The following is a 115,343-nucleotide window of genomic DNA, read 5'->3' on the forward strand; positions in this document are numbered from 1 at the left end:
TTCACAATTAATTGGCTTTTTATTTGCGTGGCTGCTGATTCTTGTCTATAACCCTGAACACGTCTACTTTTTTGAGCACAGCAGTGTTGGAGTAATCGTGATTAGCTTTATGGCTTACTCACTGGTAATGGCCGCCGGAGCGTTAACTGGAAATGCTTTTTCCCAGCTATTAACTGCACTTTCTGCCGGGGTATTGCCGTATTTAATCCTTGCATTGCCGCTTACCAATTTGGAAATTGTTTTTGATTTTCATATATATGAGATTTTCTCTTCGATGGAATCTTATTATGGATTGGAAAATGCTCTCATGTATTTATTTCCCCTTGTTTATGTTTCGAATGACTGGCTTACCAACAGTAAATATATTTTATTCATTCCGGCTGCCATGAGCATTCTGTTTTACTTGATTGGCTATATAAGCTTTAAAAAGCATCCAAGTGAGCGAAACGGATACTTTTTCCTTTGGAAGAGATTAGACCGTCCGGTACAAATTTTGGTTATCATTTTTGGCATTCTTGGATTTGGTTTGTTTGGATATTCTGCCGGACATTCCATTATTGGCTATATTTTTGGGATGATTATTGGAGCTGTAGTTGGATTCTTTGTGAGCTACTTCTCTATATTTAAGAAAACAAAATTGTAAGAAATGCCTTAGGTTTGGAGGGAAGTGAGTTGCCGGATTCCGGACTGTTTTATAAAGAGTGGAAGCAAAATAAAGTCGCCTTAATCATCAGTATTTTGGTTTTTATATTGGGTAATCCCTTATCAATTATAAATATGTATCTCATCTATCAAGGCTGTGTCACCTCAAAAGAAAATTGGGTCGGCCCCTGCGTATTCAGTGTTGATTATTTAAACGGCACATTTATCTCATTTTTTTGGATTTGGGGAGTCGTTTTAGCGGTCAGCCAGCTTGGGATTGAACGTAGCAAGAGCTTCTTTGATTTTACATTAAGCCTTCCATATACACGAGGGCAGATATTTCATGCGAAGTTCCTTACCGGCGGAATGGTCATTGTGGTGCCGCAGCTCATAGGTTATATTTTGTCTGTTTTGCTGATCATGCTTTTGAAGCCAGATCAGGCCGTTTATTTTCACAATTACAGCCTTGGGATGATCATTGTCAGCATGCTGGCTTATTCGCTTGTTATGGCGGGTGGAGCTCTGACAGGCAATATTTTTGCCCAGCTTTTGGTCTCATTTACCGTGGCCATTTCGCCATTTTTGCTCATCAGCCTGCCTGCGATCAACCTTGAGATCCTTTTTGGCGGATCAATAGATTTTATCCATGGTCCAGTACCCAAATGGGTGCAGTATTTCATTCCGATAATCTATGTAGACGCGAAATGGGCTGAGAATTCACCATATTATTTAGTGATTCCGGCTATCATGACTATCATCTTCTACATCATCGGCTATATTTGTTTTGTCAAACTATCTAATGAAAGAAACGGGTACTTCTTCTTGTGGAAGCCGCTTGACCGTCCGGTGCAGATCATCGTTATTATCATAGGAATCATGGGCTTTGGGTACTTTGGATTTTCCGCCAGCGAGAGCTTTACAGGCTATCTCATTGGCATGGCTGCCGGCGCGGTAATCGGTTTCTTGATTAGTTATTTTGCGATTTATAAAAAAACAAAACTTTTGTAAGGGAGAGAGAACATATGATAGATGTTCAGCATATCGACCATTCTTTCACGATCGGAAAAAAGGGCCGTGAGAATGAAGTTCCAGTATTGAAGGATGTTTCATTACGTGTGGCGAAAGGGGAAATCGCCTGTATTGTCGGGCGAAGCGGATCAGGGAAATCAACGCTTCTGAATTTGATTTCCGGCTACATATCGCTGACAAAAGGGCGGATTGTCATTAATGGCACTGATGTTACGGGGTTTAATGAAAAGGAATGGGCGCAATTTCGACTTGACCATTTCGGGTTTATTTTCCAAAGCTTTCAGCTCATCCCGGGTTTAACGACGTATGAGAATGTTGAAATGCCGTTGGCATTAAAAGGAATCAAGCCCTCTGAGCGGAAGCAAAAGGTGCAGGACATGCTGAAACGCGTCGGTCTGGAAAATCACGCCGCTCATTATCCGAATGAACTGTCAGGCGGCCAGCAGCAGCGTGTCAGTATTGCTCGAGCGTTGATTTTAAATCCTTCGATTATCTTAGCGGATGAGCCGACGGGAAGCCTTGATTCGGAAACGGAACATGAAGTGCTGGAATTGATCCAGCAGCTGAATCGCGAGCGTGGCATTACATTTGTGATCATTACTCACGATGATGAAGTCGCTTCTATCGGACATTCAAAATTTCAGCTCCATGATGGTGTGCTAAAAGGGGGAATTACCGTTGAGGTTTAAGGATCAGGTTCATTTTATCAGAAGAAATATGAAGAAAAACAGGCTTCGCGTCTTTATGACGATACTTGCGACCACAATGGCGTGTGCGTTTTTGGTTGTGCTGTCGTCGGTTGGATTTGGGATTCAAAAGACAATTACAGATATGACAATGAGCCAGCAGATTGTAACGAAAGTCAGTGTAATGGGCAAGGAAGGAAACAAGCCTATTAAAAAAGCTGATTTAGAGAAGTACGATCACGTAAGGTCAGTTGTCGAAAGAACGCAAGTATATGAACCAAACAAAGCTACTTTAGGCAATCGCACAAATGAAAGCTCAAATCTCATTTTTACTAATATGAATGATGAATTAAAGGCCAATATGGAATTGGAAAAGGGAAGAGTCGCAAAGTCGGAAAATGAAATCGTAGTAGGATACGACTTCGCAAAGAGATTATTGACGAAAAAAGAATCGGAAGAATATAACAAAAAAATCGAAGAGGCAAAAGGCAATCCAGAAGATATAAAAGAACCAAAAGGCTATACGAAAGACATTCTGAACAAGACGATTGAACTAAGTGTATCGAAGACAGATCCTAAAACAGGCGATGTTACAAAAACAAAAACATATGACTTTAAAATTGTCGGTATTACAAAAAAACCATCTCAAGACTGGATGGAGGACTCAAACATTTTCATCAGTGATCAATTCAAAAAGGATTTTTCGGAATTCTTAGATTTTAAAGGCGGGAACGTTGAAACTAACATTGGCGTTTTTGCTGATAAATTTGAGAACGTGGAACAGCTGACAAAGGATCTAACAGATGACGGATACTATGTCACATCAGTGACTACCGAACTTGAGGGAGCCAACACCTTCTTCATGGTCTTCAAAATCGGACTGATCTTTGTCGGATGTATCGCAGTTATTATTTCAGCGATCGGCATTTTTAATACGATGACGATGGCGGTGACAGAGAGAACGCAGGAGATTGGCATTATGAAAGCAATTGGGGCGAGTCCGTCTATCATTCGCCGAATGTTCCTGATGGAAAGCGCATATATCGGGATTTTAGGCTGTGTGATTGGAATTATCATTTCCTACGGCGTGAGCTACCTTGTCAACCTGGCCGTTCCGATGATTCTCGCAGCGACAAGCGGAAGCGATGCGGGCGATTTGAATTACACATTCTCCTACATCCCGGCGAGCCTTGTGATCATTGCCGTTGTGATTTGCGGAGGGGTCGCAGTCATTTCCGGAATGAATCCGGCTAGAAAAGCAACCAAAACCAACGTGCTGACAGCGTTGAGAAGAGAATTATAATGCAAACGAGCCGGCTGAGACAGCCGGCTTTCTCTATAGCGCATGATGGCGTTTTGCTATACACTTGATAAAAAAGGAAAAAGTGCGGTGAGTCGATTGTTTAAACTTTTGCTGATTGAAGATGATGAATCGCTGTTTCAGGAAATCAAGGATCGTTTAACGGGATGGTCCTATGATGTATACGGCATTCAGGATTTCAGTCAGGTGCTGCAGGAATTTGCGGCGGTTAATCCTGATTGTGTCATTATTGATGTACAGCTGCCTAAATTTGACGGCTTTCATTGGTGCCGGCTGATCCGCTCCCGGTCAAATGTTCCGATTCTCTTTTTATCCTCCAGGGATCATCCTGCAGATATGGTGATGTCCATGCAGCTCGGGGCCGATGACTTTATTCAAAAGCCGTTTCATTTTGATGTGCTGATCGCGAAAATCCAAGCGATGTTCCGGCGTGTGCACCATTATAATACGGAGCCGGGCGCGATTAAAACGTGGTGCGGCGCTGCTGTAGACGCGGAGCAGAATCTCGTCAGCAATGACAAAGGATCTGTTGAGCTGACCAAAAATGAAATGTTCATTCTTAAACAATTAATAGAGCAAAAAAACAAGATCGTCAGCCGGGAAGAGCTGATCAGAAGCTTGTGGAACGATGAGCGTTTTGTAAGTGATAATACGCTGACCGTCAATGTCAATCGCCTGCGAAAAAAACTGGACGCCCTACAGCTTGGCGTATATATCGAGACAAAGGTGGGCCAGGGCTACATCGCGAAGGAAGAGGATCAGTTCTATGATTAAAGCATTCCTAACTGAAAGACGAAGCTGGATTGCAGCGTTTTTGTTTCAGCAGGCTTTAATGCTGGTCGTAGCTTTTGTTGATCCTTTCATATCATTTGGAAATGTGCTTTATATGGAGTATTTGTGCATCTTGTTTTTTGTTATATTCCTTTGGTTCCGCTATCGGAAAGAAACCGCGTTTTATAAAAGCCTGAAAACATGGGAAAACAATCTCGATGTGACTGCCATAAATGAACCGGAAACGCCATTTGAAGCAATCGTTGACAGAAGCATTACCGGGCAAACGAAACACTTGAAGCAGACTGCAACACAGCATCGCTTAGCATTGGAAAATGAAAAAGATGAACTGATGGCATGGATTCATGAGGTCAAAACCCCATTAACAGCAATGCATTTAATCATTGACAGAATGGAAGAAAAAGCTTTGAAATCCCAGCTGTCATATGAATGGCTGCGTATTCACCTGCTTCTTGATCAACAGCTTCATCAAAAACGCATTTCATTTATTGAAAACGATCTGTCTGTAGAATTTATTCAGCTTCAGCCTTTGATTTTCAAGGAAATCAAAGATTTACAATCGTGGTGTATCCAAAAAGGGGTCGGTTTTGACATACAGCTTGAGGCTGAAGAAGTGCTGAGTGATGCAAAATGGCTGGCGTTTATCATCAGGCAGCTGCTGACAAATGCGGTGAAATATAGCGAAGCCTCTGAAATTGAGATCAAAAGCTTTCAAAAAGGGGAACAGACGCAGCTCCAAGTGAAAGACTGTGGCAGGGGCATTGACCCAAAGGATGTACCGCGTATTTTTGATAAAGGGTTTACATCCACAACAGATCACCATAATCAAGCGTCCACTGGCATGGGGCTGTACTTGGTGAAAAAAGCAGCGGCGCCGTTATTGATTCATGTTGATGTTGAGTCGGAGCTCGGTGCGGGGACAGTTTTTACATTAACCTTTCCGAAACGGAATCAATTTGAACGGGTCATAAGCGTGTGACGAAAATGTCACATGCTTTTCTTTTTTGTTCGCCGTATCGAAGGAAAAGCCCGGCATTCCTTTTTATAATGAGATTATCCAATATAAAGGAGACTGCATAAATGATGATTTTAGAAGCGAATAAAATTCGAAAAAGTTATGGAAACAAGCTGAATAAACAGGAAGTGCTGAAGGGCATCGATCTTCACATTGAAAAGGGCGAATTCGTCAGTATTATGGGTGCTTCCGGGTCGGGAAAAACCACTTTGCTTAATGTACTGTCCTCAATCGATCAGGTCAGTCACGGAACCATTCATATTAATGGAAATGACATGACGGCTATGAAGGAAAAGCAGCTGGCTGAATTCAGAAAACAGCATTTAGGCTTTATCTTTCAGGATTACAATTTGTTAGACACATTGACAGTGAAAGAAAATATCCTTCTGCCATTATCAATCACGAAACTGTCAAAAAAGGAAGCCAATCGTAAGTTTGAGGAAGTTGCAAAGGAACTGGGAATATATGAATTAAGGGATAAGTACCCGAATGAAATTTCCGGCGGCCAGAAGCAGAGAACATCCGCCGGAAGAGCGTTTATTCATGACCCGAGTATTATTTTTGCTGATGAACCGACGGGTGCGCTCGATTCGAAATCGGCCTCCGATTTATTAAACAAGCTGAGTCAGCTCAACCAAAAACGCCACGCCACGATTATTATGGTCACCCATGATCCTGTCGCGGCCAGCTACTGCGGCAGAGTCATTTTTATTAAGGACGGGCAAATGTATACACAGCTGAATAAAGGGGGCCAGGACAGGCAAACGTTTTTCCAGGATATTATGAAAACGCAAGGCGTGTTAGGCGGGGTGCAGCATGAACATTAATCAGCTCATCCTGCGAAATTTGAAAAAGAATCTCCGGAATTACTATTTGTATGTGTTTGCGCTCATCTTTAGTGTGGCGCTTTATTTCGCCTTTGTCACGCTGCAGTATGATCCAGCAATTAACGAAGTGAAGGGTTCAATCAAGGGAGCCGCGGCTATTAAAACCGCTTCGATTTTGCTTGTGGCTGTAGTGGCGATCTTCATTTTATATGCCAATACGATTTTTATTAAGAGACGGAGCAAAGAAATCGGGCTGTTTCAATTAATTGGAATGACAAAGCATAAAATTTTTCGCATCTTAAGCGCAGAAAATGTCATGCTGTATTTCGGTTCATTAGCGATCGGGGTCGCGGCCGGGTTTTCGATATCGAAGCTGGTCTTGATGATTCTGTTCAAAATTGTCGATGTCAAAGCGGATGCGAAGCTGCATTTTTCTGAGCAGGCCTTGGTCCAAACGGTCATTGTGTTCTGCGGCATTTACCTTTTGATTATGATCATGAATTATACGTTTATCAAAAAACAGAGTATTTTATCTTTGTTTAAAGTAACGTCCTCCACTGAAGACAAAGTGAAGAAAATATCATTTTTCCAAATGATAATCGGCGCTTTAGGCATCGTGCTGATTTTGACAGGATACTATGTGTCTTCTGAGCTGTTTGGCGGAAAATTCAAGAGCATTAATGAACTGTTTGGTGCGATGAGCTTTATTCTGGGGAGCGTCATTATCGGGACGTTTTTGTTTTATAAAGGTTCGGTTACATTTATCTCGAACATCATTCGAAAAAGCAAGGGCGGCTACTTAAATATTTCTGAGGTCCTGTCACTGTCATCGATCATGTTCAGAATGAAATCGAACGCTTTGCTGCTGACGATTATTACAACCGTTTCAGCGCTCGCGATCGGGCTGTTATCTCTTGCTTACATCTCGTATTACTCGTCAGAAAAGACCGCTGAACAAAATGTAGCGGCTGATTTTTCATTCATGAACGAGAAAGATGCCAAGTTATTTGAAAACAGTTTGAGTGAAAGCAACATCTCGTTTGTAAAAAAAGTCACCCCTGTCCTGCAAGCAAATGTTGACATTGCAAATATCATGGATGGAACTCCGAAAGAGATGCAGGGTGATCCTAGCAACATGCAGCTTGCTGTTGTTAGCGACAAAGATGTAAAAGGAGTCGATGTGGCGTCTGGAGAAGCCGTTTTCTCAGGATACACCGACTTGCTGAAAAAAATAATGGTTTTCAAGGACTCTGGTGTTATTAAAGTGAAAAGCAAGCATGAGACGGAACCATTAAAATATAAAGGATTAAGAGAAGAGTTTCTTGTGTCCTACACGTTTACAAGCGGGGGCATGCCTGCCGTCATTGTGGATGACAGCCTGTTTCAACAGCTGGATAAGGATAAAGACCCCCGCATTCAGCTGGCGCAATCTAGATTTATTGGCATCAATGTGAAACATAAAGATCAAATGGAAAAAGCGAATGAACTTTTTCAACAGGTAAACAAGAAAAACGAGCATTTATCAAGACTGGATACAAGCATTGCGCAAAAATCACTGTTTGGTATCGTGATGTTCATCGTTGGCTTCTTAGGGTTAACGTTCCTGATCACATCAGGATGTATCCTTTATTTTAAACAAATGGGAGAAAGTGAAGATGAAAAACCGAGCTATACAATTTTAAGAAAACTCGGCTTTACGCAAGGCGACCTGATAAAGGGGATACGCATTAAACAAATGTACAACTTCGGCATTCCGCTGGTTGTCGGCCTCTTCCACAGTTACTTTGCCGTCCAATCCGGCTGGTTCTTATTTGGATCAGAGGTGTGGACGCCTATGATTATGGTGATGGTATTATATACTGCGCTCTATTCCATTTTTGGTTTTCTGTCAGTTCTTTATTATAAGAAGGTCATTAAATCGTCGTTGTGAAACAGAAAAAGCTCCAGACATTCTGGAGCTTTTTGTTTATCGTTTTGGCGCCCGGTAACCGGCGGCTTTAGCCTCTTCAACTGAGCAAAACATTTCCGCCGGATCGGTTGTCCGGTCATAGTATGTACTGCCTGGCGTGTGGTAGATGCCGTTTTTGCTTCCTTTGATATGACAGCCTTCTGCTTTGTCAGCTGTCTTGGTTTCATCACTTTTATTCGTATTGCTTGAAGAACCTCCAGCGTCTTCATGAGAACTGGCAGTTTGGCTATTTGCCTCTTTTAATTGCTTTTCAAGCTTTGTTTTATCTTGTCGGAGTGTTTCATTTTCAGCCTTTACCGTTTTTGTATCTTCTTTGAGCTGCTTTTGATTTTCTTGAAGCTCTTTCAACTCAGTTTTTAATGATTTCTGAGTCTTTTTTAGTTCGCGATTTTCTTTTTCAAGCTTCTCAAGCTTGTCTTGATCATCTGTATTGTCCTTTAATCTCTTTGCTTCAGAGCTGACAGATTTATATTCTTTCTCAAGTTCCTCATGCTCTTTTGTGAGACTTTTATATTCGGCGTTTAGCGCTGAATATTTTTTCTCAGCATTTGCTGCGGCAGCATCAGGTTCTGACAAGCCTGCCCCGGTGAAGAGCAGCACCAGGCCCCCTATCAAAAGCGGCCAAAAAAGTTTTTTAGAGAAACGTTTTTCTTTTTTTAAAACATATCTGGCGAGGTGATACAATCCGTAGCTAAGCGAAATGAGACATGCAAGAAAACCTAAGAATGCTAATACCATTTCCATATTATTACCCCTTTTTCTATTTATTTTACATTTTTCGAACCATATTTGTTAGATTTTTTCACGCTCATCAGTTGAAAAATGTGAGATAGACAGATAGAATGAATGTGCTATGATAACTGGATTCATACGGAGCCGTTTTAGGTTTCGTTTTTTTCATGAGCTTTTTTAGGGAAGAAAGGGGGATGAGTATGCCGCGTGCTCTTAAAATATTAGTTATTGGAATGTTTATCAATGTGACGGGTGCTTCTTTTTTATGGCCGCTGAATACGATTTATATCCATAACCATTTGGGAAAATCGTTAACAGTAGCCGGACTTGTCCTGATGCTGAATTCCGGCGCCAGTGTAGCTGGAAATTTATGCGGCGGTTTTTTGTTTGATAAAATTGGCGGCTTTAAATCGATTATGCTTGGGATTGCGATTACGTTAGCAAGCCTGATGGGCCTTGTCTTTTTTCATGATTGGCCGGCCTATATTGTGCTGCTGACGATTGTGGGCTTTGGCTCCGGTGTTGTTTTTCCGGCTAGCTACGCAATGGCAGGATCGGTATGGCCTGAAGGGGGAAGGAAGGCATTTAATGCGATATACGTCGCGCAAAACGCAGGTGTGGCCGTCGGTTCAGCGCTTGGCGGTGCCGTTGCATCTTTCTCGTTTTCATATGTATTTTTGGCGAATGCCGTATTGTATCTGGTCTTTTTCTTTATCGTATATTTCGGATTTCGAAATATTCAGACGGGAGATGCGTCCCAAACATCTGTGCTTGATTATGATGCTGTGAACAGCAAAGCAAAATTTGCCGCGCTCATCATTTTAAGCGGAGGCTATGTACTCGGATGGCTGGCTTATTCTCAGTGGTCCACCACAATTGCTTCGTACACACAAAGCATTGGAATCTCTCTTTCCTTATACAGTGTGCTCTGGACGGTTAACGGAATTCTCATTGTGCTTGGCCAGCCGCTTGTCGGTTTTGTGGTGAAAAGATTGGCCGAGTCGCTAAAAGCGCAAATGGTCATCGGCTTTATCATTTTTATTGTGTCTTTCAGCATGTTGCTGACAGCAAAGCAATTTCCAATGTTTCTGGCTGCGATGGTGATCCTGACGATCGGAGAAATGCTTGTTTGGCCTGCAGTGCCGACGATTGCCAATCAGCTTGCCCCTAAAGGGAAAGAAGGCTTTTATCAAGGCTTTGTCAACAGTGCGGCGACTGGCGGCAGAATGATTGGCCCTCTGTTCGGAGGAGTGCTTGTCGACCATTACGGCATTAAGGCTCTTGTTTTATCTCTGTTGGTATTGCTGCTGATCAGTATTGCCACAACGCTTTTATATGACAAACGGTTAAAATCAGCTAAAGAAACAAAAAAGCAGGCATCAATCTCTTCATAAATAAAAGATCCCGCCGGATGAGCGGGATCTTTTTACATAATCGGAAGCACTTTAACGGCATCCTTTACATTTGAATATGTCTTCAGCGACGAAAAATTGGCATCCAGTTTATTCATTTTCATGGCCAATTCAGGCTTAATGCCGGTAATGATTAACTCAGTTCCGGTCAATTTCAGCAGATGGCTCAGCTTGAAAATTTGGTCGGCCGTTTGTTCGTTCACTTGGGCCAATCCAGATAAATCAATGATCAAATAATCATCTTTGGATGTTGATAAGATATTCGTCAATGTGCAAACGATGGAATTAAATCGCTCCTCTGTCAGGTTTCCGACTAGCGGAAGAGCCGAAATGCCATTGCGAATCGGGACAATAGGAGTTGAAAGTGCAGTAATTTCTGTGAGGGAATCCTCGAGAAGTTTTTCATACTCTTTTTGCTCGGTGATATCTTTCTGAATTCCGACAAAATACGTTTTGTCCTCTATTTCCATTGGATCAATATTTAATTCATTCCAGAACATCGTTCCGTCTTTTTTATAGTTTTGGATCTGAACGGTGACTGGCTCTTTATTTTGTAAAGCGGTTTTGATGTTGTCTACTTCAGCGGGGTTTGTGTGTTTCCCCTGTAAGAAACGGCAGTTCTTTCCTAAAATTTCCTCGGCCTCATAGCCGGTGATTTGAACAAAGCCTTGATTGACGTAGACAATAGGATTATCTTCAAGTGCGGGATCTGTAATTACCACACCGACTCGCGCGTGATCAAGCGCTTTTTTGATGATTTCCAGCTGTTCTGGTATCCCAAATGATTGAAAACTAGCCATATAAATCCCCCTTAGGCCGTCAGCTTGCTATGCGAAAGCCTGATATTCCCCTTTTTTTAAATGAATTCTACAGTAACCCTAGCACAACACATGTTCTGATTCAAGCAAGCGCAGTTTGTTGTTTGTCATTAGGGCTTGTCCTCGTATACACTAAAAATAAGAACAGAATATGAACATATGAACGGAAAGGTTTTGACATGCTAAATAGGTAACTAGGTCAATGTCACTGGGTGAAAAATGAATCCAATGCATCAAGCTTACCGATCATGTGTTCACATATAATGGAAGAAACAAGCTTTTTTCAGATTTGCCGGTATGTAGATATCGTAAATCATCGGAATCGTTTAAGGGGGCTGGATGGCCTGAAGTCGCTTTACGAAATAAGGGCTTTAGGAAGGTGATGATGAAGATGCTGCATCAGGTACTTATTGCTTGTGTAATTGGAGGAATCATGGGGATTCTCGGTCACGTTAAAAAGAGAGGCAGGCTGGAGAAGCCCAGAATGACGAAGCGGTTTATCTACCTTGGATTTTTGGAAGATTGGTTTATCGGAATGACAGCTTCCATTTTACTTGTACTATCCGCTGACCCCGATTCAGGAATTCAACTTGTCATCTTATCCATTATCTCAGGCTACGGCGGTGAAGCTGTTCTCAGAAGTTTTGACTTTGTGAGAGAAATGAACAGCGGAGGCGAACCGGCCGAGTCCAAACGTCAAACCAAAACTCCACCCGAATAATTGTCCTCAATCTTCGCCCGTTCAGGGTACATTCCCATTGTATACAAACCTGCTTGCACTTATGAACAGAATTCTATAAAATACAGTTAGATTACGGTTGCGATAAGAACAATGAAGAGGAGCAGTAAGAAACAGATATTGTTGCAGAGAGTTGACGGCTGGTGAAAGTCAATCAAGTTTGTTTCCGAACTCACCTCAGAGTTGCAGCGGTGAAAAGCCGCTGACGCATAACTGCGTTAAAAGTATCAAGTGAGTGCGGTGTATGCCGCGCTAACGAGGGTGGTACCGCGGGAAAACGAAAGTCTCTCGTCCCTTTTAGGGATGAGGGAGTTTTTTTTAGTTTGGGAATATTCTGAATATAATCCTCTCCTTCCCGTCAATACTTGAACCATACACGCCGTATTCAATCAGAAGGAGGTTTTTACTTTGAGTTTTCAGCACAAAGAGATAGAAAAGAAATGGCAAACATATTGGCTTGAAAACAAAACATTTGCCACTCTTGATAATAATGAAAAACAAAAATTTTATGCGCTGGACATGTTCCCTTATCCGTCTGGAGCTGGGTTGCACGTCGGCCATCCTGAAGGATACACAGCAACGGATATTCTGTCCCGCATGAAGCGCATGCAGGGATATGATGTCCTTCATCCAATGGGCTGGGACGCATTCGGCCTGCCGGCTGAACAATACGCACTTGACACAGGGAACGACCCCGCTGTGTTTACGAAGCAGAATATTGATAATTTCCGCCGCCAAATTCAAGCGCTTGGCTTCTCATATGATTGGGATCGTGAAATCAATACGACTGACCCTGAATACTACAAATGGACGCAATGGATTTTCTTAAAGCTTTATGAAAAAGGCCTTGCTTACGTTGACGAAGTGCCTGTAAACTGGTGCCCTGCACTCGGTACGGTTCTTGCCAACGAAGAAGTCATTGACGGCAAGAGCGAACGCGGCGGCCATCCGGTAGAGAGACGCCCAATGAAGCAGTGGATGCTGAAAATCACAGCCTATGCGGACAGGCTCCTTGAAGACTTGGAAGAGCTTGATTGGCCGGAAAGCATTAAAGATATGCAGCGCAACTGGATCGGCCGTTCGGAAGGCGCTCACGTTCATTTTGCTATAGATGGACATGATGAATCCTTTACGGTGTTTACAACAAGACCAGATACACTGTTTGGCGCTACATACACTGTCCTTGCTCCGGAACACGCATTGGTGGAAAACATCACAACGGCTGAGCAAAAAGAAGCTGTTGAAGCTTATATCAAAGAAATTCAATCAAAGAGTGACCTTGAGCGTACGGATCTTGCGAAAACAAAGACAGGCGTATTCACAGGAGCGTATGCAATCAATCCTGTAAACGGAGAAAAACTGCCGATTTGGATTGCGGATTATGTGCTTGCATCATACGGAACAGGTGCTGTCATGGCTGTTCCTGGCCACGATGAGCGTGATTTTGAATTCGCCAACACATTCGGCCTTCCGGTGAAGGAAGTCGTAAAAGGCGGGAACATTGAGGAAGCAGCCTACACTGGCGACGGCGAGCATGTGAACTCTGATTTCCTGAACGGCCTTAACAAACAGGAAGCGATTGAGAAAATGATCGCTTGGCTGGAAGAAACGAAAAACGGCGAGAAGAAAGTGACGTACCGCCTTCGTGACTGGCTCTTCAGCCGCCAGCGTTATTGGGGCGAGCCGATTCCGGTCATTCACTGGGAAGACGGAACGTCAACAGCTGTCCCGGAAGAGGAGCTGCCGCTGATTTTGCCGAAAACGGATGAAATCAAACCGAGCGGAACGGGCGAATCACCGCTTGCGATCATTAAAGAGTGGGTGGAAGTCACAGACCCTGAGACAGGGAAAAAAGGAAGAAGAGAAACGAATACAATGCCGCAATGGGCGGGAAGCTGCTGGTATTTCTTGCGCTATATTGATCCGCACAATCCGGATCAGCTGGCATCACCAGAAAAATTGGAAAAATGGCTTCCGGTCGATATGTATATCGGTGGTGCAGAACATGCCGTGCTTCACCTTCTGTATGCCCGCTTCTGGCATAAGTTCCTTTATGATATCGGCGTAGTGCCGACGAAAGAACCGTTCCAAAAGCTGTACAACCAAGGAATGATTCTCGGCGAAAACAACGAAAAAATGAGTAAATCTAAAGGGAACGTTGTCAATCCTGACGAAATCGTGGCCTCTCACGGTGCTGATACACTGAGATTGTACGAAATGTTCATGGGACCTCTTGATGCTTCAATCGCCTGGTCTGAATCAGGATTAGACGGCGCGCGCCGTTTCCTTGACCGTGTATGGCGCCTATTCGTTGAAGACAGCGGTGAGCTTAATGGCAAAATCGTTGAAGGCGCTGGTGAAACATTGGAGCGCGTGTATCATGAAACAGTCATGAAAGTCACAGACCATTATGAAGGCCTTCGTTTCAACACGGGTATTTCCCAGCTGATGGTCTTTATTAATGAAGCTTATAAAGCAACAGAACTGCCGAAAGAATATATGGAAGGCTTCGTGAAGCTTCTTTCTCCTGTCGCGCCACACTTAGCGGAAGAGCTTTGGGAGAAGCTTGGCCATTCCGGCACAATTGCCTACGAAGCTTGGCCTGTATATGATGAAACAAAACTTGTGGATGATGAAGTTGAAATCGTTGTTCAGCTGAACGGAAAAGTAAAAGCGAAATTACAGGTTCCTGCCGATGCAACGAGAGAACAGCTGGAACAGCTTGCTCAAGCTGATGAAAAGGTCAAAGAGCAGCTTGAAGGCAAAACGATTCGGAAAATCATCGCGGTGCCTGGCAAGCTTGTCAATATTGTGGCAAACTAAGCCTAGAAAAAATCCCCTTTGCTAAAAGGGGATTTTTTTCATCAGTCTCAGAATAGCAATCGTTCAGCTGACTTTGATATACTGAACATGATCACTGTGAATAGGAGTGTTTTCTTTGGAAATAAAAGAAATCAGCACAGCCGCTTTGAAAGAAAAAATTGAGGCGGACGAAGAATTATATTTAATTGATGTCAGAGAAGATGAAGAGGTAGCGGAAGGCATGATCCCGCAAGCCGTTCATATTCGCATGGGGGATATTCCTGAAAAAATGGACACCCTTGATAAAGACAAAGAATACGTATTTATCTGCCGCTCAGGAATGCGCAGCATGAACGTCTGCAAGTACCTGGATGAGCAAGGCTTTAAAACAGTCAATGTTGAAGGCGGCATGATGGCCTGGGAAGGCGAAACAAAACCAAAAAACTAGGGGAGAGCGATCCCCTAGTTTTTATTTGTATTCCGGAAGCCAATCGCCATGTGCTGCAAATAAATCGTCACACATGGAAATGATGTCCTTCATGGAAAGCTCCGCACTTGTATGCGGATCAAGCATTGCAGCTTGGTAAACCGCTTCTTTTTTCCGTGTGACAGCCGCTTCGATTGTCATCAGCTGTGTATTAATATTCGTCCGGTTTAAGGCTGCAAGCTGCTCAGGAAGTTCTCCGGCGAAGCACGGTGTAATTTTTTTTCTGTCGGCGACGCATGTCACTTCCACAACCGCTTTTGAAGGAAGGTTGGTGATCAGTCCTGTGTTTAAGACGTTTCCTCCGAAGGTGAATGGCTCGTTTGTTTCCATTGCTTCTATAATTCTAGAACCATATTCCTTTGAGCGTTCGTGCGTAAGGTTTTTATTGTTGACAATGTCATCCCGCATTTTCTCCCAACTTTCAATCTGCTTGACGCACCTTCTCGGATATTCGTCGAGTGGGATTTGCAGCTCGCTGATCAGTTCAGGGTAATTCCGTTTAATAAAGTACGGGTGATACTCTGCGTTGTGTTCGGATGATTCTGTGACATAATAGCCGAACTTATCCATTAATTCAAACCGCACCATATCATGATGCTTTGTTTTTTGTTTTTCTTTCGCTCTCCTTTTGATTTCTGGATACAAATCCGCGCCGTCTTTTTTGACTTCCAAAAGCCAAGCCATATGATTGATGCCCGCAATGCGTTCCTCAATTCCGTCATGCTCCATCCCGAGAGCTTTACATAAATCCTTCGTGCACACTTGGACACTGTGGCAGAGCCCGATTGTTTTGATATTGGTATAGCGGAGCATGGCGCCTGTAAGAGAAGCCATAGGATTTGTATAGTTTAAAAACCACGCATCCGGGCACATTTCCTCCATATCTCTTGCGATGTCAAATAAGACCGGGATTGTTCTGAGAGATCTGAAGATTCCGCCGATGCCGACTGTATCGGCGATCGTCTGGCGCAGCCCATACCGTTTAGGAATCTCGAAATCAATGACTGTGCTCGGTTTGTAACCTCCAACCTGAATCGCATTGATGACATAGCCTGCGTTTTGCAAGGCAAGTTTTCTGTCATCATAGCTGTTGATCGCCACACTCGGGTTATAGCGGTCTCTTAGATTTTCGAGCATGAGCTGGGATTCCTGCAGGCGTTTGGGATCAATGTCGTAAAGCGCGAACTCAAATCCGTTCAGTGCCTCTGTTAACAGGCAGTCTCCCAAAACATTTTTGGCGAAAATCGTGCTTCCTGCGCCGATAAATGTAATCTTTTTCATAATGCTTCCTCCTTTAGTGTTAACCCTTTACCGCTCCGGAAGACAGGCCGGCAATAAAGTATTTTTGCAGCGCCAAAAACAGAACAACCATTGGCAGCATTGCCATAAGCGCCGCTGCGGCAACTAAATGCAGGTTGTTGGCGTTTTCTCCGAAAAAACCTGCCATGGCTACTGTTAATGTCTGAACCTTTTGATCTTGTAAAAAGAAAATGGCAAATTGATAGTCGTTCCATATAAAAACACAAGAAATAATACAGATGGTTGCAGTGATCGGCTTCAGCAGAGGAAACACAATCGTATAAAAGATTTTCAGCATCCCTGCGCCGTCAATTCTTGCGGCTTCTTCAAGCTCTTTTGGAATGGTCGATCGGATAAAGCCCGAATACAAGAATACGGTTAACGGCATGTAAGCCGCTGTATTGATCAAAATGGCGATGGCATGTGTATTGACCATTCCGGCGTCCACGACCATTCGGTACAAAGGGACCATGGAAGTTAACGGAGGGATGATCATAATGGAAATCAGCAAGGCAAAAACGGCTTTATTCAGTTTTGTTTCCCGCCGGGCAAGCGGGTAGGCGGCAAGTGAGCCGAATATAATTAATAACAAGGCAGAAAAACCTGTGATGATCATGGTGTTCATAAAAGAGTTTCCTAGCGAAGCACGCTCCCACGCCTCTGAAAAATTGTGAAAGGAGATGTCGGCTGGAAATATCCATTTCGAACTGTAGTCTCCTTTTGCTTTCAATGAAGTAGTCAGCAGAATATAAAAGGGAATAAAATGCGCACAGGCTACAATGGCGGCAAGAAGCGTAATGATCCGCGTGTTTTTTGAACGGGCGGCTCTCATGACATTTCCGCCTCCTTTCTTTTAAAGTACGCAAGCGCGCAAAAGCTGATGATCAAAATGACAAATGCCATAAATATGCCTTGTGTTGCAGCATAGCCGGCATCCTGTCGCTTGAAATACAAATCATACATAAACGTGGACATGGATTGTGATGCATTTCCGGGGCCGCCCGCGGTGAGCGCAATGATGACGTCGAACAGCTTTAAGCCTCCGATAATGTTGATGACCATATTAATGGTAATGGAGGGCATTAACAGCGGCAGCGTGATGGTGAAAAACTGCTGGCCTTTTTTCGCGCCATCCATTTGTGCTGCTTCATAGTAATCTTTCGGAATGCTTTGCAGCCCGGCTAAGTAGACAACCATAGCGATCCCGACATATTGATAGGTGTTAATCATGACAATAATCCATGGATTGAGCGATGGGCTGGCGAGCGCATTAATAGGGCTGATGCCGAAGACACCGAGCAAATCGTTGAGCGCGCCTCCGTCATAGGAGAAGAAAAAGTACCAAATGTAGCCCATAATGAGCGGACTGATCATCACCGGCAAATAGACAATTGTTCTTGTTAGCGCTTTCGTTTTAATGCTTTGATTCAAGAGGAGAGCGTACAGAAGCCCGACCACATTTTGAAAAAAAGTGCTGCCAAGCCCATAAAGCAGGGTGTTTTTTAAGATGTGCCACGTGTCAGGGTCAGAAAACAGCCTTTCATATTGCGCGAATCCTACCCATTGGTAGACTTGTGAAAAGCCGTTCCAGTTTGTAAAGGTAATCAATGTGCCTTTCACAAACGGGTAAATCATAAAGACCAGAACGGAGAGCAAAGCAGGAATGTACATCCACCAAAGTGAGGACTGCTTTTTTGGCTTAACCTGTTTCACATGAACGTCCCTTGCGATCTCACTCATTGTTTTCAGCCCCCTGTGTTTCCGATTGCTCCCGGAGTCGTTTATATTCTCTTCCCAGCTTCTTCGAAATGTCTTGAGGCTCCAAAATGTCAGCCGTAAGCTCCTGTCCGACCGTGCCCAGGACATCCCACATTCCGTTTGGCAAGTATAAACGGTCGAAGTAAGGCTCAACTTTGACATTTTGATAATGCTCATAATCATTTGCGTAGAAAATATCAGCTTTCACATTGGTCAGCCCTGAAGGAAGTGATGTGGCCTCAGCCATTTGTTTGGCATTGGCCGGGCGGGCCATAAATGTGATAAATTCTTTTGCCTCTTCTAAGTGAGGCGAATCTTTCCATGCTGCAAGCGTGTAGCGTTCACCGCCAATCCATATTGGGTCATCACCGGGATGTATGGCAGGTGTCGGGATAATGCCGACCTTGACGTTCGGATTGATCTGGGCAACGTCTTGGCCGAGTGTGCCGCCTTGCATTGTAAAGGCGATTTTGTTTTGGGCCATTAATTCAATAAGCTGTGATTTTTTTGCCGTGACGGCGTCGATATTCATCAATTTTTCCTTCTGCATTTGTTTGAGGGTTTCTGATAAATAAGTGAATTTACTCCATTGAAAAGTGCCGTTGATGAGCTGTTTTTTTTCATTATGGGCAGGATCTGTGATGAGAAGAGGTGTAGCGAATTGGTCGTAATATTGAGCGAATGAGCTTTTGTCATAGCCGGCAAACCAGAAGGGCACAATCTTTCCCTTGCTCTTTTCTTTAATCGTTCTCAGCGCTTTGATAAAGTCATCCATGGTTTCCGGCGGGGCAATGCCATAACGGTCTAAAACATTGCGGTTATACGCCAGGCCGTCTTTTGCCTGATTGATCGGATAGGCATACACCTTTCCGCTTTTATTTTTGAGGATGCTGTTTAAATTGGGATCGAGATCTTGAGTCCATTCCATCTTCCGGAGATCCGCTGTATATTCTCCGTACCTGATTTTCCCCCAGCCATGTGTATCGAATAGATCAGGCAAATCATTGGCCGCCATTCTGACACGCATCATATTTTCATAGTCATTGCCTGGGAAATGAAGGCTGACATGAATGTCACTGTGTTCCTTTTCGAATGCTGCCGCCAGTTTTCTGAACGTATCTCTTTCACTGTCGGTTGACATTGTGGAATAAATGGTAAACGTCTTTTTTGCGGTATCTGCTGAGCTTTTCTCTGCTGAGCATCCGGGCAGAATAAGCAGAATAAGAGAGAGAAATAAAACAAAAGTGTGTTTCATCTTTTCCTCCTTATCATCGTGATGAATATTTGCTTATGTCACCTCCTTAGCTGTACATCCGCAGCTTTGTCTTACGATTAATGTTGTGGGCAGGGTGACATGGTGGGGAAGGGTTCGTCCCTTAAGACGGTCAAGCAGCAGTTTTACGCCTGTCCGGCCCATTTCCTCTGTGTATACCTTCACCGTCGTTAAAGGCGTGCTGGCAAATTCAGCTTCCTCAATCCCGTTAAAGCTTACGATTGCAGTATCCCGCGGCACTTGCAGCCCGGCTTCCTGAAGCGCTTTTAATGCACCGATCGCCATGGAATCGCTGGCAATAAAGAATGCTTCAGGCAGATGGCCTTGAGCGATTGCTTTTTTCATCAGGCGATAGCCCTCACGCATGCTGTATTCTCCAATCAGCACATGCTCAGGCTGGGGGGCGGCTGACTCCAAAAAAGCGGTGAGGCGTTTGTCTTCAATGGTTCTGCGAATGCTTTGGCCGTCCTTGAGCGTATGCTCTTTTTCCTGTCCGCCAATGTAGCCTAACCGTTTGTAGCCTAAGTCGAAAAGGTGATCAATCGCCTGGCGTGAAGCCGATTCAAAATCGATGCTAATCGAATCGTATGTTTGCGGATCAGGAGAATGATTGATGAATACGGCATGTTCCAGCTTTCCGCTAATATGCTTAACCGCTTCATCATGAACACGGCCGATGACAATGACACCATCCAATTCCCGAAAGATATGTTCCTGAAAGGAGCCGAGATGAATCGAGTTTGTAATAAAAATTTCCTGTTCAAAGCATTCCTTTTCAATGCCTTTGCGAATGGAAGAAAAATAAGGGTCCTGCCTTTCCTGATCAGGGGACAGACAGCTCAGCACGCCGATCAGCGGCTGGGCCCGCGGTTTTTGCCCACGGGCTTTTCGGCGTTTGGCAACGGTTTGATAACCAAGCTCTTCAGCGATATTGATGACTCTTTGTCTCGTTTCGCCCGCAACAGAAAGCGACTCATCTTCATTTAAAATTCTGGAAACAGTTGCACTGGAAACATTAGCTTTCAAAGCGATATCTTTAATACGAACCATGGAAATCCCTCTCATCTATTTAGTAAAATATTAACTCACCTGTTTTTGATAAATTGATACTATCATATAAAAGTAAGCGGTTACAATGATTATTTTCGGAATATTTCGTTATATTTACTAAATATTTAGTAAAAGATGTGATTTGTTTTGGAAAAATAAAGGGGAACCCAGATCTGTCTCGTAAATGTGAAGTAAGCGAATAAGGAAGGGTGATGGGATGAGAGCTGAAAGAAGAGAGCAACTGTTTCGATTGCTTGGTGATTTGCCTGACCGGGGGCCAATAAGTGTTGAGACATTACGTATTGAAGAAAGAGGAGAAAATATCGTTGAAACGCTCCTGCTCGATTTAAATGGACTTGAAAAGGTGCCCGCTTATTTTGTGAAGCCGAGGATAACAGAAGGAGCTTGCCCAGCCGTATTGTTTCAGCATTCACATGGGGGCCGGTATGACAGGGGGAAAAGTGAACTGATTGAGGGAGCGGATTATTTGAAAACGCCTTCTTTTTCTGATGAGCTTACTTCTCTCGGATACGGCGTGCTTGCGATTGATCATTGGGGATTTGGAGATCGGCGGGGAAAAGCGGAAAGCGAGATTTTTAAAGAAATGCTTCTGACCGGAAAAGTGATGTGGGGGATGATGATTTATGACAGTTTAAGAGCGTTAGATTATATGCAGTCACGCTCTGATATTCAGCCTGACAGGATCGGTACCATTGGCATGTCTATGGGAGGGTTGATGGCGTGGTGGACAGCGGCGCTCGATGACCGGATTAAGGTGTGTGTTGATTTGTGCAGCCAGGTAGATCATCACGTGCTGATCAAAACACAGAATCTTGACAGGCACGGCTTTTATTATTACGTCCCATCTCTTGCAAAGCATTTTTCCGCATCGGAGATCCAAAGCCTGATTGCGCCGCGCCCGCACCTTAGTCTTGTTGGAATACACGATCGGTTAACGCCGGCCGAGGGCGTGGACAAAATCGAAAAAGAACTGGCAGATGTCTATGCTGGACAGGGAGCTTCTGATTGCTACCGGGTGGTCCGTTCTGCTTCAGGACATTTCGAAACAGCAGTCATGAGGCATAAAGCAGTCCGTTTTTTGCAAACATGGCTGTGACGGTTACAGGAAACAGGCGGAAAGGCGCAGAATTGAAGCGAGGGAAGTGGAACCAATGGAATGACAAGACATAATGGATTGGGCTTTCCGGCGGCATCTCAATCCATTCAGCTGGTATATTCGACCCCTTTTTTTATTAGTATTGGTTTATGCTGCGTATAAGCGCAGCTGGAAAGGTGTCCTCGTCACTTTTGTATTGATGATGAGCAGTATGGTCTGGTTTCCGGAACCTAAGAAGATTGATCTGCAAATGAAAAAAGTGCTGGAATTCGAGCAAATGCTTTTAAGCAGTCCGGTCTCGGCTGTTGTAACAATTGCTTTCATGCTGGTTTTTCTCGGTTTTATTTTGGCTGCTTTCTGGAAGCGGTCACTTTTATTTGGTTTAATCCTATTGAATGTGACACTTGTTGGGAAGGTGGCCCTGTCCTTATTATTCACAGGTGAGAATGGCTGGGCACCGTTAGGCAATACGATTTTTGGGCTGATGATGGTCAATGGAATCGGCCTGTTCATCAAGTATCGAAATCAAAAAAACGCAGAGGAATAGATATCTAAGGCTAGGACCGTTTTACTGTAAAACGGTCTTTTTTGCTCGTTTCAGGTCCGGCCCCACAATTCCTATATTGACAGAATCGTATGTGAATAATAATATTCTAATTGTTAACTTTAATTTATAAATGGTTAACATTTAGAATAGGATGTGATATACGTTCTTCAGTTATCAGTGAAAGGGCGAGGAAACATGCAAGAAGAAACATTTTATAGTGTCAGAATGAGAGCTTCTGTGAATGGATCTCATGAAGACGGCGGAAAGCATATATCCGGCGGAGAACGGCTTATTCCTTTCCATGAGATGAAGCGTACAGTCAATGCCTTATTGGAAAAAGGATTATCCCATTCAAGAGGAAAACCTGATTTTATGCAAATTCAATTTGAAGAGGTTCATGAACCGATAAAAACCATTCAGCCATTGCCTGTTCATACGAATAAAGTGAGCTCTCCGGAAGAAGGACAAAAGCTCGCCCGATTGTTATTGGAAAAAGCAGGCGTTTCACGAGACGTGATTGACAAAGCATATGAACAAATCCCTGAATGGTCGGATGTCAGGGGAGCGGTGCTGTTTGATATTCACACAGGCAGACGAATGGATCAAACAAAAGAAAAAGGCGTGCGGGTCTCCAGGATGGACTGGCCGGACGCTAATTTTGAAAAATGGGCGCTTTACAGTCACGTGCCGGCACATTCAAGAATAAAAGAGGCCCTTGCGCTTGCTTCAAAGGTAAGCTGGCACCCGGCAGCCATTGCAGAATTATGCTGGTCGGATGATCCGGATTACATAACAGGCTATGTTGCGGGTAAAAAACTAGGCTATCAGCGTATTACAGCAATGAAAGAATATGGGACTGAAGCGGGCTGCCGAGTCTTTTTTATTGATGGCTCCCAAGATGTAACCACGTACATACATGATCTGGAGAAGCAGCCTATTTTAATAGAGTGGGAGGAAGATCATGACTCATGATTTGATAGAAAAAAGTAAAAAGTATCTCTGGCTGCCATTTACCCAAATGAAAGATTATGATGAAAACCCCTTAATCATCGAAAGCGGCAAGGGAATCAAAGTCAAAGACATAAACGGCAAGGAATACTATGACGGTTTTTCTTCAGTTTGGCTAAATGTCCACGGGCATCGTAAAAAGGAATTAGATGACGCCATAAAAAAGCAGCTCGGAAAAATCGCGCACTCCACGTTATTAGGCATGACCAACGTTCCTGCAACCCAGCTTGCTGAAGCATTAATCAACATCAGCCCAAAAAAGCTTACGCGGGTCTTTTATTCAGACAGCGGTGCAGAAGCGATGGAAATAGCCTTAAAAATGGCGTTTCAGTATTGGAAGAACATCGGGAAGCCCCAAAAACAAAAATTTATCGCCATGAAAAACGGGTATCACGGTGATACGATTGGCGCCGTCAGTGTCGGTTCAATTGAATTGTTCCACCACGTATACGGCCCGTTGATGTTTGAGAGTTACAAGGCCCCGATTCCTTATGTGTATCGCTCTGAAAGCGGTGATCCTGATGAGTGCCGTGATCAGTGCCTGCGAGAGCTTGAACAGCTGCTTGAGGAACATCACGAGGAAATTGCCGCGCTTTCCATAGAATCAATGGTACAAGGGGCTTCCGGTATGATCGTGATGCCGGAAGGATATTTGGCAGGGGTGCGCGAGCTGTGTACAACATACGATGTCTTAATGATCGTTGATGAAGTTGCTACAGGCTTTGGCCGTACAGGAAAAATGTTTGCGTGCGAGCACGAGAATGTCCAGCCTGATCTGATGGCTGCAGGTAAAGGCATTACAGGAGGCTATTTGCCAATTGCTGTTACGTTTGCCACGGAAGACATCTATAAGGCATTCTATGATGATTATGAAAACCTAAAAACCTTTTTCCATGGCCATTCCTATACAGGCAATCAGCTTGGATGTGCGGTTGCGCTTGAAAATCTGGCATTATTTGAATCTGAAAACATTGTGGAACAAGTAGCGAAAAAAAGTGAAAAGCTCCATTTCCTTCTTCAAGATCTGCTTGCTCTTCCTCACGTGGGGGATATTCGGCAGCTTGGCTTTATGTGCGGTGCAGAGCTTGTTCAGTCGAAGGATACCAAAGAGCCTTATCCGGCTGATCGGCGGGTTGGATACAAAGTTTCCTTAAAAATGCGAGAGCTGGGAATGCTGACAAGGCCGCTTGGGGACGTGATTGCATTTCTGCCTCCTCTCGCCAGTACAGCTGAAGAGCTCGGGGAAATGGTTGCCATTATGAAACAAGCGATCCAAGAGGTTACGAGCCTTGAAGATTGATTCATGGCTGAACGAGCGGTTAGACAGAATGAAAGAAGCCGGCGTACATCGTAACCTGCGGTCAATGGATGGAGCGCCGGTTCCAGAGAGGAACATTGATGGCAAGAATCAAACGGTCTGGTCCTCAAACAATTATTTAGGACTCGCAAGCGATAGACGTTTGATCGATGCAGCCCAAACAGCATTGCAGCAATTTGGGACAGGAAGCAGCGGCTCACGTTTAACGACGGGCAATTCGATCTGGCATGAAAAGCTAGAAAAGAAGATTGCCTGCTTTAAACGGACAGAAGCGGCGCTATTGTTTTCGAGCGGTTATTTGGCCAATGTCGGTGTCCTTTCATCTTTGCCAGAAAAGGAAGATGTCATTTTAAGTGACCAGCTCAATCATGCAAGTCTGATCGATGGCTGCCGACTTTCTAAGGCTGATACAGTTGTTTATCGGCATATTGATATGAATGATCTTGAAAACAAGCTGAATGAAACGCAGCGTTATCAGCGCCGTTTTATCGTAACAGACGGAGTATTCAGCATGGATGGCACGATTGCTCCTCTTGACCAGATCATATCGCTTGCGAAACGCTATCATGCCTTCGTGGTCGTTGATGATGCCCACGCAACAGGAGTTTTGGGTGATTCAGGGCGAGGAACGAGTGAATATTTTGGTGTTTGTCCCGACATTGTGATCGGCACCTTAAGCAAGGCTGTTGGCGCGGAAGGAGGTTTTGCGGCAGGATCAGCTGTCTCCATCGACTTTTTGCTGAACCATGCCAGAACATTTATCTTTCAAACCGCTATTCCGCCAGCCAGCTGTGCGGCTGCTCACGAGGCTTTCAACGTGATTGAAGCCAGCAGGGAAAAACGGCAGCTTTTATTTTCTTATATCAGCATGATCAGAACCAGTCTGAAGAATATGGGTTATGTCGTGAAAGGAGATCACACGCCGATTATTCCCGTGGTCATCGGGGATGCCCATAAAACAGTCATATTTTCTGAAAAGCTGCAGGGCAAGGGGATTTATGCTCCTGCCATTCGGCCGCCGACCGTTGCGCCAGGTGAAAGCCGGATTCGAATCACAATCACATCGGATCACAGTACGGGTGATATTGCTCATTTGCTGCAAACATTTCATTCAATCGGAAAGGAGCTGCACATCATTTGAGGGGTTTTTTTGTGACAGGAACAGATACAGAAGTGGGGAAAACGGTTATATCCAGCGGAATCGCAGCATTATTGCGAGAACATAACAAAGATGTTGGGGTGTATAAACCATTTTTAAGCGGTATATCACGCCATCATCCAGATAGTGATACAAGTCTGCTGAAAGACATGTCGCAGACCGTCCTCTCTCATGAAGACATTACGCCTTTTGCCTTCAAAGCGCCCCTTGCACCATACGTTGCAGGGAAACTCGAGGGAAAGACTGTCACCATGGAAGAGGTTTTAAGCCATTGGGAGCGGATTAAAGAAAAACATGAATGCTTCATCGTAGAAGGTGCGGGCGGTATTTCTGTGCCCTTGGGAGAGGATTATTTGGTAAGTCATGTCATAAAAGCGTTACAGCTTCCCATGATTATTGTGGCGCGTCCAAACCTTGGAACCATTAATCATACCTTTTTAACTGTCAAATATGCAGAAAGCATGGGACTTCCAATCGCCGGAATTATCATCAATGGAATCAGTAATTCTCCCGATCAAGTTGAAAAAACCAATCCTGAGATGATTGAACGCTTATGCGGTGTGCCGGTTTTAGGGATTACGCCAAAGCTTGCCAACGTGACGAAAGAAACGGTTCTACATATGGTAAAAGACCATATCAATCTATCATTACTGATGAATCAAGTGGGGGTATGAGAATGAATCAATGGATGGAACTCGCAGACCGGGTGCTGACTGGAGCAGAAGTGACAGACGAAGAGGCGCTTTCAATATTAAATTGTCCGGATGAAGATATTTTGCTATTAATGCACGGGGCTTTTCACATCAGAAAACACTTTTACGGAAAAAAAGTAAAGCTCAATATGATTATGAATGCGAAATCAGGGCTCTGCCCGGAAAACTGCGGCTATTGTTCACAGTCTGCCATTTCGAAAGCACCAATTGAGTCTTACCGGATGGTGAATAAGGAAACGCTGCTTGAAGGCGCAAAGCGGGCGCACGATCTGAATATCGGCACATATTGTATCGTGGCAAGCGGCAGAGGGCCGTCCAACAGAGAAGTAGATCAGGTCGTAGATGCGGTACAGGAAATTAAAGAGACGTATGGATTGAAGGTTTGTGCGTGCCTCGGACTGTTAAAGCCAGAGCAGGCGAAGCGGCTCAAAGAGGCAGGAGTAGACCGTTATAATCATAATTTGAATACTTCGCAGAGAAACCATTCAAACATCACGACCTCACATACATACGATGACAGAGTCAATACGGTTGAAATCGCCAAAGAATCTGGACTGTCTCCGTGTTCAGGCGCCATTATCGGAATGAAGGAGACAAAACAGGATGTCATTGACATCGCCAAAAGCTTAAAGGCTCTTGACGCGGATTCCATTCCGGTGAATTTTTTGCATGCGATTGATGGTACGCCATTAGAAGGCGTCAACGAATTAAACCCGCTGTATTGTTTAAAAGTGCTGGCGCTGTTCCGTTTTATCAATCCATCAAAAGAAATTCGCATTTCCGGAGGAAGAGAGGTCAATCTCCGCTCATTGCAGCCATTAGGGCTTTACGCCGCAAACTCCATTTTTGTCGGAGACTACTTAACAACTGCCGGGCAAGAGGAGACCGAGGATCATAAAATGCTGAGTGATTTAGGCTTTGAAGTTGAATCAGTCGAAGAAATGAAGGCCAGTTTAAGCGCGAAAAGCTGAAAGAATCAATAAAAGCAATCGGTGTGATGTCGATTGCTTTTATTTTTGAACAGAAAGGAGAAGATCACATGACAATTGCATCTTTACATGCATCTTCTGAGTTTTTGAAAAATCCATATCCTTTTTACGACACATTGCGAGCTGTTCATCCTATATATAAAGGGAGTTTCTTTAAATATCCGGGCTGGTATGTCACGGGATATGAAGAAACGGCAGCTATTTTGAAAGATGCGAGATTCAAAGTCCGCACACCGCTGCCTGAAAGATCAGCCAAATATCAGGACCTTACACATGTGCAAAATCAAATGATGCTGTTTCAGAATCAGCCTGATCATCGACGATTGCGGACGCTTGCCAGCGGAGCATTTACGCCGCGAACAACAGAGTGTTATCGGCCGTACATCATTGAAGCTGTTCACCAGTTGCTCGATCAGGTGCAAGGTGAAAAAAAGATGGAGGTCATTTCGGACTTTGCTTTTCCGTTAGCAAGCTTCGTCATCGCTAACATTATAGGTGTGCCGGAGGAAGATCGGGAGCAATTAAAGGAATGGGCTGCGAGTCTCATTCAAACGATTGATTTTACCCGGTCAAGAAAGGGATTAACAGAGGGCAATCATATTGCTGTACAGGCTATGGCATATTTCAGAGAGCTGATTCAAAAGAGAAAACACCACCCTCAACAGGATATGATCAGCATGCTCTTGAAGGGAGAAGAAAAGGATAAGCTGACGGAAGAGGAAGCAGCATCTACGTGCATATTGCTGGCGATCGCCGGACATGAGACAACGGTCAATCTCATCAGCAATTCAGTCCTTTGTCTGCTGCAGCACCCAGAACAGCTTTTGAAACTGAGAGAAAATCCAGATCTTATTGGTACAGCAGTCGAGGAATCTCTGCGATATGAAAGCCCCACGCAAATGACAGCCAGAGTTGCGGCAGAGGATATTGACATCAGCGGGGTGACAATCCGTCAAGGAGAACAAGTCTATCTTTTGTTAGGGGCGGCTAATCGAGATCCAAGCATATTCACACGCCCCGATGTCTTCGATATTACGAGAAGCCCTAATCCGCATCTTTCATTCGGACATGGCCATCATGTTTGCTTAGGGTCCTCGTTGGCACGATTAGAAGCGCAAATTGCGATTAACACCCTTCTGCAGCGAATGCCCAGCCTGAAGCTCGCAGATTCTGAATGGCGATATCGGCCGCTTTTTGGATTTCGGGCGCTTGAAGAGCTGCGGGTGATTTTTGAATAAACCAAAGCATGTGAGTGCCAAAAAAAGTGTCAGCCCCGCCGAAAATGGGCAATCTATAAAAAAGGGGAGTGAACACAGTGAAAAAAGTGCTGATTGCCGGCGGAAATGGTGTGATAGGGAGACTGCTTGCTGAAGGGCTTATTTCAGATTATGAAGTGACAGTGCTTGATAAAGACCATTTCGATGGCACAGCCTCTTTCATTCAGGCTGACGCCGCAAACTACGAGGATCTCTTGAAGAAGATTCCGAAAGATACCGATGTGATCTTAAATTTACTGGCTGTCAAAATTAAATACGATGTCATGGACATCGCTGAGTTTGAAAAAATGACGGATGTTTTCTATAGGGCAAGCTATTATCTGTGCCGCGCGGCAGCAGAGCTCGGCATTCAAAAGCTCGTGTTCGCCAGCAGCAATCATGTCACAGATGTATACGAAAAAGACGGGCACTCGCTCTTAGGACGGGAAATCACAACAAGCGATTATCCGCTGTCAAAAAACTTGTACGGTGTATTAAAGCTGACGTCTGAACAGATCGGCCATTTGTTTTATTTGGAAAAAAAGCTTTCAGTGATCAACCTTCGAATCGGAACAGTCGTCACAGATGAAATGGATACGCTGCATGAAAAAGAACGGACGAAAAAGACACTGCTTTCTCACCCTGATCTGCTGTCAATTTTTAAAGCCGCCATTGAAACCAATATCCGGTACGGCACTTATTACGCCGTCTCTGATAATCCGGGCCGGCCATGGTCCATTGAATCTGCTGTCAATGAACTTGGTTTTTCGCCACAAATCAATACGGCCGAGCTTCTGAGCGAGGAGGAAAACGGAGCATAATCATTTTCTAAGATTATGCTCTTTTTCTTTTGTCATTGGCTTTCATGTGCGGGATTCCCCACCCGGTCTGGGGCTCTGTTCAAATGATTATAGACATGGCAATTACTGATTTGCTACATTTTAGACACGATATCGTCACATGCTGCAGCTTGTTTAGGAAAGAATGATAACGCTTACAAAAGAGAGGTGGGAGCTATCGCACATTCACTGAAAAGTCGCTTGTTTGATATGTTGATTTACGGGTTTTTGCTGATGTTCGCTTTAATATGCGTACTGCCGTTCATTCATGTCATCGCAGCATCCTTCGCCACAGTAGAAGAAGTTGTGTCGAAAACATTTATTTTAATACCGACCACTTTTTCGCTAGATGCTTATCGCTACATTTTTTCAACAGATATTATTTATAAGAGTTTGCTTGTTTCTGTGTTTGTGACAGTGATAGGTACTGCAGTCAGCATGTTTTTATCTTCACTGATGGCTTACGGGTTATCCCGCCGTGAATTAATCGGACGGCAGCCGCTCATGTTTCTCGTTGTATTTACGATGCTGTTCAGCGGCGGCATGATTCCGACTTTTCTTGTGGTCAAATCCCTTGGATTGCTCGATTCTTACTGGGCGCTCATTTTGCCGACAGCCATTAATGCTTTTAACCTGATCATTCTGAAAAACTTCTTTCAAAATATCCCGGCAAGCCTGGAAGAGTCCGCGAAAATCGATGGGTGCAATGACCTGGGCATTTTCTTTAAAATCGTGCTGCCGCTGTCTCTGCCTGCGATCGCAACGATTTCATTGTTTTATGCGGTCACGTATTGGAACACGTATATGACAGCGATTTTGTACTTAAATGATTCAGCAAAATGGCCGATTCAGGTGCTTCTGCGCCAAATCGTCATTGTATCAAGCGGCATGCAGGGGGATATGTCAGAGATGGGTTCGGGCAGCCCGCCGCCTGAGCAAACGATTAAAATGGCGGTCATAGTGGTGGCGACCATCCCGGTTCTGCTTGTCTATCCGTTTATACAAAAGCATTTTGCAAAAGGAGCTTTACTGGGATCTGTTAAAGGATAAAAAATATGAAACGGAGGGGTACGATGGGAAACAAATGGAGGGTGCTTTTCATGGTGCTTGTACTGGCACTCGGCGGAGTGCTGGCGGGCTGTAAAGGGGCTGAACAGTCTGCGGCTGAAGGCAAGGCTGACTCGGATTCAAAGGTAAAGCTGTCTTGGATGGCGATTTTGTATCACCAGCAGCCGCCGAAAGACAGGGCGATTAAAGAAATTGAAAAGCTGACAAATACAGAACTCGACATCACCTGGGTTCCAGACGCGGTGAAAGAAGACAGGCTGAATGCGGCGCTTGCAGCCGGCAATCTTCCGCAAATCGTGACCATCCAGGATATTAAAAATTCGTCAGTCATGAATGCCTTCCGGTCAGGAATGTTCTGGGAAATCGGCGATTATATCAAGGATTATCCTAACTTAAACAAAATGAACAAACTCATTAATAAAAACGTAACCATCGATGGCAAGCTCTACGGGATATACAGAGAGCGTCCGCTTTCAAGACAGGGGATCGTCATTCGGAAGGACTGGCTGGACAATTTGAATTTGAAAACGCCGGAAACGCTAGATGAGCTTTATGAAGTGGCCAAAGCATTTACGGAGGACGACCCGGACAAGGATGGGAAAGATGATACGTTCGGGCTGGCAGACCGTAATGACCTGATTTACGGCGCGTTTAAAACGATTGGCTCGTATGAAGGCATGCCGACAGATTGGAAGGAATCAGGCGGCAAATTCACTCCTGATTTCATGACACAGGAATATAAAGACACGATGAACTATATGAAAAAGCTGCGTGATAAGGGGTATATGAATAAGGATTTTCCCGTCACAAGCAAAACCCAGCAGCAGGAGCTTTTTTCTCAAGGAAAAGCCGGCATTTATATTGGCAATATGGTAGATGCCGTCAATCTGCGCGACCATGCTTCTGATAAATCGATGAAGCTTGAGATCATCAACCGCATAAAAGGCTCAGATGGGAAAGAGCGGGTATGGGCATCAGGAGGCCATAACGGCGTGTTTGCTTTCCCGAAAACGAGTGTGAAAACGGAAGCTGAGCTTAAACGGATCTTGGCATTTTTTGACCGGATTGCCGAAGAAGACGTCTATAGCCTGATGACTTATGGCATCGACGGCGTGCACTACAACAAAGGAGAGGACAAAACGTTCACACGCAAAGAAAGCCAGGTAAAAGACTGGCAGACTGATATTCAGCCGCTGTCCGCCTTAATTGCCATTGATAAAGCCTACTTAAAAAACACGGGAGACCCGCTTCGGACGGCGTATGAGGAGCTGACTGAGGACAATGAAAAGATCATCGTCTCAAATCCTGCTGAAAGCCTGTATTCCGCATCGGAGTCGGAACGGGGGGATGAACTGAAGAAAATCATTGATGATGCGACCTATAAATATATGATTGGCGACATCACAGAAAGCCAGTTCGATAAAGAAGTGGAAAAATGGGAGTCGAGCGGAGGAAAACAAATTATTCAGGAATACGAAGAAGCGTTTAAACAAACAAAATAACACTGGAAAAACCCAAAACCGCTTGCGTGTTTTGGGTTTTTTACATGCTTTTTTTTTGCTGGCGGTAGTTTCCCGGTGTAATCCCCTCCAGCTTTTTAAATGACCTGATAAAATTTTGCGAGTTTTTATATTTTAATTTTTCCGCAATGTCTTTGACCGCCATGTCGGTTTCGGCAAGCCAGCTTTTCGCCATATGATGTCGGTAGCTTGAGACATACTCGCTGAATGAAATACCCATTTCTTTTTTGAAAATGCTGCTTAAATAGTTTGGGTTGTAATGGAGCCTGCGTGCGATTTCATCCAGTGTCAACTCAGATTCAAACTCATGGTGGATGATATGAATGATGTTGTCGGAAATATTTTTGTACTGGGCATCCGCGCGGGCGTTCACTTTGTCTGTCATCGGGTCAATAAACTCATTTTTGAGCCAGTTTTCGGTATCCTCGAACGTTTTCAGCTCGAAAATCTGGTCATACAGCATTTTGTTTTCTTCAAGCTCAAACAATTCGATCCCGAGCACATGCATCAGCTCAATCACATGGTTCAAAAAGCGCGCGATGGCGATCTGAAATTGGTACGGGTTAGTGTTCTGGGTGAAAATGGCTTGCAAAATCGCGTGCAGGCATTTGTCCGCTTTCTCCTTGTCTCCTGCTTTGACGGCATCGAACAGCTCATGCTGAAGCTGCTTGGGAAAATGGGTTTTGAAGGTTTTTTTCTGGTCTAAGTCTTCATAAAAGATAATCGATTTGTTTTCTGCTTTAAGCCGGTATTTCAACGCCTCCGAACCTTCAGCGTAGGCTGTTTTCGCCTTTGTCAGCGCATCAAACGGCTGGCTGATTCCGATGCTGACAGACAGATGCAGCTCAGCTTCCGCTTTTTCCTGAATCATCCTTGCAGTCTCATTCAACTCGGCCATGAATTCCTCCTTTGTCCCGCTTTGATTGATCAAAATCGTTGCCTGCTGTTTGTCCACCACGGCGGGGGCAAGATGTTTGTCCGTCGGGATGCTGCGCTCAATCAGGCTGTTGACGGCAAACAAAAGCAGATCCATATCTTTTTTCTCGTAAGGTGTATGATTCAGTGTGTCAATTTGGAGCACAAGCAGGGCAAGGTGCCGCCAATTTTGCTTTAAGCCGAGGCTTTCAAAGCGGTTATTAACCTCCTCATCCGTCAGTTTTCCGAGCATAAGCCTGACCATAAAATATTGCTGCAGGTGAGTGGCTTGCTGCTTCATCGTTTCTTCAAGGTCATCATTTCTGTCCTTCAGCTGCTTAAAGCTCTGTTCAATTAACTCAAATTCATTTTGAGGCGGCTGTTTTTCTTGTATGGCACCATGCCTTGCGAATGATTCGTAAAGCACCCTGATCGGCTTGTAAAAATGGCGGGAACCCAGCCAAGAAAACAGTAATGAAAGCGTTAACAAAATAAGGCATACTGTAAAAGTGATCCAGCCGATTGACTTGGCTTCTTTTTTTAGCTCAGGCAGGGAAACGAGAGAAAAATAAGTCCACGTGTTATAATCGGATTTTTGATAGGTGACTTTATACTGAATCCGGTCAATAACTGTTTCAAACTGACCGCTATTAGCGGTTTGCGCCAGCATTTTTTGGACAAAACCGTCGTTATGAAGAGATTCTCCGACGTCAGACATATTGTTATGCAGGATGATGCGGCCTTTTTCATCCATGATAAACAGGTTGTTGGCGTTAGAATAGTCGGGCATATTTTTGACAAGCGAACAGCTCGGGATGCTTGCGGCGGCTAATCCTTTTGTATTTGTGCTGTTCAAAGGCAGCTGCTTAATTAAATTGATATTGTAACGGCAGTTTTCTGATGTGCCTTCTTTTGTGGAAATCAAATGATTGTTTTCCTCAAGTGTCCAATATGAGCGGCTCGCTTTGTGTTTCGTGTATGCTGAGGCTGCTTCATGAAGAGTGTCTGTGTTTAAGCGGTACAAACCGGAATTGTTCATATACCATTTTTTCGTTAAACTGACTAACGTCAGATTGGACAGGTCGGTATCAAAGCTTTGCAGATAATTGAGCTCTTGGTTCACTTGGTTATAGATTTGAAATTGGTCAGAGTGCAAAGACTCGGACAATGTGCGAAGGAGAGGCGGCGAACTCACATAGTGGGTCAAAGAGTGATCAACGGTTTTCAAGATATGCTCGATGCTTTGCTGGGTCTGCTGGAGTGTGTCGAATTTTTCCTCCGAAACGTTGGAAATAGCCGTTTTCTGAGAGTGCTCGTACGAAAACAATCCGACCAAAATAACCGGAATGGTGCTGAGCAGGCAGAAAAACGTGATCAGCTTGTAGTAAAACTTGTATTGGCTTCTTTTCATAAAACCCCCCATTTCCTAAATCCACTTCACTTTAATACAATTAATCCAAAGATTGATAGATATTGTCAATAATCATTTTCTAATATCGGTGTCTTTATTTCAGGTGGAACTGCTGAACCATTGATCATAAAGGGATAAAACAGGATGTGATCATATGATTGTAGACGGACTTTTGCCTGCTGAGCTACAGTGAATGCAAGAACCTGTGAAAGGAGGCTTGAAAAAAATGAAAACAGCAGAAGCGCAAGCGCCGGCTGTTGATGCAGTCATTTTTAAAAAAGAAAAAAGAAAGCGCTTACTAAGTAAACTGATCCAGCAAAAATATTTGTACTTGATGATTTTGCCTGGGTGTATTTATTTTTTGCTTTTTAAGTATGTCCCGATGTGGGGGATTGTGATTGCATTTCAGGATTATCAGCCATTCCTCGGCATTTTGGGCAGTGAGTGGGTCGGGCTGAAGCATTTTATTAGGCTGTTTACTGAGCCTACATTTTTTCTCTTGTTAAAAAATACGCTCGTGTTATTTGCATTGAACCTGGCCATATTTTTCCCGGTGCCGATTTTGCTGGCGCTTCTATTGAACGAAGTGCGGATTGCTCTCTTTAAAAAATTTGTTCAGACGCTGATTTATATCCCGCATTTTATGTCTTGGGTCATTGTTGTATCGCTGTCGTTTGTGCTTTTAACGGTAGACGGAGGCTTGATTAATGAACTGATTGTGTTTTTTGGCGGTGAAAAAATCAATTTTCTGCTGAACGAAGAATGGTTCAGGCCCCTGTATATTCTTCAGGTTATCTGGAGGGAAGCTGGATGGTCGACGATCATTTATCTGGCGGCCATTACAGCGGTTGACCCTCAGCTGTATGAAGCGGCGAAAATGGACGGAGCGGGACGGCTGCGGCAAATGTGGCATATTACGCTGCCCGCCATTAAAAGCGTTATCGTCGTTTTGCTGATTTTGAAAATCGGAGACACGCTGGAGCTTGGCTTCGAGCATGTGTATTTGCTGTTAAATGCAACGAATAGGGAAGTAGCGGAAATTTTTGATACGTATGTTTATACTGCCGGGCTGAAACAGGGGCAATTCAGCTACAGTACAGCAGTCGGTGTATTTAAAGCGGCAGTCGGGCTGATTTTGGTCATGCTTGCGAATCGTTTGGCGAAGAAATTTGGCGAGGAAGGAATTTATTAGGAAAGGGATGGGATCAATGGATCAATCAATCGCTGTAAAATCGCCTCTTACGTACGCGGAGGCATTGGCAAATACGATTATGAACACGTACACAGTCGAGGAGCTGCCGCCTGCAAACCGCTGGCATTACCATCAAGGCGTTTTCTTATGCGGTGTATTGCGGTTATGGGAAGCAACCGGGGAAAAGCGGTATTTTGAGTATGCGAAGGCTTATGCAGATCTCTTAATCGATGATTATGGCAATCTATTATTTAGAAGAGATGAGCTGGACGCTATTCAAGCGGGTCTCATTCTTTTTCCATTATACGAGCAGACGAAGGATGAGCGGTATGTCAAAGCGGCAAAAAGGCTCCGCGGCTTATATGGAACATTGAACCGGACGTCTGAGGATGGTTTTTGGCACAAAGACGGTTATTCTTACCAAATGTGGCTTGACGGCTTATACATGGGGGGGCCGTTCGCACTGAAATACGCGAATCTGAAGGAGGAGCCGGAGCTGTTTGATCAGGTCGTGCTGCAGGAGTCATTGATGAGAAAGCATATGAAGGATTCAAAAACCGGACTCTTTTATCACGCCTGGGATGAAGCGAAAAAAATGCCTTGGGCCAATGAAGAGACAGGCTGTTCACCGGAATTTTGGGCACGTTCCATCGGCTGGTACGTCATGTCACTTGCTGACATGATTGAAGAGCTGCCGAAGAAGCATCCAAACCGTCATGTGTGGAAAAACACGTTGCAGGACATGATGGAAAGCATCTGCCGCTATCAAGACAAGGAGACAGGGCTATGGTATCAGATCGTTGATAAGGGAGACAGGTCTGATAACTGGCTGGAAAGCTCAGGGTCCTGCCTGTACATGTACGCACTTGCGAAAGGAATCAATAAAGGCTATCTAGACAGAGCTTACGAAACATCACTACTAAAAGCGTATCAAGGCTTGATTCAGCATAAAACCGAAACAACAGAAGACGGAGCGTTTCTTGTCAAAGACATATGTGTCGGAACATCAGCCGGCTTCTATGACTATTATGTCAGCCGCGAAAGAAGCACAAACGATCTGCACGGAGCCGGAGCGTTTATTTTAGCTATGACAGAGCTGGAGCCTCTAGTTAGGTCAGCGGGAAAATGACAAAAAGGATACGTACGGCTTTGTGGGTGATCGTCTTAGTGCTCTTTTTGGCATCATGCTCAAACAGGCCGGACGGAATGCATGTCATTCTCTTTTCTGATATGAAGGCTGGCGTACAGGAAAAAATAAAAATGGCCGCTGAGCAGAATGCCGGGAAGGTCGATATCTTTCCAGCTTTTCAGGAAAAACTGCTGACTGAAATTACCGCCCATGAGGGAGATGTTTTCATCGTGCCTGAAGACATGTTTCAAGCTTACGATGATCCGGAAAATTTTCAGCCGTTAAACGGATTGTCTCCTGAAAAAACATCTCCTTATACAACGGTTAATAAAAAAACAGGAGAGAAAACAATCTATGCCGTTCAGATCGAAAAAGGGGAAAAACAGCTGAACGGCTATTCTTTTCGATTGAATCGCGATATGGCGGCGTTTATCCCTGTGTATGCTGAAAAAACAGAGGAAGCGCTGCAGCTGATTTCCCAACTAACTGAAGCCCGATAGAGGTGAGAATATTGAAGAACATCGTCTTTTGCGGAGTGAGCAGCAGAGCTCTCAGTATGTTTATCAAACCGCTGGTGGAGCGGTTTTCAACTCATTATGAGATTACCGGATTGCTGGATGCCGATCCGAAACGTTTTGCCGTTTGCAAGGAGAAATTTCCCGAGCTGGCCCACGTGGCCGAGTTTAACGAAGATGCTTTCGACGAGATGATGCGCGTGTCAAAGCCTGATATCGTCATTGTGGCAGGCAGGGACGATACGCATGTCACATATATTGTAAAAAGCCTTCAGTGGAATACAGATGTGATTACTGAAAAACCAATGGTGACGACAGTGCAGGATGCGAATCGGGTGCTTGAAGCGGAGGCCAAAAGCGAGGGAAAAGTCACCGTCGCGTTTAACTATCGCTACAGCCCGTTTCATCGGAAAATCAAAGAAATGATACTGGAAGGAAAAATAGGCAGGGTCACCTCCGTTGATTTAAATTGGTATATTGATACGTATCATGGCGCCAGCTATTTTAAACGCTGGAACAGGTCGAGACCGCTTTCCGGAGGTCTTTCGGTCCATAAATCAACGCATCATTTCGATCTCGTCAATTGGTGGCTCGGGCAAAATCCGGAGGAGGTATTTGCTTATGGCGCCTTGAATTACTATGGGCCGGACAGTGAGTGGAACCCCTTGCCGGAAGAAGACGGGCGTTTTTGCGGGACGTGCCGGGTCAAAGAAAAGTGCCATTACTATTCTAGGTGGCATCCCCGTTCCTCCAAAGCTTCTGTAAAGGATGATCATCTCCAAGCAGGAGACCAGTCCAGCTTATATACTGCATACAGGCCTGACGCGTGTATTTTTGACGAAGAAATTGACATCGAGGATACGTACGTGGCGACAGTCAAATATGATGGCGGTGCACTATTAAGCTATTCGATTTTATTTTCGGCCCCGTATGAAGGCTACCGGCTGACGATCAACGGCACAAAAGGGCGGATCGAATCAAATGAATTTCACGAACCTTCCAGAATTCCGTTTGCTTTTCCTGAGCAGACAATCGAATACTATCCGCTTTTTGAATCAAAGCAGACGATACAAGTGGTCAAAAATGAGGGAGGGCATGGCGGAGGCGATCCGCTTTTGCTTGAGGATCTTTTTTTAGGGAAAGACCCGCTTCGCCGCTATGATATTTTAGCCGGGGCTGAAGCCGGAGCCTACTCCATCGCGGTTGGTGAGGGAATGTGGCGCTCGGTTGCCGAAAAGAGGCCGATCGGGATTAAAGAGCTTTTTCAGATGCAGAATGTATAGTGCAAAAAAGGGGGGGCCTCCATGGAACATGATGGTTCACTGGGGCGGATGCTGCGCTTTTGCGAATGGATCATGAGATTCGCGTATACAAACTTGCTGTGGCTGTTGTTTGTATTGCTCGGTCTCGGTGTGTTTGGCATCATGCCCGCGACCGCGGCTTTATTCGCTGTCATGCGGAAGTGGATTCAAGGGCAGGACAACGTTTCGGTGCTCAAAACGTTTTGGCGGGAATACAAGGCTGAGTTTTTTCGTTCAAATCTGATTGGCGCTGTATTGGCGATCATCGGATTGATTATTTATATCGATTTGGCCTTTATTTATCCGAGCCATTTCCTTCTGCATGTTCTGCGCTTCGCCATTATGATATTTGGCTTTTTGTTCGTATCCATGCTTTTTTATGTGTTTCCGCTGCTTGTCCATTTTGACTGGAAAAAACGTCTGTACGTGAAGTTTTCGCTCTTGCTCAGTGTAGCGTATTTGCAATATACGCTTGCGATGCTTGCGCTGACTGTGGCTCTCTTTTTCTTGCTTGCGTACCTGCCCGGCATTGTCCCTTTTTTCAGCGTCAGCCTGATCAGCTACTGCCATATGCGAATGGTTTATGCTGTACTGTTGAAAGTGGAGAACCAAGACGGTGTGCCGCAGAAGAAACACCATACAAAGAAAGCTTTTTATCCGGAGATGAGGTGATCATCATTTCTCTATCATAACGCTGTTCCAAACGGAATAGATTGATAGAGAAAGGAGAGCGGATAAGATGCTGAAGGTGGCAGTATTTGATGAAGAACATGAAAAAGACTTACAGACGGAAATCAATTCATTTTTAAAAGGGATATCGGAGGAGCAGCTGATTGATATCAAATATACGGTTTCGGCGGCGTGCGATCCGGACGGTGAGCAGCTTTACTGTTTTTCCGCCCTTATTCTATACCGCAAATAAAAAAAGATCTTCCCGCGTGCGCGGAAAGATCTTTTTTGTTAATATGCCTTTTTCACTCTTGGACTTCTCGGTTTGTCGATTTTCTCCGCTCTTTTGATCTCTCTTCGTTCTTTTGAGAGCGATTTATAGAGAGCGGCAATCATCAGCAGGATGACGATAGAAAACGGCAGCGCTGCCAGAATGGCTGTGTTTTGCAAAGCGGAAAGACCGCCGGAATACAAGAGGACAGCAGCCATGGCAGATTGAATGATGCCCCAGCTGAATTTTACTGAATTGGCTGGGTTCAATGAGCCGTAGGTCGTCTGCATGCCGAGCACAAATGTTGCAGAGTCAGCAGACGTAATAAAGAATACAGCGATCAGGATCAGTGACAAAATAGATGTCACCATCGCCAGCGGATAATGGTCAAGTGTTCCAAACAGCATCGTTTCCGTAGACAGCTTCGCTACATTGAATGTGCCGTTCTGCTGAAGATCCATAGCCGATACGCCAAAGATAGAGAACCATAGGAACGCGAGAATACATGGTGTTACCAAGACACCGATCAAAAATTCACGGATCGTCCGTCCCCTGGATACCCGGGCGATGAAAATGCCGACAAATGGAGACCAGGAAATCCACCATGCCCAATAGAAAATCGTCCAGCCGTTAATCCATTCGCGTTTTTCAGGATCGTACGGTGTCAGTCTGAAGCTCATTTGCACGATGTTTTGAATATACTGTCCGATAGAATCTGTAAATGAGTTCATAATCAGTACGGTAGGCCCGACAAACAGCACAAACAGCATTAACAGTCCAGCTAATACCATATTGGTGTTGCTCAAATATTTAATGCCTTTTCCGAGTCCGCTCCACGCAGAAATCAAGAAAAGCACAGTAACAATGGCAATCAAAATAAATTGAACGAGAAAGTTATTTGGGATGCCAAATAAGTAACTCAATCCGCCGTTAATTTGAGTCGCCCCGATACCAAGGCTTGTGGCTACTCCGACGACTGTGGCAAAAACAGCAATACAGTCAATTAATTTGCCGATCGGACCGTTAACTTTATCGCCTAGAATCGGTGACAGCGTGCTGCTGATTAATCCTGGAGCGCCTTTTCGGAATTGGAAATAGGCAATGCATAATGCCACGACGGCATAAATGGCCCAAGCGTGCAGACCCCAGTGGAAAAACGTATAGCGGAGTGCATCTCTAAAGGCTTGGGGGGTTTCTGTTTCACCTGATGGAGAGCTAATTGCGTAATGGCTGATCGGTTCAGCCGCACCGTAGAATACCAAGCCGATTCCCATGCCTGCGCTGAACAGCATGGCGAACCATGATAATAACCCGAATTCCGGTTTTTCATCGGGTCTTCCGAGTTTAATTTTGCCGATCGGGCTGAAAATCAAAAAGAGACAGAACCCGACAAACAATGAGACAACTAAAAGATAATACCAACCAAACGTATTGGTGATAAACGCTTGTGCGGATTGGGATACGTTTTGCAGGCTGTCTGGAGAAACAACGCCCCATAATACAGCAGCAGCTGTGATCACAATCACAATCCAAAATACACTAGATATATTTTTCAAATATTCTCACCCTCTAAATTTTTTGTGTACGCCTATATCTGCTCGCAGGCTTAGTATGGTCGTACGCTGGCAGATCATTCCTCTCTTAAAATTACCCCGCAATCAGGTGAAACAAAACAAGTCTCACCCTACCATGAATGCGGAGAATTTTCAAATGTTCAGCGTTTTGTAAAAATTTGAAAAGGCTGGTCAGGAGCGGGAAAAGCGACCGGCATTGAGCCCCGCAAGCCTTCCTGTTACTAGGGCGGAGGTGATATTGTATCCTCCTGTGTAGCCGTGGATATCCAGAATTTCTCCGCAAAAGTAAAGCCCCTCCATTTTTTTAGAGGCCATCTTTTTCGGGTCGATTTCTTTTACAGATACCCCGCCTCCCGTGACAAATGCCTTATCAAGCGACAGTGTGCCATTTGCGAGAACAGTAAACTGCTTGCAGTCCTTTACAAATTGTCTGAAAGGGTCCCTTGGCAGCTCAGAAAACGATACGTTCGGAGAGATGCCGTTTTTTTCGAGCAGAAATAGGAGGTAGCGCTCCTGCATCCAGGGTTTCAGTACGTTTTTAATGGCTTTTTTCGGTGCTTCCTTCAATTCTTTAAACATCTTTTGGAAAAGCGTTTCTTCATTGATATCCGGATATAAGTCAATTCTGATCGGAACTTGGGGCTGTTTTTTCAGCTCTTTCAAGACAAATTGGCTGCATCTGAGAATGGCAGGGCCTGAGAGGCCGAAATGGGTAAACAGCATGTCCATTTTATGTGTGATGATTGGTTTGCCTTTTTTATTTAACACACTGACGGCTACATCTCTTAGTGATAAGCCCTGAAGTGTTTTTTGCTTAATGAACGGTTCGCCAGAAGTGACGGGTACCTCTGTCGGAAACAGCTCTGTTATGGTATGGCCTGCGGCTTCAGCCCATTCATAGCCGTCTCCCGTGCTTCCGGTATGAGGCACACTTTTGCCGCCGACAGCGATAATGACAGCCTGGCTATGGATCATTTCGCCATTATTCGTCACAATCCCTGCCGCCTGTCCATCTTTATATATAACAGATTTAATTTTCTCGTTCGTTCTGATTGTTACACGGAGCTGCTTCAGCCTGTTTAACAGCGCGTCAACAACACTTTGGGCTTTGTCGGTCACAGGAAACATTCTGCCGTGATCCTCTTCCTTTAATTGAATGCCAAGGTTTTCAAAAAACTTGATAATATCTTCATTATTAAATTCAGAAAACGCGCTGTATAAAAAACGCCCGTTTCCGGGGATGTGCTTAATAATTTCTTCCACAGGAAGGCGGTTTGTCACATTGCAGCGGCCGCCCCCGGAAATCGCGAGTTTCCGCCCTAATTTATTTCCTTTATCTATCAGCAAAACGCCAGCGCCCTGCTCCCCTGCTGCAATCGCAGCCATCAAGCCTGAAGGGCCGCCGCCGATTACGATTACGTCATATTGTTTCATCTTTATCATCAACTTTCTTTTCGTTTCGTATGCGGACATCCCGTCCGCAGTACTATTATAGCGAAAGAAAGCCGCTCCTTAAACGTCTTTTGCAGCGGATACGAATGTTCACAGGATTGCTTTTGTATTTATTACCGTCTAAATGCCCAGTTGTGGTAAAATAGAAAAGTTGAATCTTCGTAGAAAATGGTGATGAAGAAACATGTCAAGCAAACTGTTAAGAGGCACGTTTGTGTTAACGCTCGGTACATATATATCGCGAATTCTGGGAATGGTCTATTTAATTCCCTTCAGCATTATGGTCGGGGCGACAGGCGGTGCATTATTTCAATACGGATACAACCAATACACTTTATTTTTGAATATTGCTACGATGGGCTTTCCGGCCGCTGTTTCTAAATTTGTGTCCAAATATAATTCCAAAGGGGATTATGAGACAAGCAGAAAAATGCTCAAGGCGGGCATGTCGGTTATGCTCGTTACAGGAATGATAGCCTTTTTCATTCTGTATCTATCCGCTCCGATGTTTGCGGAAATATCGCTGGGAGGCAAGGATAATAACGGCCTGACAATTGATCATGTCGTTTATGTCATCCGCATGGTCAGCTTAGCGCTTTTGGTCGTACCGATTATGAGTCTTGTTCGCGGATTCTTCCAAGGGCACCAAATGATGGGTCCGACAGCTGTTTCCCAAGTCGTTGAACAGATTGTCCGCATCATCTTTCTATTGAGTGCGACATACCTGATTTTGAAGGTTTTCAACGGCGGTCTTGTCATCGCTGTCGGCTATGCGACCTTCGCAGCGCTGATCGGTGCCTTCGGAGGGCTGGTCGTGCTGTATATTTATTGGAACAAACGGAAGGGCAGCCTGCTGGCGATGATGCCGAATACGGGTCCGACAGCAAACTTAAGCTACAAGAAAATGTTTTTCGAGCTGTTCAGCTATGCTGCTCCGTACGTTTTTGTCGGACTAGCCATCCCTTTGTATAACTATATTGATACAAATACGTTTAACAAAGCGATGATTGAAGCCGGGCATCAAGCCATCAGCCAGGACATGCTGGCGATTCTAACCCTGTATGTGCAGAAGCTCGTGATGATCCCGGTTTCCCTTGCAACAGCTTTCGGACTGACATTAATTCCAACGATTACTGAATCGTTTACAAGCGCAAACTATAAGCTGTTAAATCAGCAGATTAACCAAACGATGCAGACGATCCTGTTTTTAATTATTCCGGCTGTTGTCGGGATCTCTCTATTGTCAGGACCAACGTATACGTTCTTTTACGGGTCAGAGAGCCTTCATCCTGAACTGGGAGCAAACATTCTGCTTTGGTATTCGCCAGTCGCGATTTTGTTCTCTTTGTTTACGGTCAATGCAGCCATTCTGCAGGGCATCAATAAACAAAAATTTGCGGTTGTCAGCCTTGTGATCGGTGTCGTGATTAAGCTTGTGCTGAATGTTCCGCTAATCAAGCTGATGCAGGCTGACGGAGCGATTTTAGCGACGGCTCTTGGATATATCGCTTCACTTTTATATGGATTTATCATGATTAAGCGCCATGCAGGCTATTCGTATAAGATACTGGTTAAACGAACTGTTTTGATGCTGGTCTTATCAGCTATTATGGGTATTGCCGTGAAAATCGTACAGTGGGTATTAAGCTTCTTTATTTCCTATCAGGATGGCCAGCTGCAAGCTGCGATTGTTGTGGTGATTGCGGCCGCTGTTGGCGGTGCTGTTTACCTGTATTGCGGCTACCGGTTAGGATTTTTGCAGAAAATTTTAGGCCGCCGTTTGCCGGGTTTCTTAAAGAAAGGCAGACATGCGGGCTGATGAACAAGATATGATGAAACGGAGGGCTCGCATGCTGCGGGCTTTCTTTTATAAAGGAGAGATGAGGAATGAGACTTGATAAGCTGCTTGCCAACAGCGGGTATGGTTCCAGAAAAGAAGTCAAAGCCGTTGTGAAGGCGGGAGCCGTTATGATCGACGGCAAACCGGCCAAAGATGTAAAGGCGCACGTTGATCCTGATACACAGGAGGTTACCGTATACGGGGAACCGGTTGATTACCGTGAGTTCATTTATCTTATGATGAATAAACCGCAAGGCGTGCTGTCGGCGACCGAGGACAGCCGGCAGCAAACAGTGATCGATCTGCTGACGCCGGAGGAGATGAGATTTGAGCCATTTCCCGCCGGCAGGCTTGATAAAGATACAGAGGGCTTTTTGCTGCTCACAAATGATGGCCAGCTCGCACATCGGCTCCTTTCTCCTAAAAAGCATGTCCCAAAAACGTATGAAGTCCATTTAAAATCACAGATTTCACCGGAAAACATTTCCGATTTGGAAACGGGTGTCTACATAGAAGGCGGCTATAAAACAAAGCCGGCAAAAGCGGAAATCAAAACAAACGACAATGGCAATACTGTGATATATCTGACAATTACCGAAGGAAAATACCATCAGGTCAAGCAGATGGCAAAGGCTGTAGGCAATGAAGTGGTTTATCTGAAGCGGCTTTCGATGGGGCGCGTTTCCCTGGATCCCGCTCTGGCACCCGGAGAATACCGGGAGCTTACGGAGGAAGAACTTCATTGGCTCAATGAACCGCAAGCATGAAAAAACCCCGCATACGAATGCGGGGTTTTATTTATAAGCGCACAAAAACAAGGCTCGGAAGTTTCTTCGCCCTGTATCTATCAGGCCGCTCACAGGCGGCCCTATGTAATTTTTCAATTTATGAGGTAATCTTTACTTTCTTTCTCGTTGTCTCCCACTTGCCACGGCTTGGACTATGAACAAGATCATTATATGCCAACACATTTAAGTCTCTTTGAATCGTTCTAGGTGTAATGCCGAATTCGTCAACCAGTTCCTGCGTTGTCACAAGACCTTTTTCTTGGATAAACATGTAAACTGATTTGATTCGAGTTAGCATACGGTTTGTTGAAGGTTTCAAAAAACCACTCCCTATCATAAGATCGGATGGACTTGACTAACCACAACTCACGACTATCAACTGCGTACGAAATAGCAACAAAGGCAGACATCTGTAATTGTTAAAATAATTCGCCCTCATTATACACGATATTGCAGCAATGAATCTAGGGATAACTCCTATTAATTTTTTCCAATTCTCGTTGGGCAGCCATCCTTGTTGGATTACTATGTATTTCGGCTCAATATTATTATGCTTAAAGAAACTTTTTTTATTCTGTTTCGTAGTAAATTTTGGAGGTGGGTGAGTTTGACAAATTTACTTGAAGCTTCAATAGAACACGCGGGGTATACAAGCCGTAAAAAAGTGCTCACCGATATTTTTCTGGAAGTCGGAAAAGGGGAGCTGGTCGGGCTGATCGGAGCTAACGGTGCCGGAAAAAGCACCGCAATGAAGGCGATACTCGGCCTCTCAGAAGATTTTAAAGGGCAAATTGCCTGGAACGGCTGTTCATTTGCATATATTCCGGAGCATCCGTCCTTCTACGAAGAACTGACGCTGTGGGAGCATTTGGATCTGATCAGCACACTCCACGGCATTGGAGAGAGTGAATTTGCACAACGGGCCCAAAACCTGCTGCAGACATTTTCGCTTGATCATGTCAGGCATGAGCTGCCTGTCACCTTTTCAAAAGGCATGCAGCAAAAACTGATGCTTATCCAGGCTTTTCTCTCTAAGCCTGATATCTATGTGATTGATGAACCGTTTATCGGGCTTGATCCGATATCGACGAAACGTTTTGTGGACATGCTTAAAGCTGAAAAAGAACGGGGAGCCGGCATTCTCATGTGTACACACGTGCTCGATACCGCGGAAAAGATCTGTGACCGGTTTTACATGATTGAGAAAGGTTCTTTATTTCTCCAAGGCACGTTAAAAGATATTCAGGACAAGACCGGATTAGAGGGGCAGTCATTGCTTGACTGTTTTTATAAGGCAGTTCAAGGTGATCGGCCATGAACGGGCGTACGCTCTTTTTTCGGAGGCTGTTTGACTATTACAGGTATCAGTTTAAGGTATTGCATGCGGTCATTGACTGGACAGTCGCTCTCTATATCGTTTTGCCGGCGCTTGCTTTTGTCGTCTATCAGTATATTGATTTGATGAACGGAAGAGGCCTTCTTTATGAGTGGTCTGAAGTGGCGGAATGGAGATGGCTGTATGCTGTGTGTGTGCTGATCATGTTTACAGGCTCGATTCGCACATTTTTAATGGAAGCGGACAAAGTGTTTTTGCTGCAAAAGAAAGAAATAATCTATCAGTTAAAACGGTATGCGCTTTTGTATTCTTTTTTGGTCACGCTGGCCAAATGGCTGCTGCTCTTTTTCATTGTTTTTCCTTTAATCCGTCATTCTGTTCACATCACATTCGCAGAAAGCGCGCTTCTAATATGTTACTTATTTGGCCTTCATATGTTCTTTTTATCTTCAAAGCAAGACAGGATCAGAAAGCCGCGCTCCATTTCGAGATGGATTGGCGATATCTCTGCAAGAGCTATTCTTTTTGCTGGTTCTGCTATCCTGATTGTTTTGACTGATTGGCCCTTGCTTGCGCTTTTTGGCATTTTATTTTTGCTTTTTTCAGCCGTCCGCAGTTTGAAAAAGACAGCCACGTTTACGGCTTTTGAAGCTGAGGTGACTGAAGAGAAAAAAAGAAGGCTTGCCCTTGCAGGACTTGTGATGATGATGAGCCAGGAGGCGGGAATGCCGAAAGTAAAAGACAGGATGAGAAGAAAACCGTTATTATACCGCAATTCAAAAAGGATATTTAAAAGGCGAACGATCTGCACTGGCTATAAGGAATTGTTTTTCAAAGTCATGCTGAGGAATGGCGAGTATATGAGGGAAATGTACATGCTTTTGTCGGCCTTTACGATTTTGATTTTTGTCTCCCCGATTTGGCTGAAGGTGATAGCGCTTCTGGTTTATACAGGTGTTTGCCGTTATATCCTGACGCTTATTTTTGACAAGGTCATGGATGCCCCTTTTTTAATTGGCACCGATATGGAAAGTGATGAATATTACCGGGCCAGAAAAAGCTGTATCAACACTTTGCACTATGCGTTTGCCGCCTGCTGTTTTTTTGCGGCCGCCGTCTCTTTATTATTCACATAAAAAACCCAAACGACTGAGCGTTTGGGTTTTCTTTATGTGTTATAAAATAAACAGCTGGATGAAAAACAGTATGGCGAAAACGATAACGAGCGGATGAATCTCTCTCCATTTTCCCCGTGCCGCTTTTACAATCGGATACGAAATAAAGCCAAGGGCGATTCCTGTAGAAATGCTTGATGTCAAAGGCATAGCCAAAATGACGAGAAACGCTGGGAATGCTTCGTCCATCTCTTTCCAGTTCATATTGGAAACTGAGCCCATCATCAGACTGCCTACAATAATCAAAGCAGGCGAGGTGATGGCAGCTATGCCGGACAAGGCGCTGACAAGCGGACTGAAAAACATTGATGCCGCAAACATCACCGCCACAGTCAAAGCTGTAAGCCCCGTTCTTCCCCCGGCTGCGACGCCTGCGGAAGATTCGATAAATGCCGTCGTCGGGCTTGTGCCGAACACAGCTCCTACTGTCGTCGCGGTTGAATCAGCAAGCAGCGCTTTTCGCACGTTCGGCAGCTTATTGTTTTTCATGAGCCCTGCTTGCTCTGCTACTCCGATCATTGTGCCTGTCGTATCAAAAATGGTGACCAAAAGAAAAGAAAAGACGACAGCGTACAGGCCGTGATGAATGACGTCGCCAAAAGCGGTAAATGGATTTGAGATCATCAATCCTTCCGGCAAATGAGGAAACGACATAAATCCCTTTGAAAAATGAAGCTGTCCGGTAAAAAAGGCGATCAAAGCGGTAGCTGCCATTCCGATAAATAAAGCGCCTCTTACATTCAGCACCATCAGGACCACGCTGATCAAAAGGCCGACGAGTGTTAAAATGACACCCGGTGAATGCAGATTGCCGAGAGTAACCAGGTTTGATTCATCAGCTGCCACAATTCCCGCTTGACGCAAACCGATAAAAGCAATAAACAGCCCGATCCCTGTTGTGATCCCGTATTTTAAATTGTTTGGAATCGCTTCTATAAGTTGTTTTCTTAAAGGCGTTAACGATAAAATAATGAAGAGAACCCCTGCTGTAAATACTGCACTGAAAGCTGTTGCGTATGTGATGCCGCCATCGCTTGCGCTTACGACATGAAAGGCTAAATAAGCGTTCAAGCCCATGCCGGGCGCAATAGCAATCGGATAATTTGCTGCCAGGGCCATCCACAGCGTTCCGACAATGGAGGCAATGATCGTTGCGGTGAAAACCTGGTCGAAAGGAACCCCGGCGTTAGCCAAAATGACCGGATTGACCACCACGATATAGACCATTGTGAAAAAGGTCGTCAGCCCTGCTATGATTTCTTGCTTTATGGATGTTTGCTGCTCTTTTAGATGAAACATAGTATCCTCCAATTACGAACGTTTTAACAAAACACCATTAATATTATTCGTTTTATTTGGTTTTTGCAAGTCATTTCTTGCGGAAAGGGGATCATTATGAACTGGGAAGTTGAAGTGATCAGAAGAAAAGAGGATTTAATTCGTGATACGCAGGAATTTTTGAGAATCAACAGTGTCATGGACGAAACAACCGCCGGACCGGGCAAACCGTTTGGAGAAGGGGTAAACGCCAGCCTGACTTCACTGCTGGAACTTGGAGAAAAAGAAGGCTTTACAACAAAAAATCTTGATGGCTTCGCAGGTCATATTGAATGGGGCGAGGGCGATGACATTGTCGGCGTACTTTGCCATGTTGACGTCGTGCCGCCGGGAGACGGGTGGACGAGTGATCCGTTTTCAGCTGAAATCCGTAATGGGCGGATTTATGCAAGAGGCGCCATTGATGACAAAGGCCCGACAATGGCAGCATTCTATGCGCTGAAAATCGTAAAAGACATGAATTTGCCGCTGTCCAAGCGAGTCAGAATGATTATCGGAACAGATGAAGAAAGCGATTGGAGATGCGTAGAGCATTACTTCAAGCATGAAGAAATGCCAACACTTGGCTTTGCGCCTGACGCCGATTTTCCGATTATTAACGCGGAAAAAGGGATTATCGATGCTTCTTTACTTATCCCGCATGTCTCAAATCAAGCCGAGCCAAAGGCAGTGCTTGTCTCGTTTCAGTCAGGCCTCCGTTTGAACATGGTGCCTGACGCTGCTGAAGCCGTCATTGAAGGGCCGAAAAAAGAAGAGATTCTGTCTTCATTTAAAGACATGCTCCGCACGACGGATCAAAAAGGAGAAGCTGAAATAGAGAACGGACAGCTCATTTTGCGTATGTACGGACTTTCCTGCCATGCGATGGAACCGAACAATGGGATCAATGCCGGCATTTTATTGTGCGAATTTCTGCAGCAGACTGAGCTTGACGATGCAGGACTGCGGTTTGTGCAAGTGGTGACAGACAAATTCTCAGGTGATACAAGAGGAAAGAAACTGAACATCGACTGTGAGGATGAAATCAGCGGTGAGCTGACATTAAACGTCGGAACACTGCGCTATAAGGAAGGGCAAGGAGGCGAGCTCGGGATCAATATCCGCTATCCTGTGACAGCAGAAAGCAAAGCAATCCGGGATGCATTCGAAAGCGCAACTGAATTTGAGCTGGGCGAATTCAAAGACAGCAAGCCGCATCACGTGTCAGCAGATCATCCGCTAGTCAAAACCCTGCAAAAGGTTTATGAAGGCCAGCTGGGTAAAAAAGCTGACTTAATCTCAATCGGCGGAGGGACGTATGCCAGATCGCTAAAAGCCGGTGTCGCCTTCGGCCCGCTGTTCCCCGGACGCCCTGACAGCGCACATCAAAAGGATGAATATATTGAAATTGATGACCTTCTTAGATCGACAGCATTATATGCGCAGGCCATTTACGAGCTTGCAAAATAAAAGGACCGGCTTCTGCTGAAGCCAGTCCTTTTTTTAAATAAATGACCATAAATCAGTTGATAAGTACCGTTCTCCTGTATCGGCTGTCATGCAGACGACAACTTTGTCAGGAGAGAGGCGTTTCGCTGTTTCGATTGCCGCGAAGCAGGCTGCTCCTGATGAAGGGCCGACAAGAATTCCTTCTTCAGCAGCAAGCCGTCTTGTCGTTGTATATGCGTCTTCATCAGAGATTTTGATAATTTCATCATAAACGTCTTCATTTAAAATCGGCGGTATAAAGCCTGGGCTCGTTCCTACAAGTTTATGCGCGCCGGGTTTTCCACCGGATAATACAGGCGAACCCGCTGGCTCAACAACATGAACCGTGATATCCGGAAAAAGCTCTTTGAGCGCCTCACCTGTTCCGGTAATGGTTCCGCCCGTTCCCGATGAGGCTACAAAAGCGCCGAGCGGTTTTCCGATTTCCTCTATTGCCCGGGCAATTTCAGGCGCCGTTGTTTTCCGGTGCGCATCAGGATTGGCAGTGTTATCGAACTGCATTGGAATATAGCTGTTCGGAATTTGTTCGGCAAGCTCCTTCGCTTTTTTAATGCTGCCCGGCATTCTTTCCTCTCCGGGAGTTAATACAACCTCTGCGCCGTAAGCTTTAAGCAGGTTGATCCGTTCCTTCGTCATCGTATCAGGCATGACTAAGATTGCTTTATATCCGCGTGCTGCCGCATTCATAGCGAGCCCGATTCCGGTATTTCCGCTTGTCGGCTCTATAATAACTGATCCCGGCTTGAGCAAACCGTTTTGTTCAGCTTCTATAATCATTTGATAAGCTGCTCTGTCTTTCACACTGCCGCTCGGATTGAAAAATTCAAGCTTTAAATAGACTTGTGCCGCATTTTCCGGCTGAAGCCGGTTCAATCTCACTAGCGGTGTATCTCCTATCAGATCAGCTGTGTTTTCAACGATTTTCAACATTGTCATTCCTTTCTGAATAAAACAAGTGTCATATAATATCCTAACATAATAAACGTTTGTGCGAGAGTGTTTTCATACACTGTTCCTCTATCCGCACAGCCTCTTTATTGATAAAATAATAGCTGTTAAAGAAGGGAGTGTCAGACGGATGCCAGATATACGGCCTCATTATTTCATCGGCGTTCCCATACCTGAGGGAATTGCAAACCCGATTTACCAGGCTGCGAAAAACGAGCCGCTATTGACGTTTCAAAAATGGGTGCACCCGCTTGACTATCATATCACGTTAATTTTTCTCGGAGCGGCGGATGAGACACAAATAAAGAAGCTTGAAGGTTCGCTAGCCGAGATTGCTTCAGAAATCGATCCATTTTCAATTGAGTTTGGCAAGATAGATGTATTCGGCGACCGCAAAAGGCCGCGCGTTTTACACCTGGAGCCTAAGAAAAACAACACGCTTGAAAGGCTGAGGGAACATACAAAGCAGGCTGTGCTTCAGGCTGGTTTTCAAGTGGAAAAAAGACCGTATCATCCTCATATGACGCTGGCGAGAAAATGGACAGGCGAAGAAGGATTTCCGGCTCATGTTCCGTTTGAAAGCGGCGAGGTTTCGATGAGGGCTGAGCGGTTTTCGCTCTTTCAAATACACTTGAACCAATCACCAAAATACGAGGAAATATTCAAATTTCATTTATCTTAATTCATTGCGGAGTGGAGAAACAAACATGGCACAAATCATCAAAATTCATGATTATATATCGAGATATGAGCTTGATCCGTACCATTATATCAACCAGTTTGTACGGCTGAAAAAAGAGCGCTGGCTTTCACTGGTAGAAGCGGCGGAACGCCAGCAAGAAGAGAGGCAAGCCAGTGCTGGAGAACCGGAACCGGCGCAAAAACGAAAAAAATTTTCATTGAAAAGAAGAAAAGAAGAGATAAAAGCCGATATACAAGAAGAGAGACACCAATGGTTTGAGGATGAAGAAGATATTCATATAAGGCTCCCGAAGAGCAGGATGGCGCTTGCTTCTTTCTATAAAAGACATTTATATGATTTTCAGCTCAAATGGGCAAGCTCTACTCTTTCAGAAATATCTCAACTCTCAAACCAGGTGAAGCAGGACCGCATTTTGCGTTATCTGACCCAACAGCTGCCCGATTCTTATTTCATTATGTATAAGCCTGTGCTGAGAATTCAGCAGGCGGCGGTTGAATTAAGCATTGTGATTATTTCTCCTCTGGAAATTTATTGCGTTTCTATTTTAGAGGCCGAGGAAGACAGTGTCTACATAGGGTCTAAAAATCGTTTTTGGGACAAGAAAACAGCCTCTCAGACTGCATCAGTGTTAAATCCAGGGCTGAGCCTGTTTCGCACGGACTCTGTTGTTTCAAAGATCGTAAAGGAAAAACAGGCCGAGATTCCGGTTCGAAAATTGCTTCTGAGCAGAACGTCGTACATCGATTACCCTGAGCCGCCATACGGCTTAGAAATTGCGGATAAGCGGAGCGCGGAAGAATGGATTGAGCGGCAGAAGAAAAACACTGCTCCGATCAAACACCATCAGGTAAAGGCTGCGAAGGCTCTATTGTCTTACTGCATGTCTGACTCCCATCGCAGACAAGAGTGGCTGGAGTAAAAGAGAACGATTTGAGCGGTTTTCTCATAACATAAGCAGGTGAGAAAGATGAGCCATTGGTTTTTTATTATTAATCCGACAGCAGGACATCGAAACGGCCTGCGTGTTTGGAAGTCCATTCAAAAGGAATTGATCAAACGAAAGGTTGAGCACCGTTCGTTTTTAACTGAACATCCGGGACACGCCGAGGTGCTCGCCAGACAGATTTCAACGATACAGGAATATAAGCTGAAGCGCCTGATCGTCATTGGCGGAGACGGAACCATGCATGAAGTTGTCAACGGCCTGAAGGATGTAGACGATATTGAACTGAGCTTTGTGCCAGCGGGCGCGTATAATGATTTCTCACGGGGATTTTCTATTAAAAAAATTGACCTGATACAGGAAATTAAGAAGGTAAAGCGTCCGCTAACAAGAACCTTTCATTTAGGGAGCGTCAATTTCCTTCAGGATAAATCACAAATTCTTTATTTTATGAATCATATCGGGATTGGTTTTGACGCATATGTCAATAAAAAGGCGATGGAATTTCCGTTGAGACGGGTTTTTCTTTTTCTCCGCCTTCGATTTCTGGTGTATCCGCTTTCTCATTTGCACGCCTCAGCAACCTTTAAGCCGTTTACGTTAGCTTGTACAACGGAAGGCGAGACGCATGAATTTCATGATGTCTGGTTTGCGGTTGTATCCAACCATCCGTTTTACGGGGGAGGCATGAAGGCGGCGCCGCTAGCAAATCCCCGCGAGAAGACATTTGACATTGTAATCGTTGAAAACCAGCCGTTTTTGAAAAAATATTGGCTTTTATGTCTGATGGCATTTGGAAAACATACAAAGATGGATGGCGTTACGATGTTTAAAGCAAAAGACATTACGTTTTACACGAAGGACAAAATCCCATTTCATGCTGACGGAGAAATCATGGGCACTACCCCGTTTCGTCTGGCATCTAGTCCTGCACCCCTCAGGATCAAAACATAAACGTGTTTGGAGGAGAGAGCTTCCGATGGTCAGCATCCGCCGCAGCTTCGAAGCGTATGTCGATGACATGAATATCATTACCGTCCTGATTCCTGCTGAACAAAAAGAAATCATGACACCGCCGTTTCGGCTTGAGACAGAAACAACAGATTTTCCTCTGGCTGTCAGGGAGGAATACTCCCTTGAAGCGAAATACAAGTACATCTGCGTATCCGACCATCCTGTGACATTTGGAAAAATCCATTTCGTCAGTGCATCCAGCGGCCACAAAACCGATCTCCAAATTGGCGCGGTCATCCGGACGGCTGCATTTGATGACGAATTTTATTATGACGGAGAGCTCGGCGCCGTTTATACTGCGGATCATACCGTATTTAAAGTATGGGCGCCTGTTGCAACCTCAGCTGCAGTCAAGCTTTCACACCCCAATAAAGGCGGGCGCACATTCCAAATGACTCGCTTGGAAAAGGGCGTCTATGCTGTTACGGTCATGGGTGACCTTCACGGGTACGAGTATGTGTTCTGCATCTGCAACAATTCAGAGTGGGCGGAAACCGTTGACCCGTATGCAAAGGCCGTGACAGTAAATGGAGAGAAGGGCGTCGTCTTGCGCCCGGATCAAATGAAATGGACTGCTTCGCTTAAGCCATTCTCAAACCCTGTGGATGCCGTCATCTATGAGACGCACCTTCGCGACTTCTCCATCCATGAAAACAGCGGCATGATCAACAAGGGAAAATACTTAGCATTAACGGAAACTGATACACAGACCGCCAATGGCAGTTCTTCTGGACTGGCGTATATAAAAGAGCTTGGTGTTACACACGTCGAGCTACTGCCGGTGAACGATTTTGCCGGAGTTGATGAAGAGAAGCCGCTTGATGCTTATAATTGGGGATATAACCCGCTTCATTTCTTTGCCCCGGAGGGAAGCTATGCCTCAAACCCTCATGATCCTCAAACGAGAAAAACAGAGCTGAAACAAATGATCAATACCCTGCATCAGCACGGTCTGCGAGTCATTCTGGATGTTGTTTTTAACCATGTGTATCATCGCGAGAATTCACCCTTTGAAAAAACAGTGCCCGGTTATTTTTTCCGGCATGACGAATTTGGGATGCCGTCAAACGGCACTGGCGTTGGCAATGATATTGCATCAGAAAGAAGAATGGCGAGAAAGTTCATTGCGGATTGCGTGGTCTATTGGCTTGAAGAATACAATGCCGACGGCTTCCGCTTCGATCTGCTCGGCATTTTAGATATTGACACCGTGCTTTATATGAAAGAGAAAGCAATTAAGGCAAAGCCCGGAATCCTGTTTTTTGGAGAAGGATGGGATCTGGCTACACCGCTGCCGCATGAACAGAAAGCTACTTTGGCGAACGCACCAAGAATGCCCAGTATCGGTTTTTTTAATGATATGTTTCGTGACGCTGTAAAAGGGAACACCTTTCACCTCATGGCAGCAGGGTTTGCACTCGGCAGCGGTGAATCAGCGCAAGCTGTTATGCACGGGATTGCCGGCTCTTCCGGATGGAAGGCATTCGCCCCGATTGTTCCGGAACCAAGCCAGTCCATCAATTATGTTGAATCACATGACAATCACACCTTTTGGGATAAAATGAGCTTCGCGCTTCCTCAAGAAAATGACAGCCGAAAGCGAAGCAGGCAAAGGCTTGCAGCCGCAATTATTTTGCTAGCCCAAGGGGTGCCGTTTATTCACAGCGGCCAGGAATTTTTCCGGACGAAGCAGGGAGTGGAAAACAGCTATCAATCCAGTGATAGCATCAACGAGCTGGACTGGGATCGGCGTGAAACGTTCAAAGAAGATGTTGACTATATCCGCAGGCTGATCTCGCTGAGAAAAGCGCATCCCGCATTCCGTCTCAGGTCCGCTGCAGACATCCGGCGCCATCTTGAATGTTTGACGCTAAAAGAACACTTTATCGCATACAGGCTTTATGATCTCGACGAGGTTGACGAATGGAAAGATATCATTGTTATCCATCATGCGAGTCCGAACTCTGTCGAGTGGAGGCTGCCAAACGATAAACCATATCGGCTTTTATGTGATCCATCAGGATTTCAGCAAGACCCGGCAGAAATTAAGAAAACGGTTGCAGTAAACGGCATCGGAACAGTTATCTTATATTTAGCATCAGATCTTAAGAGTTTTGCTTGACGAAGTTTGTGCTATAGCGCTAAAATTTAAAGGACGGCTATTGATTAGCATATGAGACTCTCAATAGCTGTCTTTTTTATTTTCATACGATTCGTACGAAAAAGGCGCTCGCTGGATAGACTAGAGACGATTCGCCTTTATTCTAAAATATTTTAAGAAATGATGGGTTGAACATTGATATGAACTGGTTGGGACAATTACTAGGTAGCGATTGGGAGATCTTCCCCGCCGGAGGAGCTACAGGAGATGCATATTATGCGAAACATAACGGGCAGCAGCTTTTTTTAAAACGTAATAGCTCACCTTTTTTAGCTGTTTTATCCGCCGAAGGCATTGTTCCGAAGCTGGTTTGGACAAAACGGATGGAAAATGGGGACGTCATTACGGCCCAGCACTGGATGACCGGCAGAGAGCTGAAGCCTAAAGACATGAGCGGACGGCCCGTTGCTGAATTGCTTCGTAAAATACACACATCAAAAGCCTTGCTGGACATGCTGAAGAGACTTGGAAAAGAACCGCTGAACCCGGGGGCTCTTTTGTCTCAGCTGAAGCAGGCTGTATTTGCTGTGCAGCAATCTTCGCCGCTGATTCAAGAAGGGATCAAGTATTTGGAAGAACACCTGCATGAAGTGCATTTCGGTGAGAAAGTCGTTTGCCATTGTGATGTCAATCATAATAACTGGCTATTGTCTGAAGACAACCAGCTGTATTTAATTGACTGGGACGGCGCCATGATCGCTGATCCGGCGATGGACCTCGGACCTTTGCTGTACCACTATGTCGAAAAGCCAGCTTGGGAGAGCTGGCTGAGCATGTACGGCATAGAGTTGACAGAAAGCCTTCGGTTGCGAATGGCTTGGTATGTGTTATCTGAAACAATCACTTTCATTGCCTGGCATAAAGCAAAAGGCAATGACAAGGAATTTCATGATGCAATGGAAGAACTGCATATCCTCATGAAACGAATTGTTGACTAATCAGGAATACGAATCCATTTGCTCTACCCATTGAGACAGGCTGTTCTGATGCTCTTGTATGTGTGAGTCGATGGATTTGGACGATATTCCTGATTGGCTGTAGCGGTAAACATCCTCAAGCACGTTTTTAAAATTTGAATCAAGCTCGGTGTTTGCCATCAGTGATTTAATCACACGCTCAAGCTGCTCGTACTCTGCGACTGTTCCGCAGCAGTCCAATTGATGGTCAGTCAAGATATCCTTCAATAAATGAACTTGATGCTCATAATGTAAACCCATAACGGTACACATCCCTTCAGTATCATACGGGTTAAATTGTTCAAAACAGAGCGTTTTTATACATGTGAATGGAGTGTTCCAGCAGACGGGACCCTCTTTTTTTATGCACTCGGCCTTAAGAGAGATACACTGGAAAAACGAGCTTGCGGGTCTTTTTAATTCATGGTATGTTGTTAGTCGAAATAATAGATAGAGGTGTCAATCATATGAGAATGCGCCACAAGCCTTGGGCTGATGACTTTTTGGCTGAAAACGCAGATATTGCCATCAGCAACCCTGCTGATTATAAAGGGAAATGGAACACAGTGTTTGGCAACGACAATCCGATCCATATCGAGGTTGGTACAGGAAAAGGTCAATTTATTTCTGGGATGGCCAAACAAAATCCCGACATCAATTATATTGGTATTGAGTTATTTAAAAGCGTCATCGTGACAGCCGTCCAAAAAGTAAAAGACAGCGAAGCGCAGAATGTAAGGCTTCTGAATATAGATGCGGACACGCTGACGGATGTGTTTGAGCCGGGTGAAGTGAAACGGGTCTACTTGAACTTTTCTGATCCTTGGCCGAAGAAACGGCATGAAAAACGCCGCTTGACATACTCCCACTTTCTCAAAAAATATGAAGAAGTAATGGGAAAAGGCGGAGCGATTCATTTTAAAACCGACAACCGAGGTTTGTTTGAGTACTCTTTGAAGAGCTTCTCTGAGTACGGCCTGCTGCTGACATACGTCAGTCTCGATTTGCATAACAGCAATCTGGAAGGCAATATTATGACAGAATATGAAGAAAAATTCTCTGCACTCGGCCAGCCGATCTATCGGGCTGAGGTTGAATGGAGAACGTAAAGACAGACTCTGACAGGAGTCTGTTTTTTTTATGGCCCGTTTGCTACCATGATGACAGGGGGGATGAAAATGGAAACAATGAAAATTGGAAACATCACGTTGACCTGGCTTGACGGAGGCGTGACGCATATGGATGGAGGGGCGATGTTCGGCGTCGTTCCAAAGCCGCTTTGGTCTAAAAAATACCCAGTCAATGAAAAAAACCAGATTGAACTAAGGACAGACCCCATTTTGATTCAAAAGGATGGGCTTAATATCATCGTTGACGCCGGAATTGGATCAGGCAAGCTGACTGATAAACAAAAACGAAACTATGGCGTGACACAAGAGTCGAATGTGAAACCATCATTAGCTGCACTCGGGTTAAACGTTGCCGATATAGATGTGATCGCAATGACACACCTTCATTTTGATCATGCATGCGGTTTAACGGAATATGAAGGTGAACGGTTCGTCTCTGTCTTTCCGAATGCGGTGATTTATACATCAGCTGTCGAATGGGATGAAATGCGCCATCCGAATATCCGGTCGAAAAATACGTATTGGAAGGAAAATTGGGAGGCTGTAGCCGGCCAAGTCAAAACCTTTGAGGATTCTTTAACCATCACAGAGGGGATTACCATGCATCACACCGGAGGCCATAGCGACGGGCACAGTGTCCTGATATGCGAGGATGCGGGTGAAACTGCTGTACATATGGCAGATCTAATGCCAACGCATGCCCACCGCAATCCGCTTTGGGTTCTGGCTTATGATGATTACCCGATGACCTCTATTCCGCAAAAGCAGAAATGGCAGGCGTTCGCAGCAGAAAAAGACGCTTGGTTTATTTTTTATCATGATGCCGAGTATCGCGCCCTTCAATGGGAGGAGGACGGAAGCATCAAAGAGTCAGTCAAGCGAATGAAGCAATAGCATATTTTTATGTTTACCCTGCATGTTTTCCGGCTAATAATGCAAACCTAGTACTAATTATGCTCAGAAAGGAAGAGGCAGGGTGAAACAATTCAAAGTAACAAACGAAGGAGACATTCAAACAACATTAAGAGGCCTTGAAGTGCTCTCTGTTCCTTTTTTGAACAAAGGTGTCGCTTTTACTGAGGAAGAAAGAAAAGAACTTGGTTTAAAAGGCTTTCTGCCGCCTAAGGTATTAACAATTGATGATCAGGCGAAAAGAGCGTATGAGCAATATTCCGCACAGCCAGACGATTTGAGCAAAAATGTTTATTTAACGGCGCTGCACGATCGGAATGAAACGCTGTTTTACCGCCTGTTAAATGACCATTTAGGGGAAATGCTTCCGATTGTCTACACACCGACAGTTGGAACGGCCATCCAGAGATACAGCCATGAATATAGAAAACCACGAGGGCTCTATCTGTCAATCGATGACCCGGACGGTATGAAAGAAGCCTTTAAACAGTATAAAGATCAAAGCGATACGATCGATTTAATAGTTGCAACTGATGCGGAAGGAATTTTAGGAATCGGTGACTGGGGCGTCGGAGGAATCGCGATTTCTATCGGCAAGCTGGCGGTTTATACGGCGGCTGCCGGCATTGATCCGAGCAGAGTGCTTGCTGTTGTTTTAGATGCGGGGACAAATCAGGAGAGCCTCCTGAACGATCCGCTTTATGTCGGCAACCAGCATTCCAGAGTGCGCGGGGAACGCTATGACCAATTTATTGACGACTACGTTGCGCTGGCGAGAGAGACATTTCCGAATGCATTGCTGCATTGGGAGGATTTCGGAGCGAAAAACGCGCGAAGCATTTTGAAACGCTATAAAGATAAAGTTTGTACGTTTAATGATGATATCCAAGGGACAGGCGCTGTTTCTTTGGCGGCAGTCTTATCCTGTGCAAAAGCGTCTAAAGTTCCGCTGAGGGATCACAGAGTTGTTATATTCGGAGCAGGAACGGCTGGAATCGGAATTGCCGAACAGCTGCGGGAAGCATTGGTGCGTGAGGGGCTGAGTGAGGAAGAATCATATCAGCGCTTCTGGTGCATAGACAGAAACGGACTGTTGACAGATGATATGGATCAGCTTCTTGATTTCCAAAAGCCGTATGCACGTTCGGCTGATGAAGTGAAGGATTATCAGCGGAATGGAGATGGCGGAGGCATTGATCTCCTTGAAGTGGTCCGTCAGGCGAAACCGACAATCCTGATCGGGACGTCTACGGTTTCAGGTGCTTTTACTGAAGAAATTGTCAAAGAAATGGCGTCACATGTGAAACGGCCGGCGATTTTGCCAATGTCAAATCCGACAACTCTTTCTGAAGCAAAGCCGGAGGATTTAATCGAATGGACAGAAGGCCGTGCGCTGATCACGACAGGAAGCCCGTTCCCGCCAGTGGAGTATAATGGCGTAACGTATCATATCGGCCAAGCGAACAACGCGCTTGTCTTCCCGGGGCTTGGTCTTGGAACGATTGTCACCAAATCAAAATTAATTACAGACAGCATGTTTGAAGCATGCGCCCGGGCGATCGCAAGTATGGTCAATGTCGGGGTGCCTGGCGCGCCGATGCTTCCGAAAGTAGAGGATTTGCGGACTGTATCGGCAACCGTTGCGGTTGAAGTTGCAAAAACCGCAATGAAGGAAGGCGTTGCGACAGAAGAGCCTGAAGACATTATACAGGCTGTGCAGGATGCGATGTGGTATCCGGTATACAAACCGATTCGCGCGATATAATAAAAAAGAGCCGCTGCGTAGGCAGCGGCTTCTATTTTATGCTTGTCCGGTGTTAAGAAGCGATTGTATCAATGACATCTACAATTTCCCCCGTTTTCGCATCCACCATGACTTCATATTGTTCTAATTCTCCGAAAGCTGATCGTGTAATGCCGGTTTTGTATACCTGTACCGTTTCTCCGTTAATATTGTAAGGCTCCGGCTGGGTGTAAATCCATGATCCGTCAATCGGGCCCCGCTGCTTAAAAGCGGATTTTACAATTCGAAGCGCTTTTTCTGAAGAAATATAAGGCTTCATCACATATTGTTTCACAACGACAGCCGTACAAATTCCAAGTCCTGCTCCTAAAAGAAGATGACGCAATTTCAAAATAAAGCACCTCCTGGTTGATCGTACTTTTCATTATACAGAAACAGCCAAAACCTGTTAAGCAATACGCGGCTGATTGAGCAGATTCGGTCAGGGTGCTTGGAAAACTTGATTGTTTCTAATAAAATAAAAGGACTACATAGAAATGAGGGGAAAACATGAATCAAGAAACGAAAGCGCTTTTCCAAACACTGACGCAGCTTCCCGGCGCGCCGGGCAACGAGCATCAGGTTCGTGCTTTTATGAAGCAGGAGCTAGCCAAATATGCCGATGACATCGTTCAGGACAGACTGGGAAGTGTTTTCGGAGTCAGACAAGGCGCAGAGGGTGCACCGAGAATTATGGTAGCCGGGCACATGGACGAAGTCGGCTTCATGGTGACATCCATCACAGACAACGGGCTACTCAGATTCCAGACACTCGGAGGCTGGTGGAGTCAGGTTTTGCTTGCGCAGCGGGTTGAAGTTCAAACAGATAACGGGCCGGTTCCGGGTGTGATTTCGAGCATACCGCCGCATTTATTGACAGATGCACAGCGAAACCGCCCGATGGATATCAAAAACATGATGATCGATATTGGAGCGGACGATAAGGAAGACGCCATCAAAATCGGCATAAAACCGGGACAGCAGATCGTGCCTGTCTGTCCGTTTACGACGATGGCGAATGAAAAGAAAATTTTATCAAAAGCATGGGATAACAGATATGGATGCGGTTTGAGCATTGAACTTTTGAAGGAATTACACGGTAAAGAGCTTCCAAACACGCTCTATGCGGGTGCAACGGTTCAGGAAGAAGTCGGGCTAAGGGGGGCACAGACGGCTTCTCACATGATTAAACCGGACTTATTTTTCGCCCTTGATGCCAGTCCGGCAAACGATATGAGCGGAGACAAAAATGAATTTGGCCAGCTTGGAAAAGGCTTTTTGCTGCGTATTCTTGACAGAACGACAGTCATGCATCGCGGAATGAGGGAATTCGTTCTTGATATGGCTGAAACGCATGATATTCCATATCAATATTTTGTATCCGGCGGGGGAACAGACGCAGGCAAGGTTCATATTTCGAACAGCGGCGTTCCGTCAGCGGTTATCGGAATTTGTTCCCGCTACATTCATACAAACGCTTCTATCATTCATATTGATGATTATGCTGCTGCTAAGGAAATGCTCATCAAACTTGTAACAGCCTGCGATAGACAGACGGTAGATGCAATTAAGAAGAATATGTAGAATTTATATAAAAGCTTGTTGAACGAGCAGTAAGCCCGGTTCGACAAGCTTTTTTCTTATTCTGTTTCAAATAGATAGGAAAGGGCCTTAATGGCTTGGTTGACGGTTTCCACCGTAATATTCGCTTTATTGGAAAGCTCTTTTAATGGATGGTGGAGTGATTCCGGCCGGATGATAATCAGAGGTTTTCCTTTTGCGATCGCATATGATGCATCCATTGCCGTGTTCCACTGTTTGTATTTTTCGCCAAACAGGGCGATCACAAAGTCTGCTTTATTCATCAGGACGGCGGTTCTGAAGTTGTTGATGTCAGAGGCTTTGTCATCCTTCAAAACGGCATTTGGCTGTACGCCCATAATGTCTTCACCAATATTGTCTGAGCGGTCATGATTCTCCATCGGGCCGACAAACGTAATCGGCAGCTTCAGCGATTTTGTTTTCTCTTTGATTTCCTCGCGCCAATTGCTGTGGATTTCTCCTGCTAAATAGACGATAAACTCCATACTAAAATCCCTCCTTATGTATGTCCAGCTGTAAATTTTACCCTCATGTACACGATGTTAAACGAAACGAGCTTGATAATGCAAATAAAATATGATAATGATAATGGGAAAGCCAATCTTACATATTCATTCGTTGCATATAAGTGGTTTTGCCTCAAGCAGTTTGGTATGATCCAAATGGACGAGTATCGATAAACAAACATGTAAGAACATAAACAACTGGAGGGATATGAAATGAAAAAAATTGAATCAACTCAAGAGCTGGAAAAAGCGGTACAGGATGACTGGGCTGTATTTATGTTTTCTGCCGACTGGTGCCCGGATTGCCGTTTTGTAGAGCCTTTCCTGCCTGAACTGGAAGCGGATTTTCCTGAATTCACCTACTATTACGTAGACCGTGACAAATTCATTGATACATGTGCAGAGTGGGAAATTTACGGAATCCCAAGCTTTGTTGTTTTTAATGAAGGAAAAGAAGTAAATCGTTTTGTAAGCAAAGACCGCAAAACAAAAGAAGAAATCGAACAGTTTTTAACAGATTCTCTCGCTAAAGCGTAAAGGAGGACATCGGTTTGAAAATGACCTCAAGGAAGCTGTCAGATATACTGAAACAGCGCCTTCAGCACGAGAATCGCTCCTTTCTGTTTGACAGAGAAAAAGACACTCTCCGTGTTGAGGATCAAACGACAAAAAAAGGGATTACGCTCGATTTGCCGCCGATTATTGCGAAATGGGAACTGAAAAAAGACGAAGCCATTGATGAGATCGTGTACTATGTTTCCGAAGCAATGACGGCAATGGAAGGGAAGGCTCAGGAAATGACCGGGAAAGAAACTCGCATTTATCCGGTCATCCGCTCGACTTCCTTCCCGGACAAGTCCAGCGAAGATATCCCGCTCATTTATGATGATCATACCGCAGAGACAAGAATTTATTACGCGCTCGATCTCGGGAAAACATACCGTTTAATTGACCAGCGCATGCTTGAGAAAGAAAACTGGACAAAAGAACGGATCAGAGAGACGGCCGCATTTAATCTCCGTTCTCTGCCGACGGTTGTCAAAGAGGATACGGTTGCCGGCAATTACTTCTATTTCTTCAGGGCAAACGATGGATACGACGCCAGCCGGATTCTGAACGAGGCGATTTTAAATGAGTACAAGCAGCGTGCAGAAGGGGAGCTAGCGATCTCTGTTCCGCATCAGGACGTTCTGATTCTTGCTGACATCCGGAATGAATCAGGGTATGATATTCTAGGACAAATGTCGATGAGCTTCTTTGCAGGCGGCACCGTTCCGATTACCGCTCTTTCATTTTTGTACAATGAAGGAAAGCTGGAACCGGTGTTTATCCTGGCGAAAAGCCGTCCGAAAAAGGATTAGAAAGGATTTTTACTTATGAACGCTTTTTATAATAAAGAAGGTGTGGGAGACACGCTCCTGATCTCACTTCAAGATGTGACACGTGAACAATTAGGCTATGAAAAACACGGCGACGTCGTCAAAATTTTCAATAACGAAACAAAAGAAACAACGGGCTTCAACATTTTCAATGCGTCTACTTACTTGACCATTGATGAAAACGGCCCTGTTGCGCTCTCAGAAACATTCGTGCAAGATGTGAATGAGATTTTAAACAGAAACGGCGTTGAAGAAACATTAGTCGTTGATTTATCTCCGAAGTTTGTTGTGGGTTATGTAGAATCAAAAGAAAAACATCCGAATGCCGATAAATTAAGCGTATGTAAAGTCAATGTAGGAGAAGAAACGCTTCAAATCGTCTGCGGCGCCCCTAACGTTGACCAAGGACAAAACGTTGTCGTTGCCAAAGTCGGCGCTGTGATGCCTAGCGGACTTGTCATTAAGGATGCAGAGCTTCGCGGCGTTCCGTCAAGCGGAATGATCTGCTCAGCGAAAGAGCTTGATTTGCCTGACGCCCCTGCTGAAAAAGGGATCCTTGTGTTAGAAGGAGATTATGAGGCGGGAGAGGCATTTCAGTTTTAGACTCCCATAAATCCGCCCAAAAAAACGAATCATGTGAAAAGCCGCTAAGCCCCTGTTTAGCGGCTTTGTTTCTGCTGATAGCTTAATCTTTTCTGGGCCGACCAGCAGTGGTATACTAAAAACCGTCCCAGAAAACTATAAGGGAGTTAGAGATAAATTATGAGTTGGCTTCATAAATTTTTTGATTTGTTTTTAGGCGAGAGCGAAGAGGATGCTGAACGGGAGACAAAACCCGCTCAAATTCCGCAGCAACAAGAGGTGCATCATCCTGAAGGACAATTAAAAAGATTGGAAGATCCTAAAATATATTATGAATATCCAAAAGGCAAGTTCCGTTTTCCAGTCGTGCCTGATGGATACAAAAATCATGACCTGAGAAGGCGCCGCGAACCATCGGTCGAACCGAAATCCGCGCCTCGTCCAAGCGCTGCACCTTACAGAGAGCGTCCCAGCAATGAAAAAGAGCAGCATACATATCAATCATCAGAGCCGGCGAAGAAACCGTTTAAACCGACAAATATCCCTTCGCCAATCTATGGATTCAATCAAAAACCATCCGTTAAAAAGGATGTGCCGAAAAAGCCTTCTGAAACATTGAACGAACCGGATAAACCGGTAAAAGAGAAGGTAACATTGCTGTCAGAAGAGATCGAACGTGAACGCGGCTATCCTGCTTCAGACACACAGGCGCACTCCAAAAAAGAAAATCCTTTCTTTCCGGATATCCAATTTGAAAAACAGCCTTCTGGCGTTTTAAACAGAAAGGATACAGAGCGTGATGGGGCACCAGGTAATGAAGTGCCATTTGAATCAGGCGCTCAACAGCCGCAAAAAGAGAAGTCTTTCTTTCCAGCTGAACATGCCGAAGGGCAAGCAATGCCTGAGATACTCACAGATACGGCGAATGAAGGCCTTTCAGGCAGTGAAGTAAGCCGCGAAGACATCATGCCTGCATCGGCTGAGGAAGAACAAAGGGAAGAGCAGGCAGAGCAATTTGAAGAGCCTGTTTTCTCTGCTGAACTTGATGAAGAGCAAACAGCCCCTGAATCTCTGGCAGAGGCAGCATCTGAGGAGGAAAAATCAGAAGAGCCGTCAGACAGCACAGTATACAATCATCACGAAAACGCGGCAGAAGGTGCTGAGTCTCCGTTCGTTCAAGAAGAACAAATGGAATTTCATCAGGAAGAGCCTTCATTATTTACTGATGACGAGCATTCATCTGGAGCTCTGGATCAAACAGAAACCGAGGCGGAAGAATTAGAAGAGCCATCAGACAGCATAATAAATAATCAGTATGACATCCCGGCAGAATCTAAGGAAACGAAGATAGATGTTCAGCCAGACAGCCATACAGAGCTTGAGGAAACTGATCGGATGGACCAAGCTTCCAAACCGCTTTCTGCAACCCATGAAAACCGGCAGGAAATCCGGGCAGGCAAACCTCACGAAGCTTCAAAAGAGCCGAAACCAAGGCCTGGTGTGCAAGAGAACAGGTCCGAACAAAACGCACCTTCTCAAAAAGGGCCATCCGTTCCTTTTAATGTCATGATGCTGAAAAGAGATACGCATAAACAGCAAAAAGCAGAGGAACGCCGCGGCAGCTATGTATTTCCGAATGTTGCACTGCTAGATGTCCCGCCAGCGCAGGTCCAAGATGATACTGCGTGGATCGAAGAACAGCGTCAGCTTCTTGATTTGACCTTGAAAAATTTCAATGTCCGCGCCAATGTCGTCCATGTAACCCAGGGGCCGTCTGTCACGAGATTCGAAGTGCATCCTGAACCAGGTGTAAAGGTGAATAAAATCACCAACTTGTCTGATGATATTAAGCTCAGTCTCTCAGCAAGAGATATTCGGATTGAAGCGCCGATTCCGGGGAAAAACACGATCGGGATTGAAGTGCCGAACCGCACGAGCAAGGTGGTTGATTTGCGCCAAATGATTCGCAGCTCAGCTTTCAGGACAAGCAAGTCACCGCTTACGGCTGCGCTGGGATTAGATATTTCGGGAAATCCTGTCGTTATCGACTTGAAGAAAATGCCGCATGGCTTGATTGCCGGCGCCACAGGCTCGGGAAAAAGCGTATGCATCAATACAATATTAGTCAGCCTGCTTTATAAAGCTGATCCGAGTGAGGTAAAGGTGCTGCTGATTGATCCGAAAATGGTAGAGCTGGCTCCTTACAATAAAATTCCTCACCTCGTCAGTCCGGTCATTACTGATGCTAAAGCGGCTACAGCTGCTTTGAAATGGGTCGTTGAGGAAATGGAGCGCCGCTATGAGCTGTTTGCCCATTCAGGTGTCCGTGACATTGACCGCTTTAATCAATTAACCGGGGAACACCAAATGGGTGAAAAGCTGCCGTATTTAGTTGTCATTATTGATGAGCTTGCAGATCTGATGATGGTAGCGCCAAACGATGTGGAAGAAAGCATAGCGCGGATCGCCCAAAAAGCAAGAGCATGCGGTATCCATCTTCTCGTCGCAACTCAGCGTCCGTCAGTAGATGTCATTACAGGCCTGATTAAGGCGAATATCCCGACGAGAATCGCCTTTTCTGTTTCAAGCCAGGTTGATTCCCGAACAATTATTGACATCGCCGGTGCAGAAAAGCTTCTCGGAAAAGGGGATATGCTCTTTTTGGAAAACGGCTCGGGAAAACCGGTCCGTCTGCAAGGTAACTTTGTGTCGGATCGTGAAATCGACCGCGTTGTTTCTCACGTCAGAAACCAAATGCCGCCAACCTATTTATTTGAACAAGAAGAGCTCGTAAGACAAGGATCAGCCCTGAAAGAAGAGGATGAACTGTTTTACGAAGCGTGTGAGTTTGTTGTAGAGCAAAACAGTGCAAGCACTTCAAGCCTGCAGAGAAGATTCAGAATCGGTTACAACCGGGCGGCAAGGCTGATCGATATGATGGAAGCGGAAGGCATGATCTCAGAGGCAAAAGGAAGCAAACCCCGTGAGGTGCTGATCACCGCAAGTGATTTAATAAACGAATAATATGGGTTCATTTTCACACCAAACATGGTATGATAGTGTTTAGAGCATTTAACAGATATGCCGCTTTACAGCAGCTGCGCATAGACAAATCTTGATATCTAGGTTTAATCGGAAAGAAATAACCGGATACTGAACATAACAAAACATATAAAATACGCCGCTAAGGGAGGCTTTTCACCCGCCGCGGTCGCAAATTGAAATGAGCGTCATATACTGGGGAACAGATAGACGTTTGTTGGAGGTACAATTATGACTGTTTATCATTTTGTTGGAATAAAAGGGACAGGTATGAGTCCGCTTGCCCAAATACTTCATGATAATGGATATACTGTCCAAGGATCGGATATCGAAAAATTTATTTTTACGCAAACAGCGCTTGAAAAAAGAAATATTACGATTCTTCCTTTTAGCGCGGAAAATATTAAGCCCGGCATGACAGTTATCGCCGGAAATGCATTCCCAGACACGCATCCAGAAATAGAAAAAGCGATGTCTGACGGAATTCCGGTGATACGTTATCATAAGTTTTTAGGCGACTACATGAAAAAGTTCACAAGTGTTGCCGTTACAGGTGCACATGGCAAAACGTCGACTACGGGTTTGCTGGCTCACGTGATCCAAAATGCAAAACCGACGTCTTTCTTAATCGGAGACGGAACAGGCCAGGGAAATGAAAACAGCGAATACTTTGTGTTTGAAGCGTGTGAATATCGCCGCCATTTCTTAAGCTATCAGCCAGACTACGCGATCATGACGAATATTGATTTTGATCACCCTGATTACTTCTCAAGCATTGACGATGTATTTGACGCTTTTCAAGAGATGGCTCTTCAAGTCAACAAAGGCATTATCGCCTGCGGAGACGATGAGCATCTGCCGAAAATCCATGCGAACGTCCCGGTTGTGTATTACGGCACAGGGGAAGAAAATGATTTTCAAGCCAGAAACATCGTAAAAAGCACGGAAGGGACAACTTTCGATGTCTTTGTCCGCAATACGTTCTATGATACGTTTTATATTCCTGCGTACGGCCACCACAATGTATTAAACTCATTGGCGGTCATTGCGTTATGCCATTATGAAGAAATTGATTCCAGCATCATTAAGCATGCTCTCAAATCCTTTGGGGGCGTCAAACGCAGATTCAATGAGAAGCAGCTAGGGGATCAAGTGCTGATTGATGACTATGCTCATCACCCGACAGAAATAAAAGTGACAATTGAGGCGGCAAGACAGAAATATCCTGATCGTGAAATTGTTGCGGTATTTCAGCCTCATACATTTACGCGAACGCAGCAATTCCTTGACGAATTTGCAGAAAGCCTGAGCGGCGCTGACTGTGTGTATTTATGCGATATTTTCGGCTCAGCCCGTGAAAATGCTGGAAAGCTGACGATCGGCGATCTGCAGGGGAAAATTCATAATGCCAAGCTGATTGAAGAAGATGACACTTCTGTTTTAAAAGCTCATGATAAAGCCGTTCTCATCTTCATGGGGGCAGGAGATATCCAAAAGTATATGAGAGCCTACGAAAACGTCATGGCATAATAAAAAGCAGTGATCTCACTGCTTTTTATTTATCTGACGAGAAAGCTTATTAAAGGATTTTCTTACATAACGGAGAATAGTATGTATACAGCCCAGTACACATGTTTATGATTGAAGAAAACGGGTAAACAGCAGTATATCCTGCAGCAAGGAGGTTTGAGATGATTATTATTCTTTATTTGAGCGTTGCACTCATCGCAATTGCATTTCTCGTATTAGTGATCTACTTGTCTAAAACATTGAAGTCACTGCAGCTGACACTAAAACACGTCGCATCCACTCTTGAAGGGCTGGAGGGACAAATGAAGGGCATCACAACTGAAACAGCCGAGCTTTTACATAAGACTAACCGCCTGGCTGAAGATATTCAGGAAAAATCAGAAAAGCTGAACACGGTCGTTCATGCTGTTCAAGGGGTGGGAACTTCTGTACAGCAGTTCAATACATCCATGAAACAGGCGGCAGGGTCTGTATCGGCATCAGTTAGAGAAAATCAAGACAAGATCAATCAAGTTGTCACATGGAGCCAAGCAGCAATGGAAATTTGGGAGAAATGGAAGCAAAAGAAAAAATCAGCTCTGTAAGAGAAAAAAATACCTAGAGGAGGAATAATGATGAGCAAAGATGGAATTAATAGTAAAGATTTTTTAATCGGAACTTTAATCGGGGGAATCATCGGTGCCACTACAGCTCTTTTTCTAGCGCCTAAATCAGGCAAAGAACTTCGCGACGATCTCGGCAGCCAAGCGGTTGCATTACGGGACAAAACAGATAAAATGACGGCTGATGCGAAGGAAAAAGGCACGCAATATGTCAGCATCGCAAAAGACAAAACTTCCAACATCACACAGCTTGTAGCGGATCAGTCTGGGCAGATCATGAACAAGGTAAAGGATTTAAGAGACCGTTCCAAATCTGACAAAACGGATTCATCAACAATGCAAGATATGAAGGAAGAAGCGATGCAGGCAGCTGGCGAAACAAAAGATCAAGTCCTCCAGGCGAAAGAAGATGTAAAAGACGAACTGAAAGATGCACAAAAACAGGCTGAGCATATGAATCGCTGAGCAGGGAAGGAAGAGCTTGAATCATGGCTAAACAGCTTATTCAATCTGAAGAAGAATTTAAACGGATTGCAGAACAGGAAGGCGCTTTTGTCTTCTTTAAACACAGCACCACATGCCCGATCAGCCAGGCAGCATTTCATGAGTTTGATGCCTTTGCAAATCAGCATGAGGATGTGCCGGCTTACTATCTTCAAGTACAAGAAGCCCGGCCGCTGTCAAATTTCATCGCAGAAACATATGGGGTAAAGCATGAAAGCCCTCAAGTATTCATCATTCAGAACGGTGAAGTGAAATGGCATACCTCACATTCACAAATTACAGAGGCTGCCATTGAGCAGCATTTGTCATAGAAAAAAGCGTCCAGATATCTTCTGGCGCTTTTTTTTTGTAAAAAACCCTTGAACATTGCCCTCACATCATGTAGGATAGCTTCATAGATTACTTTATCACTTAAAAGCGTTTGGGTAATAAAGTAGAGTTTTTATAAAATTTTTTGTATTTCAGTATTTCCATTTGGAATTACTTATAGTAAGATGCATGATAACTACAAAATAAAAAATGAATGTGCAGGGAAAGGATGAAAAAAATGAGCAACACAGAGTTAGAGCTTTTAAGGCAGAAAGCAGACGAATTAAACCTACAAATTTTAAAATTAATCAACGAACGCGGAAATGTTGTAAAAGAGATCGGTAAAGCGAAGGAAGCACAGGGTGTCAACCGATTTGACCCTGTCAGAGAACGCACTATGTTAAACAATATCATTGAAAACAATGACGGTCCGTTCGAAAATTCAACCATCCAGCACATTTTTAAAGAGATATTCAAAGCCGGTTTAGAGCTTCAAGAAGAAGATCACAGCAAAGCGCTGCTTGTCTCCCGCAAGAAAAAACCTGAAGATACAATTGTTGATATTAAAGGCGAAAAAATCGGAGACGGCCAGCAAAGATTCATTGTCGGCCCATGTGCGGTAGAGAGCTATGAGCAAGTAGCTGAAGTGGCTGCAGCTGCGAAAAAACAAGGCATTAAAATTTTGCGCGGTGGAGCCTTTAAGCCTCGTACGAGCCCATACGATTTCCAAGGGCTTGGCGTAGAAGGCCTTCAAATTTTAAAACGTGTAGCGGATGAATATGATCTGGCGGTTATCAGTGAAATCGTAACGCCGGCTCATATCGAAGAAGCGCTTGACTACATTGATGTCATTCAAATCGGAGCGCGCAACATGCAAAACTTCGAATTGCTGAAAGCTGCCGGTGCAGTGAAAAAACCAGTGCTTCTGAAGCGCGGCCTTGCAGCAACGATCTCTGAATTCATCAATGCTGCTGAATACATCATGTCACAAGGAAATGACCAAATTATCCTTTGTGAGCGAGGAATCAGAACATACGAAACAGCAACGAGAAACACGCTTGATATTTCAGCTGTGCCGATTTTGAAACAAGAAACGCATTTGCCGGTCTTTGTTGATGTTACGCATTCAACAGGCCGCCGTGACCTCTTGCTTCCGACAGCTAAAGCTGCTTTAGCGATCGGTGCAGACGGCGTCATGGCTGAGGTTCACCCTGATCCGTCAGTCGCGCTTTCTGACTCTGCTCAGCAAATGGCGATTCCTGAATTCGAAAAATGGCTGAATGAACTGAAGCCAATGGTGAAAGTCAACGCTTAATTGAACAATCCAAAAGGCCGCGCCTGCGGCCTTTTTTTATGCTTTCTCGTTTATTTAGTTATAAAATCCAAGTATACGTTTTCATCATCTATAAAAACGTGTATAATTTCATGAGAAGTAATTAAATTTGATGAATAATGAAAAATAATGTACACTACTGACTTACGCTTACAAATCATAAACGACATAAATTCGGACATTATGACATTTCTCTACATAAAGTGTTTATGCTATAGATAAGGATAAGTGTATCCAGTAAAAGGAGTGGTTTTAGGATGAGCAATATTACGATCTACGACGTAGCGAGAGAAGCTAATGTAAGCATGGCAACCGTTTCCCGTGTCGTGAACGGCAACCCGAATGTAAAACCGACAACACGGAAAAAAGTCTTGGAAGCCATTGACCGTCTCGGCTACCGTCCAAACGCGGTGGCAAGAGGGCTGGCAAGCAAAAAGACAACAACTGTAGGTGTCATCATTCCCGATATCTCAAGCATTTTCTATTCAGAGCTTGCGCGCGGAATTGAAGATATCGCGACAATGTATAAATACAATATTATTTTGAGCAACTCTGACCAAAACATGGAGAAAGAGCTGCACTTGTTAAACACAATGCTCGGCAAACAAGTGGACGGCATCGTGTTTATGGGCGGAAACATTACGGACGAGCATGTGGCGGAATTTAAGCGTTCCCCAGTGCCGATTGTACTTGCCGCTTCTGTAGAAGAGCAGGAGGAAACACCGTCAGTCGCTATCGATTACGAACAGGCGATTTATGACGCAGTGAAGCTTTTGGTTGATAAAGGACATAAAGATATCGCATTCGTTTCCGGACCAATGACAGAGCCGATCAACCGCTCGAAAAAACTCCAGGGCTACAAACGTGCGCTTGAAGAAGCGAACCTTCCGTTTAATGAACAATTTATAGCTGAAGGGGATTACACATATGATTCCGGACTCGAAGCGCTGCAGCATCTGATGAGCCTGGATAAAAAACCGACAGCCATTCTTTCTGCAACTGATGAAATGGCACTCGGCATTATCCATGCCGCTCAGGATCAGGGCTTATCCATTCCGGAGGATCTCGACATTATCGGCTTTGATAATACAAGATTAAGCCTCATGGTTCGTCCGCAGCTTTCAACAGTTGTTCAGCCGACATATGATATTGGCGCCGTTGCGATGAGACTGCTGACGAAGCTCATGAATAAAGAGCCGGTTGAAGAGCATATCGTCGAACTGCCGCACCGTATCGAACTAAGAAAGTCAACCAAGTCATAAGAAAAACAAAGAGCAAGCTTCACCTTCATGGTGAATTCTTGCTTTTTTCATGGGGAGAAATGATGAAACGTTTTGATTATCTTACACCTGTTGGATTTGTGTTAGGAACGATTATTATTGTTATCGGGATTATTTCGGGATCGGGAGTAAGCGGTTTCCGCTCTTTTCTTGATCTAACCTCTTTCTTCATCGTAACAGGGGGACTATGCGCCGCTGTTTTTATCAGTTTTCCGCCAAGAGAGCTGAAAAAAGCGCCCTCTGTATTAAAGCAGGCATTCATCCGCCAGGAAGACAATGTGAAAGATCTTGTAAAAACCTTTGTCTCCCTTTCCGATCACGCGCGTAAACATGGGCTTTTATCATTGGATGATCAGGCTCGGGGAATCAAAGATCCATTCTTGAAAAAAGGGCTGCTTTTAGCAATTGACGGCTGGGATGAAGAAACGATTCGGCTTGTCATGGATTCAGAAATCGCAGCAATGGAGGAACGGCACCGCAAAGGACGGCGTGTTTTTGAAAAAGCGGGAGAATTTGCTCCGGCGTGGGGAATGATCGGAACACTCGTCGGGCTCGTGCTGATGCTCAAAAACTTAAATGATCCGCATATGCTCGGACCGAATATGGCAGTTGCGCTTCTGACGACTTTATATGGTTCATTACTGGCCAATATGGTCTTCAACCCAATCGCGGCAAAGCTTGAAGAGAAAACAGAAAGTGAAATTTTCATCAAACAGGTAATGGTGGAAGGGATTATCGGTGTTCAATCCGGAAAAAACCCGCGCAACCTTGAAAGCCAGCTGGTCGTTTTCAGTTCACGGGAAGAATGGCAGAAACAGCCGAATCAAGTAAAAACAAAAAAGGGATCTATACATGAAGCTTAGAAGAGAACGTTTTGAAAGAAGGAATGGAAACGGGAAAAACAGTCAATCTTCATCCAGCTGGATGGTTACCTTTACAGATTTGATCACCCTGATCCTTGTGTTCTTTATTTTGCTTTTTTCGATGTCCCAAATCGATCTTCAAAAATTTAAAGCGGCAGTCGATTCGATTCAGAAGGATGGTGGCGGGCTTCAGCCGGACCAAACGTCCATAGAAAAAAAGAAAACACCTCCATCCGATGCGAAGAAGCAAGCGGATCAGCAGGATCAGCTTCTCAAGAAAGTAAATACATATATAAAAGACAATCACTTGAATGCCCAAATGACAGCCAAACGGGATGAACGCGGTGTCGTGCTCGTTCTACAGGAGGCGGTGCTGTTTGATACAGGTGAGGCAAAGGTGCTGAAAAATGCTGAAACACTTCTTCACCAAATCGCCGTACTTCTTCAAACCATTCCAAATGACATTCAAGTCGAAGGCCATACAGACAGCCGAAACATTTCGACATACCGATATCCGTCGAACTGGGAGCTATCAGCAGCACGGGCAAGCGGAGTGATTCAATACTTCACATCAAAAGAGAAACTTCCCTCGAAGCGCTTTATTGCTGTCGGTTATGCGGATACAAAGCCTGTAAAGGACAATAAGACAAACGAACACATGAAAGAAAACCGACGTGTGGAAATCGTCATCAAAAAATCAAAAACGACCTCTTCGTGAAGGTCGTTTTTTACTTTGTTCGTTGTTGCTCGGACCGTATCGCATATAATGCTTTGCTGACGGTTTGGGCATTTTTTTCTGTAATTTCAGGTTTGCGGGGAATCGGAGGATATAAATCAGCCGGATCGCTCCAGCTGGACGGCAGGGCGACGGGGCATTGTTTTTGCCATTTAGCGATCCATTCCGGCGGGATCTCGTGTCCCGGATCAATCCCCTTCATTTCAAGCCATATTCTGGCCCAGGCGCGGGGGACAACTCGCCAAATATCATATCCGCCGCCTCCGACTGCAATCCATTTCCCTCCGCAATATTGGTGAGCCAAAGTATGTGCAAGCCGGGGAATTTCTTCGTATATATTGATTGTTGCTGATAAATGCGTCAGTGGGTCGTAGTAATGGGCATCGGCGCCGTTTTGGCTGATAATGACATCGGGCTCGAAATACGCGGCGACTTCTGAAACTGCTGTCCGGTAAGCTTCAAGAAAAGAATCATCCTCTGTAAAAGCGTCAAGCGGGATATTAAAGGAATAGCCATATCCTTTTCCGCTGCCTTTTTCCTGAATCTGGCCGGTTCCGGGAAATAAATACCTTCCTGTTTCATGAATGGACAGCGTGCATACGTCAGGATTATCGTAAAATGTAAATTGCACACCGTCCCCGTGGTGGGCGTCTGTATCAATATAAAGCACTCTGGCGCTGTATTTTTTCTGGATATATTGAATCGCCACAGCGCTGTCGTTGTATATGCAAAACCCTGAGGCTCTCCCGCGAAAGCCATGATGAAGCCCTCCACCAAGGTTTGCCGCATGCAGGGCTTGTCCTGACATGACCCAGTCTGCGGCCGTTAAAGTGCCGCCGACCAAGAGTGATGCTGCTTCGTGCATGCCGGCAAAAACGGGTGTATCTTCAGTGCCGAGCCCGTAGCTTTCTCCTTCTTCAGCGGGAAGCTTTCCGGCGCCCGCAAGCTTTACGGCCTGAATGTAATCATCCGTGTGGACAAGGGCTAGCTCCTCTTCTGAGGCGAGTCTGGGACTGACAATGTCTCCATCATCAAAGGCATTGATCGTCTGAAGCAAATCATATGTTAACAGAACCCGCTGCTGATTAAAGGGATGCTCTTGATGAAACATGTAGGTTTGATAGGATGGAGAATAGATAAATACACTGTCTCTCATAGCAGATCCCTTTGCTCTGACGGCCATACGACGTGGTGCCCATTTCTTTGCAGTTCCTGCAAAAACGGCAGCGGATTCATGGTTTTTACACGGAAGACGAGCACTTTTACACCGGGATCGTCATGCGGATAAACAAGCACGCTTAATATTTTCACTTGAAGGTCTTGGCAAAGGCTGCTGATCTCAGCGAGGCTTTTGGTGATGTCGTTTACTTTTATTTCAATTTGCGAGCCCGGCTGGTCAGCGCCTGTCAATTTGACAAACGTCCGCAGCAAATCGGTTTTTGTCAAAATGCCTACTAATTTTTGATGCTGTACGACTGGAAGGCAGCCGATGCCATGCTCGTAGAACACCGCAGATATTTCTTCGACAAAATCTAACGGGTGGGCGCAGACGACCTCTTTTTTCATAATTGAATCTACGCTTCGTGTGAGAAATAGGCTTCGTTTGTTTTCTTCAAAAATACTGGGGCTCGCCTGTTTCATGTCTCTGTCTGTAATCATGCCGATCACGTGCCGTTCTTCATCTACAACAGGCAGATGCCTGATATGGAATTCCTTCAGTTTGCATATTGCTGTTTCAAGCGTATCCGTCTTCGTTAATGTAATGACATCTCTTTTCATGATTTGCTCAACAATCATTATTTTTTCCCCTTTGTCAGTGTCAGTTAATACATATAACGATGATAAAAACGGAGCCTGTCAAATTGTTCAATTGATTCTTGGCTGACGTTTTTTCCGATGCGGGCCATCAGACAGTTTGCAGGGTGGGAGCTGATCTCCGGCTCATCCGTTGCAAACCAGACCAATCCGCCTGCATTCATCATCTTTTCCATGATCTTTCTGTATTCCCACACATCTTTTTTCATCCCTTTTAAATCCCAATGCCAGTAATATTCTGTTGTCATCACAATATAGTTTTCCATTTGTTCATCCATCATGCTGACGGTCAGAAGGGTCTTTCCGACAGCGCATCCCCGATAGTCCGGCGCTACTTCGATGGCTCCGAGCTCAAGCAAATCCTCCATATTTCCTTCAGACCATCTTTCGAGCGGGTCAGGATATAAATACGTGACATAGCCGACAATGGTTCGGCCGTCTCTGGCAATAATAATGCGCCCTTCTGGAAGGCCTGCAATATCGACTAGCGCTTCATGCTGCTCGCGAGGCGGGCGAAATGCGGTTAAATCTTTATGAAACTCATAACCTGCCAAATCCTCTGGAGAGACAGGCCCTTCTATCAGTAAAGAGCCGGTTGCTGTTTTGATGTTTGCTGAATGGTATGTTTTATGATGTTCCACTAATTCACCGTCCCATCAATTCTTATAAAAATACATGCCTTCTTTAAGAATACCAAAATATAAAGCGTTTTCAACATGGTTTATATTTTAAAAATTGAGAAGAATATGAATTTATACTATAATAATTGTGACAACTTCAGCAAAGGGGGATGTTTGGGCATGAATTTGAAAGCGTTACCAGCAATAGAGGGGGATCATAACTTAAAAAACTATGAAGAAACGTACCGGCATTTTGATTGGGCCGAGGCAGAGAAACATTTCTCTTGGCATGAGACAGGGAAACTGAATGCGGCGTATGAAGCGATTGACCGCCATGCCGAATCGTTTCGAAAAAACAAAGTAGCCCTTTATTATAAAGACGCAAAACGGGATGAAAAATACACATTTAAAGAAATGAAGGAAGAATCAAACAGAGCCGGGAATGTGTTGAGACGGTATGGAAATGTGGAAAAAGGGGACCGTGTTTTTATTTTTATGCCGAGATCACCCGAGCTTTATTTTATTATGCTTGGCGCTATCAAAATTGGCGCCATCGCCGGGCCGCTGTTCGAAGCATTTATGGAGGGAGCGGTGAAGGACCGGCTTGAAAACAGTGAGGCAAAGGTTGTTGTCACAACGCCTGAGCTGCTGGAGAGGATACCGGCAGACAAACTGCCTCACTTGCAGCATATATTCGTAGTCGGCGGAGAGGCTGAGAGCGGCACAAACCTCATCAATTATGATGAAGCAGCGAAACAGGAGAGCACAAGACTGGATATCGAATGGATGGATAAAAAAGATGGTTTTCTGCTTCACTATACATCAGGTTCCACTGGAACGCCAAAGGGCGTGCTGCATGTCCATGAAGCGATGATTCAGCAATATCAAACAGGAAAGTGGGTCCTTGATTTAAAGGAAGAAGACATTTATTGGTGCACAGCTGATCCAGGCTGGGTGACAGGTACGGTATACGGCATTTTTGCACCGTGGCTGAACGGGGCAACAAATGTCATCGTCGGCGGACGTTTCAGCCCGGAAAGCTGGTATGGAACGATTGAACAGCTTGGCGTCAATGTCTGGTACAGCGCGCCGACCGCTTTTCGGATGCTGATGGGAGCGGGAGATGAAATGGCTGCGAAATATGATTTAACCTCACTCCGGCATGTACTCAGTGTTGGTGAGCCGCTAAATCCGGAGGTCATCAGATGGGGACACAAAGTTTTTAACAAACGAATCCATGATACATGGTGGATGACCGAAACGGGCAGTCAGCTCATCTGCAATTATCCTTGCATGGATATTAAACCCGGTTCGATGGGTAAGCCGATTCCGGGAGTGGAGGCTGCGATTGTTGACAATCAAGGAAATGAGCTTCCGCCATACCGAATGGGCAATCTCGCTATCAAAAAGGGCTGGCCTTCCATGATGCATACCATTTGGAATAACCCTGAAAAGTATGAATCGTATTTCATGCCGGGCGGCTGGTATGTGTCTGGTGATTCTGCTTACATGGATGAAGAGGGATACTTCTGGTTCCAAGGCAGAGTAGATGACGTCATCATGACCTCCGGTGAGCGCGTAGGTCCATTTGAAGTGGAGAGCAAGCTTGTCGAACACCCGGCCATTGCAGAAGCTGGTGTAATCGGAAAGCCTGATCCGGTACGGGGAGAAATCATTAAAGCCTTTATTGCACTCAGGGAAGGATTTGAGCCGTCTGACAAACTGAAAGAAGAGATCCGCCTATTTGTAAAGCAGGGTCTTGCAGCCCATGCGGCTCCGCGTGAAATTGAATTTAAAGATAAGCTTCCGAAAACCCGAAGCGGAAAGATCATGAGACGCGTGCTGAAGGCATGGGAGCTTAATCTCCCAGCCGGTGATCTGTCAACGATGGAGGATTAAAAGGCGGCGTTGACACGGGATTTTATTTATGTTAAAAATGATATAGCTTCATATGAAAAGGTAAAGATTGAGACAAGTAGAATATCCTTACGTTCCAGAGAGCTGATGGCCGGTGAAAATCAGCACAGACGGATATATCGAATACACTCATGAACCGCTTTTGCAAACAAAGCCGGCTAGGCTTTCAGTAGTGAAAGAACGGACCTGATCCGTTATCAGGCAAAGTGATAAGACGAATGTTTTGCATTCTCTTATTAGTAGGGTGGTACCGCGATAATCAATCGTCCCTTCGTGTAAACGAAGGGGCGTTTTTTATTTTAATCAAAAAAGGAGCTTTATCTTATGACAAACTTACTTGAAGATTTATCCTTCCGCGGATTGATTCAGCAAATGACAGATGAAGAGGGATTAAATAAACAGCTGAGTGAAGAAAAGATCCGCTTGTACTCAGGTTTTGATCCGACAGCAGACAGCTTGCATATCGGACACTTGCTGCCTATTTTAACACTTCGCCGTTTTCAGCTTGCAGGGCATCATCCGATTGCACTTGTTGGCGGCGCTACGGGCCTCATCGGTGATCCAAGCGGAAAAAAAGCAGAGCGTACTTTAAACACTGCTGACATCGTTTCCGAATGGTCCCAAAAAATCAAAAACCAGCTGTCCAGATTTCTAGATTTTGACGCAGCAGAAAACCCAGCTGTCATCGCAAACAACTTTGACTGGATCGGCAAAATGAATGTGATCGATTTCCTTCGTGATGTCGGTAAAAATTTCGGTATCAATTACATGCTGGCAAAAGACACGGTCAGCTCAAGAATCGAATCCGGCATCTCGTATACGGAATTCAGCTACATGATTCTTCAATCTTATGATTTCTTAAATCTTTACAGAGATAAAAACTGTAAACTGCAAATCGGCGGTAGCGATCAGTGGGGCAACATCACAGCGGGTCTTGAACTGATCAGAAAATCAGAAGAAGAAGGAGCAAAAGCGTTCGGCCTTACGATTCCGCTTGTCACAAAAGCAGACGGCACGAAGTTCGGAAAAACGGAAGGCGGCGCGATCTGGCTTGATAAGGAAAAAACATCACCATATGAATTCTATCAATTCTGGATCAACACAGATGACCGTGATGTTATCAAATACTTGAAATACTTTACGTTCCTATCAAAAGAGGAAATTGAAGCATACGCTGAAAAAACAGAAACAGCGCCGGAAAAACGTGAAGCGCAAAAACGCCTGGCAGAAGAAGTGACATCGCTTGTTCACGGACGCGAGGCGCTGGAGCAAGCCATCAACATCTCCCAAGCGCTGTTCAGCGGCAATATTAAAGAGCTTTCCGCTCAAGACGTAAAGGTAGGCTTTAAAGATGTTCCTTCTATGGAAGTTGACAGCAGCCAAGAGCTTTCACTTGTAGATGTGTTGGTGCAATCTAAATTATCTCCTTCTAAACGTCAAGCGCGTGAAGACATCCAAAACGGAGCTGTTTACATTAACGGCGAACGCCAGACAGAAATAAATTATATCCTATCGGCTGAAGACCGCATCGAAAATCAATTTACTGTTCTGCGCCGCGGGAAGAAAAAATACTTCCTTGTGACATATAAATAAGAAAAAGATCCTTTGCCACTGAAGGCAAAGGATCTTTTTGTTTACCGCATAGGAATGAAAGGAAAAGAGTATATTAGATAGGGCAAACACGATCAACCACATCACCTTTTAAAAGAAAGGAGCGCTAAAGCGTGAATCTCATGTGCACGATTGCTAAAGAACGGATACAGCGGGATTATTGGGAGCGGCAGGCGCAAGATAGTGTTGGCCAGCAAGAGGCGAAAGACGAAACAGACGATAAAAAAACCCCAACCGCATAGCGGCAGGGGTTTTTAAAACGATTAACGAGAGTAGAACTCAACGATAAGCGCTTCGTTAATTTCCGGAGCAAGTTCAGAACGCTCAGGAAGACGAGTGAAAGTACCTTCAAGCTTTTCAGCGTCGAAAGTAAGGTATTCAGGAACGAAGTTGTTCACTTCAACAGATTCTTTGATGATAGAAAGGTTTCTTGATTTTTCGCGAACACCGATTGTTTGACCAGGCTTTACTTGGTAAGACGGGATGTCAACGCGGCTTCCGTCTACAAGAATGTGACCGTGGTTAACCAATTGGCGAGCTTGACGGCGAGTACGTGCTAAACCTAGCTTGTACACAACGTTATCAAGACGAGAATCTAAAAGAACCATGAAGTTTTCACCGTGTTTACCAGCTAGTTTGCCAGCTTTGTCAAACAAAGTGCGGAATTGGCGTTCGTTTACACCGTACATGTGACGAAGCTTTTGCTTTTCTTGCAATTGCAAACCGTATTCTGATAATTTTTTACGTTGTCCTGGGCCGTGTGGACCTGGAGCGTAAGGGCGTTTTTCTAATTCTTTTCCTGTACCGCTAAGAGAGATTCCTAGACGGCGGGACAGTTTCCAAGATGGACCTGTATAGCGAGCCATAATGTGACTCCTCCTTTGGTTTTATTTTTGTGGAAAATAAAAACCGTCTGCTCTATTCGACCATGCACATTTTGTTTTCATGTATCCTCGCTCCAGCAGCAGAGAGTTACACGATACACCTTATGGATAAGGAACAAAATGAAAACATAGAAGCTGAACAAAAAGGCTGCAATATTTCACACAAAGGTCATTATATAATTTATTTGTTTTGAAGTCAACCATTCCTCCATTATTGCTTCACCGTTTATGATATAATAAACAAAAATTAGTGGTAAACTTTTAGGTGATAAAAACATGGTAGAACAAACTAAAGATCAATTATCCGCCTTTCATTATCATATGCTCGATTTTTTATTAACCAAATCGGAAAAAGTCACATTCACCGACTCTTTCATATGGCTGACTTCGGCTATTCAAACCTATTTTTCAACCCTTTGTGTTTCGCTTACACCGTCATCATCAGACTTTGTGACAAAACTGGTAGATGGTGAAGCCCGTTTTTCCGTTTCAAAAATAAACGCTTCATGTTATCTGATAGAGGACGGCTCAGGCAGGCGTTTCCATCTTGCTTGCAGGCAGGATGAAGAGATTCCTGAAGGGCTTCCGGATGTAGTTGCTTCATTTTTAAACCAGTCGATGAAACAAGAAAGACTCTATAACAAAACGATCTACCAAAAAAAAATATACAAAATGACAGAGCTGTTCCATTCACTGCTTGATCAGACAGATGTGCTGAAGCAGCTTTTAGAAAGCTTGACAAGCACATTTTCTCTTTTTGAGTTTTCTTTATTTATATCGCACGATCAAGACCAATGTTTAGGGGTTCCTGCAAAAGAGCTGTATATGGAAGGGGAAAAATCCGATTCCTTTGCGCTCAAAGTGTATTTGTCCGGGGATATTTTGCGGAAAAATGAATCGGCCGCCTATATTCCGATCAAAGGACAGCAGGGCACATATGGGGTTTTGAAAGCTGAGGGAACGGGTGACAGCTTTCTTACTGATTCCTGCCTTGATGAAATGTCGCTGTTAGCAAACGCGGCGGGAAAAGCGTTTGAAAATGCCCAGCTCTACGAACAATCAAAAGCAAGCATCGCAAATTTGGAATTGATCAATGAAACATCACGCCGCTTGAATCAGCGGCTGACACTGACTGATACAATGAATGATCTGGCTGTGAGAATGGCAGAATCGTTTCAGGCAGAAGAAGTGGGATTTTTTCATATCGACCATTTTGAAAATCTAGCATTGCTCCCAGGAAGCACAGCATTTTTTAAAGAAGCGAAGCCATCAGACTTTTATAATGAGCTGAAAGAAAAGCTGTATGAAGGTGAAAAAGGGGTTTTCATCGGGAATGGCCAGTCTGTTTTTGGGCAGGCGGGGTACGGCTCGCTGATGGCTGCTCCGATGATTCAAAACGACCGTCTTTTAGGCTTTGCGGTTTTATTGAAACAGGAGCTGTATGCTTTTACATTTGAAATGTACAAGCTGTTTCAGGCGCTGATTCATCACGCGACACTGGCTGTAACCAATTCAATGCTTCGCGACCGTTTGGAGCATCTCGTAAAAACAGATCAGCTGACTGAACTGTATTCACGGGCGTATTTAGATGAAAAAATTCAATACAGCATGAAAATCCACCAAAAGGGTGTTTTTATTCTAGTTGATATTGATAATTTCAAGAATGTAAATGATACGTACGGCCATCAGACTGGGGACGAGATTTTAATTCAAGTTGCTTCAGTGATTAAAAGCAACATCCGAAAGCATGATGTCGGTGCCCGCTGGGGAGGCGAGGAGCTTGCGGTTTATTTGCCCAATGTGCCGGTTGCGGTGGGGAAACGGATTACCGAGCGGCTGGTTTATGCGGTCAGAAAAAATACGAAACCCAAGGTAACCATTTCCTGCGGTATCTCCTGCTGGACGACAGAAACAAGAAAGTCGCTGAAAGAGCTTGTGCATGAAGCTGATGAAGCGCTCTATAGCGCGAAACGGAGCGGGAAAAACCGCTTGATGATTCATGACTCAATAAAATGAAAAAAGCCCAAAACGATATCAGTTTTGGGCTTTTGTATTACTGCGCTAATGCTTTTTCTAGCTTTTCGGCAAATTGAGTTAAGTATTTTTCATCAATTTCGTCGAAACGGTTTTTCACTGGGCTGTCGATATCCAAGACGCCGACCATTTTTCCGTCTACACGAATCGGAAGCACAATTTCTGATTGCGACGCTGCATCGCAGGCGATATGTCCCGGAAACGCGTTTACATCCTCCACACGCTCCACTTTTCCGTTTGCGTACGCTGTGCCGCAAACCCCTCTGCCGAAAGGAATCCGAACACATGCCGGAAGGCCTTGGAATGGACCTAACACAAGCTGTCCATCCTCTTCTTTGGCAAAATAGAAACCAGCCCAGTTGACCTCAGGCAGCGAATGATACAGCAGTGCTGAGGCATTTGCATAGTTAGCTATTGGATCTGTTTCGTCTTCGGTCATGGCTTCGAGCTGTTTTAGCAGAAGCTGATAGTCTTTTTCTTTATCTCCAGATTGTTTTTCGACATGGAACATGGAAAACCCTCACTTTTTCTATAATATAAAACAAAGTTCCGGCTTTTCTGCCGGCATTTGTCGATAAGTTCTTACAGGAACAGCGGCTTCCTGCTTGAATAATATCAAGAGGAAGGAGTGAGCCGTATGAAAGTAAGCACCAAAGACAAAATTATTGAATCTGCTGTCATGCTTTTTAACCAAAAAGGATTTTCTGGCACGTCTGTCCGTGAAATCGCAAAGTCAGCTGATGTAAATGTTGCGCACATCTCCTACTATTTTAAAGGCAAAGGAGGCTTGATGGAACACTTAGTTTCAGAGTTTTATGAAGGCTACAGCAAAACGCTTGAAACAGCGGCAAGCAATATCTGTTCTCAAAGCACGCAGGAACAGCTTCTCCAATTGGTTTTCGATATTTTATCCTATCAGCATAATCATCGTCAATTAACTCGTTTTGTCTACCGGGAAGTCACAATTGACTCCACGTTAATCAGGGAAATTATGTCGACATATTTAATGAAGGAAAAGTATATCTTCCAGCTGATCATTGAGGAAGGAGAAAAACGGTGTGAACATTTAACACTGCCGCTGCCTCATTTTATTCTTCAATTAAAATCTCTCTTGATGATGCCCTATCTCCAGCCTCAATATATTTCAGAAGTGCTCTACATGCAGCCGCACGAGCCATATTTTTATAAAATGTATTTTGAAGAGATCAAGATTTGGATCAAAAGCGTCTTCCGGACAGGAGACGTGGCGCTCACCAATTAGCATCGTTCCAAAAACGCCTCATACGCATATCCGACATCTCCCGCTTGATGGGCATCAGACCCAAACACAAGCGGGATCTTCTTTTGCTTCGCTTCATTCAGCATCCAATCCTCGATATAAATACAGCCAGCGTACATTTTTCTTAAGCCGGAAGTATTGAAGTCGAGCTCCATTCCGTTTTTTTCAATGGCATCCAGACACTCAGAAACGAGACCGCGAATATGCTCTGACATGCTATACGGAAACAGCTTGATGAATTTTTGGACGAGTGTGATGTGACCGACTCTTTTTGGCTTATAGACGCCGAGAGATGCTACAATGGAAGAATAGATACTCCGGTAATATTGTTCATATACAGCTTCAATGCTTCCGCAGGCTGAAATCAGCTCTTTAAAGGTATGCTCGTCATAATCAAGGCACAGATAGGAAGAGCCTGTGCGCAAAAAATGAACGGATAAGATGCTGTCATCTAAATATGGCCCGTATGTATCCAGGAATAATGTAATTTCATCTTCAAATCCAGCAATATAATCGACTTCAAGCCCCGTCCGGATAGAAAGCTGTCCGCCATACTCTTTTTTTAATCCGGAAATTTCATGAATATAGCGTTCCAAAGAAGCTTGCGCCATCGCGCTGTCCTTCAGCGGGGTGGGATCGGTGAAAGAGGGCGGCAATGGGGCGTGTTCGGTAAAAGTAATCGATTCGAACCCTTTTTTTAAGGCTTCTTCTGCATATTGTCTGAGTGTGTCATTGGAGCCGTGAGGGCAAAATGGTGTGTGAATATGTCCGTCTCGCTTTTGCATTGATGTCACCCCATGAAAAAATAGTCAAATCCTGCCGATTTTGCACAAAAAGTTTTTGATTTCTGGTCAAAAAATGTTTGTTACATGGTATCATAATAACAATGAAAACGACAGTTTTTCTCAATACATATCCTGAAATCTTTCTGAATAAATAAAACACCCTGACAGATTAAGGTAAACAGCAAGGGGGCTCATTATGGAGTTTGTCATTGGATTATTAATTGTACTGCTTGCGCTGTTTGCGGCAGGCTACTTTTTCAGGAAAAAAATCTACGCCGAAATCGACCGGCTGGAATCGTGGAAGATTGAAATTCTGAATCGGTCGATCGTGGAAGAAATGTCCAAAATTAAACATTTAAAAATGACGGGTCAGACAGAAGAGTTCTTTGAGAAGTGGCGTGAAGAATGGGATGAGATTGTCACAGCCCACATGCCGAAAGTTGAAGAGCTCCTTTATGATGCCGAGGAAAATGCAGACAAATACCGGTTTAAAAAGGCCAATCAAGTGCTCGTTCATATCGACGACTTGCTGACAGCGGCGGAATCAAGCATTGAAAAGATTCTTCGGGAAATCAGCGACCTTGTCACAAGTGAGGAAAAGAGCCGTGAAGAGATTGAACAGGTGAGAGAGCGCTATTCGAAATCTCGAAAAAACCTGCTGGCATACAGCCACCTTTACGGGGACCTTTATGACAGTCTTGAAAAGGATCTGGACGAAATTTGGAGCGGCATCAAACAATTTGAAGAAGAAACAGAAGGCGGAAACTATATTACTGCACGAAAAGTATTGCTTGAGCAGGACCGCAATCTTGATCGGCTTCAGTCATACATAGATGACGTGCCGAAGCTGTTAGCTGATTGTAAGCAGACGGTGCCAGGCCAGATTGCAAAGCTTAAGGACGGCTATGCCGAGATGAAAGAAAAAGGGTACAAGCTTGAACATATCCAGCTTGATAAGGAATTAGAAAATCTGTCAAATCAGTTAAAACGGGCGGAGCATGTCCTGATGACTGAGCTGGATATTGATGAAGCGTCCGCAATTCTGCAGCTTATTGATGAAAATATTCAATCTGTTTATCAGCAGCTGGAGGGCGAAGTTGAAGCCGGTCAATCTGTACTAAGCAAAATGCCTGAATTGATTATTGCTTATGACAAGCTTAAAGAAGAGAAAGAGCATACGAGGGCGGAAACTGAGCTGGTGAAGGAAAGCTACAGGCTGACAGCCGGCGAGCTCGGCAAACAGCAGGCTTTTGAAAAGCGCCTTGATGAAATTGGCAAGCTGCTATCATCTGTTAAAGATAAGCTCGATGCAGAGCATGTCGCCTACTCACTTTTAGTAGATGAAGTTACTTCAATAGAGAAGCAGCTTGAAGAAGTGAAAAAAGAGCATGCCGAGTATCGTGAAAATCTGCAAGCGCTCAGAAAAGAAGAGCTTCAGGCGAGGGAGACGCTCAGCAATTTGAAAAAAACAATTTCTGAGACAGCAAGACTGCTGAAGACTAGCAACATTCCAGGCATTCCGGGCCATATTCAAGAGATGCTGGAGAACGCGCATCATCACATTCAAGAGACAGTCAATCAACTAAACGAACTTCCATTAAATATGGAAGAAGCCGGAGCCCATTTGAAGCAAGCAGAAGATATCGTCAACAGGGCAAGCCGGGAATCAGAAGAACTTGTCGAGCAGGTCATCCTCATTGAAAAAATCATTCAGTTCGGAAACCGGTTCAGAAGCCAGAATCATATTTTATCTGAACAGCTGAAAGAAGCGGAAAGACGTTTTTATGAATATGATTACAGTGAAGCGTATGAAATAGCAGCAGCCGCAGTTGAAAAAGCCGCACCGGGTGCTGTCCGAAAAATAGAATCGCAAAAGACAAAAGAGCATCAATACCAATAAAGAGTATATAAAAGGCCGGCGCATACATGCTCGGCCTTTTATATGTATTCAGAATATAAAAAAGCCTTATTGGATGTGGATCCAATAAGGCTTTTTGGTTTTCGCTAGTTGATATTAACTGGTTTTTTATTCGAACCTGTAACAAGAGAAATCAGATAACCGGCAACGCCTCCAATGATTGCAGGGAGGACCCAACCAAATCCTAAGCTGTAAAGCGGCAGCGATTGACTGAGAACTTTATTTAAAGAACCGAGAGGAATGCTTGCGGCATTCAGGCCATCGATAATGCTAAAAATACCAGTTGCGATCAAACAAAGAATATATACTTCACGTCTGCCTTTAAATGATTTTTCAATAAATGAAAGCAGAATGATAACAATTGCTAACGGATAAATAGCTGATAAAATAGGAACTGAGAACAAAATGATATTTGACAGCCCAAAGTTAGAAATAATAAAGCTGAACACAGTGACAATCGTTACAACGGCTTTATAAGATAAAGAAGGAATCAGCTTTGAGAAATAATTTCCGCATGAAGAGACAAGGCCAATGCTTGTAGTCAAGCACGCGAATAGGATAGCGACGCCTAAAATGATATTTCCTAATGATCCGAACAGGTGCTGTGAAGATTCAGATAAAATTTTGCTTCCTGAACCGAGGAGTCCTACAGAATCTGTGCTTGTTGCTCCTAAATAGGCGAGTGAAACGTAAACCAGACCGAGTCCCGCTGCTGCAACAAGTCCCGCTTTAATACATACAGAAGCAACTGATTTACGGCTGGTGATGCCTCTGTCCTTAACAGCATTGACAACGACAATTCCGAACACAATAGAAGCAAGTGCATCCATTGTTTTATAGCCTTCTAAAAATCCTTTAAACAATGATCCGGAAGCATACGCTTCAAGCGGTGACCGAATGTCCCCCATCGGCGTTACGATGCTTTTGATGACTAATATAGCAATAACAGCAAGCAAAATAGGTGTTAAAACTTTTCCAATACGGTCAACAAGCTTTGTAGGATTTAAAGCCAGATAGTACGTAATAGCGAAAAAAATAAATGTGAAAACAAGCAGCGCGACCCAAGAAGGTATCCCGCTTACAAACGGTACAGCGGCAATCTCATAAGAGACTGTGCCTGTCCGCGGAATCGCGAACAGCGGTCCGATTGTTAAATAAAGAACGACAGTAAAAATTGTTCCGAAGACCGGATGTGCTTTATCAGCAAGGCCTTTGGCATCCGTCCCTGTTAAAGCGACAGCTACAACACCTAAAAGCGGCAAACCGACACCCGTCACGAGAAAGCCAGCCATCGCTTTCCAAACATTTTCCCCGGCTGCTTGTCCAAGTTCCGGCGGAAATATCATATTTCCTGCACCAAAGAACAGTGCAAAGAGCATAAGCCCAATCGCGATCGTTTCCTTGGCTGATAGTGATGATTTCATAATGTATAAGTCCTCCTAATTTTACTATGGTAGAATATTCTGTCAATTAATTGTCAGATAATATGACGAAAGTAACAAATCTAATTATAGGTGAATGCATGAAGAAGTCAATAGTAATTTTATTTACTTTTTCAGCAGTAATTTGTTATGGTAACATATAAAATTAGTTTTGTATCGCTTTCATATTAAAGGAGTAAAATGATGTTATATTTAGACAATAGTTCAACAACGAAGCCTTATGATGAAGTCTTGAACGTGTATGAACAGACAAGCAGCCGATATTTTGGCAATCCTTCATCTTTGCACCGATATGGAGCCGAAACGGAACAGCTGCTTCAGGCAGCCAAAAATCAAATCAAAAGGTCCTTAGGCCTAAAAAAATATGATATTGTCTTTACGTCAGGCGCCACAGAAGCCAATAATGCGGCTTTAAAAGGAGCCGCTTTGTCAAAAATAAAAACAGGCAAACATATCATTACCACTTCTATTGAACATCCATCCGTTACGGAATCGTTAGAACAGCTGAAAGAGTTGTTCGGGTTTGATGTTACTTATCTTTCTGTAAACGAAGACGGATTTGTTTCTATTGAAGAACTAAAAAAAGCCATCCGTCCCGATACCGTCCTAGTCAGCATGATGCATGTGAACAATGAAGTTGGTTCCGTGCAGCCGATTGAAGAGGCAGGAGAAGTGCTGAAAGAGCACTCGAACATTTTGTTTCACGTTGATTATGTGCAGGGCATCTATAAAGTGCCCTTGGCAATTGAAAAGGCCGGTATTGATCTATGTTCAATATCAGGGCATAAATTTCACGGTCTAAAGGGGACAGGCGCACTTATTGTAAAAGAAGGAACACGCCTTATTCCGCTCATAACGGGAGGCTCTCAGCAAAAAGGCATACGGGCCGGAACGGAACATACTGCGGGTGCGGTTTCGCTTGTCAAGGCCATTAATCTTGCCGCTGCTGATTTTGCTGCACGGCTTGACACGATGACTGCCGCAAAGGAATTGTTTATGAAAAGGCTGAGTGAAATTGAGGGCGTCGTTATCAACACGCCTCAAATGAATAGCGCACCGCACATTATTAATTTCTCTGTTCCGGGGATTAAAGCAGAAGTGCTTTTACACATGCTTGAAGAACAGGATATATTCGTCTCCACAACGTCTGCTTGCTCAGCAAAAGAACATAAGCCCAGTAAAGTTCTTTTAGAGATGGGCAAAGGAGAGCAGATTGCCGGAAGCAGCATCAGAATCAGTTTAAATTACAGCCAGACAAGCGATGTGGCAGAACCGTTTATAAACGCGCTTCGTCCTGGCATCAAAAAATTAAGGGAAATGATGAGGTAGAACATGAATTACGATCATATATTAATTCGTTTTGGGGAAATTTCGACCAAAGGCAAAAACAGAAAAAGCTTTATTGAGCGCTTAAAACAAAACGTGAGACTCGTTTTGAAAGACTATCCGAATTTGAAATACTTTTCCAATAGGGATCGCATGACGATTACATTAAATGGTGAGGACCCTGAGGCTCTTTTTCCTCATTTAAAGCAGGTGTTTGGGATTCAAAGCTTCAGCCTGGCGATTAAGTGTGACAGCCGCCTTGATGATATTAAGGCAACTGCTTTGCAGGCTATCAAGGATCAGTATAAACCAGGTGATACGTTTAAAGTTGCGACAAAGAGAGCGTATAAACAATTTGAATTAGATACAAACCAGATGAACGCTGAAATCGGCGGCCATATTTTGCGAAATACAGAAGGCTTGACGGTCGATGTCCGCAACCCAGACATCCCGCTCAGAATCGAAATCAGGGAAGAAGCAACATTTTTGACAATTCGTGATGAAAAAGGTGCAGGCGGGCTGCCGGTTGGTTCAGCAGGAAAAGCGATGCTCATGCTTTCCGGCGGTTTTGACAGTCCTGTGGCCGGTTTTTATGCAATGAAACGGGGGCTGTCGGTAGAAGCTGTTCATTTCTTCAGCCCGCCATACACGAGTGAGCGCGCAAAGCAAAAGGTAATGGATCTGGCAAAATGCCTGTCCCGTTTTGGGGGAAGCATGACGCTTCATATCGTTCCATTTACAAAAACGCAAGAGCTCATCCAAAAACAAATTCCTGAAAATTACACGATGACGGCAACCCGCCGCCTTATGCTCCAGATCGCCGACAGAATCAGAGAAAAGAGAAACGGGCTTGCCATCATTACGGGAGAAAGCCTCGGTCAGGTAGCGAGCCAAACGCTTGAAAGCATGTATGCGATTAATGCGGTGACGTCAACACCGATTTTGCGCCCGTTAATCGCCATGGATAAAACAGAAATCATCGAAAAATCACGGGAAATCGGCACTTATGAGACAAGCATTCAGCCGTTTGAAGATTGCTGCACGATCTTTACGCCGCCAAGCCCGAAAACACGCCCTAAAAAAGAGAAAATTGAACACTTTGAAAGCTTTGTTGATTTCGAGCCGTATATTCAAGAAGCGGTTGATAACATTGAGACAATGACCCTGTATAGCGAACAAGAGGCTAACGATAAATTCGCTGAACTCTTTTAAAGCCATTTCTAGTTCCTGTATACAATTACCAAAGTTTTTGTGAATGAAGCCATGTGTTTTAACACATTCTATACTCACAAGGAGGTGAGACACATGGCTAACAATAACTCAGGTAACAGCAACAACCTTTTAGTACCAGGAGCTGCTCAAGCGATCGACCAAATGAAATTAGAAATCGCTTCTGAATTCGGTGTAAACCTTGGAGCAGACACAACTTCTCGCGCTAACGGTTCTGTTGGAGGAGAGATCACAAAACGTCTTGTATCTTTTGCTCAACAAAACATGGGCGGAGGACAATTCTAATTTACAATTTCACATAATGGCTTTGGAGTGGGGGAATCCCCACTCCTTTTCATTTTTTACATATAAAAAAGGACCAGCGGCCTATAAAATCTATGTTTACAGAGGTTGTTTTTAGGCATATCCTTACGGAAAGAGCCTGTATTTATGTATAATGGGTGGAGAAAGTGAGGAGTTGTTCGTGTTAAAACGTGAAGATTTAATTGCCCCTATGCAATATAATTTAGTGAATGAAATGGAAAAGTTCAGTGCCGCTGGACAAAAAACCGCTCTTCTATGGGAGGACGAGTCGGGCAAGCAAGAATCATGGTCTTATGAAAAGCTGATGGAAGAAACAAATAAAATCGGAGCGGTCTTAGCTGATCTTGGATTTAAAAAGGGAGACAAGCTGATTGTAATGGTTCCGCGGGTGCTAGAAGCCTATGCAGTTTATTTGGCTATCCTGAAATCTGGAATGGTTGTCATTCCGTGCTCTGAAATGCTTCGTGCGAAGGATCTTGAATACCGAATTGAACATGCAGAGGTAAAAGGCGCCATTGTCTATTCCGAATTTATCGGCGCTTTCCGTGATGTCAGTACGGCTGACAAACTGATTACACTGTCTATTGGTGAGAATGATGCCGGCTGGAAAAATCTCTTATCAATTGAAGCGGACGGAAGCCAATTTAAAACAGCTGACACAACAAGAGATGATATGGCTTTCTTATCTTATACTTCCGGGACAACAGGTCAGCCGAAAGGTGTTGTACATACACACGGATGGGCATTTGCTCATTTAAAAACTTCTGCCGGCGCTTGGCTTGATATTTCTGAAAAGGATATCGTCTGGGCGACTGCTGCCCCTGGCTGGCAAAAGTGGGTGTGGAGTCCATTTTTAGCGGTGTTAGGCAGCGGAGCAACAGGTTTTGTGTACCATGGCAGATTCAAAGCAGAAAAATATTTAGAGCTTTTAAACCGCTACAAAATCAATGTTTTCTGCTGTACGCCGACAGAATACCGCTTAATGGCGAAGGTCGAAGGCTTGGACCGCTTTGATCTTTCTGCCCTTCACAGCGCTGTTTCCGCAGGCGAGCCGCTCAACCGTGAAGTCATTGATGTTTTCCAAAAGCACTTTGGCATTAAGGTACGGGACGGATACGGCCAAACAGAAAGTACGCTTTTAGTCGGTGTTTTGAAAGATACGGCTATTAAACCGGGAAGCATGGGAAAACCAACACCGGGAAATCAGGTGGAAATCATTAATGAAGACGGTGAAGTCTGCAAACCTGGTGAGGTTGGTGATATCGCTGTTCACCTCAGCACGCCTGCGCTCTTTAAAGAATATTTTAAAGATCCGGAAAGAATGAAAACACAAATTCGCGGCGATTATTTCCTAACGGGAGACAGAGCGAGAAAAGATGAGGAAGGTTACTTCTGGTTTGAAAGCCGAAATGACGATATCATTATCAGCTCCGGCTACACGATCGGGCCATTCGAGGTGGAAGACGCGCTTGTTAAGCACCCTGAAGTAAAAGAGTGTGCTGTTGTCGCAAGCCCTGATGAAATCAGAGGCTCCATCGTTAAGGCATACGTTGTCCTGCAAAATCATGAAAAACGAAGTGAAGAGCTTGTCAAAATACTGCAAAATCATGTGAAGACGATTACCGCTCCATACAAATACCCAAGAGAAATTGAATTTGTGGAAAGCCTGCCGAAAACGGCTTCTGCAAAAATCAGACGAGTGGAATTAAGAAAACGTGAAGAACAGCTCAAAGCCAATAAAAAGGCGTAAAGAAAGAGAGTGAACGTGAATGAAGGCGATATGGCACGACGGTTTCATTTATACGATGCTCGAAGAAGGCGATCGGACAGAGGCAGTTTATGTTGAGGATGGTGTCATAAAAGGCACCGGCAGCTATGAACATCTGAAGGAAAAGTACGGCTCCCCGGAAACAGAAGAAATCAGCCTGAATGGAGCAGTGATGTTCCCTGGTTTTGTTGACAGCCATCTACATTTGATCGGCCACGGCGAAAAACAGCTTCAGCTTGATCTGTCCGCACTGACGTCTAAAGAAGCGATTGTACAGGCTGCAAAGGAAAGAGAGCGGCAGCTTCCTGAAGACGAGTGGCTCATTGGAGAGGGCTGGAATGAAAATCAGTTTGAGACACCGGACTATTTAAATAAGCATGATCTAGACCGCCTGTTTCCAGACAGGCCCGTCTTGCTCAAGCGAGTATGCAGGCATGCAATAGCCGTTAATTCTGCGGCTCTTCAAGCGGCGGGAATTTCAAGAAACACTCCTGATCCTGACGGCGGCGTCATCGTAAAAGATGCAAATGGAGAGCCGACGGGCCTCCTTTTTGATAAGGCGCAGGATTTGATTCTGAAGGCTGTCCCGCCAGTCTCCCAGCACTATGTTGATGAGGCATTAACGGCTGCAATAGAGGACTGCTGGACAAAAGGCCTGACAGGCGGACATTCGGAAGACTTGTCCTATTATGGTGATGTTTCGGTGCCGATGAAAGCTTATGAGAAAGCTGCCGCTAGCGGAAAGTATCCGTTCCGCTGCCATCTGCTCGTTCATCATGAGGCTGTCGACCGATGGGAGGAGCTGGAGAAGCCGTCCGGCCCGTATGTGGAGTTTGGAGCGATGAAAATCTTTGCGGACGGGGCGCTTGGCGGGAGAACGGCTTTATTGAAAGAACCATATCAGGATGATCCATCAACTCAGGGGGTTCAGGTTCATGATGACGAAACCCTTGGCCGGCTCATTCGCAAAGCGAGAGAAAAAGGGATGGAGGTTGCTGTTCATGCAATCGGCGATCTTGCTTTTGAAAAAGTGCTCAACGCAATAGAAAAGCATCCGCCCCAAAACGGCCGGCATGATCGGCTTATACATGCTCAAGTGCTTGATAGCGAATTAATCGAGAGAGCAGCAAACATGCCGATCGCGCTTGATCTTCAGCCGCATTTTGTTGCAAGCGATTTTCCGTGGGTCATTGACCGTCTCGGAAAAGACCGGATGAAGACATCATTTGCTTGGAAAACCTTGATGTCTAAAGGCATTTTATGCGCGGGCGGTTCAGACGCTCCGATTGAGCCTGTTGACCCGCTTCTTGGGATCCAGTCCGCGGTGCTTCGCAAGAGCAGTCATGAGCATAACGGGCCAAGCTATAATGAAAGTGAATGTTTATCTGTATATGAAGCGATAAAGCTTTATACAGAAGGAAGCGCCGGAATCATTTATAAAGAGAAGTCACGCGGGAAAATTGCGGAAGGCTATGACGCGGATTTTACGGTTCTCAGTGGTGATCCGTTTTCCATTGACCCCGCACAGCTTCATCTTTTAGATATTAAAAAAACCGTGATTAACGGCCAGATTGTATATGAGAAATCATAAAAGGACAGGCAGCAGCCTGTCCTTTTATTTTCTATAAAAAAGTACGCTTCACTTTTTCCCAAAATGAATTGTCCTTTAGTTTGACTGTTTTTATTTTTTTATTAGACAGTTTGATTTCGATCGTTTTCACATTTCTCGTGCTGAGTGCTTCATTGTCCAAGCCGATGATTGGGTGTTCGTTGCCGTCTTGCACCACACGAAGGGTCAGCTTTCGGTCAGAGCTGAGGACAAATGGCGAGCCGAGTGTCCGGTAGGTGTTATTGTTAAGGGATGCAAGCTCTGATACCTGTATGCATGGAAGCAGCGGATCAACAACCGCTCCTGCAACAGACTTGTTATAGGCGGTGCTGCCTGTAGGCGTTGAGATAATCATCCCGTCACCTCTAAACGTTTCAAAGTGCAGATCGTCAATCAGCACGTCCATCACAAAGGTTTTAATGATGCTTGAACGGATGGATACCTCGTTTAAGCAGTGAAAAGGACTGGCGTGATCCACTGTCACTTCAATCAGCGGATATTTTCTGACTTCAATTTGTTCAAACGTCATGGCATCGACCATTTTTTCTCGCTCATCACTATGAAAGTCGCAATATAAATGAGCTTTCCCCTTTTTGGTAATGCCGACGTACAAGCAGTCGTCGCGAAAATTCGTTTTTCTGACTGCCTGCAAAAATGTGCCGTCCCCGCCAATGCTGGCAATAATATTGGCATCTGAGTGCTGGTTCACAACGGTAAATCCATGCTCTTCAGCCAATTGTGTTAACGAGCGGGCTTGTTCGTTTGTTTCCTGGTCCTGTTTGTGAAAAAAATAAACATTACGGCGTTGTTCGGTCATATCCCATTTCCCCTTTGCTGTCATATTTAAGTTTTTCTGCCATCCAGTATTTATGATAAAATACCTTTGGCCATAAGTGTACCACGTTTGCCGGCAGCCCGTTAAGCCGGAGCTTTCTCATGAAGTGAAACATTTTTCATATTGAATCGTATAATGAGAGAGTTTGGGAAAAAGGAGGAGAAAAAATGAATGCAAAAAGATGGATCGCATTAGTGATAGCTCTGGGGATTTTCGGCGTGTCTATTATCGTCAGCATCTCTATGAGTTTCTTTGAAAGCGTCAAAGGCGCTCAAACGGATCTTACATCATTGACGGATGAATCGCAGGAAAAGACGCTGGAAAACGGCAGTCTCTCAAGTAAAATTGCCGTATTAGAGGTCAGCGGCACCATCCAGGATAATGGGGACTCAAGCAGTCTGCTTGGTGCAGACGGATATAACCACAGAACGTTTTTAAAAAACCTTGAGCGCGCAAAAGATGACAAGACGGTCAAAGGCATTGTTCTGAAGGTGAATTCTCCGGGCGGCGGAGTGTATGAAAGTGCTGAAATACATAAGAAATTGGAAGAAATCAAGAAAGAAACAAAAAAACCGATTTACGTATCAATGGGCTCGATGGCGGCATCCGGAGGCTATTACATCTCAACGGCGGCTGATAAGATTTTTGCGACACCGGAAACCCTGACCGGGTCACTCGGCGTCATTATGGAAAGCGTCAATTATTCAAAGCTTGCCGATAAGCTCGGCATTTCTTTTGAAACAATTAAGAGCGGGGCTCACAAGGACATTATGTCTCCTTCCCGTGAGATGACGAAAGAAGAAAAAAACATCATGCAATCGATGGTCGATAATTCGTATGAGGGCTTTGTTGATGTTATTTCAAAAGGCCGCGGCATGTCGAAAGCAGAGGTAAAGAAAATTGCGGACGGCCGCGTGTATGACGGGCGTCAGGCGAAAAAACTGAATCTCGTTGATGAGCTTGGTTTTTATGATGACACTATTTCGGCGATGAAAAAGGATCACAAGGATTTGAAAAACGCTTCTGTCATTTCTTATGAGGAAAGCTTCGGATTAGGCTCATTGTTTTCCATGGGCGCGAACAAAATGTTTAAAAGTGAAATTGATTTTTTAAATATGAGAGAAATGCTTTCGCAATCCGGTTCGCCGAGAATGATGTATCTCTATGCGAAGTAGGAGGGAACAATAATGGACGCGACATATGAAGAGTTAGAGCGCAATGACATCAAAGGCCCGCAAGAAGCGGAGCAGCTGACACATGCCTATGCTGGCTTTTGGGTTCGTTTCTGGGCTTTCCTGCTTGATTGGCTCGTGGTATGGGGATTAAACCATTTACTCGTTTCTCCCCTCTTTACCGTAATGGATCTGCCGAAATCATCCGGCATGTTTACCTTCTCGGCCTACAGTGTGACAACGCTTATTGTTTATCTTGCCTATTTCGCACTAATGACAAAATACTTCAGGCAGACGCTGGGTAAAATGGTTTTCGGCCTTAAAGTGGTTTCTGTGAAGCAAGATTGCAAGCTGACATGGAGTACAGTGATTTTTCGTGAAGTGGTTGGACGATATATTGATAAGATTTGGATTTTATATATCGTTGTTGCTTTTTCACCTACAAAACAAGGGATTCATGATTACATCGCGGAAACCACCGTGGTGCATGAAAAATTATACCGCAAATAACTGATAACCCGGACCTCTGTCCGGGTTTATTTTTTTAGGATTTGGCGATAATGCTCCTAGAGGAAGTGAAGAATATGGTGTATGCACTGACAGCCATTCTTATTCTCATAGGGGTCGTACTGCTTCTCAGAATGAAAATCCATGTTGCGCTGGAGTATCTTCATGCCGATGATAATGACAAATTGACATTGAAGATTACGGCGCTGTTTGGCCTGATAAGGATCAAAAAAACAATCCCGGCGATTAAGCTGAACAAAGAAGACGGAACAGTGGATATCAAACAAAAAACTGAATCTAAAATGAAAAAAAGCAGCGGAAAGAAGAAAATCACACAAAACGATGTGCAGCAAAGCATTAGTAAGATTGAAATGCTTTTGCATCAGGTCACCGGATTACGGAAAATAAGTGCCTCTTTTCTCGCGCATTTACATATCACAAAGCTGGAATGGATTACAGTTATCGGAATTCAGGACGCGGCAGTGACAGGTGTGATAACAGGTGCTGTATGGGGTGTGAAAGGCGGTATCGCAGCGATGCTCTACGACCATCTGGACTTTGTAAATAAACCTGTTTATGAGGTGATCCCTTCGTTTCAAGTCCCGGTTTCCAAGACCCATTTTCAGTGTATATTCTTTTTTCGCTTTGGACATGCTATGCTTGCAGCTTTCAAATTCGTCAAATACGGACGGGAGCTATCCGTATTAAAGAAGAATCCGTCGGCTCGAATGACTTCAAAGAATGATTCATCAGTTTAAGGAGGAAGCGTATATGGCAGACCATCCCATCCAAGGTTTAATGAAAACCGCAATGGAAAACTTGAAGGAAATGATTGATGTTAACACCATCATCGGAGATCCAGTAGAAACGCCTGATGGAAGTGTGATTTTAACTGTTTCTAAAGTCGGATTCGGATTCGCCGCAGGCGGAAGCGAGTTTGGCGGAAAGCCAGCAGAAAAGAAATCGGAAGACGATGAGACAAGAGAACAGAAACTTCCTTTCGGAGGCGGAAGCGGGGGCGGTGTGTCCATTACGCCGATCGCGTTTTTAATTGTCGGATCGACAGGGATCAGAATGCTTCATTTAGATGAAAATACTCATTTAATAGAGAAAATTTTAGACGCAGCCCCTCAAACACTTGAACGCATTCAGCAAATGTTCAAGAAAAATAACAAGAACCAAGGCCAGAGCCAAAGTCAAAACCAAATGAACAATATGAATTATTAAAAAAGGTTAACTGCGCCGGCCGCAGTTAACTTTTTTTTGGCATAAACTTTGCAGTTTGCAGGAAACTTTACTATGATAGAGACATACATACAAAAGGGAGGAATTATAATGGCTGAAATTACATTCAAAGGCGGTCCGGTTACACTTGTCGGACAAGAAGTGAAGGTAGGAGATCAAGCTCCTGATTTCACAGTGCTGACTAACAGCCTTGAAGAAAAATCGTTAGCTGACATGAAAGGAAAGGTAACGATTATTTCTGTTATCCCTTCAATTGATACAGGTGTTTGTGATGCACAAACACGCCGTTTTAACGAAGAAGCTGCAAAGCTTGGAGATGTCAACGTCTACACAATCAGTGCAGACCTTCCATTTGCACAAGCGCGCTGGTGCGGTGCTAACGGAATCGACAAAGTGGAAACACTGTCTGACCACAGAGATATGTCATTTGGCGAAGCGTTCGGTGTGTATATTAAAGAACTTCGTCTGCTTGCGCGTTCCGTATTTGTCCTTGATGAGAACGGAAAAGTCGTTTACGTTGAATATGTAAGCGAAGCAACAAACCACCCGAACTATGAAAAGCCAATTGAGGCTGCTAAGGCATTAGTGAAGTAAGCAGGGAAAAAAGCTCCAGGCTGCCGCCGGAGCTTTTTTCATGGCAAGGAGGAACACATATGCAAAAAGACCATGTAGGTGCGGTGTATGAGCTGTTAGACGAAGCCGCGATTATGATAAAGAATGAATTGCAGATTTCATATATAGAGGCCCTGGCCGAAGCAGGAGAAATGTATTTTCTTGAAAAAACAGATCAGCTGAAACTGCCTGCTGATCAGAAAACCAAACAGCTTCAGGCTCTGCTTGAAAAAGCGGAATTCGGCACATATGAGCATGAGTGGGTGCGCAAAGCTTTTCAGCTTGCCGTCCTTAAAGGAATGAAGGATATCTCTCATCCGAACAGACAAATGACGCCGGATACGATCGGGCTTTTCATCAGCTATTTGGTGAATAAGTTTATGGCGGATAAAAAGGAACTGACCGTTCTTGATCCAGCCTTGGGAACCGGAAACCTTCTGTTTACCATGCTGAACCAGCTGTCTGGAAAAACGGCAACCAGCTTTGGCATTGAAATTGATGATGTGCTCTTGAAGATCGCGTATGCCCAAGCGAACCTACTGAAAAAAGAGCTTGAGCTTTTCCATCAGGACAGCCTTGAGCCGTTGTTTATCGATCCAGTGGACACGGTCATTTGTGATTTGCCAGTCGGCTATTATCCAAATGACGAAGGAGCAGAAGCGTTTGAGCTCAAAGCTGACGAAGGCCATTCCTTCGCGCATCATCTGTTTATTGAACAGAGCGTCAAGCATACCAAACCGGGCGGCTACTTATTTTTTATGATTCCGAATCATTTGTTTGAGAGCTCCCAAAGCGGCAAGCTGAAACAGTTTTTAAAAGATAAGGTTCATATCAACGCGCTGTTGCAGCTGCCAAAATCTATTTTTAAAGACGAAGCTCATGCCAAAAGCATCCTTGTGCTTCAGAAACAAGGAGAGAAGACGAAAGCGCCGGGGCAAATTCTGCTTGCGAATCTTCCGTCTTTCTCCAATCAAAAGGCGATGCTTGATATGATGGCTCAATTTGATGATTGGTTTAAAAAAGAAAAGTAATTGTTAAAAGCAGCTTAGGCAGCCGTATGAGATGGATGCCTAAGCTGTTTTTATTTGTCTTTTGAAGATCGGACTGACGAATTGAATCCAGCTTTGAAACACAAAATACAGAGAGAAAAACCGCAAATTGTAAGCGTTCATCAATACAAAACCTATAGGGAATGTGTCTGAAAATAACGACTTCTTATTGTAAGCGTTATCAATACGCAAGTTGACTTGAAAAGCCGACATGACAATGTTTAAATGGAAAAGTCAGATATTTTTCGGAGAAGATGTTGATATTCACCGGGAAAAAAGTACGAAAAACGAAGTTGTTGATACAGAGTATAAAGGAGCGTCAATCATGTCCAAAATTATTGCAATTAACGCAGGAAGCTCGTCTTTGAAATTTCAGCTTTTCGAAATGCCTTCAGAAACCGTTTTAACGAAGGGTTTAGTTGAACGAATCGGTATCGCCGACAGCGTATTCACAATTTCTGTGAACGGCGAAAAAAATACAGAAGTAACTGATATTCCGGATCATGCGGTAGCTGTTAAAATGCTGCTGAATAAGTTAACGGAATTTGGCATTATTAAAGACTTGAATGAAATTGACGGAATTGGCCACCGTGTCGTTCACGGCGGAGAAAAATTCAGCGATTCTGTTTTATTAACGGATGAAACCATTAAGGAAATCGAAGATATTTCTGAATTGGCACCGCTTCACAACCCGGCAAATATCGTTGGAATTAAAGCGTTCAAAGAAGTGCTTCCAAATGTTCCTGCGGTAGCTGTTTTTGATACGGCATTCCACCAAACAATGCCTGAGCAGTCTTACCTTTACAGCCTGCCGTATGAATACTATGAAAAATTCGGCATCCGTAAATACGGCTTCCACGGCACTTCACATAAATATGTAACTGAGCGTGCGGCAGAGCTTCTTGGCCGTCCGTTAAAAGACTTGCGCCTGATTTCCTGCCACCTTGGAAACGGAGCAAGTATTGCTGCTGTTGAAGGCGGAAAATCAATTGATACTTCAATGGGCTTTACGCCGCTTGCCGGTGTTGCAATGGGTACGCGCTCTGGAAACATCGACCCTGCCCTGATCCCATACATCATGGAGAAAACAGGCCAAACGGCTGACGAAGTACTGAATACATTAAACAAAAAAAGCGGACTGCTCGGAATTTCCGGCTTCTCTAGCGATCTTCGTGACATCGTTGAAGCAACGAAAGAAGGAAATGAGCGCGCGGAAACGGCTCTTGAAGTATTCGCAAGCAGAATCCACAAATACATCGGTTCTTATGCTGCTAGAATGAGCGGTGTAGATGCGATCATCTTTACTGCCGGTATCGGTGAAAACAGTGTGGAAGTCAGAGAACGCGTTCTTCGCGGTTTAGAATTCATGGGCGTATACTGGGATCCTGCGCTTAATAACGTGCGCGGCGAGGAAGCTTTCATCAGCTATCCGCATTCTCCAGTAAAAGTCATGATCATTCCGACTGATGAAGAAGTCATGATTGCGCGCGACGTTGTTCGTTTAGCAAAATAAATCGCATGAAAGCACATTCTCTTGAATGTGCTTTTTTGTTGATGCATGATAGTGACAGACAGAAAACATAAAAGAGGTGGGCCAATGAGCGTTCAAGAGCATAAACAAGAAGCTCCCGATATCGTTCGGTGTAAAGTGATTACTGTCAGTGACACGAGGACAGAGGAAACCGATAAAAGCGGCAAGCTGATGATCTCATTTTTAGAAGAAGCCGGTCATCATATTGCTGCATATGAAATCGTAAAAGACGAAAAGGATGCTTTGCAGCGGTCAGTGCTTGCGGGCTGCATGGATGAACAGACAGACGCGGTACTCTTAAACGGAGGGACAGGCATAGCAGATCGGGATGTCACAATTGAAGCCATAACGCCGCTGTTTTCGAAAGAGCTGCCCGGTTTTGGAGAAATATTCAGGATGCTGAGTTATACAGAGGATATCGGCTCTGCCGCAATCATGTCGAGAGCAACAGCCGGTGTCATTCAGCATACCGCTGTTTTCTCAACGCCAGGCTCAAGCGGTGCGGTTAAGCTGGCAATGAATAAGCTGATTATTCCCGAACTTGCACATGTGGTCAGAGAAATCAGAAAAGACAAGTAAATGAATAAATACTACGAAACTTCACCTGAAATTTAGGTGAAGTTTTTTTGATAAAAGGCTTGAAAAAACGAAACGTACTTGTTAAAGTGTATACATACAAAATGCATTTTTATTAAAAATAATTTATTTTTATACAAAATAGAAACACAGTTGAGAGGGGATTTTTATCATGTCAGAACAGAAAAAAGTCGTATTAGCATACTCAGGGGGCCTTGATACTTCCGTCGCAATAAAATGGCTTCAGGAGCAAGGATATAATGTCATCGCCTGCTGTCTGGATGTCGGTGAAGGCAAAGATTTGGCCTTTGTTCAGCAGAAAGCGCTTGAAGTCGGCGCGACAAACTCCTACGTGATCGATGCAAAAGAAGAATTTGCACAGGACTACGCGCTTATCTCTTTGCAGGCCCACACGATGTATGAAGGAAAATACCCGCTTGTTTCAGCATTATCTCGGCCGCTGATTGCGAAAAAGCTGGTTGAAATTGCGGAACAAGAAGATGCACAGGCGATTGCTCACGGATGCACGGGGAAAGGAAATGACCAAGTTCGTTTCGAAGTCTCCATTAAATCATTAAACCCTGACCTTGAAGTCATCGCGCCGGTTCGCGAATGGCAGTGGTCACGTGAAGAAGAAATTGAATATGCGGCAAGCCGCGGCATTCCGATTCCGATCAATCTTGACAGCCCGTATTCTATCGACCAAAACCTCTGGGGACGCGCGAATGAGTGCGGCATTTTAGAAGATCCATGGGCGGCGCCGCCAGAAGGTGCATACGATTTAACAGCTCCGCTGGAAAAAACGCCGGACACGCCGGAAGTGATTGAAATTGCATTTGAACAAGGTGTGCCTGTCTCCATTGACGGCGTATCTTACACGCTTTCTGAACTGATTTTGAAACTGAATGAAATGGCAGGCGCACACGGTGTCGGACGTATCGACCACGTGGAAAACCGCCTCGTCGGCATTAAATCCCGGGAAGTATACGAATGCCCTGGTGCGATCACACTGATCAAAGCGCATAAAGAATTAGAAGATTTGACACTGGTGAAAGAGGTTGCACACTTTAAACCGATCATCGAGCAAAAAATGTCAGAAATCATTTACAACGGCTTATGGTTCTCGCCGTTAAAAGACGCGCTGCACGCTTTCCTAAAAGAAACGCAAAAGCATGTCACAGGCATCGTTCGCGTGAAGCTGTTTAAAGGCCATGCAATCGTAGAAGGGCGTAAATCAGAATATTCTCTATATGATGAAAAACTTGCAACATATACAAAAGACGATGCGTTTGATCACCATGCGGCAATTGGCTTTATTGAGCTTTGGGGCCTTCCGACAAAAGTGAACAGCATCGTGAAAAAGAAGGAGCAGATTAAAGCATGAAGAAGCTTTGGGGAGGCCGGTTTCAAAAAACACCGGAAAAATGGGTCGACGAGTTCGGCGCATCCATATCATTTGACCAAAATTTAGTCACTGAAGACATAACAGGGTCTCTCGCACATGCTGCCATGCTGAAAAAATGCGGTATCCTGACAGCGGAAGAAGAGCTGAAAATCCGCGAGGGACTGAATACCCTTTTGCAAAAAGCAGAGGAGGGAGCATTGGAATTCTCAGTCGATTATGAAGATATTCATTTGAACATAGAGAAAATGCTGATTGACGAAATCGGCCCGCTCGGCGGCAAGCTGCATACCGGCAGAAGCCGGAATGACCAGGTGGCGACTGACATGCATTTATACTTGAAGAATCATGTCGGCCACATCATCGAGCTGATTGAGGCATTCCAAAGTACGCTGATTGAAAAGGCGGAAGCGAACGTTGAAACGATTCTGCCGGGCTACACACATCTGCAGCGCGCCCAGCCGATTTCATTCGCTCACCATCTGCTTGCGTATTTCTGGATGTTAGAGCGCGACAAGGAGCGTTTTCAGGATTCGATGAAGCGGATTAACAAATCTCCGCTCGGCTGCGGGGCGCTCGCCGGAACAACCTTCCCAATCGACCGTGATTATTCAGCCGAACTGCTCGGCTTTGATTCTATTTATGAAAACAGCTTGGATGGCGTCAGCGACAGAGACTTCATTTTGGAGTTTTTAAGCAACAGCAGTATGCTGATGATGCACCTATCCCGTTTCTCTGAAGAAATCATTTTATGGTGCTCGCAGGAGTTTAAATTCATCGAGCTTGATGATGCGTACGCAACAGGAAGCAGCATGATGCCGCAAAAGAAAAACCCTGATATGGCGGAGCTGATCCGCGGTAAAACAGGGCGCGTATACGGCGATATGATGGGGCTGTTTACGATCATGAAAGGACTTCCGCTTGCTTACAACAAAGATCTGCAGGAAGACAAAGAGGGCATGTTTGACACGGTGAAAACGGTGGAGGGCAGCCTGCAAATCTTCACAGGCATGATCCAAACAATGATTGTAAACAAAGACGTCATGAAGCAAGCGACAAAACAAGACTTTTCAAATGCGACGGAACTGGCCGATTATTTAGCCAAGAAAGGAATGCCGTTCAGAGAAGCGCATGAAGTGGTCGGAAAACTTGTGTACACCTGCATCGAAAGAGGAATCTATTTAAGCGATATGCCGTTTGGCGAGTTTCAGCAGGCGAGCACACTATTCGAAGAAGATATTTACACTGTGTTAGACCCTTACTACGCAGTTGAAAAAAGAATGAGCGCCGGGGGCACCGGATTCAAACAGGTGGAGCAGGCGCTTGAGAAAGCGAAAGCTTGCGTCGCAACAGGAGTTTGTTAAAATTTCCTTCATAAAATCCCGTCATTATTGCCAACCTACCTCTATAATGATGGGAGGCAGAATGATGAAAAAAGAAACGGAACGCTATATTTATGATGAACAAGAAAGCCAGGAGACAACAAGGCTCATTTCAGAAGCATATCAAAGCGGTTATGTCGATATGCCTGATCAGGAGTCTTCATCTTCTGCAGAATAAGCTGTCTATACAGGCAGCTTTTTTTGTATGCCAAAGTGTAAAAAGTGATATTGCAAGCCTTTTATAGTAAAGTAGAAGAAGAAACACTTTATTGAAAGCGGCGACGTTGCTTTGGGAGGTATTCATGTGCGACATGCTTTAATTACTGCCGGTTCGAAGGGTTTAGGCCGCAAAGTGACTGAAACGTTGCTTGCAAAGGGGTATTCAGTAACAGTCAATTACAGACAGGATGAGGAGGCAGTCAGCCGCCTGAAGAAAGCCTGTCCCGATTGTCTTGACCGGCTGCAATTTGTAAAAGGTGATGTCACCAAAAAAGAAGATCTGCTGCGTATTGCAGACACTGCCTTAAACCGCTTTGGAAGGATCGACTTTTTGATTAACAACGCGGGACCATACATATTTGAACGTAAAAAGTTAGCCGATTATACTGATGATGAATGGTACGGCATGCTGGAAGGAAATTTAAGCGCCGTCTTTCATTTATTCAAAGCGGTTATTCCTATTATGAGAAAACAGCAATTTGGGCGCATCATTACGTACGGATTCCAAGGTGCGGCTCACGCGCCAGGCTGGCTTCATCGCTCGGCATTTGGCGCTGCGAAAGTGGGCTTGGCTTCTTTGACAAAGACAATCGCCATTGAAGAAGCCGAATTCGGAATAACCGCCAACATGGTTTGCCCGGGAGACATTGTCGGCGACATGAAAGAAGCATCGATAGAGGAAGCCAGAATGAGAATCGGCAAAGAAAAAACGCCGATAGGAAGGTCCGGAACAGGCGAGGATATCGCTCGGATTATCGCTTTCTTGTGTGAGGAGAACTCAGACCTTGTGACTGGGACTGTCATTGAAGCCACCGGAGGTCTCAATGTTATTAACAAGAATCAAACAACATAAGTTTTTCAGCTTTTGAAAAAGGGAAAATAAAAAAAACAAAATCACGTGACGAGGTGAAAGAAATGAAAGTAACATATCACGGACATTCTGTAATTACAGTGGAAACGAAGGACCACCATATTATATTTGATCCGTTTTTAACAGGGAATTCGTTAACGGATATCAAGCCGGAGGATGTAAAAGCGGATGTCATCTTATTAACGCACGGCCACAATGACCATGTCGGTGATACTGAACAAATCGCCAAGCAAAATAACGCGCTGGTTATAGCACCGAACGAGCTCGCTGTGTACTTAGGCTGGAAAGGCTTGAATGTTCATCCGATGCACATCGGGGGCTCCCGCCAGTTCGATTTTGGAAAAGTGAAGCTCACACAGGCCTTTCATGGATCAGCCATCACAGATGAAGAAAACAAAACGATCACTTACACAGGCATGCCAGCCGGTATTTTGCTGACTGTAGAAGGTAAAACGATTTTCCATGCGGGTGATACGGCACTATTCTCTGATATGAAACTCATTGGCGAGTTGAATCATATTGATCTTGCTTTTCTGCCGATTGGCGATAACTTTACGATGGGGCCTGAGGACGCCAAGCTTGCCGCTGAATGGCTGCGCGCAAAACAGGTCGTGCCGGTGCATTACAATACATTCCCGGTCATCGAGCAAGACCCAGAAGCATTCGCTGACAGCCTTCCGGGCGGAGTCGGCAAAGTCATGTCGGTCGGTGAGACGATCGAGCTGTAAGCGGTGAAACCATCTCCTGATGAATCAGGAGGTGGTTTTTATTTTTTCAGTTATCCTGTAATGGTCTTATCAGAGGTTCCTTCCAATTCTTTGCTGCGTTGCTGAAAACGTTTGGTTATCCGAGCGATCAAGTCCTTCGTGGCGCGGTCAAAATGAACTTCTTTTTGATTTGTCAACAGCCCTATGGGCGGGGTGATATCCAGGTTCAGAATTGGAATAACTTTAGTGCCGTTGAACGGTTTAGAATGTGCGGTGCTGGTAAAGATTGAAATTCCGATGTTTTCACGTACGTAATATTCATGTGACATGCTGCTTGTGAGCTCCATTTTTTTGTAGCGATTACCGAGTTCTCTATGTAAATGCTGTTCAATTTGTAAGCGAATGGGGCAATTGGCGGGCGTAAATATGAAGCGCTCTTCTGCTAAATCAGACAAATGGACAGCCTTCTTCTCAGCGAGCGGATGTTGATCAGATACAATCACATTTAATGTGTCATAAAAAAATGGATGGTAGTAATTTTCAAGAATCAGCTCCGGCTCGCCGCAGACCGCAAAATCAATCGTCCCGTCTAAGAGCTTTTGACTGCAAGTATTGGCGTCATCAACCTTGATATTAACCGTTATCTTTGGGTAATCCTTTAAGAAATCCTTTAAAATCTCGGGGAATATCAGACTGGCGGTCGGCTCTGAAATCCCTATGTTGATAATGCCTGCCTCTTCTTCCTTTAAGTCGGAGAGGTTGTGTTTAAGCGCCTCGTATTGTGTCAAAAGATCTCCTGTTCGTTCATAAAAAAGTTTCCCTGCTTTTGTCAACTGCAGGCTTTTTCCTCTTTCAAACAGCAGTACGCCTAAATCCTGCTCCAATTGCTTCATACGCATCGATATCGTCGGCTGCGAGTAGTTGAGTATTTCTGCAGCTTTATAGAAGCTTCCAAATTTCACAATCGTATGAAACGTTTTGATTGAGCGTAACTCCAATGTGCTCCCTCCTGTTTTTCATCATTAAAATTACTGAAGTGAAGGTTTACTTTTTTTGATTAGTCAAAGATCAGAGTATGCTTTATAGTATAAACAATAAAAGCTTAGTAAACAAATCGGGATTATATATTTTGTGAAGAGGAGTGACAAAAATGAGTGAGGATATTTTTCGACTGGCAACTGTTGAAGATGCACCGGAGCTGCTGAAACTGGTTAACAGCGCATTTTCGCCCATTCGGCAGCTGGATATTGATTGGCCATCCACGAGAGCTGATATCCAAATGGTATCAGAAAATATTGAACATCATTCAGCGATTGTGCTGGAGCGGGATGGGAAGCTGATTTCAACGATTACAATCAGGTTCCCGTGGGAGAGTGAGACGCCTCCTTCAAAATATCCGTTTGTGTGGTGGTTTGCGACACTGCCGGAATATAAAGGACAAGGCGCCGGAAGTAAGCTGCTTACGTATGTTGAAGAAAAAGTGCTTCGAGATATGCTGAAGGCTCCTGCCCTGACACTCGGCACATCGGCGCGCAAGCATCCTTGGCTTGCTGACATGTACAGAAGGAGAGGGTATGAAGTGTATTTTGAGCAGGAAAAAGACGGGGACATAGGCGTGATGATGCACAAGGTTCTGATTCCGGAACGATTTAACCCAACGCTTTTAGGTGCGCCCAGCTGGGCATGATGTGAGGCAGCCTATGAATAAGCGCAAAGGATTGGTTTTGCTGCTGTCAGTGTTTGCATTACTTGCCGGGGGATGTTCGCAAACAAAAAACAAAACAGATCGTCAGGCTCAAACAGTCATAGTCGGCACTGGAACAGATTTTCCGAATATTGCGTTTTTAGATGAAAAAGGCGATTTGACCGGTTATGACATTGAAGTGATAAGAGCCATCGATAAGGAGTTGCCTCAATATACATTTGAATTTAAAATGATGGATTTCTCAAATTTGCTGACGAGTCTCGGAAATAAAAAAATTGATGTGATTGCGCACAATATGGCCAAAAATAAAGAACGAGAAAAGCGTTTTTTGTATCATAAAGTCCCATATAACTACTCGCCGATGTACATCACGGTGAAAGAGGATAATCACAAGATTCATACATTAAAAGACTTGCACGGAAAAACAGTCATAGTTGGCGCCACGTCAAATGCGGCAGATTATATTACAAAGTACAACAAAACGCACGGCAGCCCAATTCATTTAAAATATGCGGGACAGGGAAGCAATGACACCGCCAATCAAATTGAAACTGGGCGCGCAGATGCAACGATAGCTACACCGTTTGCCGTCGATTTTCAGAATAAAACGCACGCCTTCCGCCAAAAGACAGTCGGTGACGTGTTATTAGATACCGAGGTGTACTTTATGTTTAATAAAGGCAGCCAAACCTTGGCGGATGACACGGATCAAGCGATTAAAAAGCTGGAGAAAAACGGAACGCTAAAAAAACTAAGCCGAAAATGGCTCGGGGCAGATTATTCAAAATCAAGTTTTGAAAAATAAATGGGGCGATGAGATGAAAACGAAAGCAGCATTCATGGCAATATTATTTTCCCTTATAACAGTTCTGTCAGCTTGCGGTGCAGACAGTCAAACGACGGGAGCCGGGCAAAAGAAGGTACAGACGATCACGGTTGGAACTGGAACCCAATTTCCCAATATTTGCTTTATTAATGAAAAAGGCGATTTAACCGGTTATGATGTCGAACTGATCAAAGAGCTTGATAAGCGCCTGCCAAATTATAAATTCACATTTAAAACGATGGAATTTTCCAACCTGCTTGTCAGCCTCGGACAGCATAAAGTCGATATTGTGGCACATCAAATGGAGAAAAGCAAAGAGCGAGAGAAAAAATTTCTGTTTAACAGGGTTGCCTACAACCATTTCCCTTTAAAAATTACTGTGCTTCAAAATAACGATACGATCCGTGGAATTGAAGACTTAAAAGGAAAACGGGTGATTACGAGTGCAACATCCAACGGAGCGCTTGTACTGAAAAAGTGGAATGAGGAAAATGGGCGGCCGTTTGAGATTGCCTATGAGGGCCAAGGCGCAAATGAGACTGCGAATCAGCTGAAATCGGGGCGTGCGGACGCAACGATCTCTACGCCTTTTGCAGTAGACTTTCAAAACAAGACGAGCGCTATTAAAGAAAAAACCGTCGGTAATGTGCTTTCAAATGCCAAAGTGTATTTTATGTTTAACAAAAATGAACAAACGTTAAGTGACGATATTGATAAAGCCTTACAGGAAATCATTGATGACGGAACGCTGAAAAGGCTCAGTTTGAAATGGCTTGGTGACGACTATTCCAAAGAGCAGTATTAGGTAAAAAGAGAGGGAGCAGTGATGGAAAAAGCGTTTGATATGAACATGATTGGAGATTTTGTGCCGACGTTAACCGCTTATTTACCGGTTACATTATACATTTTAACACTGTCCTTGCTTTTCGGTTTTGTATTAGGACTCTTTCTGGCACTGCCCCGCATCTACAATATTCCAATTGTAAATCAATTGGCAAAAGTGTATATCTCGTTTTTCAGGGGAACGCCTATCATGGTGCAGCTTTTCATCGTGTTTTACGGAATCCCGGCGCTTACTGGGCTTATCGGGATTGATACATCAAAAATGGACCCGTTTTATGCTGCTGTCGCAACCTATGCGTTAAGCAATGCAGCGGCAGTCGCAGAAATCATTCGAGCGGGAGTGGGCAGTGTAGATAAAGGCCAAACGGAAGCGGCGTACAGTATTGGCTTAAGCGGTAGTCAGGCCTTCAGGCGAATCGTTCTGCCTCAGGCACTTGTCCAGGCGTTTCCGAATATGGGAAACATGGTGATCAGTTCTTTAAAAGATACGTCTCTAGCCTTTTCCATTGGTGTTATGGATATGTCCGGAAGGGGCCAAACATTGATCACCTCAAGCAACCATTCTCTTGAAGTTTACATTGCGCTATCGATTGTTTATTATGCTGTAGCGGTTTTATTCGAATGGTTCTTTCAAGTGGCAGAAAAACGAATCAAGAAGAATCAAACAAGGATTGTTACTGTTTTTGACATGAACATACATTGATATATTTCTTCGGATGAGGGGGGAGAAGATTGCAATTTGACTTTCCATTTATTGTTTCCGCCATGAAAGAAATGGTAAAAACCATTCCTCTGACATTGATGATGGCTGTTTTGCCGATTGTGTTTGGATTTCTCGTGGCTCTTGGAAATATAATTGTTAGAATTTTTAGAATTAAGGGCTTGGTGGCTTGCTCAAGGTTTTATGTGTCTTTCTTTCGAAGTACACCTGCAATCCTTCACATTATGTTGATTTATTTAGGGATACCTCCTGTTGCAGATCAAGTCAGCAGTTTTTTTCATCTCGGCTGGTCCGCCAATGAGATACCGGTCTCCATGTTTGTCATCATGGCCTTGTCTTTAACTGCCGGAGCTTATCTGACAGAAATCATCCGGTCGGGCATTCTGGCGATGGATACCGGACAGGTCGAAGCGGCTTATTCAATCGGCTTGACACACAGCCAAACCTTTCGGCGTGTAATATTGCCGCAGGCGCTGATGGTTTCCATCCCAAACTTCACAAATTTGGGTATCGGCTTTTTGCATACCACCTCTATCGCGGCTATAGTGGCTGTCCCAGAGATTACAGGGACGGCGACTATCGTTGCTTCTGATAATTATGCATTTTTAGAAGCGTTTATCGGAGCAGCCATTATCTATTGGGTGCTGACTCTAATCCTAGAATCAGTAAATGGAGTATTAGAGAGAAAAGCAGCCAGATTTCAAGGAGGCACTTTATGATTGAGATTAAAAATATCCATAAACAGTTTGGCATCCACCATGTATTAAAAGGGATAAATCTCACGGTACGCAAGGGAGAAGTTGTGACGATTATCGGGCCGAGCGGATCAGGGAAAACCACCTTTTTACGGTGCCTGAATTTATTAGAACGTCCAGACGAAGGGATCATTTCTATACATGACAAAGTGATTAATTGCAGCTTTCCGTCCAAAAAAGAGGTTCACTGGCTCAGAAAACAGACGGCAATGGTATTTCAGCAATACCACCTGTTTGCTCACAAAACGGTGATTGAAAATGTCATGGAGGGCTTGACGATTGCCCGGAAAATGAGAAAACAAGACGCGTATGCCGTAGCGGAAAATGAACTGAGAAAGGTCGGGCTTCAAGATAAATTGAACGCTTATCCGAGTCAGTTATCGGGAGGACAAAAGCAGAGGGTTGGGATAGCAAGGGCGCTTGCCATTCATCCTGATGTGCTGCTGTTCGATGAACCGACGGCAGCACTTGACCCGGAGCTGGTCGGTGAAGTGCTTGAGGTAATGCTGGAAATCGTGAAAACCGGAGCCACCATGATTGTTGTCACACATGAAATGGAGTTTGCAAGAAGGGTCTCTGATCAAGTTGTTTTTATGGATGAAGGAGTCATTGTTGAACAAGGAACCCCGGAGGAAGTCTTCCGCCATACCAAAAAAGACAGAACGAGGCAGTTTCTTCGCCGTGTTTCGCCGGAATATTTATTTGAACCAAAAGAACACATAAAGGAGCCGGTGATATGATCCGCTTAAGTATTTTAGACCAAAGCTTGATTGGTGAAGGGGAGACAGCAGCTGATACATTACAGTATACAGTGAAATTGGCACAAATGGCTGAAGCTTGTGGATATCACCGGTTTTGGGTGGCTGAACATCACAACAATGATGAGGTTGCAGGATCTGCGCCCGAGGTTCTTTTAGGCTATCTTGCTGCAAGCACAAGGAAAATTCGCTTAGCCTCAGGCGGAGTGATGCTGCAGCATTACAGCCCTTACAAAGTGGCGGAGCAGTTCTATCTTCTATCAGCGTTAGCTCCCGGCCGTATAGATCTTGGAGTGGGCAAAGCGCCCGGCGGGTTTCAGCTGTCCACAGACGCGCTGCAGGCCGAATATGAAAAACCGGTGCGTCAGTTTGATGAAAAACTGGAGGAGCTTACTCATTTCGTACGGGATGATTTTCCTGATACCCACCGCTATGCCGCATTGCGTCCTAGGCCGCAGGTTGATCTGAAGCCGGGTATTTTTCTATTGGGAGGAAGCACAGAGAGTGCCATTTCGGCTGCAAAACTGGGTATCTCTTTTGTCTTTGCTTACTTCATTAACGGTGAAGAGGAAGTGCTGAAGGAAGCCCGCCGAGCATTTGACGCGCATCTCCCCCCAGGATCTGAGGCTGAATTTCATCTTGCTCCCGCTGTTTTTGCGGCACATACAAAAGAAGAAGCGGAAAAACATATTGTGTCGCGTGAATCGATAAAAGTGGTTTTGAAAGACGGGCGTAAGGTCAACGTCGGTTCCCGCGAACAGGCTGAGGCCTATCTGGAAAACGTCACAGAGCCATATGACATCATCGTGCAAAAAACCGGGATTATTGCCGGAACAAAGGAAGAAGTGGCAGAAGAATTAACACGTTTATCAGGCACATACAAAATTAATGATTTTGTTATTTTTACACCGATCAAAAATGCTGAAGAAAAACAGCTGTCTTATCAGCTGCTGAGCGATGCAGTTTTAGCTGCAAAACGTTAAGGAGGGACAGAAGAATGAGTGATGTTGTGAACATTGTGGTTTGGAGTAAAAAAGGCTGTTCGTATTGTGAGGAAGTCAAGAATTATTTGAATGAAAAAGGGTTCCCGTTCCAACATATCGATGTTTCAGAGAAAGAAAAGCTTCGAGATATTTTACAGGTGAAATATGGGGTGCGCCATGTGCCTGTGGTCGAAATCGGGCGCGGCAATCAGTATCAAGGGATAACTGAGATCGGCATTGAACACCTTGATCTGGCACTTGCGAATTATATCCAAAGATAAAGGAGGCAAAAAGATGACACGTTCAGATTTTATTCAGTTTGGAGCGATGATTCACGGTGTCGGGGGAACAACTGACGGCTGGCGCCATCCCGATGTTGATCCCTCGGCCAGCACGAATATTGAATTTTACATGAAAAAGGCACAAACAGCTGAAAAAGGTTTGTTTAGTTTTATTTTCATTGCAGACGGCTTATTTATTTCTGAAAAATCGATTCCTCATTTTTTAAACCGTTTTGAACCGATCACCATTTTATCTGCGCTAGCATCGGTTACCAAAAATATTGGGTTAGTAGGGACGTTCTCTACATCTTTTACTGAGCCATTCACGATCTCCAGACAATTGATGTCGCTGGACCATATCAGCGGGGGCAGGGCAGGCTGGAATCTTGTTACTTCTCCACAGGAAGGAGCGGCGCGCAACCATA

At 44.5% G+C, this 115,343-nt stretch carries 113 protein-coding genes, 2 pseudogenes and 2 other annotated features (2 of these 117 only partly in view); of the genes and pseudogenes, 90 read left to right on the forward strand and 25 right to left on the reverse strand.

Translation table 11 applies throughout. The features are described 5' to 3' along the window. The 8 genes from ytrC to bceB all read left to right on the forward strand — a co-directional run. A protein-coding gene (gene ytrC, locus NZD81_RS00380; protein ID WP_134975909.1) for an ABC transporter permease YtrC crosses the window boundary here: on the forward strand, positions 1–643 show its 3' portion. 341 nt of this gene lie to the left of the window's left edge; 643 of the gene's 984 nt are visible here — the last part of the coding sequence; its start codon lies off the left edge, out of view; it ends in the stop codon at positions 641–643. A 29-nt stretch (positions 644–672) separates the two neighbouring features. Continuing rightward, complete coding sequence (gene ytrD, locus NZD81_RS00385; RefSeq protein ID WP_134975910.1) at positions 673–1,650, forward strand: ABC transporter permease YtrD; 978 nt, start codon at positions 673–675, stop codon at positions 1,648–1,650. Positions 1,651–1,664: 14 nt separating this feature from the next. Next, on the forward strand, positions 1,665–2,360 hold the full coding sequence (gene ytrE / locus NZD81_RS00390) for an ABC transporter ATP-binding protein YtrE (protein ID WP_134975911.1): 696 nt from the start codon (positions 1,665–1,667) through the stop codon (positions 2,358–2,360). Next, positions 2,350–3,660, forward strand: coding sequence for an ABC transporter permease YtrF (gene ytrF, locus NZD81_RS00395; protein WP_040082062.1), 1,311 nt, complete (start codon positions 2,350–2,352; stop codon positions 3,658–3,660). The genes ytrE and ytrF overlap by 11 nt, the downstream gene beginning before the upstream one ends. A gap of 96 nt (positions 3,661–3,756) precedes the next feature. Then, the gene (gene bceR, locus NZD81_RS00400) at positions 3,757–4,452 is read left to right on the forward strand and encodes a two-component response regulator BceR (RefSeq protein WP_040082064.1); all 696 of its coding nucleotides are present in this window, start codon (positions 3,757–3,759) and stop codon (positions 4,450–4,452) included. After that, positions 4,445–5,449 (forward strand): two-component sensor histidine kinase BceS, encoded by a 1,005-nt coding sequence (bceS, locus tag NZD81_RS00405; protein ID WP_282373159.1) that lies wholly within the window; start codon positions 4,445–4,447, stop codon positions 5,447–5,449. Before bceR ends, bceS begins: the two co-directional genes overlap by 8 nt. Before the next feature lie 101 nt (positions 5,450–5,550). Then, complete coding sequence (gene bceA / locus NZD81_RS00410) at positions 5,551–6,312, forward strand: bacitracin ABC transporter ATP-binding protein BceA (protein WP_014665065.1); 762 nt, start codon at positions 5,551–5,553, stop codon at positions 6,310–6,312. After that, positions 6,302–8,242, forward strand: coding sequence for a bacitracin ABC transporter permease BceB (bceB, locus tag NZD81_RS00415; RefSeq protein ID WP_147772395.1), 1,941 nt, complete (start codon positions 6,302–6,304; stop codon positions 8,240–8,242). The genes bceA and bceB overlap by 11 nt, the downstream gene beginning before the upstream one ends. Positions 8,243–8,278: 36 nt before the next feature. On the opposite strand, the gene NZD81_RS00420 is transcribed toward bceB, so the two are convergent. Beyond that, positions 8,279–9,025 carry an LMBR1 domain-containing protein gene (locus NZD81_RS00420; protein WP_282373157.1) on the reverse strand — a complete coding sequence of 249 codons (747 nt, stop codon included), beginning with the start codon at positions 9,023–9,025 and terminating at the stop codon, positions 8,279–8,281. Positions 9,026–9,213: 188 nt separating this feature from the next. Here NZD81_RS00420 and NZD81_RS00425 point away from each other — a divergent pair, with 188 nt between their 5' ends. After that, the gene (locus tag NZD81_RS00425) at positions 9,214–10,407 is read left to right on the forward strand and encodes an MDR family MFS transporter (RefSeq protein WP_147772393.1); all 1,194 of its coding nucleotides are present in this window, start codon (positions 9,214–9,216) and stop codon (positions 10,405–10,407) included. Positions 10,408–10,439: 32 nt separating this feature from the next. Here the strand turns inward: NZD81_RS00425 and ytvA are convergent, their stop codons facing one another. Further along, the gene (gene ytvA, locus NZD81_RS00430) at positions 10,440–11,225 is read right to left on the reverse strand and encodes a YtvA family blue-light photoreceptor (protein WP_282373156.1); all 786 of its coding nucleotides are present in this window, start codon (positions 11,223–11,225) and stop codon (positions 10,440–10,442) included. A gap of 403 nt (positions 11,226–11,628) precedes the next feature. On the opposite strand from ytvA, the gene NZD81_RS00435 reads away from it, so the two are divergent. The 3 genes from NZD81_RS00435 (at position 11,629) to NZD81_RS00445 (ending at position 15,232) form a co-directional block, all read left to right on the forward strand. Continuing rightward, positions 11,629–11,964, forward strand: a complete 336-nt coding sequence (locus NZD81_RS00435) for a DUF4257 domain-containing protein (RefSeq protein ID WP_003223352.1) — start codon at positions 11,629–11,631, stop codon at positions 11,962–11,964. A 102-nt stretch (positions 11,965–12,066) separates the two neighbouring features. Continuing rightward, positions 12,067–12,281, forward strand: a binding site (T-box leader). Positions 12,282–12,390: 109 nt separating this feature from the next. Further along, a complete protein-coding gene (gene leuS, locus NZD81_RS00440) occupies positions 12,391–14,805 on the forward strand; it encodes a leucine--tRNA ligase (RefSeq protein WP_014665059.1) in 2,415 nt (804 codons plus the stop codon). Positions 14,806–14,920: 115 nt separating this feature from the next. Next, positions 14,921–15,232 carry a rhodanese-like domain-containing protein gene (locus NZD81_RS00445; RefSeq protein ID WP_014665058.1) on the forward strand — a complete coding sequence of 104 codons (312 nt, stop codon included), beginning with the start codon at positions 14,921–14,923 and terminating at the stop codon, positions 15,230–15,232. Between the two features lie 21 nt (positions 15,233–15,253). On the opposite strand, the gene melA is transcribed toward NZD81_RS00445, so the two are convergent. Genes melA through NZD81_RS00470 form a run of 5 tightly spaced genes read right to left on the reverse strand, consistent with a single transcriptional unit; the run spans position 15,254 to position 20,651 of the window. Further along, positions 15,254–16,552, reverse strand: a complete 1,299-nt coding sequence (gene melA, locus NZD81_RS00450) for an alpha-galactosidase MelA (RefSeq protein WP_095432465.1) — start codon at positions 16,550–16,552, stop codon at positions 15,254–15,256. Between the two features lie 19 nt (positions 16,553–16,571). Further along, positions 16,572–17,402 (reverse strand): carbohydrate ABC transporter permease, encoded by an 831-nt coding sequence (locus NZD81_RS00455; RefSeq protein ID WP_134975914.1) that lies wholly within the window; start codon positions 17,400–17,402, stop codon positions 16,572–16,574. Beyond that, positions 17,399–18,310, reverse strand: a complete 912-nt coding sequence (locus tag NZD81_RS00460; RefSeq protein WP_069150108.1) for a carbohydrate ABC transporter permease — start codon at positions 18,308–18,310, stop codon at positions 17,399–17,401. The genes NZD81_RS00455 and NZD81_RS00460 overlap by 4 nt, the downstream gene beginning before the upstream one ends. Then, on the reverse strand, positions 18,303–19,583 hold the full coding sequence (locus tag NZD81_RS00465) for an ABC transporter substrate-binding protein (RefSeq protein ID WP_282373151.1): 1,281 nt from the start codon (positions 19,581–19,583) through the stop codon (positions 18,303–18,305). Before NZD81_RS00465 ends, NZD81_RS00460 begins: the two co-directional genes overlap by 8 nt. Before the next feature lie 33 nt (positions 19,584–19,616). After that, on the reverse strand, positions 19,617–20,651 hold the full coding sequence (locus NZD81_RS00470; RefSeq protein WP_040082080.1) for a LacI family DNA-binding transcriptional regulator: 1,035 nt from the start codon (positions 20,649–20,651) through the stop codon (positions 19,617–19,619). A gap of 217 nt (positions 20,652–20,868) precedes the next feature. On the opposite strand from NZD81_RS00470, the gene NZD81_RS00475 reads away from it, so the two are divergent. The 11 genes from NZD81_RS00475 (at position 20,869) to NZD81_RS00525 (ending at position 32,167) form a co-directional block, all read left to right on the forward strand. After that, positions 20,869–21,768, forward strand: a complete 900-nt coding sequence (locus NZD81_RS00475; protein WP_040082081.1) for a dienelactone hydrolase family protein — start codon at positions 20,869–20,871, stop codon at positions 21,766–21,768. Between the two features lie 73 nt (positions 21,769–21,841). After that, the gene (locus tag NZD81_RS00480) at positions 21,842–22,315 is read left to right on the forward strand and encodes a hypothetical protein (protein WP_251988905.1); all 474 of its coding nucleotides are present in this window, start codon (positions 21,842–21,844) and stop codon (positions 22,313–22,315) included. Positions 22,316–22,510: 195 nt separating this feature from the next. Beyond that, a complete protein-coding gene (gene bioW / locus NZD81_RS00485; RefSeq protein WP_069150105.1) occupies positions 22,511–23,287 on the forward strand; it encodes a 6-carboxyhexanoate--CoA ligase in 777 nt (258 codons plus the stop codon). Further along, positions 23,277–24,623: an adenosylmethionine--8-amino-7-oxononanoate transaminase gene (gene bioA / locus NZD81_RS00490; RefSeq protein WP_282373150.1), complete on the forward strand. Its 1,347-nt coding sequence runs from the start codon at positions 23,277–23,279 to the stop codon at positions 24,621–24,623. Before bioW ends, bioA begins: the two co-directional genes overlap by 11 nt. Then, entirely contained in the window at positions 24,613–25,782 is a 1,170-nt protein-coding gene (gene bioF / locus NZD81_RS00495) for an 8-amino-7-oxononanoate synthase (RefSeq protein ID WP_282373149.1), read from the forward strand. The genes bioA and bioF overlap by 11 nt, the downstream gene beginning before the upstream one ends. Continuing rightward, on the forward strand, positions 25,779–26,474 hold the full coding sequence (gene bioD, locus NZD81_RS00500; protein ID WP_282373147.1) for a dethiobiotin synthase: 696 nt from the start codon (positions 25,779–25,781) through the stop codon (positions 26,472–26,474). The genes bioF and bioD overlap by 4 nt, the downstream gene beginning before the upstream one ends. Positions 26,475–26,476: 2 nt before the next feature. Next, positions 26,477–27,484, forward strand: coding sequence for a biotin synthase BioB (gene bioB, locus NZD81_RS00505; protein WP_172640547.1), 1,008 nt, complete (start codon positions 26,477–26,479; stop codon positions 27,482–27,484). 68 nt (positions 27,485–27,552) lie between these two features. Further along, complete coding sequence (bioI, locus tag NZD81_RS00510; protein WP_282373142.1) at positions 27,553–28,740, forward strand: biotin biosynthesis cytochrome P450; 1,188 nt, start codon at positions 27,553–27,555, stop codon at positions 28,738–28,740. 77 nt (positions 28,741–28,817) lie between these two features. Further along, positions 28,818–29,579 carry an NAD-dependent epimerase/dehydratase family protein gene (locus tag NZD81_RS00515; RefSeq protein ID WP_014665045.1) on the forward strand — a complete coding sequence of 254 codons (762 nt, stop codon included), beginning with the start codon at positions 28,818–28,820 and terminating at the stop codon, positions 29,577–29,579. 207 nt (positions 29,580–29,786) lie between these two features. Then, entirely contained in the window at positions 29,787–30,647 is an 861-nt protein-coding gene (locus tag NZD81_RS00520) for a carbohydrate ABC transporter permease (protein WP_080478349.1), read from the forward strand. 23 nt (positions 30,648–30,670) lie between these two features. Continuing rightward, a complete protein-coding gene (locus tag NZD81_RS00525; protein ID WP_282373141.1) occupies positions 30,671–32,167 on the forward strand; it encodes an extracellular solute-binding protein in 1,497 nt (498 codons plus the stop codon). A gap of 40 nt (positions 32,168–32,207) precedes the next feature. Here NZD81_RS00525 and NZD81_RS00530 read toward each other — a convergent pair whose 3' ends face one another. After that, the gene (locus NZD81_RS00530; protein WP_052438137.1) at positions 32,208–34,523 is read right to left on the reverse strand and encodes a helix-turn-helix domain-containing protein; all 2,316 of its coding nucleotides are present in this window, start codon (positions 34,521–34,523) and stop codon (positions 32,208–32,210) included. A 214-nt stretch (positions 34,524–34,737) separates the two neighbouring features. Here NZD81_RS00530 and rmgP point away from each other — a divergent pair, with 214 nt between their 5' ends. The 6 genes from rmgP to NZD81_RS00560 all read left to right on the forward strand — a co-directional run bounded on the left by rmgP (position 34,738) and on the right by NZD81_RS00560 (position 39,570). Further along, positions 34,738–35,703 carry a polygalacturonan/rhamnogalacturonan ABC transporter permease gene (rmgP, locus tag NZD81_RS00535; RefSeq protein WP_014665041.1) on the forward strand — a complete coding sequence of 322 codons (966 nt, stop codon included), beginning with the start codon at positions 34,738–34,740 and terminating at the stop codon, positions 35,701–35,703. Positions 35,704–35,710: 7 nt separating this feature from the next. Beyond that, on the forward strand, positions 35,711–36,832 hold the full coding sequence (rmgQ, locus tag NZD81_RS00540; RefSeq protein ID WP_282373137.1) for an unsaturated rhamnogalacturonyl hydrolase: 1,122 nt from the start codon (positions 35,711–35,713) through the stop codon (positions 36,830–36,832). Next, entirely contained in the window at positions 36,829–37,332 is a 504-nt protein-coding gene (gene rmgS / locus NZD81_RS00545; protein WP_282373135.1) for a rhamnogalaturonan transport/degradation protein RmgS, read from the forward strand. Before rmgQ ends, rmgS begins: the two co-directional genes overlap by 4 nt. An 11-nt stretch (positions 37,333–37,343) precedes the next feature. Then, positions 37,344–38,630 carry a Gfo/Idh/MocA family oxidoreductase gene (locus NZD81_RS00550; protein ID WP_148343538.1) on the forward strand — a complete coding sequence of 429 codons (1,287 nt, stop codon included), beginning with the start codon at positions 37,344–37,346 and terminating at the stop codon, positions 38,628–38,630. Positions 38,631–38,651: 21 nt separating this feature from the next. Further along, positions 38,652–39,320, forward strand: coding sequence for a YesL family protein (locus tag NZD81_RS00555; RefSeq protein WP_014665037.1), 669 nt, complete (start codon positions 38,652–38,654; stop codon positions 39,318–39,320). A 67-nt stretch (positions 39,321–39,387) separates the two neighbouring features. Continuing rightward, on the forward strand, positions 39,388–39,570 hold the full coding sequence (locus tag NZD81_RS00560; RefSeq protein ID WP_003223398.1) for a sporulation protein Cse60: 183 nt from the start codon (positions 39,388–39,390) through the stop codon (positions 39,568–39,570). A 38-nt stretch (positions 39,571–39,608) separates the two neighbouring features. On the opposite strand, the gene opuD is transcribed toward NZD81_RS00560, so the two are convergent. Next, the gene (gene opuD, locus NZD81_RS00565; RefSeq protein WP_014665036.1) at positions 39,609–41,144 is read right to left on the reverse strand and encodes a glycine betaine transporter OpuD; all 1,536 of its coding nucleotides are present in this window, start codon (positions 41,142–41,144) and stop codon (positions 39,609–39,611) included. Positions 41,145–41,333: 189 nt separating this feature from the next. Continuing rightward, entirely contained in the window at positions 41,334–42,596 is a 1,263-nt protein-coding gene (locus NZD81_RS00570; RefSeq protein ID WP_172640586.1) for a BaiN/RdsA family NAD(P)/FAD-dependent oxidoreductase, read from the reverse strand. A 202-nt stretch (positions 42,597–42,798) separates the two neighbouring features. Here NZD81_RS00570 and murJ point away from each other — a divergent pair, with 202 nt between their 5' ends. Further along, a complete protein-coding gene (gene murJ / locus NZD81_RS00575) occupies positions 42,799–44,433 on the forward strand; it encodes a lipid II flippase MurJ (RefSeq protein ID WP_040082102.1) in 1,635 nt (544 codons plus the stop codon). Positions 44,434–44,501: 68 nt separating this feature from the next. Continuing rightward, positions 44,502–45,221 (forward strand): pseudouridine synthase, encoded by a 720-nt coding sequence (locus NZD81_RS00580; protein WP_014665033.1) that lies wholly within the window; start codon positions 44,502–44,504, stop codon positions 45,219–45,221. A gap of 118 nt (positions 45,222–45,339) precedes the next feature. Here the strand turns inward: NZD81_RS00580 and NZD81_RS00585 are convergent, their stop codons facing one another. After that, positions 45,340–45,561, reverse strand: coding sequence for a DeoR family transcriptional regulator (locus NZD81_RS00585; RefSeq protein ID WP_003152337.1), 222 nt, complete (start codon positions 45,559–45,561; stop codon positions 45,340–45,342). 288 nt (positions 45,562–45,849) lie between these two features. Here NZD81_RS00585 and NZD81_RS00590 point away from each other — a divergent pair, with 288 nt between their 5' ends. Together NZD81_RS00590 and NZD81_RS00595 are read left to right on the forward strand one after the other, a co-directional pair. Next, complete coding sequence (locus tag NZD81_RS00590; protein ID WP_136654359.1) at positions 45,850–46,560, forward strand: ABC transporter ATP-binding protein; 711 nt, start codon at positions 45,850–45,852, stop codon at positions 46,558–46,560. Then, on the forward strand, positions 46,557–47,714 hold the full coding sequence (locus NZD81_RS00595; RefSeq protein WP_136654358.1) for an ABC transporter permease: 1,158 nt from the start codon (positions 46,557–46,559) through the stop codon (positions 47,712–47,714). The genes NZD81_RS00590 and NZD81_RS00595 overlap by 4 nt, the downstream gene beginning before the upstream one ends. A 39-nt stretch (positions 47,715–47,753) precedes the next feature. Here the strand turns inward: NZD81_RS00595 and pbuO are convergent, their stop codons facing one another. Continuing rightward, positions 47,754–49,052, reverse strand: coding sequence for a hypoxanthine/guanine permease PbuO (pbuO, locus tag NZD81_RS00600; protein ID WP_095432449.1), 1,299 nt, complete (start codon positions 49,050–49,052; stop codon positions 47,754–47,756). A 96-nt stretch (positions 49,053–49,148) separates the two neighbouring features. On the opposite strand from pbuO, the gene pepV reads away from it, so the two are divergent. Continuing rightward, the gene (gene pepV, locus NZD81_RS00605; RefSeq protein ID WP_069150092.1) at positions 49,149–50,540 is read left to right on the forward strand and encodes a dipeptidase PepV; all 1,392 of its coding nucleotides are present in this window, start codon (positions 49,149–49,151) and stop codon (positions 50,538–50,540) included. Positions 50,541–50,573: 33 nt separating this feature from the next. Here pepV and cysK read toward each other — a convergent pair whose 3' ends face one another. Further along, entirely contained in the window at positions 50,574–51,509 is a 936-nt protein-coding gene (cysK, locus tag NZD81_RS00610) for a cysteine synthase A (RefSeq protein WP_014477688.1), read from the reverse strand. 148 nt (positions 51,510–51,657) lie between these two features. Between cysK and thpR the strand changes: the two genes are divergently transcribed. The 5 genes from thpR (at position 51,658) to NZD81_RS00635 (ending at position 57,286) form a co-directional block, all read left to right on the forward strand. Further along, on the forward strand, positions 51,658–52,209 hold the full coding sequence (gene thpR, locus NZD81_RS00615; protein WP_172640537.1) for an RNA 2',3'-cyclic phosphodiesterase: 552 nt from the start codon (positions 51,658–51,660) through the stop codon (positions 52,207–52,209). Between the two features lie 25 nt (positions 52,210–52,234). Continuing rightward, entirely contained in the window at positions 52,235–53,149 is a 915-nt protein-coding gene (locus tag NZD81_RS00620) for a hypothetical protein (RefSeq protein ID WP_289859118.1), read from the forward strand. 48 nt (positions 53,150–53,197) lie between these two features. Then, a complete protein-coding gene (locus tag NZD81_RS00625) occupies positions 53,198–54,127 on the forward strand; it encodes a YegS/Rv2252/BmrU family lipid kinase (protein ID WP_014665025.1) in 930 nt (309 codons plus the stop codon). A gap of 25 nt (positions 54,128–54,152) precedes the next feature. After that, positions 54,153–56,309 (forward strand): type I pullulanase, encoded by a 2,157-nt coding sequence (gene pulA, locus NZD81_RS00630; protein WP_289859119.1) that lies wholly within the window; start codon positions 54,153–54,155, stop codon positions 56,307–56,309. Between the two features lie 179 nt (positions 56,310–56,488). After that, positions 56,489–57,286, forward strand: a complete 798-nt coding sequence (locus NZD81_RS00635; RefSeq protein ID WP_009967993.1) for a phosphotransferase family protein — start codon at positions 56,489–56,491, stop codon at positions 57,284–57,286. Here NZD81_RS00635 and NZD81_RS00640 read toward each other — a convergent pair whose 3' ends face one another. Next, on the reverse strand, positions 57,287–57,565 hold the full coding sequence (locus NZD81_RS00640; protein WP_003237926.1) for a YtzH-like family protein: 279 nt from the start codon (positions 57,563–57,565) through the stop codon (positions 57,287–57,289). A gap of 206 nt (positions 57,566–57,771) precedes the next feature. On the opposite strand from NZD81_RS00640, the gene trmB reads away from it, so the two are divergent. The 3 genes from trmB to NZD81_RS00655 all read left to right on the forward strand — a co-directional run bounded on the left by trmB (position 57,772) and on the right by NZD81_RS00655 (position 61,111). After that, entirely contained in the window at positions 57,772–58,413 is a 642-nt protein-coding gene (gene trmB / locus NZD81_RS00645; RefSeq protein ID WP_014665023.1) for a tRNA (guanosine(46)-N7)-methyltransferase TrmB, read from the forward strand. 69 nt (positions 58,414–58,482) lie between these two features. After that, positions 58,483–59,328, forward strand: a complete 846-nt coding sequence (locus tag NZD81_RS00650; RefSeq protein ID WP_289859126.1) for a YtnP family quorum-quenching lactonase — start codon at positions 58,483–58,485, stop codon at positions 59,326–59,328. Positions 59,329–59,410: 82 nt separating this feature from the next. Further along, complete coding sequence (locus tag NZD81_RS00655) at positions 59,411–61,111, forward strand: NAD-dependent malic enzyme (RefSeq protein ID WP_040082118.1); 1,701 nt, start codon at positions 59,411–59,413, stop codon at positions 61,109–61,111. Positions 61,112–61,163: 52 nt separating this feature from the next. Here NZD81_RS00655 and NZD81_RS00660 read toward each other — a convergent pair whose 3' ends face one another. Continuing rightward, the gene (locus NZD81_RS00660) at positions 61,164–61,481 is read right to left on the reverse strand and encodes a PepSY domain-containing protein (RefSeq protein WP_014477682.1); all 318 of its coding nucleotides are present in this window, start codon (positions 61,479–61,481) and stop codon (positions 61,164–61,166) included. Positions 61,482–61,639: 158 nt separating this feature from the next. On the opposite strand from NZD81_RS00660, the gene NZD81_RS00665 reads away from it, so the two are divergent. Beyond that, positions 61,640–62,713, forward strand: coding sequence for a M42 family metallopeptidase (locus NZD81_RS00665; protein ID WP_136654355.1), 1,074 nt, complete (start codon positions 61,640–61,642; stop codon positions 62,711–62,713). Positions 62,714–62,769: 56 nt separating this feature from the next. On the opposite strand, the gene NZD81_RS00670 is transcribed toward NZD81_RS00665, so the two are convergent. Next, positions 62,770–63,216, reverse strand: a complete 447-nt coding sequence (locus NZD81_RS00670) for a YtoQ family protein (RefSeq protein WP_014665018.1) — start codon at positions 63,214–63,216, stop codon at positions 62,770–62,772. A gap of 78 nt (positions 63,217–63,294) precedes the next feature. Here NZD81_RS00670 and NZD81_RS00675 point away from each other — a divergent pair, with 78 nt between their 5' ends. The 13 genes from NZD81_RS00675 to motS all read left to right on the forward strand — a co-directional run bounded on the left by NZD81_RS00675 (position 63,295) and on the right by motS (position 75,379). Continuing rightward, positions 63,295–63,411 carry a hypothetical protein gene (locus tag NZD81_RS00675; RefSeq protein ID WP_004399150.1) on the forward strand — a complete coding sequence of 39 codons (117 nt, stop codon included), beginning with the start codon at positions 63,295–63,297 and terminating at the stop codon, positions 63,409–63,411. A 39-nt stretch (positions 63,412–63,450) separates the two neighbouring features. Continuing rightward, a complete protein-coding gene (locus NZD81_RS00680; RefSeq protein WP_014665016.1) occupies positions 63,451–63,774 on the forward strand; it encodes a thioredoxin family protein in 324 nt (107 codons plus the stop codon). A gap of 14 nt (positions 63,775–63,788) precedes the next feature. Beyond that, positions 63,789–64,598 carry a DUF1444 domain-containing protein gene (locus NZD81_RS00685; protein ID WP_080478262.1) on the forward strand — a complete coding sequence of 270 codons (810 nt, stop codon included), beginning with the start codon at positions 63,789–63,791 and terminating at the stop codon, positions 64,596–64,598. Between the two features lie 15 nt (positions 64,599–64,613). Then, a complete protein-coding gene (gene ytpR, locus NZD81_RS00690) occupies positions 64,614–65,219 on the forward strand; it encodes a YtpR family tRNA-binding protein (RefSeq protein WP_069840134.1) in 606 nt (201 codons plus the stop codon). 159 nt (positions 65,220–65,378) lie between these two features. Then, positions 65,379–68,222: a DNA translocase FtsK gene (locus NZD81_RS00695; protein WP_289859131.1), complete on the forward strand. Its 2,844-nt coding sequence runs from the start codon at positions 65,379–65,381 to the stop codon at positions 68,220–68,222. Between the two features lie 249 nt (positions 68,223–68,471). After that, on the forward strand, positions 68,472–69,770 hold the full coding sequence (murC, locus tag NZD81_RS00700; RefSeq protein WP_014665012.1) for a UDP-N-acetylmuramate--L-alanine ligase: 1,299 nt from the start codon (positions 68,472–68,474) through the stop codon (positions 69,768–69,770). A 161-nt stretch (positions 69,771–69,931) separates the two neighbouring features. Then, positions 69,932–70,354 (forward strand): DUF948 domain-containing protein, encoded by a 423-nt coding sequence (locus NZD81_RS00705; protein WP_014665011.1) that lies wholly within the window; start codon positions 69,932–69,934, stop codon positions 70,352–70,354. A 30-nt stretch (positions 70,355–70,384) separates the two neighbouring features. Further along, positions 70,385–70,837 (forward strand): YtxH domain-containing protein, encoded by a 453-nt coding sequence (locus tag NZD81_RS00710; protein WP_040082123.1) that lies wholly within the window; start codon positions 70,385–70,387, stop codon positions 70,835–70,837. 23 nt (positions 70,838–70,860) lie between these two features. Next, entirely contained in the window at positions 70,861–71,187 is a 327-nt protein-coding gene (gene ytxJ / locus NZD81_RS00715) for a bacillithiol system redox-active protein YtxJ (RefSeq protein ID WP_014665009.1), read from the forward strand. 236 nt (positions 71,188–71,423) lie between these two features. Next, on the forward strand, positions 71,424–72,500 hold the full coding sequence (locus NZD81_RS00720) for a bifunctional 3-deoxy-7-phosphoheptulonate synthase/chorismate mutase (RefSeq protein ID WP_040082124.1): 1,077 nt from the start codon (positions 71,424–71,426) through the stop codon (positions 72,498–72,500). Between the two features lie 275 nt (positions 72,501–72,775). Further along, positions 72,776–73,780, forward strand: coding sequence for a catabolite control protein A (gene ccpA, locus NZD81_RS00725; RefSeq protein ID WP_014665007.1), 1,005 nt, complete (start codon positions 72,776–72,778; stop codon positions 73,778–73,780). A 62-nt stretch (positions 73,781–73,842) separates the two neighbouring features. Then, entirely contained in the window at positions 73,843–74,661 is an 819-nt protein-coding gene (gene motP / locus NZD81_RS00730) for a flagellar motor protein MotP (protein ID WP_040082125.1), read from the forward strand. Further along, on the forward strand, positions 74,651–75,379 hold the full coding sequence (gene motS, locus NZD81_RS00735; protein ID WP_282373112.1) for a flagellar motor protein MotS: 729 nt from the start codon (positions 74,651–74,653) through the stop codon (positions 75,377–75,379). Before motP ends, motS begins: the two co-directional genes overlap by 11 nt. Positions 75,380–75,389: 10 nt before the next feature. Here motS and NZD81_RS00740 read toward each other — a convergent pair whose 3' ends face one another. From NZD81_RS00740 to acuA, 3 genes are read right to left on the reverse strand one after another with little or no spacing between them, the layout of a single operon-like run. Next, positions 75,390–76,553, reverse strand: coding sequence for an acetoin utilization protein AcuC (locus tag NZD81_RS00740; protein WP_069150083.1), 1,164 nt, complete (start codon positions 76,551–76,553; stop codon positions 75,390–75,392). Next, on the reverse strand, positions 76,550–77,194 hold the full coding sequence (locus tag NZD81_RS00745) for an acetoin utilization AcuB family protein (protein ID WP_014665003.1): 645 nt from the start codon (positions 77,192–77,194) through the stop codon (positions 76,550–76,552). The genes NZD81_RS00740 and NZD81_RS00745 overlap by 4 nt, the downstream gene beginning before the upstream one ends. Positions 77,195–77,220: 26 nt before the next feature. Next, a complete protein-coding gene (gene acuA / locus NZD81_RS00750) occupies positions 77,221–77,853 on the reverse strand; it encodes an acetoin utilization protein acetyltransferase AcuA (RefSeq protein WP_014665002.1) in 633 nt (210 codons plus the stop codon). Between the two features lie 159 nt (positions 77,854–78,012). On the opposite strand from acuA, the gene acsA reads away from it, so the two are divergent. The 3 genes from acsA (at position 78,013) to sr7p (ending at position 81,602) form a co-directional block, all read left to right on the forward strand. Beyond that, complete coding sequence (gene acsA, locus NZD81_RS00755) at positions 78,013–79,731, forward strand: acetate--CoA ligase (protein WP_014665001.1); 1,719 nt, start codon at positions 78,013–78,015, stop codon at positions 79,729–79,731. 54 nt (positions 79,732–79,785) lie between these two features. Then, positions 79,786–80,023: a binding site (T-box leader), on the forward strand. Positions 80,024–80,073: 50 nt separating this feature from the next. After that, positions 80,074–81,342 carry a tyrosine--tRNA ligase gene (tyrS, locus tag NZD81_RS00760; protein ID WP_014664999.1) on the forward strand — a complete coding sequence of 423 codons (1,269 nt, stop codon included), beginning with the start codon at positions 80,074–80,076 and terminating at the stop codon, positions 81,340–81,342. A gap of 131 nt (positions 81,343–81,473) precedes the next feature. Continuing rightward, a complete protein-coding gene (sr7p, locus tag NZD81_RS00765; protein ID WP_041521401.1) occupies positions 81,474–81,602 on the forward strand; it encodes a small protein SR7P in 129 nt (42 codons plus the stop codon). 21 nt (positions 81,603–81,623) lie between these two features. On the opposite strand, the gene rpsD is transcribed toward sr7p, so the two are convergent. Beyond that, on the reverse strand, positions 81,624–82,226 hold the full coding sequence (gene rpsD, locus NZD81_RS00770) for a 30S ribosomal protein S4 (protein WP_014664997.1): 603 nt from the start codon (positions 82,224–82,226) through the stop codon (positions 81,624–81,626). Between the two features lie 294 nt (positions 82,227–82,520). On the opposite strand from rpsD, the gene NZD81_RS00775 reads away from it, so the two are divergent. Continuing rightward, on the forward strand, positions 82,521–84,260 hold the full coding sequence (locus NZD81_RS00775; RefSeq protein WP_282373109.1) for a diguanylate cyclase domain-containing protein: 1,740 nt from the start codon (positions 82,521–82,523) through the stop codon (positions 84,258–84,260). Positions 84,261–84,297: 37 nt separating this feature from the next. On the opposite strand, the gene NZD81_RS00780 is transcribed toward NZD81_RS00775, so the two are convergent. Further along, positions 84,298–84,789, reverse strand: a complete 492-nt coding sequence (locus NZD81_RS00780) for a GAF domain-containing protein (RefSeq protein WP_014664995.1) — start codon at positions 84,787–84,789, stop codon at positions 84,298–84,300. Positions 84,790–84,915: 126 nt separating this feature from the next. Here NZD81_RS00780 and refZ point away from each other — a divergent pair, with 126 nt between their 5' ends. Beyond that, positions 84,916–85,539 (forward strand): transcriptional regulator RefZ, encoded by a 624-nt coding sequence (gene refZ, locus NZD81_RS00785; protein WP_289859134.1) that lies wholly within the window; start codon positions 84,916–84,918, stop codon positions 85,537–85,539. On the opposite strand, the gene hisJ is transcribed toward refZ, so the two are convergent. Continuing rightward, entirely contained in the window at positions 85,536–86,342 is an 807-nt protein-coding gene (gene hisJ, locus NZD81_RS00790) for a histidinol-phosphatase HisJ (RefSeq protein ID WP_289859135.1), read from the reverse strand. The two genes, refZ and hisJ, sit on opposite strands and share 4 nt — an antisense overlap. A 196-nt stretch (positions 86,343–86,538) precedes the next feature. Between hisJ and ezrA the strand changes: the two genes are divergently transcribed. Then, a complete protein-coding gene (gene ezrA / locus NZD81_RS00795) occupies positions 86,539–88,242 on the forward strand; it encodes a septation ring formation regulator EzrA (RefSeq protein ID WP_069150076.1) in 1,704 nt (567 codons plus the stop codon). 104 nt (positions 88,243–88,346) lie between these two features. Here the strand turns inward: ezrA and brnQ are convergent, their stop codons facing one another. Next, positions 88,347–89,684: a branched-chain amino acid transport system II carrier protein gene (gene brnQ / locus NZD81_RS00800; RefSeq protein ID WP_014664991.1), complete on the reverse strand. Its 1,338-nt coding sequence runs from the start codon at positions 89,682–89,684 to the stop codon at positions 88,347–88,349. 201 nt (positions 89,685–89,885) lie between these two features. Here brnQ and NZD81_RS00805 point away from each other — a divergent pair, with 201 nt between their 5' ends. The 5 genes from NZD81_RS00805 (at position 89,886) to NZD81_RS00825 (ending at position 95,920) form a co-directional block, all read left to right on the forward strand. Then, the gene (locus tag NZD81_RS00805) at positions 89,886–91,031 is read left to right on the forward strand and encodes a cysteine desulfurase family protein (RefSeq protein WP_289859136.1); all 1,146 of its coding nucleotides are present in this window, start codon (positions 89,886–89,888) and stop codon (positions 91,029–91,031) included. Positions 91,032–91,034: 3 nt separating this feature from the next. Further along, positions 91,035–92,240 (forward strand): tRNA uracil 4-sulfurtransferase ThiI, encoded by a 1,206-nt coding sequence (thiI, locus tag NZD81_RS00810; protein WP_014664989.1) that lies wholly within the window; start codon positions 91,035–91,037, stop codon positions 92,238–92,240. A 93-nt stretch (positions 92,241–92,333) separates the two neighbouring features. Continuing rightward, positions 92,334–92,543, forward strand: coding sequence for an alpha type acid-soluble spore protein SspA (gene sspA / locus NZD81_RS00815; RefSeq protein ID WP_003223491.1), 210 nt, complete (start codon positions 92,334–92,336; stop codon positions 92,541–92,543). 178 nt (positions 92,544–92,721) lie between these two features. Beyond that, positions 92,722–94,311, forward strand: coding sequence for an acyl-CoA synthetase MbcS (gene mbcS, locus NZD81_RS00820; protein ID WP_069840123.1), 1,590 nt, complete (start codon positions 92,722–92,724; stop codon positions 94,309–94,311). 19 nt (positions 94,312–94,330) lie between these two features. Continuing rightward, a complete protein-coding gene (locus tag NZD81_RS00825) occupies positions 94,331–95,920 on the forward strand; it encodes an amidohydrolase (RefSeq protein WP_282373105.1) in 1,590 nt (529 codons plus the stop codon). A gap of 31 nt (positions 95,921–95,951) precedes the next feature. Here the strand turns inward: NZD81_RS00825 and NZD81_RS00830 are convergent, their stop codons facing one another. After that, on the reverse strand, positions 95,952–96,755 hold the full coding sequence (locus tag NZD81_RS00830; protein WP_168781194.1) for an NAD kinase: 804 nt from the start codon (positions 96,753–96,755) through the stop codon (positions 95,952–95,954). 185 nt (positions 96,756–96,940) lie between these two features. On the opposite strand from NZD81_RS00830, the gene sppA reads away from it, so the two are divergent. The 14 genes and pseudogenes from sppA (at position 96,941) to NZD81_RS00900 (ending at position 108,067) form a co-directional block, all read left to right on the forward strand. Beyond that, on the forward strand, positions 96,941–97,948 hold the full coding sequence (gene sppA, locus NZD81_RS00835) for a signal peptide peptidase SppA (protein ID WP_014664984.1): 1,008 nt from the start codon (positions 96,941–96,943) through the stop codon (positions 97,946–97,948). A gap of 12 nt (positions 97,949–97,960) precedes the next feature. Then, complete coding sequence (locus tag NZD81_RS00840) at positions 97,961–98,455, forward strand: RDD family protein (protein ID WP_282373100.1); 495 nt, start codon at positions 97,961–97,963, stop codon at positions 98,453–98,455. 74 nt (positions 98,456–98,529) lie between these two features. Next, entirely contained in the window at positions 98,530–99,210 is a 681-nt protein-coding gene (locus NZD81_RS00845; protein WP_282373098.1) for a DUF2953 domain-containing protein, read from the forward strand. A 13-nt stretch (positions 99,211–99,223) separates the two neighbouring features. Beyond that, the gene (gene ytfJ / locus NZD81_RS00850; protein ID WP_014664981.1) at positions 99,224–99,679 is read left to right on the forward strand and encodes a GerW family sporulation protein; all 456 of its coding nucleotides are present in this window, start codon (positions 99,224–99,226) and stop codon (positions 99,677–99,679) included. 108 nt (positions 99,680–99,787) lie between these two features. Continuing rightward, positions 99,788–100,291: a thiol peroxidase gene (gene tpx / locus NZD81_RS00855; RefSeq protein WP_040082146.1), complete on the forward strand. Its 504-nt coding sequence runs from the start codon at positions 99,788–99,790 to the stop codon at positions 100,289–100,291. 59 nt (positions 100,292–100,350) lie between these two features. Then, a complete protein-coding gene (locus tag NZD81_RS00860; protein WP_014664979.1) occupies positions 100,351–101,340 on the forward strand; it encodes a class I SAM-dependent methyltransferase in 990 nt (329 codons plus the stop codon). After that, positions 101,312–101,511 (forward strand): annotated as a pseudogene (locus NZD81_RS00865) (hypothetical protein). Before NZD81_RS00860 ends, NZD81_RS00865 begins: the two are co-directional and overlap by 29 nt. Before the next feature lie 172 nt (positions 101,512–101,683). Next, the gene (locus tag NZD81_RS00870; protein WP_003223511.1) at positions 101,684–102,871 is read left to right on the forward strand and encodes an acetate kinase; all 1,188 of its coding nucleotides are present in this window, start codon (positions 101,684–101,686) and stop codon (positions 102,869–102,871) included. An 84-nt stretch (positions 102,872–102,955) separates the two neighbouring features. After that, on the forward strand, positions 102,956–103,468 hold the full coding sequence (locus tag NZD81_RS00875) for a MogA/MoaB family molybdenum cofactor biosynthesis protein (RefSeq protein WP_003229354.1): 513 nt from the start codon (positions 102,956–102,958) through the stop codon (positions 103,466–103,468). Positions 103,469–103,637: 169 nt separating this feature from the next. Beyond that, entirely contained in the window at positions 103,638–104,849 is a 1,212-nt protein-coding gene (locus NZD81_RS00880) for an argininosuccinate synthase (protein ID WP_014664976.1), read from the forward strand. After that, positions 104,846–106,231: an argininosuccinate lyase gene (gene argH / locus NZD81_RS00885; RefSeq protein WP_282373093.1), complete on the forward strand. Its 1,386-nt coding sequence runs from the start codon at positions 104,846–104,848 to the stop codon at positions 106,229–106,231. The genes NZD81_RS00880 and argH overlap by 4 nt, the downstream gene beginning before the upstream one ends. 64 nt (positions 106,232–106,295) lie before the next feature. Then, positions 106,296–106,427, forward strand: coding sequence for a hypothetical protein (locus tag NZD81_RS00890; protein WP_041521399.1), 132 nt, complete (start codon positions 106,296–106,298; stop codon positions 106,425–106,427). 126 nt (positions 106,428–106,553) lie between these two features. After that, a complete protein-coding gene (locus tag NZD81_RS00895) occupies positions 106,554–107,321 on the forward strand; it encodes an SDR family oxidoreductase (RefSeq protein WP_069840119.1) in 768 nt (255 codons plus the stop codon). A 62-nt stretch (positions 107,322–107,383) separates the two neighbouring features. Further along, positions 107,384–108,067 (forward strand): metal-dependent hydrolase, encoded by a 684-nt coding sequence (locus tag NZD81_RS00900; protein ID WP_014664972.1) that lies wholly within the window; start codon positions 107,384–107,386, stop codon positions 108,065–108,067. 50 nt (positions 108,068–108,117) lie between these two features. On the opposite strand, the gene ytlI is transcribed toward NZD81_RS00900, so the two are convergent. After that, positions 108,118–109,044 (reverse strand): LysR family transcriptional regulator YtlI, encoded by a 927-nt coding sequence (gene ytlI, locus NZD81_RS00905; RefSeq protein ID WP_014664971.1) that lies wholly within the window; start codon positions 109,042–109,044, stop codon positions 108,118–108,120. Positions 109,045–109,196: 152 nt separating this feature from the next. Between ytlI and snaA the strand changes: the two genes are divergently transcribed. From snaA to NZD81_RS00950, 9 genes and pseudogenes are all read left to right on the forward strand, one after another. Then, the gene (gene snaA, locus NZD81_RS00910; RefSeq protein ID WP_014664970.1) at positions 109,197–109,733 is read left to right on the forward strand and encodes an N-acetyltransferase SnaA; all 537 of its coding nucleotides are present in this window, start codon (positions 109,197–109,199) and stop codon (positions 109,731–109,733) included. Positions 109,734–109,746: 13 nt separating this feature from the next. Then, on the forward strand, positions 109,747–110,556 hold the full coding sequence (gene tcyJ, locus NZD81_RS00915; protein ID WP_069150067.1) for a sulfur-containing amino acid ABC transporter substrate-binding protein TcyJ: 810 nt from the start codon (positions 109,747–109,749) through the stop codon (positions 110,554–110,556). 13 nt (positions 110,557–110,569) lie between these two features. Next, positions 110,570–111,382 carry a sulfur-containing amino acid ABC transporter substrate-binding protein TcyK gene (tcyK, locus tag NZD81_RS00920; protein ID WP_014664968.1) on the forward strand — a complete coding sequence of 271 codons (813 nt, stop codon included), beginning with the start codon at positions 110,570–110,572 and terminating at the stop codon, positions 111,380–111,382. 21 nt (positions 111,383–111,403) lie between these two features. Continuing rightward, positions 111,404–112,123: a sulfur-containing amino acid ABC transporter permease TcyL gene (gene tcyL / locus NZD81_RS00925; protein ID WP_014664967.1), complete on the forward strand. Its 720-nt coding sequence runs from the start codon at positions 111,404–111,406 to the stop codon at positions 112,121–112,123. A gap of 29 nt (positions 112,124–112,152) precedes the next feature. After that, positions 112,153–112,860 (forward strand): sulfur-containing amino acid ABC transporter permease TcyM, encoded by a 708-nt coding sequence (tcyM, locus tag NZD81_RS00930; RefSeq protein WP_015714510.1) that lies wholly within the window; start codon positions 112,153–112,155, stop codon positions 112,858–112,860. Next, positions 112,857–113,636 carry a sulfur-containing amino-acid ABC transporter ATP-binding protein TcyN gene (gene tcyN / locus NZD81_RS00935; RefSeq protein ID WP_003229383.1) on the forward strand — a complete coding sequence of 260 codons (780 nt, stop codon included), beginning with the start codon at positions 112,857–112,859 and terminating at the stop codon, positions 113,634–113,636. The genes tcyM and tcyN overlap by 4 nt, the downstream gene beginning before the upstream one ends. Further along, positions 113,633–114,637 carry an LLM class flavin-dependent oxidoreductase gene (locus NZD81_RS00940; RefSeq protein WP_282373081.1) on the forward strand — a complete coding sequence of 335 codons (1,005 nt, stop codon included), beginning with the start codon at positions 113,633–113,635 and terminating at the stop codon, positions 114,635–114,637. Before tcyN ends, NZD81_RS00940 begins: the two co-directional genes overlap by 4 nt. 14 nt (positions 114,638–114,651) lie before the next feature. Next, positions 114,652–114,935: pseudogene (locus NZD81_RS00945) on the forward strand (glutaredoxin family protein). Then, on the forward strand, positions 114,932–115,343 hold the beginning of the coding sequence (locus tag NZD81_RS00950) for an LLM class flavin-dependent oxidoreductase (RefSeq protein ID WP_103030828.1). 917 nt of this gene lie beyond the right edge of the window; only the first 412 of its 1,329 coding nucleotides appear in the window; the start codon lies at positions 114,932–114,934; its stop codon lies off the right edge, out of view. The pseudogene NZD81_RS00945 and the gene NZD81_RS00950 overlap by 4 nt, the downstream one beginning before the upstream one ends.

Origin of the sequence: Bacillus sp. B.PNR1 (genome assembly GCF_030386235.1) — a bacterium.
Taxonomy (GTDB): Bacteria; Bacillota; Bacilli; order Bacillales; family Bacillaceae; genus Bacillus; species Bacillus stercoris.

Excerpts from the sequence above, each read along its gene's own strand:
- bceA (WP_014665065.1), top strand. The coding sequence starts at position 5,551 with ATGATGATTTTAGAAGCGAATAAAATTCGAAAAAGTTATGGAAACAAG.
- bioB (WP_172640547.1), top strand. The coding sequence starts at position 26,477 with ATGAATCAATGGATGGAACTCGCAGACCGGGTGCTGACTGGAGCAGAA.
- ytrE (WP_134975911.1), top strand. The coding sequence starts at position 1,665 with ATGATAGATGTTCAGCATATCGACCATTCTTTCACGATCGGAAAAAAG.
- NZD81_RS00420 (WP_282373157.1), bottom strand. The coding sequence starts at position 9,025 with ATGGAAATGGTATTAGCATTCTTAGGTTTTCTTGCATGTCTCATTTCG.
- rpsD (WP_014664997.1), bottom strand. The coding sequence starts at position 82,226 with ATGGCTCGCTATACAGGTCCATCTTGGAAACTGTCCCGCCGTCTAGGA.
- NZD81_RS00705 (WP_014665011.1), top strand. The coding sequence starts at position 69,932 with ATGATTATTATTCTTTATTTGAGCGTTGCACTCATCGCAATTGCATTT.
- bioI (WP_282373142.1), top strand. The coding sequence starts at position 27,553 with ATGACAATTGCATCTTTACATGCATCTTCTGAGTTTTTGAAAAATCCA.
- NZD81_RS00465 (WP_282373151.1), bottom strand. The coding sequence starts at position 19,583 with ATGAAACACACTTTTGTTTTATTTCTCTCTCTTATTCTGCTTATTCTG.
- acsA (WP_014665001.1), top strand. The coding sequence starts at position 78,013 with ATGAATTTGAAAGCGTTACCAGCAATAGAGGGGGATCATAACTTAAAA.
- sppA (WP_014664984.1), top strand. The coding sequence starts at position 96,941 with ATGAATGCAAAAAGATGGATCGCATTAGTGATAGCTCTGGGGATTTTC.
- ytvA (WP_282373156.1), bottom strand. The coding sequence starts at position 11,225 with ATGGCTAGTTTTCAATCATTTGGGATACCAGAACAGCTGGAAATCATC.
- NZD81_RS00845 (WP_282373098.1), top strand. The coding sequence starts at position 98,530 with ATGGTGTATGCACTGACAGCCATTCTTATTCTCATAGGGGTCGTACTG.
- pbuO (WP_095432449.1), bottom strand. The coding sequence starts at position 49,052 with ATGTTTCATCTAAAAGAGCAGCAAACATCCATAAAGCAAGAAATCATA.
- NZD81_RS00570 (WP_172640586.1), bottom strand. The coding sequence starts at position 42,596 with ATGAAACAATATGACGTAATCGTAATCGGCGGCGGCCCTTCAGGCTTG.
- NZD81_RS00620 (WP_289859118.1), top strand. The coding sequence starts at position 52,235 with ATGGCACAAATCATCAAAATTCATGATTATATATCGAGATATGAGCTT.
- pepV (WP_069150092.1), top strand. The coding sequence starts at position 49,149 with ATGAACTGGGAAGTTGAAGTGATCAGAAGAAAAGAGGATTTAATTCGT.
- NZD81_RS00580 (WP_014665033.1), top strand. The coding sequence starts at position 44,502 with ATGAGACTTGATAAGCTGCTTGCCAACAGCGGGTATGGTTCCAGAAAA.
- bioW (WP_069150105.1), top strand. The coding sequence starts at position 22,511 with ATGCAAGAAGAAACATTTTATAGTGTCAGAATGAGAGCTTCTGTGAAT.
- sspA (WP_003223491.1), top strand. The coding sequence starts at position 92,334 with ATGGCTAACAATAACTCAGGTAACAGCAACAACCTTTTAGTACCAGGA.
- NZD81_RS00870 (WP_003223511.1), top strand. The coding sequence starts at position 101,684 with ATGTCCAAAATTATTGCAATTAACGCAGGAAGCTCGTCTTTGAAATTT.
- NZD81_RS00635 (WP_009967993.1), top strand. The coding sequence starts at position 56,489 with ATGAACTGGTTGGGACAATTACTAGGTAGCGATTGGGAGATCTTCCCC.
- NZD81_RS00530 (WP_052438137.1), bottom strand. The coding sequence starts at position 34,523 with ATGGGGGGTTTTATGAAAAGAAGCCAATACAAGTTTTACTACAAGCTG.
- thiI (WP_014664989.1), top strand. The coding sequence starts at position 91,035 with ATGAATTACGATCATATATTAATTCGTTTTGGGGAAATTTCGACCAAA.
- refZ (WP_289859134.1), top strand. The coding sequence starts at position 84,916 with ATGAAAGTAAGCACCAAAGACAAAATTATTGAATCTGCTGTCATGCTT.
- NZD81_RS00805 (WP_289859136.1), top strand. The coding sequence starts at position 89,886 with ATGTTATATTTAGACAATAGTTCAACAACGAAGCCTTATGATGAAGTC.
- ytxJ (WP_014665009.1), top strand. The coding sequence starts at position 70,861 with ATGGCTAAACAGCTTATTCAATCTGAAGAAGAATTTAAACGGATTGCA.
- NZD81_RS00475 (WP_040082081.1), top strand. The coding sequence starts at position 20,869 with ATGAGAGCTGAAAGAAGAGAGCAACTGTTTCGATTGCTTGGTGATTTG.
- bioA (WP_282373150.1), top strand. The coding sequence starts at position 23,277 with ATGACTCATGATTTGATAGAAAAAAGTAAAAAGTATCTCTGGCTGCCA.
- NZD81_RS00595 (WP_136654358.1), top strand. The coding sequence starts at position 46,557 with ATGAACGGGCGTACGCTCTTTTTTCGGAGGCTGTTTGACTATTACAGG.
- NZD81_RS00675 (WP_004399150.1), top strand. The coding sequence starts at position 63,295 with ATGCAAATAAAATATGATAATGATAATGGGAAAGCCAATCTTACATAT.
- NZD81_RS00830 (WP_168781194.1), bottom strand. The coding sequence starts at position 96,755 with ATGACCGAACAACGCCGTAATGTTTATTTTTTTCACAAACAGGACCAG.
- rmgQ (WP_282373137.1), top strand. The coding sequence starts at position 35,711 with ATGGGATCAATGGATCAATCAATCGCTGTAAAATCGCCTCTTACGTAC.
- ytpR (WP_069840134.1), top strand. The coding sequence starts at position 64,614 with ATGAACGCTTTTTATAATAAAGAAGGTGTGGGAGACACGCTCCTGATC.
- motS (WP_282373112.1), top strand. The coding sequence starts at position 74,651 with ATGAAGCTTAGAAGAGAACGTTTTGAAAGAAGGAATGGAAACGGGAAA.
- NZD81_RS00745 (WP_014665003.1), bottom strand. The coding sequence starts at position 77,194 with ATGATTGTTGAGCAAATCATGAAAAGAGATGTCATTACATTAACGAAG.
- NZD81_RS00665 (WP_136654355.1), top strand. The coding sequence starts at position 61,640 with ATGAATCAAGAAACGAAAGCGCTTTTCCAAACACTGACGCAGCTTCCC.
- NZD81_RS00780 (WP_014664995.1), bottom strand. The coding sequence starts at position 84,789 with ATGTTCCATGTCGAAAAACAATCTGGAGATAAAGAAAAAGACTATCAG.
- motP (WP_040082125.1), top strand. The coding sequence starts at position 73,843 with ATGAAACGTTTTGATTATCTTACACCTGTTGGATTTGTGTTAGGAACG.
- NZD81_RS00900 (WP_014664972.1), top strand. The coding sequence starts at position 107,384 with ATGAAAGTAACATATCACGGACATTCTGTAATTACAGTGGAAACGAAG.
- NZD81_RS00650 (WP_289859126.1), top strand. The coding sequence starts at position 58,483 with ATGGAAACAATGAAAATTGGAAACATCACGTTGACCTGGCTTGACGGA.
- NZD81_RS00720 (WP_040082124.1), top strand. The coding sequence starts at position 71,424 with ATGAGCAACACAGAGTTAGAGCTTTTAAGGCAGAAAGCAGACGAATTA.
- thpR (WP_172640537.1), top strand. The coding sequence starts at position 51,658 with ATGCCAGATATACGGCCTCATTATTTCATCGGCGTTCCCATACCTGAG.
- bceS (WP_282373159.1), top strand. The coding sequence starts at position 4,445 with ATGATTAAAGCATTCCTAACTGAAAGACGAAGCTGGATTGCAGCGTTT.
- tpx (WP_040082146.1), top strand. The coding sequence starts at position 99,788 with ATGGCTGAAATTACATTCAAAGGCGGTCCGGTTACACTTGTCGGACAA.
- NZD81_RS00890 (WP_041521399.1), top strand. The coding sequence starts at position 106,296 with ATGAAAAAAGAAACGGAACGCTATATTTATGATGAACAAGAAAGCCAG.
- NZD81_RS00555 (WP_014665037.1), top strand. The coding sequence starts at position 38,652 with ATGGAACATGATGGTTCACTGGGGCGGATGCTGCGCTTTTGCGAATGG.
- tyrS (WP_014664999.1), top strand. The coding sequence starts at position 80,074 with ATGACAAACTTACTTGAAGATTTATCCTTCCGCGGATTGATTCAGCAA.
- NZD81_RS00460 (WP_069150108.1), bottom strand. The coding sequence starts at position 18,310 with ATGAGTGAGATCGCAAGGGACGTTCATGTGAAACAGGTTAAGCCAAAA.
- NZD81_RS00825 (WP_282373105.1), top strand. The coding sequence starts at position 94,331 with ATGAAGGCGATATGGCACGACGGTTTCATTTATACGATGCTCGAAGAA.
- NZD81_RS00740 (WP_069150083.1), bottom strand. The coding sequence starts at position 76,553 with ATGAGAGACAGTGTATTTATCTATTCTCCATCCTATCAAACCTACATG.
- NZD81_RS00435 (WP_003223352.1), top strand. The coding sequence starts at position 11,629 with ATGAAGATGCTGCATCAGGTACTTATTGCTTGTGTAATTGGAGGAATC.
- hisJ (WP_289859135.1), bottom strand. The coding sequence starts at position 86,342 with ATGCAAAAGCGAGACGGACATATTCACACACCATTTTGCCCTCACGGC.
- snaA (WP_014664970.1), top strand. The coding sequence starts at position 109,197 with ATGAGTGAGGATATTTTTCGACTGGCAACTGTTGAAGATGCACCGGAG.
- NZD81_RS00525 (WP_282373141.1), top strand. The coding sequence starts at position 30,671 with ATGGGAAACAAATGGAGGGTGCTTTTCATGGTGCTTGTACTGGCACTC.
- NZD81_RS00625 (WP_014665025.1), top strand. The coding sequence starts at position 53,198 with ATGAGCCATTGGTTTTTTATTATTAATCCGACAGCAGGACATCGAAAC.
- NZD81_RS00880 (WP_014664976.1), top strand. The coding sequence starts at position 103,638 with ATGTCAGAACAGAAAAAAGTCGTATTAGCATACTCAGGGGGCCTTGAT.
- bceB (WP_147772395.1), top strand. The coding sequence starts at position 6,302 with ATGAACATTAATCAGCTCATCCTGCGAAATTTGAAAAAGAATCTCCGG.
- tcyL (WP_014664967.1), top strand. The coding sequence starts at position 111,404 with ATGGAAAAAGCGTTTGATATGAACATGATTGGAGATTTTGTGCCGACG.
- brnQ (WP_014664991.1), bottom strand. The coding sequence starts at position 89,684 with ATGAAATCATCACTATCAGCCAAGGAAACGATCGCGATTGGGCTTATG.
- ytfJ (WP_014664981.1), top strand. The coding sequence starts at position 99,224 with ATGGCAGACCATCCCATCCAAGGTTTAATGAAAACCGCAATGGAAAAC.
- tcyK (WP_014664968.1), top strand. The coding sequence starts at position 110,570 with ATGAAAACGAAAGCAGCATTCATGGCAATATTATTTTCCCTTATAACA.
- rmgP (WP_014665041.1), top strand. The coding sequence starts at position 34,738 with ATGAAAACAGCAGAAGCGCAAGCGCCGGCTGTTGATGCAGTCATTTTT.
- ezrA (WP_069150076.1), top strand. The coding sequence starts at position 86,539 with ATGGAGTTTGTCATTGGATTATTAATTGTACTGCTTGCGCTGTTTGCG.
- NZD81_RS00560 (WP_003223398.1), top strand. The coding sequence starts at position 39,388 with ATGCTGAAGGTGGCAGTATTTGATGAAGAACATGAAAAAGACTTACAG.
- tcyJ (WP_069150067.1), top strand. The coding sequence starts at position 109,747 with ATGAATAAGCGCAAAGGATTGGTTTTGCTGCTGTCAGTGTTTGCATTA.
- melA (WP_095432465.1), bottom strand. The coding sequence starts at position 16,552 with ATGAAAAAGATTACATTTATCGGCGCAGGAAGCACGATTTTCGCCAAA.
- ccpA (WP_014665007.1), top strand. The coding sequence starts at position 72,776 with ATGAGCAATATTACGATCTACGACGTAGCGAGAGAAGCTAATGTAAGC.
- cysK (WP_014477688.1), bottom strand. The coding sequence starts at position 51,509 with ATGTTGAAAATCGTTGAAAACACAGCTGATCTGATAGGAGATACACCG.
- NZD81_RS00670 (WP_014665018.1), bottom strand. The coding sequence starts at position 63,216 with ATGGAGTTTATCGTCTATTTAGCAGGAGAAATCCACAGCAATTGGCGC.
- NZD81_RS00680 (WP_014665016.1), top strand. The coding sequence starts at position 63,451 with ATGAAAAAAATTGAATCAACTCAAGAGCTGGAAAAAGCGGTACAGGAT.
- rmgS (WP_282373135.1), top strand. The coding sequence starts at position 36,829 with ATGACAAAAAGGATACGTACGGCTTTGTGGGTGATCGTCTTAGTGCTC.
- NZD81_RS00940 (WP_282373081.1), top strand. The coding sequence starts at position 113,633 with ATGATCCGCTTAAGTATTTTAGACCAAAGCTTGATTGGTGAAGGGGAG.
- NZD81_RS00480 (WP_251988905.1), top strand. The coding sequence starts at position 21,842 with ATGGATTGGGCTTTCCGGCGGCATCTCAATCCATTCAGCTGGTATATT.
- NZD81_RS00425 (WP_147772393.1), top strand. The coding sequence starts at position 9,214 with ATGCCGCGTGCTCTTAAAATATTAGTTATTGGAATGTTTATCAATGTG.
- NZD81_RS00775 (WP_282373109.1), top strand. The coding sequence starts at position 82,521 with ATGGTAGAACAAACTAAAGATCAATTATCCGCCTTTCATTATCATATG.
- NZD81_RS00710 (WP_040082123.1), top strand. The coding sequence starts at position 70,385 with ATGAGCAAAGATGGAATTAATAGTAAAGATTTTTTAATCGGAACTTTA.
- NZD81_RS00640 (WP_003237926.1), bottom strand. The coding sequence starts at position 57,565 with ATGGGTTTACATTATGAGCATCAAGTTCATTTATTGAAGGATATCTTG.
- tcyN (WP_003229383.1), top strand. The coding sequence starts at position 112,857 with ATGATTGAGATTAAAAATATCCATAAACAGTTTGGCATCCACCATGTA.
- NZD81_RS00695 (WP_289859131.1), top strand. The coding sequence starts at position 65,379 with ATGAGTTGGCTTCATAAATTTTTTGATTTGTTTTTAGGCGAGAGCGAA.
- murJ (WP_040082102.1), top strand. The coding sequence starts at position 42,799 with ATGTCAAGCAAACTGTTAAGAGGCACGTTTGTGTTAACGCTCGGTACA.
- argH (WP_282373093.1), top strand. The coding sequence starts at position 104,846 with ATGAAGAAGCTTTGGGGAGGCCGGTTTCAAAAAACACCGGAAAAATGG.
- NZD81_RS00875 (WP_003229354.1), top strand. The coding sequence starts at position 102,956 with ATGAGCGTTCAAGAGCATAAACAAGAAGCTCCCGATATCGTTCGGTGT.
- NZD81_RS00840 (WP_282373100.1), top strand. The coding sequence starts at position 97,961 with ATGGACGCGACATATGAAGAGTTAGAGCGCAATGACATCAAAGGCCCG.
- trmB (WP_014665023.1), top strand. The coding sequence starts at position 57,772 with ATGAGAATGCGCCACAAGCCTTGGGCTGATGACTTTTTGGCTGAAAAC.
- pulA (WP_289859119.1), top strand. The coding sequence starts at position 54,153 with ATGGTCAGCATCCGCCGCAGCTTCGAAGCGTATGTCGATGACATGAAT.
- murC (WP_014665012.1), top strand. The coding sequence starts at position 68,472 with ATGACTGTTTATCATTTTGTTGGAATAAAAGGGACAGGTATGAGTCCG.
- NZD81_RS00455 (WP_134975914.1), bottom strand. The coding sequence starts at position 17,402 with ATGAGAGCCGCCCGTTCAAAAAACACGCGGATCATTACGCTTCTTGCC.
- NZD81_RS00470 (WP_040082080.1), bottom strand. The coding sequence starts at position 20,651 with ATGGTTCGTATTAAAGATATCGCTTTGAAAGCTAATGTTTCCAGTGCA.
- NZD81_RS00860 (WP_014664979.1), top strand. The coding sequence starts at position 100,351 with ATGCAAAAAGACCATGTAGGTGCGGTGTATGAGCTGTTAGACGAAGCC.